Source organism: Mesorhizobium sp. AD1-1 (genome assembly GCF_020164655.1).
Classification (GTDB): domain Bacteria; phylum Pseudomonadota; class Alphaproteobacteria; order Rhizobiales; family Rhizobiaceae; genus Mesorhizobium; species Mesorhizobium ciceri.
This window is the reverse complement of record NZ_JAIUGP010000002.1, coordinates 448212-563554: the sequence shown is the minus strand read 5'-3', so window position 1 is coordinate 563554 and position 115343 is coordinate 448212. Positions and strand designations below refer to the sequence as shown.

At 63.7% G+C, this 115343-nt stretch carries 100 protein-coding genes and 1 tRNA gene (2 of these 101 cut by a window edge); 56 read left to right on the top strand and 45 right to left on the bottom strand.

What is annotated here, in order from left to right; all coding sequences use genetic code 11:
* Window positions 1-413, top strand: partial view of a cytochrome d ubiquinol oxidase subunit II gene (locus tag LB519_RS06200; RefSeq protein ID WP_013528683.1) — the final stretch only. It extends 592 nt beyond the left edge of the window; only the last 413 of its 1005 coding nucleotides appear in the window; its start codon lies beyond the left edge, outside the window; its stop codon occupies window positions 411-413.
* 55 nt (window positions 414-468) lie between these two features.
* Here LB519_RS06200 and LB519_RS06195 read toward each other — a convergent pair whose 3' ends face one another.
* A complete protein-coding gene (locus tag LB519_RS06195; protein WP_224619064.1) occupies window positions 469-3063 on the bottom strand; it encodes a helix-turn-helix transcriptional regulator in 2595 nt (864 codons plus the stop codon).
* Window positions 3064-3276: 213 nt separating this feature from the next.
* Between LB519_RS06195 and LB519_RS06190 the strand changes: the two genes are divergently transcribed.
* From LB519_RS06190 to LB519_RS06180, 3 genes are all read left to right on the top strand, one after another.
* Window positions 3277-3549: a DUF4242 domain-containing protein gene (locus LB519_RS06190; protein WP_013528685.1), complete on the top strand. Its 273-nt coding sequence runs from the start codon at window positions 3277-3279 to the stop codon at window positions 3547-3549.
* Complete coding sequence (locus LB519_RS06185) at window positions 3527-3814, top strand: hypothetical protein (protein ID WP_082827512.1); 288 nt, start codon at window positions 3527-3529, stop codon at window positions 3812-3814. Before LB519_RS06190 ends, LB519_RS06185 begins: the two co-directional genes overlap by 23 nt.
* 72 nt (window positions 3815-3886) lie before the next feature.
* A complete protein-coding gene (locus LB519_RS06180) occupies window positions 3887-4387 on the top strand; it encodes a hypothetical protein (RefSeq protein ID WP_063173443.1) in 501 nt (166 codons plus the stop codon).
* 61 nt (window positions 4388-4448) lie between these two features.
* Here LB519_RS06180 and msrA read toward each other — a convergent pair whose 3' ends face one another.
* From msrA to LB519_RS06155, 5 genes are all read right to left on the bottom strand, one after another.
* Window positions 4449-5186, bottom strand: coding sequence for a peptide-methionine (S)-S-oxide reductase MsrA (gene msrA, locus LB519_RS06175; RefSeq protein ID WP_013528688.1), 738 nt, complete (start codon window positions 5184-5186; stop codon window positions 4449-4451).
* 142 nt (window positions 5187-5328) lie between these two features.
* Window positions 5329-5607 carry a hypothetical protein gene (locus LB519_RS06170; RefSeq protein ID WP_224619062.1) on the bottom strand — a complete coding sequence of 93 codons (279 nt, stop codon included), beginning with the start codon at window positions 5605-5607 and terminating at the stop codon, window positions 5329-5331.
* Window positions 5608-5714: 107 nt separating this feature from the next.
* Complete coding sequence (locus tag LB519_RS06165) at window positions 5715-6413, bottom strand: DUF1223 domain-containing protein (RefSeq protein WP_224619061.1); 699 nt, start codon at window positions 6411-6413, stop codon at window positions 5715-5717.
* Between the two features lie 272 nt (window positions 6414-6685).
* Window positions 6686-7057, bottom strand: a complete 372-nt coding sequence (locus LB519_RS06160) for an endonuclease domain-containing protein (RefSeq protein ID WP_063173440.1) — start codon at window positions 7055-7057, stop codon at window positions 6686-6688.
* A gap of 108 nt (window positions 7058-7165) precedes the next feature.
* Complete coding sequence (locus tag LB519_RS06155) at window positions 7166-8245, bottom strand: TadE/TadG family type IV pilus assembly protein (RefSeq protein ID WP_224619059.1); 1080 nt, start codon at window positions 8243-8245, stop codon at window positions 7166-7168.
* Window positions 8246-8432: 187 nt separating this feature from the next.
* Between LB519_RS06155 and lepA the strand changes: the two genes are divergently transcribed.
* Window positions 8433-10238: a translation elongation factor 4 gene (lepA, locus tag LB519_RS06150; RefSeq protein ID WP_224619056.1), complete on the top strand. Its 1806-nt coding sequence runs from the start codon at window positions 8433-8435 to the stop codon at window positions 10236-10238.
* A 3-nt stretch (window positions 10239-10241) separates the two neighbouring features.
* Here lepA and LB519_RS06145 read toward each other — a convergent pair whose 3' ends face one another.
* Complete coding sequence (locus LB519_RS06145; RefSeq protein WP_224619047.1) at window positions 10242-13190, bottom strand: NACHT domain-containing protein; 2949 nt, start codon at window positions 13188-13190, stop codon at window positions 10242-10244.
* A 237-nt stretch (window positions 13191-13427) separates the two neighbouring features.
* On the opposite strand from LB519_RS06145, the gene LB519_RS06140 reads away from it, so the two are divergent.
* Entirely contained in the window at window positions 13428-13940 is a 513-nt protein-coding gene (locus LB519_RS06140) for a hypothetical protein (protein ID WP_224619046.1), read from the top strand.
* Window positions 13941-14455: 515 nt separating this feature from the next.
* Here the strand turns inward: LB519_RS06140 and LB519_RS06135 are convergent.
* The 9 genes from LB519_RS06135 to LB519_RS06095 all read right to left on the bottom strand — a co-directional run bounded on the left by LB519_RS06135 (window position 14456) and on the right by LB519_RS06095 (window position 25925).
* A complete protein-coding gene (locus LB519_RS06135) occupies window positions 14456-16096 on the bottom strand; it encodes an ABC transporter substrate-binding protein (RefSeq protein WP_224619045.1) in 1641 nt (546 codons plus the stop codon).
* A gap of 427 nt (window positions 16097-16523) precedes the next feature.
* Window positions 16524-17468 (bottom strand): alpha/beta hydrolase, encoded by a 945-nt coding sequence (locus LB519_RS06130; protein ID WP_224619034.1) that lies wholly within the window; start codon window positions 17466-17468, stop codon window positions 16524-16526.
* Entirely contained in the window at window positions 17465-18145 is a 681-nt protein-coding gene (locus tag LB519_RS06125; protein WP_224619032.1) for an isochorismatase family protein, read from the bottom strand. Before LB519_RS06125 ends, LB519_RS06130 begins: the two co-directional genes overlap by 4 nt.
* A gap of 103 nt (window positions 18146-18248) precedes the next feature.
* Window positions 18249-19553: a M24 family metallopeptidase gene (locus LB519_RS06120; protein WP_127385197.1), complete on the bottom strand. Its 1305-nt coding sequence runs from the start codon at window positions 19551-19553 to the stop codon at window positions 18249-18251.
* 321 nt (window positions 19554-19874) lie between these two features.
* The gene (locus LB519_RS06115; protein WP_224619030.1) at window positions 19875-20843 is read right to left on the bottom strand and encodes a GlxA family transcriptional regulator; all 969 of its coding nucleotides are present in this window, start codon (window positions 20841-20843) and stop codon (window positions 19875-19877) included.
* Window positions 20844-21179: 336 nt separating this feature from the next.
* Window positions 21180-22361 (bottom strand): trans-sulfuration enzyme family protein, encoded by a 1182-nt coding sequence (locus LB519_RS06110; protein ID WP_224619029.1) that lies wholly within the window; start codon window positions 22359-22361, stop codon window positions 21180-21182.
* On the bottom strand, window positions 22358-23797 hold the full coding sequence (locus LB519_RS06105; protein ID WP_063173432.1) for a pyridoxal-phosphate dependent enzyme: 1440 nt from the start codon (window positions 23795-23797) through the stop codon (window positions 22358-22360). The genes LB519_RS06110 and LB519_RS06105 overlap by 4 nt, the downstream gene beginning before the upstream one ends.
* A gap of 291 nt (window positions 23798-24088) precedes the next feature.
* On the bottom strand, window positions 24089-25423 hold the full coding sequence (locus LB519_RS06100) for an FAD/NAD(P)-binding protein (RefSeq protein ID WP_013528704.1): 1335 nt from the start codon (window positions 25421-25423) through the stop codon (window positions 24089-24091).
* A 31-nt stretch (window positions 25424-25454) separates the two neighbouring features.
* Window positions 25455-25925: an RrF2 family transcriptional regulator gene (locus tag LB519_RS06095; protein ID WP_013528705.1), complete on the bottom strand. Its 471-nt coding sequence runs from the start codon at window positions 25923-25925 to the stop codon at window positions 25455-25457.
* Between the two features lie 643 nt (window positions 25926-26568).
* Here LB519_RS06095 and tauA point away from each other — a divergent pair.
* From tauA to LB519_RS06055, 8 genes are all read left to right on the top strand, one after another.
* Window positions 26569-27582 (top strand): taurine ABC transporter substrate-binding protein, encoded by a 1014-nt coding sequence (tauA, locus tag LB519_RS06090; protein WP_024502228.1) that lies wholly within the window; start codon window positions 26569-26571, stop codon window positions 27580-27582.
* Between the two features lie 159 nt (window positions 27583-27741).
* Window positions 27742-28533: a taurine ABC transporter ATP-binding protein gene (locus LB519_RS06085; protein WP_224619026.1), complete on the top strand. Its 792-nt coding sequence runs from the start codon at window positions 27742-27744 to the stop codon at window positions 28531-28533.
* Window positions 28530-29390, top strand: coding sequence for an ABC transporter permease subunit (locus LB519_RS06080; protein WP_127366862.1), 861 nt, complete (start codon window positions 28530-28532; stop codon window positions 29388-29390). Before LB519_RS06085 ends, LB519_RS06080 begins: the two co-directional genes overlap by 4 nt.
* A 31-nt stretch (window positions 29391-29421) precedes the next feature.
* Window positions 29422-29607, top strand: coding sequence for a hypothetical protein (locus LB519_RS06075; protein WP_013528709.1), 186 nt, complete (start codon window positions 29422-29424; stop codon window positions 29605-29607).
* A gap of 242 nt (window positions 29608-29849) precedes the next feature.
* Window positions 29850-30803, top strand: coding sequence for a sulfonate ABC transporter substrate-binding protein (locus tag LB519_RS06070; protein ID WP_224619025.1), 954 nt, complete (start codon window positions 29850-29852; stop codon window positions 30801-30803).
* Between the two features lie 91 nt (window positions 30804-30894).
* Window positions 30895-32058, top strand: coding sequence for an FMNH2-dependent alkanesulfonate monooxygenase (ssuD, locus tag LB519_RS06065; protein WP_164767829.1), 1164 nt, complete (start codon window positions 30895-30897; stop codon window positions 32056-32058).
* Entirely contained in the window at window positions 32055-32831 is a 777-nt protein-coding gene (locus LB519_RS06060; protein WP_027161252.1) for an ABC transporter permease subunit, read from the top strand. Before ssuD ends, LB519_RS06060 begins: the two co-directional genes overlap by 4 nt.
* A 10-nt stretch (window positions 32832-32841) precedes the next feature.
* A complete protein-coding gene (locus LB519_RS06055; RefSeq protein WP_063173426.1) occupies window positions 32842-33633 on the top strand; it encodes an ATP-binding cassette domain-containing protein in 792 nt (263 codons plus the stop codon).
* A gap of 189 nt (window positions 33634-33822) precedes the next feature.
* Here the strand turns inward: LB519_RS06055 and LB519_RS06050 are convergent, their stop codons facing one another.
* On the bottom strand, window positions 33823-34008 hold the full coding sequence (locus LB519_RS06050) for a hypothetical protein (RefSeq protein WP_024502222.1): 186 nt from the start codon (window positions 34006-34008) through the stop codon (window positions 33823-33825).
* Window positions 34009-34317: 309 nt separating this feature from the next.
* Between LB519_RS06050 and LB519_RS06045 the strand changes: the two genes are divergently transcribed.
* The 4 genes from LB519_RS06045 to LB519_RS06030 all read left to right on the top strand — a co-directional run bounded on the left by LB519_RS06045 (window position 34318) and on the right by LB519_RS06030 (window position 37622).
* On the top strand, window positions 34318-34677 hold the full coding sequence (locus LB519_RS06045) for a septal ring lytic transglycosylase RlpA family protein (RefSeq protein ID WP_013528714.1): 360 nt from the start codon (window positions 34318-34320) through the stop codon (window positions 34675-34677).
* A gap of 231 nt (window positions 34678-34908) precedes the next feature.
* Window positions 34909-36186, top strand: coding sequence for a polyhydroxyalkanoate depolymerase (locus tag LB519_RS06040; protein WP_063169608.1), 1278 nt, complete (start codon window positions 34909-34911; stop codon window positions 36184-36186).
* A gap of 234 nt (window positions 36187-36420) precedes the next feature.
* Window positions 36421-37038, top strand: coding sequence for a transglutaminase-like cysteine peptidase (locus LB519_RS06035; protein WP_063173424.1), 618 nt, complete (start codon window positions 36421-36423; stop codon window positions 37036-37038).
* Between the two features lie 350 nt (window positions 37039-37388).
* On the top strand, window positions 37389-37622 hold the full coding sequence (locus tag LB519_RS06030) for a hypothetical protein (protein ID WP_013528718.1): 234 nt from the start codon (window positions 37389-37391) through the stop codon (window positions 37620-37622).
* Between the two features lie 84 nt (window positions 37623-37706).
* On the opposite strand, the gene LB519_RS06025 is transcribed toward LB519_RS06030, so the two are convergent.
* The 4 genes from LB519_RS06025 to LB519_RS06010 are packed head-to-tail and all read right to left on the bottom strand — an operon-like array spanning window position 37707 to window position 40457.
* Window positions 37707-38075: a helix-turn-helix domain-containing protein gene (locus LB519_RS06025; protein WP_013528719.1), complete on the bottom strand. Its 369-nt coding sequence runs from the start codon at window positions 38073-38075 to the stop codon at window positions 37707-37709.
* A 10-nt stretch (window positions 38076-38085) separates the two neighbouring features.
* A complete protein-coding gene (locus LB519_RS06020) occupies window positions 38086-38616 on the bottom strand; it encodes a Smr/MutS family protein (protein WP_024502221.1) in 531 nt (176 codons plus the stop codon).
* Window positions 38613-39728 (bottom strand): murein transglycosylase A, encoded by a 1116-nt coding sequence (locus LB519_RS06015; RefSeq protein WP_127366396.1) that lies wholly within the window; start codon window positions 39726-39728, stop codon window positions 38613-38615. Before LB519_RS06015 ends, LB519_RS06020 begins: the two co-directional genes overlap by 4 nt.
* Before the next feature lie 21 nt (window positions 39729-39749).
* Window positions 39750-40457, bottom strand: coding sequence for a Tim44/TimA family putative adaptor protein (locus tag LB519_RS06010; RefSeq protein WP_027161247.1), 708 nt, complete (start codon window positions 40455-40457; stop codon window positions 39750-39752).
* Between the two features lie 217 nt (window positions 40458-40674).
* On the opposite strand from LB519_RS06010, the gene LB519_RS06005 reads away from it, so the two are divergent.
* Both LB519_RS06005 and secB read left to right on the top strand, forming a co-directional pair.
* Window positions 40675-41175, top strand: a complete 501-nt coding sequence (locus LB519_RS06005) for an FxsA family protein (RefSeq protein WP_024502218.1) — start codon at window positions 40675-40677, stop codon at window positions 41173-41175.
* A 130-nt stretch (window positions 41176-41305) separates the two neighbouring features.
* Window positions 41306-41806: a protein-export chaperone SecB gene (gene secB, locus LB519_RS06000; protein WP_013528724.1), complete on the top strand. Its 501-nt coding sequence runs from the start codon at window positions 41306-41308 to the stop codon at window positions 41804-41806.
* Window positions 41807-41925: 119 nt separating this feature from the next.
* On the opposite strand, the gene dnaQ is transcribed toward secB, so the two are convergent.
* The 5 genes from dnaQ to LB519_RS05975 all read right to left on the bottom strand — a co-directional run bounded on the left by dnaQ (window position 41926) and on the right by LB519_RS05975 (window position 45928).
* Window positions 41926-42627 carry a DNA polymerase III subunit epsilon gene (dnaQ, locus tag LB519_RS05995; protein ID WP_063173422.1) on the bottom strand — a complete coding sequence of 234 codons (702 nt, stop codon included), beginning with the start codon at window positions 42625-42627 and terminating at the stop codon, window positions 41926-41928.
* A gap of 210 nt (window positions 42628-42837) precedes the next feature.
* Window positions 42838-43437: a dephospho-CoA kinase gene (coaE, locus tag LB519_RS05990; RefSeq protein ID WP_063169603.1), complete on the bottom strand. Its 600-nt coding sequence runs from the start codon at window positions 43435-43437 to the stop codon at window positions 42838-42840.
* The gene (locus LB519_RS05985) at window positions 43434-44276 is read right to left on the bottom strand and encodes a shikimate dehydrogenase (protein ID WP_063169602.1); all 843 of its coding nucleotides are present in this window, start codon (window positions 44274-44276) and stop codon (window positions 43434-43436) included. Before LB519_RS05985 ends, coaE begins: the two co-directional genes overlap by 4 nt.
* On the bottom strand, window positions 44269-44868 hold the full coding sequence (locus LB519_RS05980; protein ID WP_224619021.1) for a Maf-like protein: 600 nt from the start codon (window positions 44866-44868) through the stop codon (window positions 44269-44271). Before LB519_RS05980 ends, LB519_RS05985 begins: the two co-directional genes overlap by 8 nt.
* Before the next feature lie 238 nt (window positions 44869-45106).
* The gene (locus tag LB519_RS05975; RefSeq protein WP_013528729.1) at window positions 45107-45928 is read right to left on the bottom strand and encodes a pyruvate, water dikinase regulatory protein; all 822 of its coding nucleotides are present in this window, start codon (window positions 45926-45928) and stop codon (window positions 45107-45109) included.
* Between the two features lie 405 nt (window positions 45929-46333).
* Between LB519_RS05975 and hemE the strand changes: the two genes are divergently transcribed.
* From hemE to rho, 3 genes are all read left to right on the top strand, one after another.
* Window positions 46334-47365, top strand: coding sequence for a uroporphyrinogen decarboxylase (gene hemE, locus LB519_RS05970; protein ID WP_127370857.1), 1032 nt, complete (start codon window positions 46334-46336; stop codon window positions 47363-47365).
* Complete coding sequence (gene hemJ, locus LB519_RS05965) at window positions 47365-47901, top strand: protoporphyrinogen oxidase HemJ (RefSeq protein WP_224619019.1); 537 nt, start codon at window positions 47365-47367, stop codon at window positions 47899-47901. The genes hemE and hemJ overlap by 1 nt, the downstream gene beginning before the upstream one ends.
* Window positions 47902-48130: 229 nt before the next feature.
* Complete coding sequence (gene rho / locus LB519_RS05960) at window positions 48131-49396, top strand: transcription termination factor Rho (protein WP_013528732.1); 1266 nt, start codon at window positions 48131-48133, stop codon at window positions 49394-49396.
* Between the two features lie 201 nt (window positions 49397-49597).
* On the opposite strand, the gene LB519_RS05955 is transcribed toward rho, so the two are convergent.
* Window positions 49598-51616, bottom strand: a complete 2019-nt coding sequence (locus LB519_RS05955; RefSeq protein ID WP_127366661.1) for a thioredoxin domain-containing protein — start codon at window positions 51614-51616, stop codon at window positions 49598-49600.
* Window positions 51617-51680: 64 nt separating this feature from the next.
* Here LB519_RS05955 and mnmE point away from each other — a divergent pair, with 64 nt between their 5' ends.
* The 7 genes from mnmE to LB519_RS05920 all read left to right on the top strand — a co-directional run bounded on the left by mnmE (window position 51681) and on the right by LB519_RS05920 (window position 59541).
* The gene (gene mnmE / locus LB519_RS05950) at window positions 51681-53012 is read left to right on the top strand and encodes a tRNA uridine-5-carboxymethylaminomethyl(34) synthesis GTPase MnmE (RefSeq protein ID WP_127366662.1); all 1332 of its coding nucleotides are present in this window, start codon (window positions 51681-51683) and stop codon (window positions 53010-53012) included.
* Between the two features lie 250 nt (window positions 53013-53262).
* Window positions 53263-55143: a tRNA uridine-5-carboxymethylaminomethyl(34) synthesis enzyme MnmG gene (gene mnmG / locus LB519_RS05945; RefSeq protein ID WP_224619017.1), complete on the top strand. Its 1881-nt coding sequence runs from the start codon at window positions 53263-53265 to the stop codon at window positions 55141-55143.
* A complete protein-coding gene (rsmG, locus tag LB519_RS05940; RefSeq protein WP_063169597.1) occupies window positions 55140-55772 on the top strand; it encodes a 16S rRNA (guanine(527)-N(7))-methyltransferase RsmG in 633 nt (210 codons plus the stop codon). Before mnmG ends, rsmG begins: the two co-directional genes overlap by 4 nt.
* Window positions 55773-55824: 52 nt before the next feature.
* On the top strand, window positions 55825-56625 hold the full coding sequence (locus LB519_RS05935; protein ID WP_013528736.1) for a ParA family protein: 801 nt from the start codon (window positions 55825-55827) through the stop codon (window positions 56623-56625).
* A gap of 63 nt (window positions 56626-56688) precedes the next feature.
* On the top strand, window positions 56689-57579 hold the full coding sequence (locus tag LB519_RS05930; protein WP_013528737.1) for a ParB/RepB/Spo0J family partition protein: 891 nt from the start codon (window positions 56689-56691) through the stop codon (window positions 57577-57579).
* A gap of 513 nt (window positions 57580-58092) precedes the next feature.
* Complete coding sequence (locus LB519_RS05925) at window positions 58093-58719, top strand: DUF1326 domain-containing protein (protein ID WP_063169596.1); 627 nt, start codon at window positions 58093-58095, stop codon at window positions 58717-58719.
* A gap of 33 nt (window positions 58720-58752) precedes the next feature.
* Window positions 58753-59541, top strand: a complete 789-nt coding sequence (locus LB519_RS05920) for a DUF2182 domain-containing protein (RefSeq protein WP_013528739.1) — start codon at window positions 58753-58755, stop codon at window positions 59539-59541.
* A gap of 45 nt (window positions 59542-59586) precedes the next feature.
* On the opposite strand, the gene holA is transcribed toward LB519_RS05920, so the two are convergent.
* A complete protein-coding gene (gene holA, locus LB519_RS05915; RefSeq protein ID WP_013528740.1) occupies window positions 59587-60630 on the bottom strand; it encodes a DNA polymerase III subunit delta in 1044 nt (347 codons plus the stop codon).
* A gap of 351 nt (window positions 60631-60981) precedes the next feature.
* Between holA and LB519_RS05910 the strand changes: the two genes are divergently transcribed.
* The 5 genes from LB519_RS05910 (at window position 60982) to LB519_RS05890 (ending at window position 67177) form a co-directional block, all read left to right on the top strand.
* Window positions 60982-62214 carry a 3-methyl-2-oxobutanoate dehydrogenase (2-methylpropanoyl-transferring) subunit alpha gene (locus tag LB519_RS05910; RefSeq protein WP_013528741.1) on the top strand — a complete coding sequence of 411 codons (1233 nt, stop codon included), beginning with the start codon at window positions 60982-60984 and terminating at the stop codon, window positions 62212-62214.
* Between the two features lie 4 nt (window positions 62215-62218).
* Window positions 62219-63232, top strand: coding sequence for an alpha-ketoacid dehydrogenase subunit beta (locus tag LB519_RS05905; RefSeq protein ID WP_013528742.1), 1014 nt, complete (start codon window positions 62219-62221; stop codon window positions 63230-63232).
* Window position 63233: 1 nt separating this feature from the next.
* Entirely contained in the window at window positions 63234-64550 is a 1317-nt protein-coding gene (locus LB519_RS05900) for a dihydrolipoamide acetyltransferase family protein (RefSeq protein ID WP_224619016.1), read from the top strand.
* 201 nt (window positions 64551-64751) lie between these two features.
* Window positions 64752-66149, top strand: a complete 1398-nt coding sequence (gene lpdA, locus LB519_RS05895) for a dihydrolipoyl dehydrogenase (protein WP_224619014.1) — start codon at window positions 64752-64754, stop codon at window positions 66147-66149.
* A 152-nt stretch (window positions 66150-66301) separates the two neighbouring features.
* Window positions 66302-67177: a glycosyltransferase gene (locus LB519_RS05890; RefSeq protein WP_224619013.1), complete on the top strand. Its 876-nt coding sequence runs from the start codon at window positions 66302-66304 to the stop codon at window positions 67175-67177.
* A 40-nt stretch (window positions 67178-67217) separates the two neighbouring features.
* Here LB519_RS05890 and LB519_RS05885 read toward each other — a convergent pair whose 3' ends face one another.
* Complete coding sequence (locus LB519_RS05885; RefSeq protein WP_224619011.1) at window positions 67218-68321, bottom strand: saccharopine dehydrogenase family protein; 1104 nt, start codon at window positions 68319-68321, stop codon at window positions 67218-67220.
* 115 nt (window positions 68322-68436) lie between these two features.
* Between LB519_RS05885 and LB519_RS05880 the strand changes: the two genes are divergently transcribed.
* Complete coding sequence (locus LB519_RS05880) at window positions 68437-68865, top strand: Lrp/AsnC family transcriptional regulator (protein ID WP_013528746.1); 429 nt, start codon at window positions 68437-68439, stop codon at window positions 68863-68865.
* A gap of 51 nt (window positions 68866-68916) precedes the next feature.
* On the opposite strand, the gene LB519_RS05875 is transcribed toward LB519_RS05880, so the two are convergent.
* From LB519_RS05875 to LB519_RS05865, 3 genes are all read right to left on the bottom strand, one after another.
* The gene (locus LB519_RS05875; RefSeq protein ID WP_027162848.1) at window positions 68917-70287 is read right to left on the bottom strand and encodes a sensor histidine kinase; all 1371 of its coding nucleotides are present in this window, start codon (window positions 70285-70287) and stop codon (window positions 68917-68919) included.
* Window positions 70284-70958 (bottom strand): winged helix-turn-helix domain-containing protein, encoded by a 675-nt coding sequence (locus LB519_RS05870; protein WP_013528748.1) that lies wholly within the window; start codon window positions 70956-70958, stop codon window positions 70284-70286. The genes LB519_RS05875 and LB519_RS05870 overlap by 4 nt, the downstream gene beginning before the upstream one ends.
* Window positions 70959-71118: 160 nt before the next feature.
* On the bottom strand, window positions 71119-71916 hold the full coding sequence (locus tag LB519_RS05865) for a hypothetical protein (protein WP_224619150.1): 798 nt from the start codon (window positions 71914-71916) through the stop codon (window positions 71119-71121).
* A gap of 232 nt (window positions 71917-72148) precedes the next feature.
* On the opposite strand from LB519_RS05865, the gene LB519_RS05860 reads away from it, so the two are divergent.
* The gene (locus tag LB519_RS05860; protein WP_024504074.1) at window positions 72149-72784 is read left to right on the top strand and encodes a methyltransferase family protein; all 636 of its coding nucleotides are present in this window, start codon (window positions 72149-72151) and stop codon (window positions 72782-72784) included.
* 10 nt (window positions 72785-72794) lie between these two features.
* Here the strand turns inward: LB519_RS05860 and LB519_RS05855 are convergent, their stop codons facing one another.
* Complete coding sequence (locus tag LB519_RS05855) at window positions 72795-73280, bottom strand: hypothetical protein (protein ID WP_024504073.1); 486 nt, start codon at window positions 73278-73280, stop codon at window positions 72795-72797.
* Window positions 73281-73500: 220 nt separating this feature from the next.
* Here LB519_RS05855 and LB519_RS05850 point away from each other — a divergent pair, with 220 nt between their 5' ends.
* Entirely contained in the window at window positions 73501-73866 is a 366-nt protein-coding gene (locus LB519_RS05850) for a RidA family protein (RefSeq protein ID WP_013528752.1), read from the top strand.
* 25 nt (window positions 73867-73891) lie between these two features.
* Complete coding sequence (locus LB519_RS05845) at window positions 73892-75127, top strand: amidohydrolase/deacetylase family metallohydrolase (RefSeq protein WP_224619009.1); 1236 nt, start codon at window positions 73892-73894, stop codon at window positions 75125-75127.
* 59 nt (window positions 75128-75186) lie between these two features.
* On the opposite strand, the gene LB519_RS05840 is transcribed toward LB519_RS05845, so the two are convergent.
* Window positions 75187-76974: a flavin-containing monooxygenase gene (locus LB519_RS05840; protein ID WP_224619144.1), complete on the bottom strand. Its 1788-nt coding sequence runs from the start codon at window positions 76972-76974 to the stop codon at window positions 75187-75189.
* A gap of 190 nt (window positions 76975-77164) precedes the next feature.
* Window positions 77165-78109 (bottom strand): MurR/RpiR family transcriptional regulator, encoded by a 945-nt coding sequence (locus tag LB519_RS05835; RefSeq protein ID WP_024504069.1) that lies wholly within the window; start codon window positions 78107-78109, stop codon window positions 77165-77167.
* Between the two features lie 337 nt (window positions 78110-78446).
* Between LB519_RS05835 and LB519_RS05830 the strand changes: the two genes are divergently transcribed.
* From LB519_RS05830 to LB519_RS05810, 5 genes are all read left to right on the top strand, one after another.
* On the top strand, window positions 78447-79274 hold the full coding sequence (locus tag LB519_RS05830; RefSeq protein WP_024504068.1) for an ABC transporter ATP-binding protein: 828 nt from the start codon (window positions 78447-78449) through the stop codon (window positions 79272-79274).
* Window positions 79271-80131 carry an ABC transporter permease gene (locus LB519_RS05825; protein WP_224619008.1) on the top strand — a complete coding sequence of 287 codons (861 nt, stop codon included), beginning with the start codon at window positions 79271-79273 and terminating at the stop codon, window positions 80129-80131. Before LB519_RS05830 ends, LB519_RS05825 begins: the two co-directional genes overlap by 4 nt.
* 69 nt (window positions 80132-80200) lie before the next feature.
* Window positions 80201-81364 (top strand): ABC transporter substrate-binding protein, encoded by a 1164-nt coding sequence (locus LB519_RS05820; protein WP_224619006.1) that lies wholly within the window; start codon window positions 80201-80203, stop codon window positions 81362-81364.
* A 194-nt stretch (window positions 81365-81558) separates the two neighbouring features.
* Window positions 81559-82650 carry a Gfo/Idh/MocA family protein gene (locus LB519_RS05815; RefSeq protein WP_224618997.1) on the top strand — a complete coding sequence of 364 codons (1092 nt, stop codon included), beginning with the start codon at window positions 81559-81561 and terminating at the stop codon, window positions 82648-82650.
* 206 nt (window positions 82651-82856) lie between these two features.
* Window positions 82857-84299 (top strand): amidase, encoded by a 1443-nt coding sequence (locus LB519_RS05810; protein ID WP_224618995.1) that lies wholly within the window; start codon window positions 82857-82859, stop codon window positions 84297-84299.
* A 219-nt stretch (window positions 84300-84518) separates the two neighbouring features.
* Here the strand turns inward: LB519_RS05810 and LB519_RS05805 are convergent, their stop codons facing one another.
* Both LB519_RS05805 and LB519_RS05800 read right to left on the bottom strand, forming a co-directional pair.
* Window positions 84519-85757 (bottom strand): M24 family metallopeptidase, encoded by a 1239-nt coding sequence (locus tag LB519_RS05805; protein ID WP_224618993.1) that lies wholly within the window; start codon window positions 85755-85757, stop codon window positions 84519-84521.
* Window positions 85758-85825: 68 nt separating this feature from the next.
* Window positions 85826-86356: an invasion associated locus B family protein gene (locus LB519_RS05800; RefSeq protein ID WP_064992655.1), complete on the bottom strand. Its 531-nt coding sequence runs from the start codon at window positions 86354-86356 to the stop codon at window positions 85826-85828.
* Between the two features lie 5248 nt (window positions 86357-91604).
* Here LB519_RS05800 and LB519_RS05795 point away from each other — a divergent pair.
* From LB519_RS05795 to LB519_RS05770, 6 genes are all read left to right on the top strand, one after another.
* Entirely contained in the window at window positions 91605-98975 is a 7371-nt protein-coding gene (locus LB519_RS05795; protein WP_224618991.1) for a hypothetical protein, read from the top strand.
* Between the two features lie 257 nt (window positions 98976-99232).
* On the top strand, window positions 99233-99730 hold the full coding sequence (locus LB519_RS05790; RefSeq protein WP_064992654.1) for a phage tail protein: 498 nt from the start codon (window positions 99233-99235) through the stop codon (window positions 99728-99730).
* Window positions 99731-99742: 12 nt separating this feature from the next.
* Window positions 99743-100246, top strand: coding sequence for a phage tail protein (locus tag LB519_RS05785; RefSeq protein WP_224618988.1), 504 nt, complete (start codon window positions 99743-99745; stop codon window positions 100244-100246).
* Between the two features lie 9 nt (window positions 100247-100255).
* Complete coding sequence (locus LB519_RS05780) at window positions 100256-100777, top strand: phage tail protein (protein ID WP_064992652.1); 522 nt, start codon at window positions 100256-100258, stop codon at window positions 100775-100777.
* A 27-nt stretch (window positions 100778-100804) separates the two neighbouring features.
* Window positions 100805-102118 (top strand): hypothetical protein, encoded by a 1314-nt coding sequence (locus LB519_RS05775; RefSeq protein WP_063173399.1) that lies wholly within the window; start codon window positions 100805-100807, stop codon window positions 102116-102118.
* 3 nt (window positions 102119-102121) lie between these two features.
* Window positions 102122-102667, top strand: coding sequence for a GNAT family N-acetyltransferase (locus tag LB519_RS05770; protein ID WP_224618986.1), 546 nt, complete (start codon window positions 102122-102124; stop codon window positions 102665-102667).
* Window positions 102668-102739: 72 nt separating this feature from the next.
* Here LB519_RS05770 and LB519_RS05765 read toward each other — a convergent pair whose 3' ends face one another.
* Entirely contained in the window at window positions 102740-103135 is a 396-nt protein-coding gene (locus tag LB519_RS05765) for a DUF6916 family protein (protein ID WP_224618984.1), read from the bottom strand.
* Window positions 103136-103370: 235 nt separating this feature from the next.
* On the opposite strand from LB519_RS05765, the gene LB519_RS05760 reads away from it, so the two are divergent.
* On the top strand, window positions 103371-104162 hold the full coding sequence (locus tag LB519_RS05760; RefSeq protein ID WP_224618982.1) for a SapC family protein: 792 nt from the start codon (window positions 103371-103373) through the stop codon (window positions 104160-104162).
* 87 nt (window positions 104163-104249) lie between these two features.
* Here the strand turns inward: LB519_RS05760 and LB519_RS05755 are convergent, their stop codons facing one another.
* A complete protein-coding gene (locus LB519_RS05755) occupies window positions 104250-105056 on the bottom strand; it encodes an NYN domain-containing protein (RefSeq protein WP_224618981.1) in 807 nt (268 codons plus the stop codon).
* 210 nt (window positions 105057-105266) lie between these two features.
* A tRNA-Gly gene (locus tag LB519_RS05750) sits at window positions 105267-105341 on the bottom strand.
* 255 nt (window positions 105342-105596) lie between these two features.
* Here LB519_RS05750 and LB519_RS05745 point away from each other — a divergent pair.
* The 4 genes from LB519_RS05745 (at window position 105597) to LB519_RS05730 (ending at window position 108207) form a co-directional block, all read left to right on the top strand.
* Window positions 105597-106094 (top strand): prolyl-tRNA synthetase associated domain-containing protein, encoded by a 498-nt coding sequence (locus LB519_RS05745; RefSeq protein ID WP_224618978.1) that lies wholly within the window; start codon window positions 105597-105599, stop codon window positions 106092-106094.
* 84 nt (window positions 106095-106178) lie between these two features.
* The gene (gene trxA, locus LB519_RS05740; protein WP_063169575.1) at window positions 106179-107180 is read left to right on the top strand and encodes a thioredoxin; all 1002 of its coding nucleotides are present in this window, start codon (window positions 106179-106181) and stop codon (window positions 107178-107180) included.
* Window positions 107181-107286: 106 nt separating this feature from the next.
* Window positions 107287-107958 carry an LON peptidase substrate-binding domain-containing protein gene (locus LB519_RS05735; protein ID WP_013528774.1) on the top strand — a complete coding sequence of 224 codons (672 nt, stop codon included), beginning with the start codon at window positions 107287-107289 and terminating at the stop codon, window positions 107956-107958.
* A 9-nt stretch (window positions 107959-107967) separates the two neighbouring features.
* Window positions 107968-108207 carry a Trm112 family protein gene (locus LB519_RS05730; protein WP_013528775.1) on the top strand — a complete coding sequence of 80 codons (240 nt, stop codon included), beginning with the start codon at window positions 107968-107970 and terminating at the stop codon, window positions 108205-108207.
* A 95-nt stretch (window positions 108208-108302) separates the two neighbouring features.
* Here LB519_RS05730 and LB519_RS05725 read toward each other — a convergent pair whose 3' ends face one another.
* From LB519_RS05725 to LB519_RS05715, 3 genes are read right to left on the bottom strand one after another with little or no spacing between them, the layout of a single operon-like run.
* Complete coding sequence (locus LB519_RS05725) at window positions 108303-111650, bottom strand: error-prone DNA polymerase (protein ID WP_127370951.1); 3348 nt, start codon at window positions 111648-111650, stop codon at window positions 108303-108305.
* On the bottom strand, window positions 111647-113125 hold the full coding sequence (locus tag LB519_RS05720) for a DUF6504 family protein (protein ID WP_027162864.1): 1479 nt from the start codon (window positions 113123-113125) through the stop codon (window positions 111647-111649). The genes LB519_RS05725 and LB519_RS05720 overlap by 4 nt, the downstream gene beginning before the upstream one ends.
* Window positions 113067-114104, bottom strand: coding sequence for an ImuA family protein (locus tag LB519_RS05715; protein ID WP_027162865.1), 1038 nt, complete (start codon window positions 114102-114104; stop codon window positions 113067-113069). Before LB519_RS05715 ends, LB519_RS05720 begins: the two co-directional genes overlap by 59 nt.
* 182 nt (window positions 114105-114286) lie before the next feature.
* Between LB519_RS05715 and LB519_RS05710 the strand changes: the two genes are divergently transcribed.
* Window positions 114287-114709, top strand: coding sequence for a metallopeptidase family protein (locus LB519_RS05710; protein ID WP_023763026.1), 423 nt, complete (start codon window positions 114287-114289; stop codon window positions 114707-114709).
* Between the two features lie 187 nt (window positions 114710-114896).
* Here LB519_RS05710 and LB519_RS05705 read toward each other — a convergent pair whose 3' ends face one another.
* Both LB519_RS05705 and LB519_RS05700 read right to left on the bottom strand, forming a co-directional pair.
* Complete coding sequence (locus tag LB519_RS05705) at window positions 114897-115103, bottom strand: DUF1737 domain-containing protein (protein WP_013528780.1); 207 nt, start codon at window positions 115101-115103, stop codon at window positions 114897-114899.
* Between the two features lie 51 nt (window positions 115104-115154).
* Window positions 115155-115343, bottom strand: the 3' end of a protein-coding gene (locus tag LB519_RS05700; RefSeq protein ID WP_224618976.1) for an HpcH/HpaI aldolase/citrate lyase family protein. The gene runs 687 nt beyond the window's last position; the window shows 189 of its 876 coding nt (coding positions 688-876); the start codon falls outside the window, past its right edge; the stop codon is at window positions 115155-115157.

The following is a 115343-nucleotide window of genomic DNA, read 5'->3' as shown; positions in this document are numbered from 1 at the left end:
TCGGCATGGCGGCAGTGTCGCTGGCGACGCCCTTCGCCAGCCCGCGCATCTTCGACAAATGGTTCGTCTGGCCGGAGATGCTTTATCTGTCGCCGCTGCCGATCCTGTCGGCGCTGCTGTTTCTGTGGCTGTGGCGGCAGACCTTCCATCTGCCGAAGCCCGACGACCGCCATTCACTGACGCCGTTCCTGACGCTGGCGGCCATCTTCGCGCTTGGCTTTGCCGGCCTCGCCTGGTCGTTCTACCCGTTCGTGGTGCCGGATCGCCTGACCATCTGGCAGGCAGCCTCGGCACCGGAAAGCCTGGCCATCATCCTGGCCGGCACCGTGGTGGTGCTGCCGATCATCATCTTCTATTCCTTCTATGCCTACCGGGTGTTCGGCGGCAAGGCGACCGACCTGACCTACGATTGATCCGCTCCATCTCTTTGACGCAAAGCGCCATGGGCTTTCTCAGGAAGGGCTGCTTTCAGATCAGCCCGGAATCGCGCGCGGCAGCTGTGGCCTCGCCACGCGAGATGGCATCCAGCTTACCCAGAACCGCGGAGACATGGTGATCGACGGTTTTTGGTGAAATGGTCAGATGCTCTGCGATCCGCTTGTTGGAGAAGCCGCGCTCGATCAGTTGCAGCACTTCCATCTGGCGTTGGGTCAGGCCGGCGCTGTTGGCGCGCGTGGTCTGGCGCGGCCCCCGGGCGATGCGAATGACGCCGTTGCGCCGCATGATTTCGCGCACATGGCTCGCAACCGGCTTGGCTCCAAGGGTCTCGAATATCTCGAGTGCCGCACGCTGCGCCGGCTCATCGCCCTGGGCGAGCGCGAGCGCACGTTCATAAGGTGCGTTGAGATCCGCCCAGACCGCGGCCGCCCCTTGCCAGTCGCCAGCCAGGAGCATTCGGTACGGCGCGGCCATGCCGGCCGTATCCCCCGCGTCGCTACCGGCGGAGAGGATCTGGCGCCAGCTGGCCAGTTCGGCAAACATGGCCCGCGTCGGCGACAGGGTCTCGGCAAGGTCGATCAGCCGCAGCGCCTCGGCGATTTCCGCCTCGCCGAGCCATGCCTGCTCGGCGACGATGGCGGCGTACGGCAACAGCCGCTGCAATTCGGCTCCCCTTTCCAGGAACCGATTCATTTCCGCCAGCAGCGGCTCGGCCGAAGGATCTCCGCGCCGAAGACGCAGTTTCACCAGGGCCACCAAAGCGGGATAGCGGACCAGCGCCGTCGCCTGGTCATTGCTTATGACATCCAGAGCCTCGGCGGCAGCTTCGTTCCAGTATCCCTGACGCAACAACAACTGTGCCCGAACCCCACGCATATAGTCACGCCAAGTCGCCAGATCGTTCTCGACGCAATAGTCGATGCCGCGATCGAGGAAGGATTGAGCCTGGCTGTAGCCCAATTGGTTGATCTCGCCACAGGCGCAATTGGTGAAGGCACGCGCGGCGTGCTCCTGAAAATTCTGCTCCAGCGCGATTTCGAGGCTGCGGGCGAGATGCAGCCGGCTGCGGGCCAGATCCAGCCACTGCTCGGCGGCGCCGACATTGTTGAGCGCGTGACAAACGACATCCTGCCGGCCCAGCTGCTCGGCAAGCTCGATCGCCCTGCCGCCCAGCGACAGGGTCTCGTCGAGCCTTTCGGACAGCATCGCCAGCTGCGAAAGGTTCGAATAGGCCATCGCAAGTTCGGCACTGGCGGGAACTGCCTCCAGCAACGCGACCGCCTGGGCGCCGAACAGGTCGGCTGCCGGGCGGTCGCCCAACAGATAGGCGAAGCGCGATAGCCACCTGAGGCTGTCGCCTTCCTTCAGCGTGTTGCCAAGCGCCTTTTGCAACGCGCGGGCTTGTTCCTGCGCCTTGATGGCCTCGTCAATGCGGGCGATCAAGTGACACTCGAAGGCATACTGCTCGTAAAGTCCGGCGCGTTCTTCCACGGGCAAGGTGTCGGCCTGCCGCAAGGCGACCTCATAGTAGCCGGCGGCGTCGCGATGGGCGCCGACACGCGAAGCCTCGCGCGCGGCGATCGGCGCGAATTCGCGCACCGCCTCGAAATTGTGCGCTTCCACGGCGTGATGGACCAGGCGTGCGGTGGCGACGCCGCCGTTTTCAAGCAGCGCCGACAGCGCGCGCTGGTTGAACAGTCTCCTGTAACTTGTCGTCAGCATCATCTCGATGGCGCGGCGTGCGATTTCATGGCGGAAGGCATAGCCATCGCCCAGATCGTCGAGCAGCCCATTCGACACACATTCCGCCAGCTGTCCGGCGCTGGCGACGCCGCACAGGCCCTGCAGAGCCCAAGCATCGGCCCGCCTGGGAAACACCGACACCGCGTCGAGCATCGAGCGGGCACCGGCGGACAGCCGTTCGGCCCGCGCCACAACGGCGTCCCGCACGCTGGCCGGCGGCGTCATCTCATTGTCGGCGCACAGGAGCTCGGTGACGAAGAAGGCATTGCCGGCGGTGACCCGGTAGATGGCGTCGCCATCTCGGCCGGCAGCGCTGGCGAGCGACAGGACGGCCGCCTCGCTCAACAGCGGCACGTCGATACGGGCAACGTTGCCCGACGGAATTTCACCCAGCGCCCGGCGCACACGCGCCTGTCCTTCGCTGCGGTCGGTGCGCGCCGTCAACAGGACCAGGATGTGGGTGTTGGCGATGCGCCGGCCAAGAAAGCGGACGAAATCGAGCGTCGCGTCGTCCGCCCAATGCAGATCCTCGATTACCAGAAGCGTCGGCTGAGTCCTTGTCTCGAACACGTCGAGGGCACCGGAGAACAGTGGCAGCCGCTGACCCTGCCTGGCCTCGATCGCCTGCGGCATCGCCCATTGCGCCTCGCGGGCGAGGTCATAGAGCGGTCCGAGCGGATCGGGGATCGACAGGTCCTCGCAGGCGCTGCGCAAGATGCGCGTAGCCTTGGCCGCGCCGGCGACGAAGGCCTCGACCAGTGCGGTCTTGCCGGCGCCGGCCTCGCCCGACAACGCCACCACGCTGCCGCGACCACGCGCGGCTTCGGCGAGAAGTCCGTCCAGCTGCTCCAGCTGTGTCTGCCGTTCCAGAAGCATGATCATCCGCTTTTCGTGATCCGGGTCGCTGCCGCACCCCGCTTTCGTCAGGCAGGATAGCGCGGCCCGGTATCGGCTTTGTGGCTCCAGCAGTGAACGCCGTTAACATGGGGAATCGTCCCACGAAACATAGGGAAAGGTTCCGATGCGCGCCCCTGGCGAGCGTGATCAATGTCCTCCGCGCTCAAAACCGGGCGTGAAACAGCAAAGGAACCTGATATGCCTCGCTATGTGGTTGAACGTACATTTCCCAACGGCCTCAGCGTGCCGGTGAACGATGCCGGCGCCGATGCGCTGGGCGGCGTCATCATGCGCAACGCGGAGAAAGGCGTGACTTGGGTGCAGTCCTTCGTCTCGCCCGACAAGAAGCAGAGCTTCTGCATCTATGACGCGCCTTCGCCGGAAGCGATCCGCAGCACGGCCCAGAAAAACGCGCTGCCTGTCGACAAGATCACGGAGGTGCGGGTTCTTGACCCTTACTTTTACCGTTGACCCGATCGATGAGCATCAAACTGCCCTTCGCGGCGACGGCAGCGTGCCTGACGAATCGTTCAGCGGGCCGTCGGCGGCGTCGAGACCCGTCGGACGAGACCCGTTACCGGGCCGGGCTTTCTGGCGGCTGGCCTCGCTGCTGTTCGCGCCATTGCGCAAGAGTCGGCGTCGATTGCCTCCGCAGGACGATTATCTGAGACGCGACATCGGCCTGCCGGAGCTCGAGGGTCTGCCGCACTACTGGGACTTCACCCGGTACCAATGATGCGTGCAGCCGAGATCCGACGTCGCAGCGGGAGCGGCTGCTCCCGCGCGCCATCAACAAGGAGGAGAGAACATGAACATCCATCTGTGGACCAAACACCTCATCAACCTGTCGATCCTGTCGATCGCGGCCACGGCGGCCAATGCTCACAACGCTGGCGCGCTGGACGAGAAGGTGCGGGCAGCCAACAGCCGCTTCGAGAACGTGGCGATGGCGACGGCCGAGGGCTATGCGCCGATCCCTTGCGCCAGCGGCATCACCGGCGGCGCCATGGGCATCCACTATGTCAATGCCGGTTATCTGAAGGACGATGCGGTCGAACTCGCCAAGCCCGAGGCGGTGATGTACGAGCCGATGGCAAACGGCAAGCTGAGGCTGGTGGCCGTCGAGTACATCACCTCGAAAGGTCCGGCTTCGCTGGAAGGGCAGCTGTTCAATTTCGACAGCGCGCCCAACCGCTACGGTCTAGGCCCGTTCTATGAACTGCATGTCTGGGCCTGGAAGAAGAACCCGGCCGGCACCTTCGCCGACATGAACCCGACTGTGTCGTGTGACGCGATGAAGGCCATGTAGCCGGCAGAGGCGGGGCGGCTGAGTGCGCAAATCTCCCCCCGCGAGGGGAGATTGCGCGTTCTCAGTTGCTTGCCGCCAGCACCAGCACCGGTTTCTCGCTGTAGAGCGCCGGGAACAGCGCCTTCAGGTTCGCCACCTTGGGCAGGTCGTTGTAGACGATGTAGGGATAGGTCGGGTTCAGCGTCAGGAAATCCTGATGATAGTTCTCGGCCGGATAGAAGGTCTTGCCGGTTTCCAGCGTGGTGACGATCGGCTCCGGGAACACCTTGGCCTGGTCGAGCTGGGCGATGTAGCTTTGCGCGATCTTCTTTTGGGCATCGTTTTCGGCGAAGATCGTCGAGCGGTACTGCGTGCCGGAGTCCGGACCCTGGAAATTCAGCTGGGTCGGGTTGTGGGCGACCGAGAAATAGACCTGCAGCAGCTGGCCGTAGGTCACCTTCGACGGATCGTAGGTGATCTCGACGGATTCGGCATGCCCGGTACGGCCTGAGCCGACCGTCTCGTAGACGGCGGTGTCCTTGTCGCCGCCGGTGTAGCCGGAGACGGCCCTGGTCACGCCCTTGACGTGCTGGAACACGCCCTGCACGCCCCAGAAACAACCGCCGGCGAAGACTGCCTTTTCAGTGCCGGTGGCCGCCTTCTCGTCGAGTGCCGGCGGCGGGATCTTCACCGCGTCCTCGGCCGAAACCGCCGGCGTCAGCCAGAAGGCGGCGCCCGCGGCGGCCAGCGCAAGAGCGGCGAGCGCGCTGCGGAAGACGTTCGACGATTGTCTGATGACTGGTTTTTGAATGTCGGTCATGGCTTGAGCTCCTGTGACGTCCATCATGTGGAGTCTATTGGATAAGATACGATCATGCGACGGGCGAGTTGCGGCCGAAGCCTCACTTTCACGTGCATCCGGCTTCGGACCCGCGGGACCGAAGCCGGAAACAGCACCGCCTTTACTTGGCCGGAGCCATCGCATCCGTTGCCGGCTTCATGGCGTCAGCCGCCGGCTTCATGGAATTGGTGGCCATCGGGTCGGCAGGCTTCATCGCACCCGTTGCAGGTTTCATGGCGTCTGCGGCCGGCTTCATCGCATCCGCGGCCGGTTTCATGGCATTTGCAGCCGGCTTCATCGCATTGGTCGCGTCGTCGGCACGGGCGATGCCGCCGGCAAACAGCGCCGTCGAGCACAGAGCGAGAGCGAGCGCCGGCAGCGTCAGGCGGGAAGTGGTCATGATGGTCTCCTTGGGGTTGGTCGGTCGTTGAAGGCGCGTCCTCTTGACGGCCGTGCTATGCGGCGCCGCTCCATGCGGCGTTGCGCAATTTCTTGTCGAAGCGCGATCTAGTCGGTCGCAGCAGCCAGGATCGGTCCGCCACCGGGCGACTGCACGAGCACGACGGTGCTCAGGCCGCCGGATGCGGCGGGCAGCGGATACGTCGCGGCCGCGCCGGTCCAGCTGCCGAGTTTTTTCAGCGCATGCACGACATTGGCGTGCGGCAAGGTGCGGCCGGTGTTTTCGCCGCGCGCCACAGGCACCTCGACGACGCCCTTGGCATAGCGCACCAGCCAGACATCGGCGCGGCCGCCAGGTGCGGCGCCGGCGCCGATGCTGATCCTGCCGCCATCGAGCGACAATGCCGGGCCGCTTGCCCGGCCGCTCGCCGCAATCAGCTTTTCGATTTCGCCGGGTGCGGCACCGACGACATCGGCATGGCCGTTGACCACCACTTGCGGCGTGAACGGCCCGTCATGGCCGAGCGCCGGCTCGTAGCTGACCTGGCGCTGGGTGAATTCCTGTTTTCCGAAGATATCCTTCCAGCCGAGATAGTCCCAATAGGTGACGTTGAACGACAGCGCCAGTACGCCCGGCTGGTCCTTGACCTTGATCAGATTGGCGTTGGCCGGCGGGCAGGACGAGCAGCCCTGGCTGGTGAACAGCTCGACCACGCTGAGCGGCTGGGCGGCGGCCGCACCGAGCGACGCTGCCAGCGCAATCGCCGAGAGGCTGGACATTTTGATGAACGTGCTGGACCCTGACATCGGCTTGCTCCGTGGGCGGCGGCGCCTGGAAGCACCGCAGATATCCCCACTTCGCCGCTGTCGGCGCCTTCGTTACAGCGCTCACCGGTTTGTGATCGGGCCGCAGGCGTTCTTCCCTTCTCCCCCTGTGGGAGAAGGTGTCGCCGCAGGCGACGGATGAGGGGTGTTCCAGGGAAAGCCAACGTCTCACTCCGCTAGAACACCCCTCATCCGTCTCGGCGCTACGCGCCGATCCACCTTCTCCCACAGGGGGAGAAGGGAAGAACGCGCCCCTACCGCCAAGGCTGTAGGCTGGTATCCCGTACATAGGCGATGATGGTATCGCAAACGGCGTTCATGTCTTTCAGAACGTCATCGTTCCAAAAGCGCAGAATGCGAAAGCCTTTCTCTTCCAGGTGAGTTTTGCGGACGCTGTCAGACTCCAACTCCGCATGCTGGCTGCCATCGATCTCGACGACCAAGCGTGCTTCGAAGCAGACGAAATCAGCAATGTACTTTCCAATGGGAACCTGGCGCCGAAATTTTATCCGGTCGAGCCTGCGGTCGCGCAGTTCATGCCACAGCCGGTCTTCCGCTTCCGTCATTACACACCGGAGCGAACGGGCGAAGCTTCGTTTGGCTGGCGGGACAGGTTGATGCGGCATGGCTTAGATTAGCCGGCTATTGCGCTCCGTCCAGCACCCCTCATCCGTCTCGGCGCTACGCGCCGATCCACCTTCTCCCGCAAGGGGAGAAGGCAAGAGGAGCAGCATCTACTGCGTCAGCCGCGTGTTGTTGGGCCGCTTGTTGAAGTCGCATTTGCCGGTCACGTTGTAGAAGAAGTCGGCGTTGCTGACGGGCGCCGGGACCTTGTTGCCGCCGTCTTCCCAGGCCTGGTAGGCTGTCGCGCCGCAAGGCACGAGGCCGAAGATATCAACGATCTGGCCGGTCGCCATCTCGTTGTAGTCGATAGCGCCCGTCTGGTCCGATTTGAGGCCGCTGTAGAGCCTGTTGGACGTGGTCGGATCGTTCGACATGAGCTTGCTTGGGTTGCCCGATGGCACATCCATCTGCAGATAGAGGCCGGCCATCTGGCTGACATTGATCTGCGCGCCGGCGCCATCGGCGGGATACATCGTATCGACGCAGTAATATTTCGTCTGGAACCCGTCGGTCAGGATCACCGCGCCAGCGGGCGTGCTGGAATCGACGAGCTTGCAGACCTGCTTCTGGGCCACCGTGGTGACCGTCTTGCCGGCTGAATCGGTGGTGAGAACGCTGACGGTCGTGGTGCCGTAGCCTTTCGGATCGCCAGTCTTGCCATAGGCATAGTCGATCGTCATCAGCGGCTTGCCCGCTGCGGCGCCGAACATCGTGCCGTAGAGCGTCATTTTCTTGTTCCAGTAGCCCGACACGCCGGTGACCTTGAAGGTGGCCTCCACCAAAGCCGGCGCCTTGTTCACCGCCGACGTAACGCCGACTGCCACCGAAGGAATCCTGGCGATCTGCATGAACACGGTCGGCATGGCGAAACTTGCCGAGGCCTGCGCGGTGGCGGTGCCGTTGGCGCTGACGTCGAAGCTGTTCAGGGTCGCTGCGCCCCGTCCGCCGTTTTCTCTGTAGGTATCCTGGAGCACCACCTGGCGCTGCGGCTTCGTCGAGGCCGTATCCATCGTGGTGATCGACAGGATCGCGGCGTCGAGTGCCGCCTGCTCGGTCGACCTGGTCTGGACAGCGGAGGTGTAGTCGACGGAAAAGCCGATCGCGGTGATCAACGGTATCATGGCAAGAATGAGTATCGGTGCGAACGAGCCGCTCCGCGACTCGATAAAACTGCCTGCAAGCCCCCGCATGCCTTCGTCCTTACATCAGATATTTCCCTCCGCTAACATCCCGTTCGCAAATTATGCTCTAACGGGCTTGGTTAAAATTTATAGATTTTTCGCGAAAAGCGCGAAAAAAGCGACAGGTGCCCGTGCTGCCTGCTCCGGCAAAGGCGCACAGCTTGCTCGGGCAAGCCACCCCTGCTAAACGCGCGCCATGAGCACGCCCCTCGACCACATCCGCAATTTCTCCATCGTCGCCCATATCGACCATGGCAAATCCACGCTTGCCGACAGGCTGATCCAGCTGACCGGCGGGCTGGAGCTGCGCGACATGAAGGAGCAGGTGCTGGACTCGATGGACATCGAGCGCGAGCGCGGCATCACCATCAAGGCGCAGACGGTGCGGCTGAAATACCGCGCCAACAATGGCGAGGACTATATCCTCAATTTGATCGACACGCCCGGACATGTCGACTTCGCCTATGAAGTGTCACGGTCGCTGGCCGCCTGCGAGGGTTCGCTGCTGGTCGTCGACGCCTCCCAGGGCGTCGAGGCGCAGACGCTGGCCAATGTCTACCAGGCGATCGACAACAACCACGAGATCGTCGTGGTGCTGAACAAGGTCGACCTGCCGGCCGCCGAGCCCGAGCGCATCCGCGAGCAGGTCGAGGAGGTGATCGGCATCGACGCCTCCAACGCCGTGCTGATCTCGGCCAAGACCGGCCTTGGCATTCCGGACGTCCTGGAGGCCATCGTCCACCAATTGCCGCCGCCGCGCGAAGGCGACGCCACGGCGCCCCTGAAGGCGATGCTGGTCGACAGCTGGTACGACGCCTATCTCGGCGTCATCGTGCTGGTGCGCGTCATCGACGGCGTGCTGAAGAAGGGCCAGACCATCCGCATGATGGGCACCGGCGCCAAATATCTGGTCGAGCGCACCGGCGTGTTCACGCCGGCGCGCATCAATGTCGAGGAGCTCGGCCCCGGCGAGTTCGGCTTCTTCACCGGCTCGATCAAGGAAGTGGCCGACACCCGCGTCGGCGACACCATCACCGAGGACAAGCGCGCCACCGCCAAGGCGCTGCCCGGCTTCAAGCCGGCGCAGCCTGTGGTGTTCTGCGGCCTGTTCCCGGTCGACGCCGCCGATTTCGAGGATCTGCGCGCCGCAGTCGGCAAATTGCGCCTCAACGACGCCAGCTTCTCTTTTGAAATGGAAACCAGCGCGGCGCTCGGCTTCGGCTATCGCTGCGGCTTCCTTGGCCTCTTACATCTGGAAATCATCCAGGAGCGGCTGGAGCGCGAGTTCAACCTCGACCTGATCGCTACGGCGCCCAGCGTCGTCTACCGGCTGGCTCTGACCGACGGCTCGATGAAGGAACTGCACAACCCGGCCGACATGCCGGACGTGGTCAAGATCTCGGCGATCGAGGAGCCGTGGATCCGCGCCACCATATTGACCCCCGACGACTATCTCGGCGGCATATTGAAACTCTGCCAGGACCGGCGCGGCATCCAGGCCGACCTGTCCTATGTCGGCAAGCGCGCCATGCTGATCTACGATCTGCCGCTCAACGAGGTCGTCTTCGATTTCTACGACCGGCTGAAGTCGATCTCCAAGGGCTACGCCTCGTTCGACTATCACCTGACCGACTACCGGGAGGGCGACCTGGTGAAGATGTCGATCCTGGTCAATGAGGAGCCGGTCGACGCGCTCTCCATGCTGGTGCACCGCACGGCGGCGGAAAAGCGCGGAAGGCAGATGTGCGAGAAGCTGAAGGAGCTGATCCCGCACCACCTGTTCAAGATCCCGATCCAGGCCGCCATCGGCGGCAAGGTCATCGCCCGCGAAACCATCTCGGCGCTGCGCAAGGACGTCACCGCCAAATGCTACGGCGGCGACGTCTCGCGCAAACGCAAGCTGCTGGACAAGCAGAAAGAAGGCAAGAAGCGGATGCGGCAGTTCGGCAAGGTGGATATCCCGCAGGAGGCGTTTATCCAGGCGCTGAAGATGGGGGATTGATTACTATTGCAATTGAGCGACTACTCGATCTCTTACATCCTTTCCTCTGCCTCCCCCAAAGAGTGAAGCCTCTGAGTTGAGCCAAAGTCGCACGAATTGGCAAAATTTATAACCCTCCTTGCGCCCAACTAGACTAAAAAAACTCTCACTTTGTTTAACTTCCGACGTCTTGTCTACAAATCCGTATATTTCTCTCGTCTCAACAAGAAACATTGCTGCAAACAGAGCCGCACTTATAGCATCGTCATTCATTTCTTCTAGGCGAATGCCTTTTGTGTGGGTTTCCACCCCCAGCCCTCGAACATTGTTGTAATTTACTATTAGCTCGTACTTTCCTGCATTTGCAAACGAACTTTCTGCTACAGCATATGCTAACTTTGCGTACGGCAACGTTTCGAGTGGCCATCCATCAGCATGAGATGCGACCTCCGAAAGCATCCGAACACCGTCAAACAATGCTCCCTCGTTGCGGTTCTTTGTCCATTTACTCGTCCACAGGCGCAGATTGAATGATCGTGCGAGATCCCAGTCGGGATCGGCTGTGCAATCAAAGATCCATCGCAGAACGAACGGCGATCTTATCTGCCAAGAACGAAACGCATCGGAGATTTTCGCCATGGACGGCAAAAGCTCTTGGGGCAGCGCCTTGGTTGAGTAACCTGAAATACGAGCTAATCCATCAAGTACCGGCGAGAATCCGGCTAGCTGTTCCACATTTTTGGTTTTAATGAATTCATCGGCAAACGCGGAAAAAATAACATTCCTTAGAGGGTTTTCCGTACCAACGATGTGCAAGAGAGACATGTCGTCTCCCAACTTCATCGCGAGACTCGTCAGATGCCGCACATAATTTATGAGCGCTTCTCCATTTGGAGTTAGATATTCCAGAGTGTCAGAACAAAACCGCAATACATTCACATTCTTCTTGGCTTCTGTGAGATGCCGAGCGATGCGATCCGACACAGCACGTTTATCGCGCGCTCGCATCTGAAGGGATAGATGCGCAGGCAGCGTGCGTTGGCCCTCGCGGATATAAGGCAAAAGATCATCGAGCAGCGCTTCTGTTACCTCAAATCGCGCGTCCAACGATTGGGCATAGAAGAATTCCAAAAAAGTGCGGTGCGTAAATTCGAACACCTCATCCCCGACCTCATGAAGTATCCAAGCTCTACCTGTCAGGTGATCGACCAATTTAACAGCTGCTTCGGAGGCCTTTCCCTGGGCGTTGTCCGTGTAGTCACTCAAGAAGAACCTCTTGGAGACTTTCAGTAAATCCGACCTATTTATGTTTCCTCCATAAGCGGGGTCCTCGTACAACAATGCTGAGATGTGCATCAGCAAATCATAAAGCCTATAGCGCTCAGGCAAATCAGGATTAATGTCACGAAAGCTATCCCAGCGCTCAAACAACAGGTCAGCGCATGTTGCATATAGATCTGCGCGATTATCGGGAATTTCCTTTCGTCTTGCGTGTATTATTGTTATAAGTGTTAGCAATAGCGGATTTGAAATTAACTCGTCTGCCTTTTTCTTCGCATCTGACATGAAGGTCGCCCGTTCACGATCAACGCGTTCTTTTGCTTTTCCGAGAACAGAGATAGAAACTTTGGTAAAAATTTCACCTATCTGTTTGTCATCAAGTTTTCTAACAATAAAATGGTCAAATCCTTTCAAAGGGGCCGTCTCGTAGCCCACAATGCGTGAAGTGACCAAAAATGAAGAAAGTGGATATCGGTCACAAAACGCGTTCACCAGCTTTGCTATCTCGAGGCGACTTGACCCGCTCAACACTTCGTCAAGCCCGTCGAAGACCACGAAGCACCTTCCTACGGAGAGAAGGTAGTTGATTATCTTCAATAACTCGTCCTGCTCCACATCGGGCACATATTCGTGAGCTATTGTATAGATATATTCTATTATGCTAATACTAGATTGGCGGCTACGCGCTGCAGCATAAGATCTAAGCTGGAGAAAGAATGGTAGAACAATCCCACCTTTCTGTGCCGCTCGTGAAATTTCTAAGCACACCTTCTTAGAATGTGTACTCTTCCCTCCTCCTGGGTTTCCGAGGAGAACGCGTCGCTGCGCTACTTTCGTAAGGCCCGACCATCCGGAGATTTCGTCCGATGGTTCACTCCAGATCGCATGTCCAGCAAGATTCTCGAATCTAAAGCTGCCCTGGATGCGTTCGCGGCCTACCGCGTATCTTTGCAATGATAAGTCAACGAACACGTCGTCCAATGAGACTCTATGAATATCTCCAAATGCACCATGTACATCTATCTCGTCCACTAGACGCTCCACGTTGGATGCGATGGTGTGGAAGACATAGCTGTCGGTCTCGCTACAGGTAGCAATTCCGAGTAGGGAAACTGAAAAGTTCTCCGGGTGAGTTAAATCATTTCCGAAATTTAGATTCGTTAATGCCGACTCGGTTCGACGGAACCTGTCTTCTCGCCGCTTTTGCTGGACAGTGTTCTCTGAATCTAATATGACTTTCTTTTCGATGAGAGAAGCAACAACTGCCTCAAGAGCTGCTCCAAGGGCAGCGACAAAATCATCTGCGTCGTTCTGTTGACCTCCAGACGTAATATAGATGGTGCCAATAATGTCCCAGATCTTACCTCCCGCCTTCTGAAGACGGATACCATCGAGAGCGTGCGAGAGAATTACAGGTGAGGCAATAACAGTTTTGATGGCTGGCTCGGAGATACCGTTCAAAAGTCCTGACTGAGCAAAACCAACGTGAACGGCGTCACCAATGACGTCATTTAGAGATTTCTTTTCAAAGGATTTTCGCAATATGGCCGAGCGAATTTGGAAGTTCCGCGCGATATCGGCCGCCAAGTACGAGTAGATGCGCGCCGCCAGCGCTTTGGTCGTGTTTGCAACAACACCAACTGAATAGCTTCCAATATCCCGGTCATCGTCCCCCCAACCAAAAAACGACAATACATTTGTCGCCGCATAACACCTGTAGAATGGTCGATTCCAATCGTCAAATTTGACGTGGCGTTCTCCCTCGGAAGTACATCGCTTGACGTCGAAGCCAGATACGATCGTGATATTCAGCTTGGCAAAGTAATGCTTTCTTCCACATCAATCCGCCAGAAAATGGCACGCGGCGCGGGACCGCTCTTTGAATGCCCGGCACGGGAGCGTCTTTCTTGCAGCTTGGAGAGACACCACATGCGCACCACATCGGACACCGTCGCCGCGATCGCCCTCGCCATCGGCGGTGCCTTCGGCCTTGCCGGCACCTTCGTCGCCAGCGCGCCGCTGCGCGAAACACTCTGGACGATCGACGGCGCGGCACTGGTGTTCGCCACCGCGCTGCTGACCATGAAATACCAGCGGCTCGGCAATGACTGCGTAGCTGCCGGGTTCCTAACCTTCCTCGCCGGCGAGACCCTGCTGCTGGCCGGCAATGCGGCGGGGCTGGAGGCCAGCGTGCCCTCCTATGTCGGCGGCATCTCGCTGTGGGCGGCGGCACTGGTCATGGTCAGCGCGCCGAAGACTTTCGCCCTGTGGATGCGGCTCACCGCGCTCGTGGCCGCCGTGCTGTTTGTCGTCTCGGCTTGCATGATCCTCTGGGGCGCGCCCTTGCTGCCGACCTCGGCGCCGCTGCCCGCCGCCGGCTATCCGTTCCTGGTGCTGACCTTTGTTGGCTGGATCTGGGCGCTGCTGAGGGCGGAGCGGTGAGCTTTTGTCCGCTTCCGTACCAAACGTCCGGCCTGGTTGATCGGGCATCAGCGGGGCGGTAAAAACTCCGGGCGGCGGACCCTTATCAGGTCGCCAATGGCCGGCGCGGGCTCAGGCAACTGCCTCACCGGCATTCGCGCCGGCCATTTTCCACCCGCAGATGATCGCAGCGATCCACCGGCCAGCGCCGCACTTGAAGGGGCGCTGACGCTTCTGACCTTCTCCCCTTGTGGGAGAAGGTGGATCGGCGCGCAGCGCCGAGACGGATGAGGGGTGCGTGACGGAGTGAGGCGGTGAAGGTTCTGCTCTGGTTCAGGGCGTTTACTGTTGGCGTATCGCCAAGCTGGAACACCCCTCATCCGTCTTGCCGCTGCGCGGCAATCCACCTTCTCCCACAAGGGGAGAAGGTTAGAAATGCCGGCGCATCACCGTCGCCCGGCCCTTCGCAGGCTCAGAGCGTTCGAGGCTCGTAAAGCCAAGCAATTGGCTTTACGTCCGCTAGCGCGGACCGCCTCTCAACTCTCAATCCACACCTTCTCGAAATGCTGCTCCAGCGCCTGGTGCTGTTCGCAACCCTCCACGCCCTTGCGATAGGTCCGGTAGACCGAGCGCCAGTAGGGTTGGATGATGATGCCTGAATCGCGCAGATTCTGCTCGATCTTGCCCATGATCTCCTTGCGCGCCTTGGCGTCGGGTGTCGCCAGTGCCTTGTCGAGCAGCGTGTCGAACTCGGGATTGGCATAGGCGCTTTCGTTCCAGGCGGCGCCGGATTTATACGCCAGCGCCAGCACCTGGACGCCGAGCGGGCGGCCGAGCCATTCGGTGCAGGAGAAGGGGTATTTGCTCCAGTCGTTCCAGAAGGTGGCGGCCGGCAGCACGGTGCGCTTGATCTTCAGGCCGGCCTCGCGCATCTGCGCGCCGATGGCGTCGCCGGTGCTCTTTTGCCATTCGACATCGACGGAGATGAGCTCGAACTCGTGGTCTGATTTGCCGGCCTCGGCCAACAGCTTCTTCGACTGCTCGACGTCACGCTTCGCCGGGCCGATATCGGCATATTCGGGGTGCATGGGGCCGACATGATGGTTGTCGGCGGGCTTGCCGCGGCCGCCGAGGCCGAGCGCCAGCACGGCGGCATTGTCGACGGCGAGCTGGGCGGCGCGGCGCACCTTGACGTCGTCATAGGGAGCGTTGGCGACATTGAAGCGGGCGACGATGGTCGAACCGGTGGCGATCTCGGAATTCATCAGCCCCATCGTCTCGGTCTGCGAGACGGCATCGGAAGCGGTCTCGTGGTCGGTGTCGATCTCGCCGGATTCGAAGGCCGAGAGCATGGCGTTGGGGTCGGAGCCGTAGTCGACCCATTTGATGCCGTCGAGATGGAATTCGCCCTTCCACCAGGGCTTTTCCTTGCGCTTCACCTCCGCACCCGTCTCGGCATCCCAGCTGACCAGCTCGCAGGGGCCGGTGGTGATGGCAAGCGCCTTCAGGGGATCGCCGTCGCCCTCATAGGAGCGGTGCATGATCAGCGCCGGATAATCGGCCATGCCGGCGATCAGCGAGATGTCGGGCTTCGGCAGGTTCAGCTTGATGGTGAAGTCGTCGACCTTTTCGATGCCGCCATCGACGACCTTCTTGGTTTCGGCGTTGACCAGCGCGCCCATGCGCGCGGCGACCGAATTGCCGGGCACCGAGGCATCGCACCAGCGGGTGAGGTTGTGAATGACATCGTCGGCGTTGAAGGCATCGCCGTTCGACCAGGAAATGCCCTTGCGCACATGCAGGGTCAGCGTCCTGGCGTCGTCGCTCGCCTCCCAGCTTTCGAGCAGCCAGGGCTCGAAGGAGAAGTCGGTGTTCCAGCGCACCAGATATTCGTTGCAGTGGCGGGCGACATTCGACATCTCGACGCCGTCGAAGGTGCGCGGGTCCTTGAAACCCTTGACGTTCATGGCGACGCGCAGGACGCCGCCCTTCTTGGGTTCCGCCGCGCGAGCAGGGATGGCGCCAAGTCCGCCCAGCGCCAGCGCCCCGGCGGCGCTGACGCCGAGCCCGGCCATCAGCGCCAGATATTCGCGGCGGTTGATGCCGCCGGCCTTGAAATCGTCGGCCACGGGTTTGGCTTGCGGGTGGAGTTTGCGGTCGGTCAGCATGAATTTCATCGTCGTTCCCCTGTTGTTGATGCATGCCGCCCAAAAGTGCCCAGCGGTTTTGGGACAATGGCATGCACAGAAAAATCGCCCCGGCCGATCGACAGGCGCGGGGGCGGACGCGACCGCCGGGGCGCCGTTGCCTGAGGGGGAATGATAGAGCGGGGTGACGCCGCGGAGTGTTCGCTTTTCCGCAGTGATTGTGCGGGGTTCCGCGGGGTAGGCTTGGGTTCCTCGCCCCACGAAAGTGGGAGAGGTGGCTCGGCGAAGCCGAGACGGAGAGGGGACCGCTCTACGAAGCCCCCTCACCCAGCCTCCGCTTCGCTCGGCTGACCTCTCCCCGAGCGGAGAGGAGACTTGCAGCGCCGGCGCTTCCCTCTTCTCCCCAGCGGGGAGAAGGTGGCCGCGAAGCGGCCGGATGAGGGGGCCTTCGCCACGTTCAATACGGCCACTCGCCCCTGCCCAGCGCGCCAACCGCGCCGACAATCCGCGCAAACGCTTCCGCGGCTGCCGGCACCGTGGTGCGGGCACGCAGGAAGCTGTGCACCAGCCTCGGCTCTTCGTGCCACCACGCCTTGCCGCCGGCGGCCACAACGCGGTCGCGATAGGTCTCGCCATCCGACGACAGCGGGTCGCATTCGGCGGTGACGATCACCGTCGGCGGCAGGCCGGTGAAATCCTTGTCGCGCAGCGGCGCAAAAGTCGGATCGTCCAGCGATTGGCGCCTGGCCGAGCGGACGTCGCGGTAGAAGGCGACGTCGGCCACCGACAGCAGCGGCGCGTCGGCGTGTTCGATGTAGGAGCCGGCGCGCTCGTCGCCGCCGAGCTCGGGGTAGATCAGCACCTGGCCAATGGCAGCGCTGGCGTGCCGGCGCGTCGCCTGCGCCACCGCCGCGGCCAGATTGCCGCCGGCGCTTTCGCCGCACAGCACCAGCGGCAGGCCTGATCTCGCCGCTGCCCATTCGAAGGCGGCCACCGCATCGTCGAAGGCGGCGGGGTGCAGATGCTCCGGCGCCAGCCGGTAATCGACCGACAGCACGTCGAAACCTGTGCCTGCGCAGAGCTCGGCGCAGATGTCGTCATGGCTTTCGAGCCCGCCGAGGATGAAGCCGCCGCCGTGGTAGTAGATCACCATCGCCTGGGCGTTGCCCTCGAGCCGGTAGCGCCGGACCGGGATGTCGCGGCCGGCGGCGGCGATCAGCCCGTCGCTGGCTTTGACGCCAGCCGGGCGGCCCTGGTGGAAAGCCCGGCTCATCCTGTCGTAGACGGCGCGCTGCTTGTCGATCGGCAGGCCGATGATTTCGGGCGAATACCAGGCGTTGACGGCGTCGATATAGGCCCAAAGGGCCGGGTCGAGCCGTGTTTCGTAAGAGCCGCGCGTCATAGATCGGCGTAGAGCGCGGCCGCGTTGTCGAAGCTGAAACGCAGCGGCACCGAGCCCTCGACCTGCCAGACGGTGACGGTTTCGCCGGCCAGCAGCCGGCAGGCGCCGTCGGTGTCGGTGACGGCGCCGCCATAGAGCCGGTTGGCGAGGTTGAGGATACCGGTCTGGTGCATGGCCGCGCTGCCGCTGCCGCAGGCATCCTTGACCAGCAGCACGCGAAAGCCTTTTGCCACCGCATCCTTGACCGACGCGTCGATGCAGGCCTCGGTCCAGACGCCTGCGACAACCAGCCATTCGATGCCTGAAGACTTGATGTCGCGCGCCGCCGGCCCCGAACGGAAGGCACTGGCCTCGGCCTTGATCAGCAGCGCCTCGCCCTTGGCCGGCGCCACCTCACGGCAGATTTCGGTCAGCGGATCGCTCTTGTCGGAGAAGGCCGACTTGCCGTCCTCGCCGAGCGGATGAAACGGGCGGTCCTGGCTGTCGAGATCGACGATGTAGGCCCAGTGGTAGAGCGGCACATGGTTCTGCCGCGCCGCCGCCTGCAGGCGCTGGACGTTGGCGAGGATCGTGGGAAAGCCCTCGACGAGGTAGCGCGGGTCCTGCCGGTGCTCTTCCTGCAGGTCGATGAAGATCGCGGCCACCGTGCCGGGTTTGAGGGAGATGGGCGTTTTCATGCGGCGCCTGCGTGATGCATGGGCGAGGCAGTCAAAGACCCTTCCGTATGCCGGCGGGACAGAGGGGGGCGCCAGGCAACGAGGCGCTCATTGGTTGCCCGTATCAAACCTGCGTCTCCAGAAACTCGTCCTCATAAGGAAAGCGCGACAGCAACTCCGTGCCCGTCTCGGTGATCAGGATCTCGTCCTCCAGCTTGACGCCCTCGCGGCCGCCCTTTTCGCCGATATAGCTTTCGACGCTCACCACCATGCCTGGCACGATATGGCCGTCGCGGCCATAGGTCTCGTAATCCATGGCATGCGCGATGAACGGCGTTTCGCCATGCATGCCGACGCCGTGCATGACCGAGGTGTAGCGCTGGTCGACAAAACGGTCGGGGATCTTCCACGCCTGCTCGGCGATCTCGCGGAAGGCCATGCCGGGCTTGACGATCGAAATGTTGTGCTGAACCTGATCGTGCGCCATGCGGTAGAGCGACTTCTGGTAGGGCGTCGGCTTGCCTGGCCCGCAGCGGAAGGTGCGCGAGAAATCCGAATAATAGCCGTAGCAGCCGATGGTGTCGGTATCGAGCGCCAAGAGTTCGCCGGGGCGGATCTTGCGGCCGCTGGCCTCGTTGAACCAGGGGTTGGTGCGCTGGCCTGATGTCAGCAGCCGCGTCTCGATGAACTCGCCGCCCTGGCGGATGACCTCGCCATACATGATGGCGAACAGGTCGTTTTCGGAAACGCCGGGCTTGATCGCCTCGCGCACCGCATAGACGGCGGCCTCAGCGCCGGCCATCGACACCTGCAGGCATTTGACCTCTTCCGGCGTCTTCACCGCGCGCACCGCCAGGATTTCGCCCTGGCAATCCCTGACCTCACAGCCGCGCTTTTCCAGCGCCAGCGCCTGCAGATGGCTGCAGCGGTCGAGGCCGAGCTTCATCGAGCCGCCGCCATGCTTTTTCAAAAGCTCGGCGATCTCGTCGGCGAACGGACCTGCGGTCTCGTCGTCGCGGCCCGAGACCGACGACCAGACCAACTTGGAAGGCCGCGCCTCGTCGATCGTGTCGAGTACCATGGAGACATGATAGCTCTGCGGGTATTCGAACAGCACGATCGGCCCGTCGGTCGGGATAAAGAAATAGCGGGTCGAGTTGCGCAGGAAATAGCCGAACATGTTGCGCGAGCCGGTGGCGTAGCGCTGGTTGTACGGATCGAACAGCACCACGCCGCCATAGCCGGCCTCGCGCATCCAGCCGCGCAGCTTGGCCAGCCGGCCTTTGCGCAAGGCGTCGGCATCGATGAAGGACGGTTCGGTGTCCGACAGCCACATGCCGCCGGCCGGATCGGCCGCCGCGGGGTGGCGCATGCGGTCCTTGAAGTCCACGTCCTCGGTGCTGTCGGGGTCGAAAACGACGATGCTCATGGGCTCGGCCTTGGCTGGGTTGCGAGGTCGGAGCATGGCGCAAGAGGGGCGGGAGGATTGTGCGGAAAACCGCAGCTGTTGTGCGGGATGCCGCTGGCTAATCGGTTGCGTCGCGATCCTTCGCGCCCCCCTCTGCCCTGCCCGGCATCTCCCCCTCAAGGGGGAGATTGGCATTTTCGATGCCGCCGTTCTTTTCTTCAACATCTGAGATTGGCGAAAGCAGAGATGCAGTCCGATCTCCCCCCTTGAGGGGGAGATGTCCGGCAGGACAGAGGGGGGCGCTGTCCCGCCAACATCTCACCGCGTCAGCGAGCGCCAAGCCTAATGCCGTCGCGCCAGCTTCGGCGGATGGCCATGCTCCTCGCGAAACGCCCGGGCAAAACTCGACATCGAGGCAAACCCACACGCCAGCGCCACGTCGCGCACGGCGAGCGTCGAATGCGCCAAAAGATCGGCGGCGCGTTTGAGCCTCAGGCGCCGGTAATAGCCATTGGGCGAGATGGCGAGTTCGGAGCGGAAGGAGCGCTCGAGCTTGTCTGAGGACACGCCGAGCTTCGCGGTCAGCTCGGCCATGCCGAGCCGCTCCTCGACCGCGTCCTCCATGATGGCGATGGCCGACAGCACCAGCTCGTTCTGGACCCCGGTGCGCAGGCGCAGCGGCATCATCTTGCGGTCGATGCTGGAGCGCAGCTGGCTGTGCACGAACCATTCGGCGACGCCGGCGGCAAGCTCGGCGCCGTAGTCGCGGGTGATGATCTCCAGCATCATGTCGAGGCTGCCGACACCGCCGGCCGAGGTGAAGCGCTTGCGGTCGATAACATAGAGGTCGCGCCTGAGCTCGATGTTGGGGAAGGCTTCGGTGAAGGCGGCCTGGCTGGTCCAGTGCAAGGTGCAGGCATGGCCGTCGAGCAGGCCGGCGCGCGCCAGGAAGAACGCGGCATCCGCCACCGCACCGATATGGGCGCCATTGCGCAGGCTCTTGCGGATCCAGTGTGCAGCGTCCTCGGCGACGAGGTGATCGGCATCGCCGCCCGAGCAGACGACGATGCGGTCGACCTTCGGCGCATGCTCGGCGTAAAAGCCCGGCTGGATGACGACGCCGTTCGACGCCTCGACCGCACCTTTCGTGCCGCCGACGATGATCCAGCGATAGCATTGCCGTTTCGCCAGGACATTGGCGGCGCGCAGCGGCTCGATGACCGAGCTGAACGCCATCATCGGAAAACCTGGGAACACCAGCACGGCGAAAGTGAGGGGTTCAGTGGGCTTGGGTGGTTCGCGCGTGGCCATGGGGCGCTACATTTCGGGCAGATGGGGTTCGGGGTCAATTGGCCGGTCCATCATCATGAGACGTCCGCGCGCCGCCCCTTGCCCTTCCTCTCCCTCGTCGATCGGGGGAGAGGTGTCGAGCGAAGCTCGACGGAGTGGGGGTCGACCCTCGCCGCGCGCCCTGAGGTCTCTTGCTCGTCAGATTGTGCCTGTCTTGCGGCGACTGCGCGTCTGCGAACGCCTTCCCCCACTCCGTCTCGGCTTCGCCGAGCCACCTCTCTCCCCTCCGGAGGGAAAGGAAAGGAGCCAAGGCAGGGCGATGAGGGGCAACGCTGAAGTTGCAAGTTGATTAAGCTTCTAACCCGCCAGCGCCTGCTCCAGATCCGCAATCAGATCATCGCCATCCTCGATCCCCGCCGACAACCTTACCAGCGAATCCGATATGCCGATCTCGGCCCGTTTCTCCGCCGGTATGGAGCCATGCGTCATCAGCGCCGGGTGTTCGATCAGGCTCTCCACACCGCCGAGGCTTTCGGCGAGCGTGAACAATTGCGTGCGTTCGAGGAACTTTTTGGTGCCGGCTAGGTCGCGGTCGAGCACGGCTGTGATCATGCCGCCGAAGGCATGCATCTGCTGGACGGCGACGGCGTGCTGCGGGTGGCTGGCGAGGCCGGGATAGATGACGCGGCGGACGTCGCGGCGCGCTTCCAGCCATTGCGCGATCTTCAGCCCGTTGGCGGAATGGCGCTCCATCCTGAGCGCCAAGGTCTTGAGGCCGCGCAGCGCCAGAAAACTGTCGAACGGGCCCGAAATGGCGCCGATGGCGTTCTGCAGGAATTTCAGCTGGGCGGCCAGATCCTTGTTATCGCCGACCACGGCGACGCCGCCGACCATATCGGAATGGCCGTTGAGATATTTGGTCGTCGAATGCACGACGATATCGATGCCAAGCTCCAGCGGCCGCTGGATATAGGGGCTGCAGAAGGTGTTGTCGGCGACCGTGAGAATCCCCTTGCGCCTGGCAAGTGCGGCGACGCCTTCGAGGTCGACCATGCGCAGCAGCGGGTTGGTGGGGGTTTCGACCCACAGCATTTTCGTCTCGGGCCGGATCGCGGCCTCCACGGCGGCGAGGTCGGTGAAGTCGACGAACGAGACCCGCAGATCGGCCGAGCGCTTGCGCACCCGCTCCATCAGCCGGAAGGAACCGCCATAGATGTCGTCGGTGGCGACGATATGCGCACCGGAATCGAGCAGCTCCAGCACGGTGGCGATCGCCGCCAGCCCTGACGCGAAGGCGAACGCGGCCGAGCCGCTTTCGAGGTCGGCCACCGCGCGCTCGAAAGCAAAGCGCGTCGGGTTCTGGCTGCGGGCATATTCAAAGCCCTTGTGCACGCCGGGCGATTGCTGGCCATAGGTCGAGGTGGCGTAGATCGGCACCATCACCGCGCCGGTCAGCGGGTCGTGGCTCTGGCCGCCATGGATGGTGCGCGTCGAGAAAGCCAGACGGTTTTTCCCGGCTGGCGGAGTATTGCTGGTCATCGTGCGCGCCTCAGATGGTTGATCAGATCGATGCGGGTAATCAGGCCGACGAATTCGTCGCCGTCGAAGATGATGGCGACCTCGTTGCGGTCGAACACCGGCAGCAGCGCGTCCAGCGTCTGGCTGGCCTGCAGCGTGTGCAGGTTGGAGGTCATGGCCGTGCGCACCGGGCCGTTGAAGCGCTCCCAGCGGCCGTCATAAGGGCCGTCGACCTTGGCCAGGATGTCGCTTTCGTCAACGATGCCGACGAGCTTGCCATTGTCGAGCACCGGCAGCTGCGAGACATCGGAGCGGCGCATGCGGCCATAGGCATTGAGCAGGCTTTCGTCCGGGCCGACATAGACGGTGTCGCCGGTGCGGTGCGAGCGCATCACCAGGTCGCGCAGATCGCCATGCTGCTCGTGCTCGGCCAGCCCCTGCTCGGCCAGCCAGAAATCGTCGAACACTTTCGACAGGTACTTGTTGCCACTGTCGCAGACGAAGGTGACGACGCGTTTGGGCACCGTCTGCTCGCGGCAATAGCGCAGCGCCGCCGACAGCAGCGTGCCCGAGGATGAGCCGGCAAGGATACCTTCCTTGGACAAGAGGTCGCGCACCGCCAGCATGCTCTGCTTGTCGGGGATCGAATAGGCCTTCTTGACCAGCGACAGATCGGCATTGGGCGGCACGAAATCCTCGCCGATGCCTTCCACGGTCCAGCTGCCGGCCTCTTCCATCTTGCCAGTCTTGATCAGCGGCGCCAGCACCGAGCCGACCGGATCGGCCAGCACCATTTCGGTCTTCGGCGACACTTTTGCGAAGTAGCGGCCAAGCCCGGTCAGCGTGCCGCCCGAGCCGACGCCGACCACCACGGCATCCACGTTACCGTCGAGCTGCGAAAAGATCTCCGGGCCGGTGGTGGATTCATGCGCCAGCGGATTGGCCGGGTTGGCGAACTGGTTGGCATAGAAGGCGCCGGGCGTTTCCGCCGCGATCTTCTCGGCCATGTCCTGGTAATATTCGGCATGGCCCTTGCCGACATCGGAGCGCGTCATGCGCACTTCGGCGCCGAGCGCGCGCAGGTGCTGGATCTTTTCGCGCGACATCTTGTCGGGCACCACCAGCACGATGCGATAGCCCTTGGGGATGCCGACCTGGGCAAGGCCAAGCCCGGTGTTGCCGGCCGTCGCCTCGACGATGGTGCCGCCGCGCTTGAGCTTGCCCTGCTTTTCAGCCGCGGCGATCATCGACAGCGCGATGCGGTCCTTGATCGAGCCGCCGGGGTTCTGGCTTTCGAGCTTGATGAACAACCGGCATTTGCCGGTGTCGAATTTGGTCAGCTCGACCACCGGCGTCTGGCCGATCAGGTCGAGCACCGACTTGTAGGGCGGACGCAGGCGGGACAATTCGGCTTCCGAGGGGGCACTGTCCAGTGCGGCGATCTCATGCTCGCTCATATCGATGCTCCATGACCAAGCGACCGCCTCTGGGCAGGGCGGCAGCGTAGCCTCTTTTCCAGCCCTTTGCAGTCGGAAAGAAGATAGATCGTGCCAATCAACCGGCCAGATGCGGAATGAAATTCCGGTTTGTGCCTCAAGGGCTTGGAGGGTGTGTTGAGATTCAGGTCAGACCGAGCCGAAAATGGCAGATTCCGAGAACCGGAGCAGAGCGTACTTTTGGGTACGTGAGCACCGGAAGCCACAGGAAGCCGCATTTGCAGGCCGGCATCACCTGAATATCGACACAGCCTAGCCGAGCAGCTGCTTGCTCAGCCTTGCACACTGCACGCGGATATCGGGGATGGCGTCGATCTCGAAGAAGGTGCCGCGCGTCAGCGGGCCGACGGCGAGGATCTTGGCCGAAACGGTTCCGTCGCCGGCGATGATCTCGCATTTGGTCGATACGTCGAGGCCGATGCGCAGCGGATCCGGCCTTGCCAGGCCGCGGTCGACCAGCGAGCGCACGACGCTGTTCGACGACGTCGAGATGTCCCTCACGATGCCAGAGCAATCGTAGATGCGGGCGACCTCGAAGGTCTCGAGACGCTGCGTGTGACGCGACTGGACCTGGACGGTGAATTCGCCGTTGCGCGCAATGTCGACGACGCGGCCGGCGACCAGGCGGATGCGGCCGGATTGCACGGCCTCGGTGACACGGGCGTAGACCTCGGGCGCCATGCGATGGCGGTGGATGTCCCACCAGGCCTTGGTGTGCTCGACGAAGCGGCGTTTGGCGGAAGCCGGCCAGTTCTGCCAGATCTTCTGGTTGAACGGCCGCAGCCCGTCGACGACGTCACGCCAGTCGATGCCGGCCTTCTGGTTTTCCTTGATCAGGTCGCGGAACCAGCCGACGAAATAGGAGAGCTGCGTGCCGAGCGGAATGTCGGCGACGTCGAGCTTGATCGGATTGCCCTTGCGATGCGGCGAGGGCAGCAGGCCGCGCCTGGACACAGCTATGATGTCGCCGCGATGGCCGCGTTGCTCCAGCGCCAGGAAAGCATCGACCATGCTGAGGCCGGTGCCCAGCACCATGACGCCGGCGCCGGGCGGAAGTGCTGTGTCGGCTTCCGATCCCATCCTGATGGCATGGCCTTGCGCCGGCTCCTCGTCGTGGCCGGTGGCCAGCACGGCGAGATGCGCAACCACGCTGGTGCCGTTGGCCAGCGCCACTTCGACGCCGGAGGCGGTGGGCGTGATCGAGAGGCTTTCCTCGCGGATCAGCCGAAGCCGACCGCTCTGCTTTTCCCGCGCTTCCAGATCGACCAGCAACTCGCCGAGATAGCGGGCATAGATGCTGCGTGGCGCATAGAAGGGCGCCTCCTCAGCCGTTGCCAGGCCGCGTTCCTGAAGCCAGCGCCAGAAATTGCCGGGATCGTCGGCATAGGCGCTCATGCCGGCGGCGCTGACATTCAGTACATGCGCCGACAGCAGCGTCGAATAGGCGATGCCCTGGCCGAAATGCGGGCGCCTTTCGATCAGCGTGACGCGCAGGTCGGGATTGGGCGACTTCAGGAGATGCGCGGCCAGCACGACGCCGCTGGCGCCGCCACCGACAATGATGATGGAGTTGGCGCGCCCGGTCATAGGCATGCCTTCGCTCTGCGCAGCGCCAGTGTCAGGCCTGGACCTTCACCGCGACCGGCAGATCGCCGATGCCGACCGACAGGTCGTCGAGAGAGATATCGCGCATTTCGGCGAGGCTGCGCTGATCGAGCACCTCGGCGATCGCCTGCCGGACCTCGAGCATCAGATGTCGGACTTGGCATGTCGCCTCGTTGCAATCTTCACAGCGCTGGTACTGGGTGCGGCTGGCGCAAGGGATCGGCGCCAGCGGACCGTCGAGGACGCGCACGACATGGCCGACCTTGATCTCGTCGGCGGGGCGCGCCAGGCGATAGCCGCCATCCTTGCCCTTGCGGCTCTGGACGAAGCCGGCATTGCGCAACTCGCCCAGGATGGCGTCGAGAAATTTCTTCGGGATGTTGTTGCCGGTGGCGACGTCGTTGACGAAGGCGAGCTGCCCGGCCGGCAATCGCGCGAGGTGGACAAGCGCCTTGAGGCCGTACTTACCTTTTTTGGTGAGCATGAGATCAAATTTTCTCTGGCATGCGACGGCATGGAACCATCGGTTGCAAAACGCCTGGCGTGCGTTGCCGCCGCGTCCAAGCCCGCATGACACATAAATTCTAGTGACATGATGTACAAGCCGAGAACTGCTGATTTTGCTTCGTTTTCAAGCCGCGCGGGCCATTTTGACTAGCCTTTGTGCCCACAGGGACACAAAAGCGCACGAGTTTGGGGGCGCGATCATCGCGATATGGTGACTGCTCATCGTCGCCTCCAGTCTCAATGTCGATAAGATTACTATACTTACCCTCGAACACGCGGAATGGGTTGTCAAATCGGCGGTTGTTTGAGGCATGAATTTGCCTGGAAGAGGCCGGAAGCGGGAATTCTAGTTCGCGGTGGGCGTAGGCGGAGCCATCACCGCAGTTCAGGAGGTTAAAGGTCGGTGGGACAGAGGGGGGCGCTGGCCCGCCGGCGTCGAAAGGCCTGCCCTGTGGCGACACTCTGCCCCACCGCAACCACCCTATCCGCCTCACCACCTCACCATCGACAGCTTTTTTCTAACAAGCCCGCCTTGGTTGGAAGGATTTAACTCTACAAGAACCATAGAATTAGATGACTATTATGAAGCATTCCGGTTTTTCTCTTTTCAGGAGCCCTTCATGTCCACCATTTCGCGACGCATTCTTCTGCTCTCGTCGGCGGCACTTGCCGGTGCGGCCTTCCTCGGCCCAGCCCTGGCCAACGACCTCAAGATCACCATCGGCTACCAGACGGTGGTCGAACCCTCGAAAGTGCCGCAGGCCGACGGCGCCTATGAAAAGGCGACGAAGGCCACCATTGATTGGCGCAAATTCGATTCCGGCGCCGATGTCATCGCCGCGGTCGCTTCCGGTTCGGTCGATATCGGCTATGTCGGCTCGAGCCCGCTGGCGGCGGCGGCGAGCCGCGAGTTGCCGATCCAGACCATCTTCATCGTCGGCCTGATCGGCGAATCCGAGGCGCTGGTGGCACGCAACGGCGCCGGCATCGAGAAAATCGCCGATCTCGCCGGCAAGAAGGTCGCCGTGCCGTTCGTCTCGACGACGCATTACAGCCTGCTCGCAGCACTGAAGCATGAGGGCGTCGATCCGAAGTCGGTCGAGATCCTCAATCTCCGGCCTCCGGAAATCGCCGCCGCCTTCTCGCGCGGCGACATCGACGCCGCTTATGTCTGGGATCCGGCGCTCGGCCAGATCAAGACGACGGGCAAGGTGGTGGTGGATTCCTCGCAGGTCGCCGCCTGGGGCGCGCCGACCTTCGACGCCTGGATCGTGCGCACCGACTTCGCCGAAAAGAACCCGGAAGCGGTGCGCGACTTCGTCAAGGTGACGGGCGCGGCATATGCCGAGTTCCTCGCCAAGCCCGAAGCCTGGTCGGTATCGTCGCCGCAGGCGGCCGCGATCGCCAAACTCACCGGCGCCAAGCTGGAAGAAGTGCCGCAGCTGCTCAAGGGCTATGTCTTCCCGACGCTGGAAGAGCAGGCCTCCGACAAATTCCTCGGCGGCGGCACGGTCAAGGCGGTCGAAGCGACATCCACCTTCCTCAAGGAGCAAGGCAAGATCGACGCCGTGCTTCCCGACTATTCGAAATACGTATCGTCGAAATACGTCACCGAGGCGCTCGCCTCGAACTAGTACTCGCTTAACGCAATTCCGGACGGAAAACCGCTTCACGCTTTTCCTGGAATTGCTCTGAACGCGCGCGGATCTTTTTCCCTAACGCCGCGTGCTGACTGCCCCGGAACCGCTGACGAGGGCCGGGGCAGTCGGATTTCAACGAACCGCGAGGCATCCATGCCGCATCTCGTGCTCGACCCGCATCTCGTACTGGACAAGGTCTCGATCCACTATGACGGCCAGGCAGCGCCTGCCGTCGAGCGGGTGTCGATCGATGTCGCCAAGGGCGATTTCGTCGTGCTGGTGGGCCGTTCCGGCTGCGGCAAGACCTCGCTGCTCAACGTCGCCGCCAGCCTTGTCGCGCCGGCGCGCGGTACGGCTTCCATCAACGGCAAGCCGATCACAGCACCTGGCTCGGACCGGGCGGTGGTGTTCCAGAACGATGCTTTGTTCCCATGGCTGACGGCGCGCGAAAACGTTGCCTTCGCGCTCAGGCTGCGCGGTGTCGCTCCGGCCGAGCGGGCGCGGCGCGCCGATGAGCTGCTGGCGCTGGTGAAGCTCGCCGATGCCGGCGACAAGCGCATCTGGGAGCTTTCCGGCGGTATGCGCCAGCGTGTCGGCCTGGCCCGGGCGCTCGCCGCCGAACCCGAATTCCTGCTGCTCGACGAACCGCTCGGCGCGCTCGATGCGCTGACGCGCGAGCGCATGCAGACGACGCTGCTCGATCTGTGGACGGCAAGCGATGTCGGCGTGCTGATGGTGACGCATGGCATCGAGGAGGCGCTGGTGCTGGCCACCCGCATCGTCGTGCTGGCGCCTGGTCCGGGCCGCGTGGTGCAAACTTTCGAACCCGGTTTCTCCAGGCGCTACGCATCGGGCGAGGCCATCCGCACCATCAAGGCCGACCCGGCCTTCGCCGCGGCGCGCGGCGAACTAACCGACGCGATCTTCGAAGGAGAGGCGGCATGACCGTTACCTCCTACACCGAGCGGCCGGGACACAAGGTCGACGAGACCGACGGCCTGTCGGTGCCGTGGTCGCGGTCCAGCCCGAAACGCAAAGGCGTTTCCGCGCGCGCGGTCAGCGTGGTGACCATCCTGGTGGTGCTGGCGCTGTGGGCGCTGTCGGCCCGCCTGCAACTGGTGTCGCCAGTGTTCCTGCCCTCGCCGGTTGCGGTGTGGAACAAGTTCATCACCGTCGCCCGCGACGGCTTCGTCGATGCGACGCTGCTGCAGCATGCCGTCGCCAGCCTGGGCCGGGTTTTCGCCGCGCTGATCGCCGCCATCCTCGTCGGCGTGCCGGTTGGGCTCGCCATCGGCATCAGCACGATCGGGCGCGGCATCTTCGATCCGCTGCTTGAGTTCCTGCGGCCGATCCCGCCGCTCGCCTACCTGCCGCTGGTCGTCATCTGGTTCGGCATCGGCGAACCGTCGAAGATCCTGGTGATCACTATTTCCATGCTGGCGCCGGTGGCATTGTCGACCGCGTCCGGCGTTCGCGGCGTTTCGCAGGAACGCATCAATGCGGCGCGCTCACTGGGTGCTACTCAGCGCCAAGTGGTCCGCCATGTCATCCTGCCGAGCGCGCTGCCGGCGATCCTGACCGGCCTGCGCATCGCGCTCGGCGCCGGCTGGTCGACGCTGGTCGCCGCCGAACTGGTGGCGGCGACGCGCGGGCTTGGTTTCATGATCCAGTCGGCCGCCCAGTTCCTCGTCACCGACGTGGTGGTGATGGGCATATTGGTGATCGCGGCCATTGCCTTCGTGCTGGAATTCACCCTCCGCAGGATCGAGCGCGTGCTCGTCCCGTGGGCGGGACGCGAATGATTGGGAACCAGAAGAGCAGGAGAGAATGCCGATGACCCATTCCACCGCCGTGCTGTTCGCCCAGGCCGGCAATTGGCTTCTCGCCTGGACCAGGGAAAGCCAGCCGCTTGAACAGCAACCGAAATCGCCAACGCCGGTCCGCTGGGACGCCGAGCGCGACCGCCTGCCGCCACGCGACGAGAGTTTTTACTGGGCCTGGCAGTACTGGTCGCAGTGAGGGGATTGGCGATTGGCACTAGCCCCCGCGTCTTCGTCATCCTAGGGCGGAGCAAGGAGCGAAGCGACGCAGCGCAGACCCCAGGATGGCGAATTCCAGGTAGCCAAAGAAGATAATTCCCATTCTCCCCTCTAACTCGCAAAATCATTCCTCTACTAAATTTATAGAATTACCTAGCCTCATCCATCTTCCAACCGGCGAGGCCATTTCCGGCGCCGATCCGCAGCGAAGGAGAGGGATCAATGTTCAATCTAACGAGACGTGTTTTCGGCATCGGCCTGCTGGCGGCGACGGTTGCCGTGTCGTTCGGCGCCACGGCGCAGGAGCTGAAGCAGTTCAGCATCGGCTATCAGAAGACCGGCCTGCCGGTGATCGCCAGGCAGCAGCAGGTGATCGAGAAGGCACTTGAAGACAAGGGCGTGACGGTCAAGTGGGTCGAGTTCACCGCCGGTCCGCCGCTGGTCGAGGCGCTCAATGTCGGCGCCATCGATGTCGGCTGGACCGGCGACGCGCCGCCGATCTTCGGCCAGTCGGCCGGTGCCAACATCGCCTATGCCGCAGCGCTGCCGTCGAATGGCGAGGGCGAGGCGATCTTCGTCAAGCCGGCGTCGCCGATCCAGTCGGTCGCCGATCTCAAGGGCAAGCGCGTCGGTGTCGGCAAGGGCACCAGCGCGCACAATCTGCTCGTCGCCGCGCTGGAGAAGGCCGGCATCCCGTTCGACCAGATCACGCCGGTCTATCTCAGCCCGGCGGATGCGGCCGCAGCCTTTGCCAGCGACCAGATCGATGCCTGGACCGTCTGGGATCCGTTCTTCGCCATCGCCGAAACCCGCTACCAGCCGCGTGTGCTGGCCCGCTCCAGCGAGGTGCTGAAGGTCAACACCTATTTCCTCGCCAACAAGGACTTCGCCAAGGCGCATCCCGAAACCGTCACCACAACGATATCAGCCTTGGGCGAGGCGGCGAAATGGGCCGACCAGAACCGCGACAAGGTGGCCGCGGCGCTGCATGAGGTGACCGGCGTGCCGCTCGACGCGCAGATCATCGCCGCCAACCGCACCAAATTCGGCGTCTTCCCGATCACCGACGAGATCATCGCCGGCCAGCAGGCGACCGCAGACCGCTTCTTCAAGCTCGGGCTGATCCCGAACGCGGTCCGCATCTCCGACGCGGTGTGGACGGCACCCGGCAACTGACTTGTCCCCTGACGGCGCCGGATGAGAACGCCCGGCGCCATTTGCGTTCGCACCCATATCTCCAGGAGATCCGCCCGTGACTGTGCCAGACATGACCGCGCCTGCCAGCACCGCACCGCTCGATTTCTTCTGGTTCATCCCGACGCATGGCGACGGCTCCTATCTCGGTTCCGAGGAGCAGCAGCGGCCGCCCGAATTCGGCTACTTCAAGGAGATCGCGCAGGCGGTCGACCGGCTCGGCTTTCCCGGCGTGCTGTTGCCGACCGGCCAGAATTGCGAGGATTCCTGGATCACCGCGACGGGCCTCGCGACACTCACCGAAAAACTGAAGTTCCTGGTCGCGCTGCGGCCGGGCGTGACGCTGCCGACTTTCGCCGCACGCCAGACCGCCGCCCTCGATCGCTTGAGCAATGGCCGCCTGCTGCTCAATGTCGTGGTCGGCGGCAACCCGACCGAGCTCGCCGGCGACGGCGTCTTCCTGCCGCATGACGAGCGCTATGCCCAGGCGCATGAATTCCTGACCATCTGGCGCGGCCTGGTGTCCGGCGAGCGGGTCAATTTCAACGGCAAATATTACCGCGTCGAAAATGGCCGCCTCGACCTTCTGCCGCACCAGGAACGGCCGCCGCTCTATTTCGGCGGATCGTCGGATGCCGGCCAGGACCTCGCCGCGGACCTCGTCGACATGTATCTGACCTGGGGCGAACCGCCGGCGCAGGTCGCCGAGAAGCTGGCCGCGGCGCGCGCAAAGGCGGCGCGGCGCGGCAGAAAACTGCGCTTCGGCATCCGGCTGCATTTCATCGTGCGCGAGACCGAGGACGAAGCCTGGCGCGCCGCCGACCGGCTGATCAGCCATGTCACCGACGCCCAGATCGAAAACGCGCAGGCGCGCTTCCTCAACCAGATGGATTCGGTCGGCCAGCGCCGCATGTCGGAGCTGCATGGCGGCCGCCGTGACAGGCTGGTGGTGTCGCCCAATCTGTGGGCCGGCGTCGGGCTGGTGCGCGGCGGCGCCGGCACGGCGCTGGTCGGCACGCCGGAACAGATCGCCGGGCGCATCCGCGAATACCAGGCGATCGGCATCGATACCATCATCGGCTCGGGCTATCCGCATCTCGAGGAGGCCTACCGCGTCGCCGAGCTTCTGTTTCCGAAGCTCGGGCTCGGCACCAGGCGGCAGCGGGCGCATGAGAACATCGCCAACGAATTCTCGGTCGGCTTCCATGGCGCCAACCGCCTGCAGGCTTCGTCATGAGCTTTTCCACGCGCCTGCATAGCAACGCCATCGGCTGGCTGCTGCCGGCGCTGATCATTGCCGGCTGGGAGATTGCCAGCCGCGCCGGCGTCATGCCGGCCAACGTGCTGCCGGCGCCCAGCGCGGTCGCCGAGGCCTTCTGGCGGCTGACGCTGTCGGGCGAACTGATCCGCAACATCGGCGTCTCGACCGCGCGCGCCCTTGCCGGCTTTGCCGTCGGTGGCTCCATCGGTTTTGCGCTTGGCCTTGCCAACGGGCTGTCGACGCTCAGCCGCGGCCTGACCGACACGACGCTGCAGATGATCCGCAACATTCCGCATCTGGCGCTGATCCCGCTGGTCATCCTGTGGTTCGGCATCGACGAGGAAGCCAAGCTGTTCCTGGTGGCGCTCGGCGTGTTCTTTCCGATCTACGTCAACACGCTGCTCGGCATCCAGAGCGTCGACCCACAGCTGGTCGAGATGGGCCGCGTCTACGGCATGGACCGTCGCGCCCTGTTCTTCCGCGTCATCCTGCCCGGCGCGCTGCCGTCGATCTTCGTCGGCCTGCGCTATGCCCTGGGCATCATGTGGCTGACGCTGATCGTCGCCGAAACCATCTCGGCCAGTTCGGGCCTCGGCTACATGGCCATGCAGGCGCGCGAATTCCTGCTGATCGATGTCGTCGTGCTGTCGATCCTGATCTACGCGCTGCTCGGCAAGCTCGCCGACAGCCTCGCCCGCCTGCTTGAGCGGCTGTCGCTCGGCTGGCATCCGGCCTTCCAGAACGGATGAGAGATTGCCCATGACCGCCGCCAGCCTGACCGCAGCCCGTTCCTTCGTCGCCACGCCGGTGCGGCCGATCGGCTCCGTCGAAGGACAGCGGGCCTTTGCCTTCAGGCATGCCGGCAAGCGCTTCGGCGACAAGACCGTGCTCGACGGCATCGACCTGGACGTGCCGGCCGGGCAGTTCCTTGCCGTCATCGGCAAGAGCGGCTGCGGCAAGAGCACGCTGTTGCGGCTTCTGGCCGGGCTCGACCGGCCGACATCGGGATCGCTGTCCTTCGGCGTCGAAGAGGAAGGACACAGCCGCACGCGCTTCATGTTCCAGGAGCCGCGGCTCCTGCCCTGGGCCAGCGTGGTGGAAAACGTCGAGGTCGGGCTGACCGGCATCGCCACCGGTAGCGAAGCGAGGCACCGCGCGCTCGACATCCTCGGCGAGGTCGGGCTTGCCGACCGGGCTGACGAATGGCCTTCGGTGCTGTCCGGAGGTCAGAAGCAGCGCGTGGCGCTGGCCCGCGCGCTGGTCGGCCACCCGCAGATCCTGGCTCTCGACGAGCCGCTCGGCGCACTCGACGCCCTGACCCGCATCGAGATGCAGCAGCTTCTGGAACGCATCTGGATCGCGCAGAAGTTCACGGCCGTGCTGGTCACGCATGATGTCGCCGAAGCGGTCGCGCTCGCCGACCGGGTCGTGGTGATCAGCGAAGGCCGGGTCGCGCTCGATCTGGATGTGCCCGTGGAACGGCCGCGCCGTCGCGGTTCGGTGGAGTTGGCCCGGCTGGAGGGCAAGATTCTGGATCGGCTGTTCGGGTAGGGCTGTCGGGGGCAGGGCCCTCGAGGACCGCCTTCCCCCACTCCGTCGCTGCTTCGCAGCGCCACCTCTCCCCCCTCCGGAGGGAGAGGAAAGGAGCCAAGGTCGGCGAGCTCGCGCTTTTCCTCTCCCCCGTCGATCGGGGGAGAGGTGGCCCGAAGGGCCGGAGTGGGGGTCGACCTTTCATCAAGCTCACCCGCTTGACCGGTTCGCCCACACCAACCCGATCAGCCCGACCAGCATGGTGACGACGCCGATATAGAGCCATTGCGACTGGCCGGTCATGAAGCTGCCGCCGACAACGCCGATGCCTTGCAGCGACCACAGCGCGCCGACGGCAAGCACAATCAACGCCAGCAGATTTTTGGTCAGCCTCATTGCCGGATCTCCCTTTTGAAGTCGATTGGTTGCAGCATCGGGACCGCGATAAAAGAGCCAAAGGAAGTGGTCCGGTCGCGCCGAGCTCTACTTGGATATTAATGTTCGATCTTGTCAAACGGATGCCCGATAGCAACACAAAGATCATCGTTGATTGATCATCGCGTGCCGGAAAATCCCTGACAGACTGTTACCCAGCGACTCCAAACGTGTGCCATTGCCACGGAACCGCCAGATCACTGCCGCATTTCCCGCCTTATTTGGCACCTAACGGCTGGGGTCTGTCAAAAACGGAGCCATCCCTCAAATATGAAGAACCCAAAACAGACCGCGATTGTCGCGGTAACGATCGCTGCTGGCCTGATGGTCGGCGCTTCTTCGGCGACCGCCGCCGCCCAGTGCGGCCGCGCCTCGTGGTACGCCCTGCACTCCAGAACCGCCTCGGGCGAGCGCATGAACCCGTCGGCGATGACCGCCGCGCATCGCACCTTGCCTTTCGGCACCAAGCTCAGGGTTACCAACAAGAACAACGGCCGCAGCGTCGTCGTGCGCATCAACGATCGCGGTCCGTTCATCAAGGGACGCGTGCTCGACCTGTCGAAGGGCGCGGCCGGCCAGCTCGGCTTCATCGGCTCCGGCCACACTTCCGTGTGCATGGCGCGCGTCTAGAGCTTCCTGTGTCCGGCAAGGGCCGGACACACTACCTACACATTTCGCAGCCGCACACTGAGCCGGCTGGCGCCGTTCGGCCCCGATTTCCATGGCCTTGAACCAAAGAAGCATTGGTCACGCAGCGTGACGTATTGCATCGCAGCAATTAGTTGTTAACTTCCCCGCGAGACATTTAGGCTCGGCGCTGCTCGTCGTCCCTTCGGTCGCAGGCAGCAGCGGGGTTTCTCGATGTTCTACCAGCTCTATGAGATGAACCACGCCGCCCTGCAGCCGGCGCGCCTCTATGCCGACGCGGTGCGGATGTTCTACTCCAATCCGCTCAATCCGTTTTCCCACACGCAATGGGGCCGTTCGATCGCGGCGACGGCCGAACTGTTCGAGCGCACCACGCGCCGCTACGGCAAGCCGGCCTTCGGCCTGAGCAAGACCGTGGTCGACTGGAAGAGCGTCGAGGTCGCCGAGAAGACCGTCTGGTCGAAGCCGTTCTGCAATCTCGTGCGCTTCGAGCGCGCTGTCCCCGCCGGGCGCAAGCCCGATCCGAAGCTTCTGATCGTGGCGCCGATGTCGGGCCATTATGCGACGCTGCTGCGCGGCACGGTGGAAGCCATGCTGCCCTATGCCGACGTGCACATCACCGACTGGGTCGATGCCCGCATGGTGCCGCTTGCCGACGGCCAATTCGATCTCGACGACTACATCGACTATGTCATCGACATGCTGCACACGCTGGGGCCGGACACGCATGTGATGGCGGTGTGCCAGCCTTCCGTGCCGGTGCTGGCCGCCGTGGCGCTGATGGAATCCAAGGGCGACCCGTTCGTGCCCTCGACGATGACCTTGATGGGCGGGCCTATCGACACGCGCAGCAACCCGACCGCGGTCAATCTGCTGGCGCAGGAAAAAGGCATCGACTGGTTCCGCGACAATGTCGTGATGCATGCGCCGTGGCCGGTGCCAGGCTTCGGCCGCGAGGTCTATCCAGGCTTCCTGCAGCTGTCCGGCTTCATGAGCATGAATCTCGATCGCCACATCATCGCCCACAAGGACTTCTTCATGCATCTGGTGAAGCATGATGGCGACAATGCCGAGAAGCACCGCGATTTCTACGACGAGTATCTGGCGGTCATGGACCTGACGGCCGAATTCTACCTGCAGACCGTCGACACCGTCTTCGTGCGGCAGGCCTTGCCAAAGGGCGAGATGACGCATCGCGGCACCAGGATCGATCCGTCGGCGATCCGCAACGTCGCGCTGTTCACGGTCGAAGGCGAGAACGACGACATATCAGGCCTTGGCCAGACCAAGGCGGCGCATGATCTTTGCCCCAATATCCCGGCTGAGCGGCACGCCCACTACATGCAGCCGGCGGTCGGCCATTACGGCGTGTTCAACGGTTCTCGCTTCCGCTCCGAAATCGTGCCGCGCATCGTCGACTTTATCACCAGCTACGGCCGCCAGGAGCGTGTCGCGGCGAAGCCGAAGCTGGTCCGCGCCGCCAAGAGATAATGCACGTCGTCCAAAATTGCGGGTTTTGGGACGATGATTTGCATAAAACCAAGCTTAACGGCGACAAGCCATGCGATTGACCGGTAAAAGCCGGCTGGCTGGCTGATTCTGTTGCACAAGTGCCGCTGTCCAGCCCCTCGGGTAACCATGCCGACAATCCGACCGTCGTCGTAATTGACACGGACTGTAAATCCCCCTTAACCTTTCGTTAATAACAAAGGGTGAGCGGGGACAATGATTTCCTCATCGATGGCGCGACGGCTGCGCGTGTATGTGGCGGCCGGGCTGGCAATGACGGCGGGCTGGGTGGCACCGGCCTTGGCGGGTGGAGCGATGGCGACCGGGGGGCTCACCTCGCAGCCGATCGGCCACTATGATTTCTGCAAGCTGCATCCGGGCGAGTGCTCGATCCGCCCGGCCAATCTGGCGCCGGCTCCGATGACCGACGCGCTGATGCGCAAGCTTCTCAATGTCACCGCCAGGGTCAACGCCGCCGTCAAGCCGATGAGCGACATGGACATCTACGGCAAGGACGAGGTCTGGGCCTATCCCGACAAGGGCGTCGGCGATTGCGAGGACTATGTGCTGGAAAAGCGGCGCCAGCTTTCGCGCATGAGCATCTCGCTTGCCGATCTTCTGATCACTGTCGTGCGCAAGCCCGACGGCGAGGGCCACGCCGTGCTGACGGTGCGCACCGACGACGGCGACTATGTGCTCGACAATCTGACCGACAAGGTCAAGCCATGGGACGCGACCGGCTACCGCTTCCTCAAGCGGCAGGCGATCGACAACACCGGCCGCTGGGTCTCGATCCGCGGTGGCCAGCAAGTTCTGGTCGGCGCGGTTCAGTAGGCACCGGCAACGGCGGCTTCCCTAGGGGCGGCATCCAACGCTTCGTCATCACAGGGCTGAGCAGGAGCGAAGCTCCGTCGCGAAGACCCCGGGATCCATGCCGTGATGCCGATGAAGAACGCTGCGGCGCAGGAACAGGCGCCTGCAATCGTCATACCGTCATCACCAGATCTTTTGCCCCGTCGCGACGCTCGCAACTCGCGGCATGGATCCTCGGGTCTGCGCGTCCGCTCCGCCCGTGGATGACGAAATCGATGGGCCCTCCGCCAGAATTCGCATTTCTCCGTGAACCATTTCGCTCCGGCCAGCGACACACAGCCGTGAACCGAAACCAACCATGGAGACTTCAGATGACTGCTTTTCTGCGAAACACCCTTCTTGCCGCTATCGCGGTGTCGAGCATGGCCGGATCCGCCATGGCCGATCAGACCACCAGCTGTGCCAAAACCAACCTCAACGACCTCTGGGCCGGCCGCTGTTGCGGTGATGCCGGGGCGTCGGACTGCCTGGGCGGCGGAAACAATGGCCACGACCACGGCGATCATGGCCGGGGTGGAAATGGCGGCACCGCCGGCAAGAAATGATCTCACCACTTTGCCCGCCGGCGGGCCGCCGGCGGGCAGTGTCCTCGTGAGGCAGGCGAACTTGTACCGGCGCGGACCGTCAGGCTACGGCCGCTGGTTCAACGCCGCGCGGATCGATGCGGTGATGCGGCGAAGCTCGGTTTCGTCGAGTTTCTCGATGTTTTCCGCCAGCAGATTGGCGAGCTCGGTGGCGGCGGGGGAAAGACCCGACGTGTCGAGTTTTACACGCGGGTGCGAGGCCTCGGCCAGCCGCGCCAGTTCCTCGGCATCGTCCCAGATGATGTTGAAATAGCCGATGATCTTCTGGATCAGCGTCCAGGTCGGGGCGCCGCGCCTGCCATGTTCGAGCGCCGACAGATAGGCGGCGCTGACGCCGATCGCCGCCGCCATGTCCTTCTGGCGGACACCGCGTTCGCTTCTCAGCGTCCGCAGCTTCTCGCCGAACGGAGTCATGCCCCCGTCCTCATGAACGGACCCGCCGCAGGCGGATATAGAGCGCACCCGAACCGCCATGATTGCGGGCGGCATGGTCGTGGCTGGAGACGAGCGGCCGGAAGGCAGGCGTCGACAGCCAGGCCGGCACGGCGCGCCGCAACACGCCATCGCCGCCGGAGGACGAGCCCTTGCCGGTGATGACCAGGACATAGCGGACGCCGCCGGCATGCGCCCGGTGCAGGAACGAGAACAGCAGCGAGTAGGCCTCGTCCTGCGTCATGCCGTGCAGATCGACGCGGCCCTCGATCGGCAGCCGGCCCTTCGACAATTTGTCCAGCGTCGGTTCGTCGAGGCGGTGCGTGACATGCTGCGCCTTCGGCTTCGCGGTCCCTGCGACATTGGCGACGGGCTGGGCGGGCTGCGACTGGCTTGGCTTGGCCTCGGCAGGAATTTCGGGGATATCGACGGCAAATTTCCCCTTCAGCGGCTTGGCCGTGCGCGCCACCAGGTTCCACAGAACCCGGTCGTCCTCGCTGAGCTTGTCCGGGCGTCGGGTCATCGGACCGCACCCGCAATGAGCGCGCGCGGCACCAGTGCATAAAAATCCGCGGCATTGCGGACCACGCCGGCGATCTCGCCCGCGGCATCGCCCGAACCGGCGAACAGGTCGCCCCGCGCCGGCCCGGTGATGGCGGAGCCAGTGTCCTGCGCGATCATCAGGCGGCGGAATGGTTTTGCGTCGAAGGCGGCGAGCGTCGGCGCGTCGATGTAAAAGGGCGTGCCGAATGTGTGCAGCAGGCGGTCGACGGCGATCGAGCGGCCCGGCGTCAGCGGCACCTTGGCGGCGGCGATCGGACCAAGGGCAACGTCCTCGACATCGGCGTGGCGGAAGAAGATGTAGGAGCGGTTCTGCCACAGGATCTCGTCGACGCGGTCCGGATGCGCCTTGAACCAGGCGCGGATCGATTGCATCGTCACTTCCGCCAGCGGGATCTCGCCAATCTCGCTCAGGACCTTGCCTGGTCCGGTGAAGCGCTGGCCGGATTTGGCGGCATAGGTGACGCGGGCAAGCCGGCCGTCGGTCATGGCGAGGCGTGCGGCACCTTGCACGTGAATGAAGAAGGCATCGACCTTGTCGGCCAACCAGGCGATTTCCAGGCCCTTGCCATCAAGCGCGCCGCGCTCGATCTCGCCACGGTCATGATATTCGACCGGCCCGTTCGGCGTCTGGCGCGCGAAAGCGAGATAGGGGTCCAGGCCCGGCGGCCGGTTTGCGTCATCGATATCGACGAGATCGGCCGGGCGCGACAGCAGCGGCACCGAAAACCGGTCCGTGCGCACCGGTGACGCCTCGACTTGCGGTTCATAGAAACCGGTGACGAGCCCATTTTCGGCAGGGATAAGCGCCGGGACAAAATGGCGCTCGAAGAAGGCGCGGGCCTCCCCGCGGGTCAAAACCGGCGACCGAATCGCCGGCGAAACGGTCCGGGCCTCGGCGTAGGCATCCGCAAAGGCGTCGAAGTCGACGCCGAGCGCGCCGCTGCGATAGGGTTTGGTCAGGACATGGAAGGCGGAGCGGCGAAAGGCGGCGAAGGCCGCCGAATGGTCGTCATCGTTCCAGCCGGGCAGATCGCCGAAGGCTTTCTCGACAAAAAGAGGCGATAGCGACACCGGAGCCTCGCCGCGTATTCCCTAGTCTTCTTCCTCGGTGGCGACGAGCTTCCAGTTCGGATCGCGCGAGCGCGTGTCACGGGCGAAGGTCCAGACATCCTTGACCTCGGCGACGGTTTCCGGGTCGCCGTCGATGACGGCACCGGCCTTGTCGCGGGTCGCCGAAATCAGCTCGCTGATGATGCGCAGCGTGACATGCGCCTCGCCGCCCTTCATCTCGGCCGAGACGATATCGGCCTTGTCGATGCCGACGAAGGAGGACTGGATCTTTTCCGCCTTGGCCTCGCGCTCGCCGATAGCGGCGACAAAACCGTCATAGACCTCGCGCGACAACAGGTTCTTCAGCGTTTTGCGATCGCCGTCGGCATAGGCCATGACGATCATCTCGTAAGCCATCTTGGCGCCGTCGACGAAACCCTTCGGCTCGAAGGACGGATCATTGTCCTTGATCGTGCGCAGGCCCTTGTTGAGGTCGGTATCGGGCTTGGCGAAAGCGTCGATCGCGGCATAGGCGTCGGGAGCCGGCTCGCCTGGCGGACGCTTGCGCGGCAGCGAGACGACGTTTTCGGATTTCTGGGCGGCATCCTTGTCGCTGGTGCGAGCCGCCGAATAGGGATCGAAGGGCGGCCGTTCGCTGCCGGTGCGGCGGCCCAGCACATTGCGCAGCTGGAAAAAGATGACCACCGCCGCAATCAGGAAGAAAATCGTGCCGAAGTCGAAGAATCCCATATCTTCCGCCAATCAATCCCTGCCCTGTGGCCGGACCGTCAGGCCCAACGGCCGCGGTCGCATAGCGTTCAACATTCAAAGCATATAGAACGCAAGGCGCAATCATTCAAATCAAAGGCAGGCATACCTATCTAACAGCCTCAGTGCCAGCGGCGATTGCCAGCTGGCGGCCAAAACAATCAAAACGGTCATGACGATCGAAAAAGGTTGGCAAGACTTGCGCATTTCGCTGCTTCCCTTCTTTCTCCTTGCACTGCCGCTGCTGGAAATTGCCGGTTTCGTCATCGTCGGCCGCGAGGTCGGCGCGCTGGCGACGGTAGGCCTCGTGCTGGCCTCGAGCATCGCCGGCGTGCTTTTGCTCCGATACCAGGGTTTTGGTGTCATGGCCCGCATCCGCACCGAGATGGCCGCCGGCCAGAACCCCAGCCGCCACCTTGCGCACGGCGCCATGATCGTGGTTGCGGCGATCCTCCTGATCATCCCCGGCTTCATCACCGACATTATCGGCCTGCTGCTGTTTCTGCCGCCGTTGCGCGACTTTGCCTGGAGCCGGTTCAAGGGCCGCATTGTCGTCGCTACCGATTTCTCGACCGGCGGTTTTCGTGGCCGCCAGCGCGACAGGGTCATCGACCTCGAAGACGGCGACTATTCGCGCGAGGACGATCTGAAGCGCGGCCCGGATCACAACTCGCCGTGGCGTCGCCTGAAGGACGATTAGCGCGCCGTCCCATCTCCATGCCGCAGCCGGGAAGCAAGGCGGCAAACCTTGTCTTGTCATCCCCGCCATGGTAGCGAACGCCCGATTTCAATTCGGTCAGCGACGCTGCCCAGGCAAGAGGACAAGGCTTATGGCCAGCAAAGATGACGCGCCGGTCGGCGCAGCCAACGGAAACGGCAATGCGGCGCAGCCGTCGCTCAACGTTCTGGCGCAATATGTGAAGGATCTGTCCTTCGAAAGCCCCGGCGCGCCGAATTCGCTGCGCGGCCGCGACAAGGCGCCGGGCATCGCCATCAATGTCAACGTCAACGCCAACCCGCTCTCCGACAAGCAGTTCGACGTCAATCTGACGCTCAACGCCAAGGCGTCCTTCGACCAGGAAGTGCTGTTCAATGTCGAGCTGGTCTATGGCGGCGTGTTCGCCATCGCAGGCTTTCCGCAGGAACACATGCTGCCGATCCTGTTCATCGAATGCCCGCGTCTTTTGTTCCCGTTCGCCCGCCAGATCATCGCCGAGGCAACCCGCAATGGCGGCTTCCCGCCGCTGATGCTCGACCCGATCGACTTCGCGCAGATGTTCCAGCAGAAGCTGGCGGAGGACCAGGCGTCGTCGAAGGTCCAGGTGAGCTGAGGGCTGCCTGCCACGGATTGTGAAAAGCCCGGCCTTGCGCCGGGTTTTTTGTTTTGGGCGGGACGATTGAGGCGCCGGCAGGGCAGAGGGGGGCGCCAAGGATCGCCAACGGGACGATTTTAGTTCCCGAGAACCTTCAGCCACAGTGCCTTTTCACCCAATGTCCCGACCATGCCGGCGTGCGCGGCGCGTTCGGCTTCTGTCACGCGCGGCGGCAGTGGCGCCGGGCGCGGGGCGACGACGATTTCGATCTGGCGGACATTCTCGCCCTGGGCCGGCGCGGTGGCGCTGTCGAGGATGAGGGCCGCCTGCTTGCCGCCGATCAGCTCGATATAGACCTCGGCCAGCAATTCGGAATCGAGCAGGGCGCCGTGCTTGGTGCGCTTGGTGTTGTCGATGCCGTAGCGCCGGCAGAGCGCATCGAGCGAATTAGGACCCATCGGGTGCTTGCGGCGCGCCAGCGCCAGCGTGTCGACGACGACGCCGTTGTCGATGACAGGGTGACCCAGCCGGCCGAATTCGACGTTGAGGAAGCCGACATCGAAAGTGGCGTTGTGGGCGACCAGCTTGGCGCCGTCGGTAAAGTCCAGCCACTCCTGCACAATCTCGGCAAAGGTCGGCTTGCCCGCGAGGTCCGCCGCGCTGATGCCGTGCACCGCCTGTGCCTCGACATGGATCGCTCGGCCTTGCGGGTTGATGTAGTGGTGGAAGGTCCTGCCGGTCGGGAAACGGTTGACCAGTTCGACGCCGCCCAGCTCGATCACGCGGTCGTCGCGCGAATCGAGGCCGGTGGTTTCCGTGTCGAAGATGATCTCACGCATCGAATCAGTCGCTCCAAAGGAGCAGAATCGTGAGAGCGGAACAAAATGGCAATGAGAAACTATGATGGCCAGGGCAATCGCACAGGTTTGCGCCGCCCCTCATCGCCCTGCACCTTTCCTCTCCCCCGTCGATCGGGGGAGAGGTGTCGAGCGAAGCCGGCAGGCAGATAAGCGGCTCTCACATCGACAGCTGGCGGTCGAGCGGTGGGCTCAACCACCTGGCTTGCCAACCCCTATCAGCTGGCTGATGATTGCAGCGACCTCCGCCCGCGCGGCGTCCATCCCCTGGCCGGTGTCGACGATGAAATCGGCCTGACGGCGTTTTTCCGCGTCCGGCACCTGCTTGGCCAGGATCGACGCCAGCTTTTCCTCCGTCATGCCCGGCCGCGCCAGCACGCGTTCGCGCTGGGTCTCGGCCGGGGCGGTGACGACGACGACCTTGTCGACGCGGTTGCGGCCGCCGGTTTCGAAGAGCAGGGGGATGTCGAGGACGGCGATCGGCGCGCCTGATCCACGATGCCTGGCCAGAAAGGCATCGGCATCGGCGCGCACCAGCGGGTGGATGATGGTTTCCAGCCGCTTCAGCGCCGCGGCATCGCCGAGCACGCGCGCGCCAAGTTTGGCACGATCGACCATGCCGGCGGATGTGGTGCCGGGAAAGGCGGCCTCGACCAGGGGTGCTGCCTTGCCGGCATAGAGGCGATGCACCGTCTCGTCGGAATCGTGGACCGGCACGCCGGCGTCAGTGAACATCCTGGCTGTGGTCGACTTGCCCATGCCGATCGAGCCGGTGAGGCCGAGCACGATCATGGCTTCGGCACCAGATCGGCGACGATCAGGGCCCGAAGTTCGGCCGTCACCCGCGGCCTGATGCCGAACCAGCGCTCGAAGCCAGGCACGGCCTGATGCAGAAGCATGCCGAGACCGTCGACCGTCTTCAGATTTCGCGCTCGGGCGGCCGCAAGCAGCGGCGTCTCCAGTGGCACATAGACGATGTCGGTGACGATGGCATGGTCGGGCAGCCGGGCGGGATCCGCCGACAGGCCTTCATTGCCATGCATGCCGAGCGCGGTGGTGTTGACCAGCAGGCCGGCATCGCCGAGCAGTTCGTTGGTCGCCGCCATGCCATGCGCCGAGACACCGGTGCCGAAACGATCGCGCAATTCCTGCGCTCGGGCCAGAGTGCGGTTGACGATGCGAATGTCGGCAACGCTGCGCTCCTTCAGCGCATGGATGACGGCGCGCGACGCGCCGCCGGCGCCGAGCACCACCGCCGGACCCTTGCTTGCCCAGCCCGGTGCATGATCGTCGAGGTTGGCGGCAAAGCCGTGACCGTCAGTGTTGCCGCCCCACAGGATGCCGTCCTCGAACCACAGCGTGTTGACGGCGCCGATTTCTTGCGCCGCCTGGTCGCGGCGTTCGGCCAATGCGAAGGCCGCTTCCTTGTGCGGGATGGTGATGTTGCCACCGCGGTAATTGTTTGCCTGCAATGTTTCCACGAACACGGCAAAGTCTTGCGGCGCGACATCGATGGCCTGGTAGCTTCCGTCGATGCCATGTTTGGCCAGCCAGTGACCATGGATCTTCGGCGAGCGCGAATGCTTGACCGGATGGCCCGACACGAAGGCTTTTTTCGACGCCTCAGCCATCGATCGCCCCCAGGTCTCGCAGTTCGGCCAGCAGCGGCAACAGCGGCAGGCCGACAATGGTGAAATGATCGCCCTCGATTTTCTCGAACAATTGAATGCCTTCGCCTTCGATCTGATAGGCGCCGACGCTTCCCAGCGCCTTGGCGCCGACGCGGGCGAGATGGCGGCCGATAAAGGCGGGGTCGAGCTTGCGCATGGTCATCGAAGCGATGCCGACATGCCGCCACAAAACCTTGCCGTCGCGAACCAGCACGGCGGCGCTGTTCAACTGATGGGTCTTGCCCGACAGCGCCAGCAAATGACGGCGGGCACCCTCCATGTCAGCCGGCTTGTGGAACACCTCGTCGCCGAGCGACAGCGTCTGGTCGCAGCCCAGCACCAGGGCGCCCGGCCTGCGCTCGCTGACTTCGGTCGCCTTAGCCTCGGCCAGCACCAGGGCGACGTCCTCGGGCGAGACGCCGCTATCCTGCAAAGGCGACTCGAGCGCGCGCTCGTCGACATCGGCCGGCACCGCCTCGACATCGACGCCGGCATTGACCAGCATCGTCTTGCGGAACGGACTGCCGGAAGCAAGGATGAGTTTTTCGATCATGCTGATTCACCCATGTTGGCGCTCCGTCACGCACCCCTCATCCGACCGAGCTTCGCTCGGCCACCTTCTCCCACAAGGGGAGAAGGGAAGTCCCGCGCGTACGCCGCTGCAAATCGCCAACTGGCGGTATCTTGCGGAGACGACGGTGCCACGTTCTTCCTTCTCCCCTTGTGGGAGAAGGTGGCCTCGCGAAGCGAGGTCGGATGAGGGGTGCTGGTGCTCACTTATCTTACCTGCCCTATCTATTCTTCCCCCGCAGGGCAACGATGGCCGCCGCCGTTTCCTCGATCGAGCGACGGCTGACGTCGATCATCGGCCAGCCATGGCGCGTGCAGATCTTGCGGGCGTAGGCGAGTTCTTCGCTGATCGCCGCGCGATCGACATAGTCTGATGCCTCATACGAGCTGCTGTTGCCGAGGATGCGGTTTTGCCGGACGTGCGAGATGCGCTCGGCGGTGGCGATCAGCCCGACGATGAGCGGCTTGCTGGCGGCAACCAGGCTTTCCGGCACCGGCACGCCGAGCACGATCGGGATGTTGGCGGTCTTGATGCCGCGGTTGGCGAGATAAATGCTGGTCGGCGTCTTCGACGTGCGAGAAATGCCGATCAGCACGACATCGGCATCGTCCATGTTGAGCGGCAGCTGGCCGTCATCATGGTCCATGGTGAAATTGAGCGCATCGATGCGGCGGAAATATTCGGCGTCGAGAACATGCTGGGCGCCGACCCGGCGGCCGGCGGGGGTGCCGAGATAGGACTGGAACACGGTCAGCACCGGCTCCAGCACCGACACACAGGGCAGGCCCATGGCCGCGCAGCGCTCGTCGATGCCGCGCGCCAGCTTCTGGTCCACGACCGTATAGAGGATGATGCCCGGCTCTTCCTCTATGTCCTCGAACACCTTCGCCACCTGCTTTTCGGTGCGGATAAGCGGATAGATATGCTCGATGGCGCGCGCATCCTTGTACTGCGCCGAAGCCGCCCGGCCGGCGGCGAGCAGCGTTTCGCCGGTCGCGTCGGAAATCAGGTGCAGGTGGAAGAAGCTCTGGGGTTTGTTCACAGGGGGTCACCTGGGGCTGTGGGCTTCTGTGGATAAAGCGGGATGAAAAGAGGGGTCGGTCGGAGGCGACTGTATCAGATGGCAGTTTGTCCACAATTCGATGCGCTGTCAGCTTCGTCGGGCGACTGGGGACAAGTTTGGGGACGGCTTTTTTCGCCTACAGTCCGTCCACAGGACCTGCCTTTCACCGCTCTGCCTAACGCTTTGACTCGATTGATCGATTCCGACCTATCCCCAGAACCCTACATCTGGGAAAAAGAAGCACGCGACAATATGTTGGCTGGTGTTTTCCGGGGCAAAGCGGGACAGGTGGCAATCACCAGAACCAACAGACTCTTAGAATCAGAAGAATCTTAGATATAAGAATCTTTGATTATAGAAGAGGCCGGGAGAAGCGAGCGCTCGATGCCCCAGAACCGGATCATGCTGGATGTCCTGAAGGGCAAGGCTCATTTTCCGCCTCCGCTCTGGATGATGCGTCAGGCAGGGCGTTATCTGCCGGAGTATCGGGAGACACGCAGGCGAGCAGGCTCGTTCCTCGATCTCTGCTATGATCCAGACCTTGCCGTCGAAGTGACCTTGCAGCCGATCGAGCGCTTCGGCTTCGATGCTTCGATCCTGTTTTCCGATATCCTTGTCGTTCCGCATGCGCTTGGCCGTGACGTCCGTTTCGAAGAGGGCAGAGGGCCGCTGCTGACGCCGATCACCGCGCCGGAGATTCTGGCTCTGGAGGGCAAGGTGTTTCACGTGAATCTCGAACCGGTCTACGAGACGGTTCGCCGATTGCGGGCCAAATTGCCCGACGAGACAACCCTGATCGGCTTCTGCGGCGCGCCGTGGACGGTGGCGACCTACATGATTGCCGGCCATGGCACGCCCGACCAGGCGCCGGCGCGGCTCTTTGCCTATCGCGAGCCGGTGGCCTTTCAACGATTGCTGAAGGTGCTTGCCGAACATTCGGCCGCCTATCTCATCCGCCAGATCGAGGCGGGCGCGGATGTGGTGCAGATTTTCGATTCCTGGTCCGGCGTGCTGGACGATGAAACTTTCGATTTGTTCTGCGTTCAGCCGATGGCCGAGATCGTTGGCCGGGTGCGGGCGGTTTATCCCGATGTCCCGATCATCGGTTTTCCCAAAGGCGCCGGTGCGCGCTACCGGACCTATCGACAGAAGACCGGCGTGACGGCGCTGGGCATCGACTGGACGGTGCCCCTGATCGCGGCGAAGGAATTGCAGCGCTCGGGTGCGGTTCAGGGCAATCTCGATCCCTTGCGGCTCGTGGCTGGCGGCAAGGCGCTGTCGGATGGCATCGAGGCGATCCTGGGAGCGCTGGGAGACGGGCCGCTGATCTTCAACCTCGGTCACGGCATCACGCCGGAGACGCCGATCGCCCATGTCGAGGCGATGGTGAAACAGGTGCGGAGCGCGACACGCTGATGGCTCAGATGAACAACACGAACAGCGGCGGCCAGGCGATGATGCGCATGATATCAGGTATCGCCGTGCTGATCGTTTTCACCGCGCTTTTGTATTTCGCGGCACCCGACAGTTTCTACCCCTGGGCCAAGGCGACCCATATCCTCGCCGTCATCTCGTGGATGGCGGGCATGCTCTATCTGCCGCGGCTGCTGGTCTACCACGCCGATGCCGAGAAGGGTTCGGTGCAGTCGGAAACCTTCAAGGTGATGGAGCGGCGCCTGCTGCGCGGCATCATCAACCCGGCGATGATCGTCACCTGGGTGTTCGGCCTGTGGCTCGCCTGGAAGGGTTTCGGTTTCCAGGGCGGCTGGCTGCACGCCAAGATCGGAGCGGTGCTTTTGCTGTCCGCCGTTCATGGCTATCTGGCCGGCGCGGTGCGCAAATTCGCCGAGGACCGTAATGAAAAACCGGCCAGGCACTGGCGGATGGTCAACGAGATCCCCACATTGCTGATGATCGCAATCGTCATCCTGGTGGTCGTCAAGCCGTTCTGATGCATGTTGCTCAAAAACGGCCAGGAGACTGCGACAGGCATTGATGCGTTTAGGCCTTCATAGGCCATGCAAAACGCAGCTTGCTCTTTCACCCGACCGACGATAAAAGACGGGTCTTCCTTCCCGTCATGCGCCGCCCCTCGTTGTTTTCGGCCGCGCCCGGCATTTGTCGCATCCCGCCGATATTTTCCCAAAGCCTACCCAGACTCCATCTATTCAAGGTCCGTCTATGCAAGAAATGAAACTCGCCGAGTTCAAGAACAAGAAACCGCCAGAGCTGATCGCTTATGCCGAATCGCTCGAGGTCGAAAACGCCAGCGTCATGCGCAAGCAGGAGCTGATGTTTGCGATCCTGAAGAAGCTGGCCGCCCAGGAGATCGAGATCATCGGTGATGGCGTGGTCGAGGTGCTGCAGGACGGTTTCGGCTTCCTGCGCTCCGCCAACGCCAATTACCTGCCAGGTCCCGACGACATCTATATTTCACCGTCGCAGATCCGGCGCTTTTCGCTGAAGACCGGCGATACGGTCGAAGGGCCGATCCGCAGCCCGAAAGAGGGCGAGCGCTATTTCGCGCTGCTCAAGGTCAACACCATCAATTTCGACGATCCCGAGAAGATCCGTCACAAGATCCACTTCGACAATCTGACGCCGCTCTATCCGACCAAGCGGCTGAAGATGGAGATCGAGAATGTCACCACCAAGGACATATCGGCCCGTGTGATCGACTTGGTGGCGCCGATCGGCAAGGGACAGCGCGCCTTGATCAACGCGCAGCCGCGTACCGGCAAGACGGTTCTGATGCAGAACATCGCCCACTCGATCACCGCCAACCACCCGGAATGCTATCTGATCGTGCTGCTGATCGACGAGCGGCCGGAAGAAGTGACCGACATGCAGCGCTCGGTGAAGGGAGAGGTGATCTCCTCGACCTTCGACGAGCCGGCGGTGCGCCACGTGCAGGTCGCCGAAATGGTCATCGAGAAGGCCAAGCGCCTGGTCGAACATGGCCGCGACGTCGTCATCCTGCTCGATTCGATCACCCGTCTCGGCCGCGCCTACAACACCGTCGTGCCGTCATCCGGCAAGGTGCTGACCGGTGGCGTCGACGCCAACGCGCTGCAGCGGCCGAAGCGCTTCTTCGGCGCCGCCCGCAACATCGAGGAAGGCGGTTCGCTGACCATTATCGCCACCGCGCTGATCGATACCGGCAGCCGCATGGACGAAGTCATCTTCGAAGAGTTCAAGGGCACCGGCAACTGCGAAATCCAGCTCGACCGCAAGGTCGCCGACAAGCGCATCTATCCGGCCATGGACATCCTGAAGTCCGGCACCCGCAAGGAAGACCTGCTGGTTTCCAAGCAGGACCTGCAGAAGATCTTCGTGCTGCGCCGCATCCTGGCGCCGATGGGAACCACCGACGCGATCGAGTTCCTGATCGACAAGCTGAAGCAGACCAAGACCAATGCGGATTTCTTCGATTCGATGAACACGTAAGGGGATGGGGTAGCGATCCTTCGCGCCTCCCTCTGCCCTGCCGGGCATCTCCCCCTCTAGGGGGGAGATTACGCCCTTGGTCGCTTTCGGCAATTATCAACGCCGTAAGGTGAGCGGAACAGCGAAGCTGCCGATCTCCCCACTTGAGGGGGAGATGGCCGGTAGGCCAGAGGGGGCGTCTCTCGCCGGCGGTTAGCAAAACTATCGCCGTCGCAACAATCGCTCGAGCTCTTCAGCATCCGTCACCGCCGGCAAACAAACCTGCCCCGTGCACAACCATGCACCTGCCTTGTCGGTCGGCGGCAGGATTCCACCGGGCAGCAAGGGTCGATTCGCTGCCGTACCGATCGGCACGACGATGTCGATGCGGCGCGGGTCCGGGTTTCGATTCGCAACCGGAACGAGCTTTGGATCTGTGAACTCATCCACCAACACCAGCTTGAGCGGCTCGATCGCCAGCGCGCAGGCATTGACGATGCCGGCCTGGCCATAGGCCTGGTGCGCCGCGCGGCCGGCGGCATGCTCGGCGACGTGCCAGGCTCTTTCCTGCAGCTCGAGATCGCCGGTGACGGAGGCGAGCCTGACCAGCGCCTCGATGATCTGGCCGGTGGCGGAGGGAATAGCTTCGTCGACATCGCCGCGGATGCGGATCGGCACGTCGGTGCTGTCGGAAGCAGTCAGGTAGTAACCTGTCTTCTCGGCGTCGGCGTGCCAATGCTCGAGCTGCCCGACAAACTGGCCAGCCTGGTCGACATAGCTCCAATCCCCGGTGGCCTCGAACAGCGAGATCGCGGCGTTGGTCATGGCGGCATAGTCGCTGGACAAAGCCGGGAACAGTTTTCTGGCGCCGAGCATCGAATGCGGCAGACGGCCGTCGCGGCTGGCAGCGCTGATATTGGCAAAGGCCTTTGCCGCCGCATCGATCCAGTCAGGCCGCGCCAGCGCCCGGCCGGCCTCGGCAAGCGCTGCGATCATCTGGCCGTTCCAGTCGATGAGGGTCTTTGCGTCAAGGCCGGGCCTGACCCGTTCTTCCCGGACAGCAAGGAGTTTCGCCTTGAGCGCGCTGATCTCTTCGCGGTGGATCACATATTGCGATTGCTGAGACAGCGTTTGGTGGACGACCGGCTTGCCTTCCCAGCCATGCGGGCTGGAGAGCGTGAAGTGCTTGAAAAACAATGCGGAATCGTCGCCAAGGGCGGCTTCGATCTCGTCGCGGCTCCAGGTGTAGAACAGACCTTCCTCGCCGTCGCTGTCGGCATCGAGACTGGCGGCAAAAGCGCCGCCGTCGACGCGCATTTCGCGCAGCAGCCAGCCGATCGTCTCTTCGATTCGCACCCGGAACAATTCATTGCCGCTTGCGGCATAAGCCCAGTTGCAGAAGCGGAGGAGCTGGGCATTGTCGTAGAGCATCTTTTCGAAATGCGGCACCAGCCATTCGGCGTCGGTCGAGTAGCGGCTGAGCCCGCCGCCGATGTGGTCGTAGATGCCGCCGCTCAGCATCTGCTCGAGGCTGTTGAGGACGTCGTCGCGATGGGCGGCATTGCCGTCGCGAAGCCAGGACAGCCACAGCGTTTGCATGAACGGCGCGTTGGGAAATTTAGGCGCGCCGCGCAATCCGCCGAGATCACGGTCGATCATGCCGTCGATGCCCTTGGCCAATTCCGCCAGCGTGGCGCGGTCGAGCACGGTTCTGGCATGCGAACCGGCGAGCCTCGCCTCGACATGCGTTGTCAGGCCGTCGGCGCTCTGGTTCAGGCTCGCCCGCTTCTCCCGCCAGGCCTTGTCCACCGCCTCCATAACCTGGATGAAGCCGGGGCGGCCGTAGCGTGGCTCGCGCGGAAAATAGGTGCCGCCCCAGAACGGCTTGCCGTCCGGGGTCAGGAACATGGTCAGCGGCCAGCCGCCCTGCTCGCCCATCGAGGACAGCGCCGCCATATAGATCTGGTCGATGTCCGGGCGCTCCTCGCGGTCGACCTTGATATTGACGAACAGACGGTTCATGACGGCGGCGACGCCATCGTTTTCGAAGCTTTCATGCGCCATGACATGGCACCAATGGCAGGCGGCATAGCCGACCGAGAGCAGGATCGGCCTATCAAGCGCTTTCGCCTCTTCGAGCGAAGCCGGCGACCAGGCCCGCCAGTGGACGGGATTGCCGCTGTGCTGCTGCAGATAGGGGCTGGCTTCTTCGGCAAGCAGGTTTTGCGCGGGCAGCGTCACTGGGCAAACTCGGGTGCGATTGGCTGATAGGCGTGAAGCTAGGGCGGTTCGGTAGAGCGGGCAAATGATTTCAGGCGATTCCATCGTAGCGCTGTCGAGCGGCCGGCTGCCTGCCGGCGTCGCCGTCATCCGAATTTCCGGCCCGCAGACTCGATTCGTGGTCGAAACGATTGCTGGGACTATGGTTAAGGACCGCGCGGCGGCTCTGCGCCGATTCAGGGCGTCTGACGGGACATTGCTCGATACCGGCCTGGTTGTGTTCTTTCCCGGTCCGGCCAGTTTCACCGGCGAGGATGTCGCGGAATTCCACGTTCATGGCGGCCGTGCCGTTGTGGCAAAAATGCTGGAGACGATGACCGGTTTTGACGGCGTCAGGCACGCGGAACCGGGCGAATTCACGCGTCGCGCTTTTCTGAACGGCAAGGTAGACCTGGTCGAAACCGAGGCGCTGGCCGATCTCGTCAATGCCGAGACGGAGGCGCAGCGGCGCTTCGCGGTCCAAAATGCCGGAGGCGCCCAAAGCGAACTCTATCTCGGCTGGCGCCGCAGGCTGATCCATGCCCGCGCCATGATCGAGGCCGAGATCGATTTCGCCGACGAGGAAGACGTCTCTGGTTCCGTTTCGGATGCGGTCTGGTCTGATGTCAGAATGATGATCGACGAGATCGACCGGCACATCGCCGGATTTCGCGCCGCCGAGATCATTCGCGATGGATTCGAGGTCGTCATCCTCGGTGCGCCCAACGCCGGTAAGTCGAGTCTGTTCAACGCCCTGGCGCGGCGCGATGCCGCTATAGTAACGGATGAACCAGGCACGACCCGCGACCTGCTTGAAGTGACACTTGATCTTCAGGGGCTGCGTGTCCGGCTTACGGATACGGCCGGGTTGCGCGATGCGCCGGGGAAGGTCGAGGCGATCGGCATCAAGAAGGCGAGGGCCAAGGCGCATGGCGCCGATCTCTTGCTGTTGCTTCACGACATGGCGAAACCAAGGGATGTCGGCGAGCTGCCGACCGAAGCGCCGATCTTACGTGTCGGCACCAAGCTCGATCTGCTGGAAAGCCGCGCGGCGAGCGACGCGACGGAGGATTACGACCTTGTCATTTCAGTGAAGAACGGGACCGGCGTGGAGGAATTGCTGGCGGAGATTGGCCGGCGCGCGGCGGAGTCAGCCGGCAGCGTCGGCGATGTCCTGCCGTCGCGCCTTCGCCACGTCGAATTGCTTGGCGAGACCAACCGCCATCTGCATCGCGCCACTGACGGCCGGATGAACGAGCAGGAGTTGCGCGCCGAGGAGTTGCGGCTCGCCGCCGATCGCCTCGGCCGAATCGTCGGCGCCATCGACGTCGAGGACATGCTGGACGTGATCTTCTCGCAGTTCTGCATCGGGAAATGACTCACGTGAAACATTGGGTCGTTGCGGCGTGAGCTCCCTTTAGATCGTATGTTGCTTTGCCGCATGCCGCCGCGCTGCGCCGCCTGCATGACTCACGTGAAACGTGTCAGGCGGCTCGATGACTCACGTGAAACACTGGGCTGACTAGCGGCGCGGCTGTTTCACGTGAAACTTGTCGCGGAGTTTTCTTGACAGCGTCGCTCCGCAGGGACATGTGTCCCTCATTCTTCTGAGTCCAGGACGTTTGGAAATGACCAATCGTTATGATGTGGTTGTGGTGGGCGGCGGCCACGCCGGTTGCGAGGCGGCCAGCGCTGCCGCGCGCGCCGGTGCCAGGACCGCCTTGGTGACGCTGCGTTTCGACACGATCGGCGTGATGTCGTGCAACCCGGCGATCGGCGGGCTCGGCAAGGGCCATCTGGTGCGCGAGATCGATGCCATGGACGGCCTCATGGGCCGCGTGGCGGATGCGGCCGGCATACAGTTCCGCCTGCTCAACCGCCGCAAAGGCCCCGCGGTGCGCGGCCCGCGTACACAGGCCGACAGAAAGCTCTATCGCCTTGCCATGCAGGAAGCGATTCGGCAGCAGAACGATCTCGACGTGGTCGAAGGCGAGGTTCTGGACTTCGAAATCGCCGATGGGCAGATCAGGGCTGTTCTCCTGGCTGATGGGCGGCGCCTGGCCTGTGGCGCGGTCGTCCTGACGACCGGGACTTTTCTGCGCGGGCTTATCCATATCGGCGAGAAGAAGATCGTCGCCGGCCGCATGAACGAGCAGGCGAGCCTCGGCCTGTCGGCAACGATGGACCGCGCCGGCTTCAAGCTTGGACGGCTGAAGACCGGGACGCCGCCGCGGCTCGATGGCCGGACCATCGACTGGGCGTCGCTGGAAAGCCAGGCGGCGGATGCGGATCCGGTGCCGTTCTCGCTGATGACCGACCGTATCACCACGCCGCAGATCGATTGCGGCATTACGCGGACGACGACCGCGACGCATGAGTTGATACGCGCCAATCTCGGTCGCTCGGCCATGTATTCCGGATCGATCGAAGGCGTTGGGCCGCGCTATTGCCCGTCGATCGAGGACAAGATCGTCAAGTTCGGGGACAGGGACGGGCACCAGATTTTTCTGGAGCCGGAAGGCCTGGACGACGACACCGTCTATCCCAATGGCATTTCGACCTCGCTGCCCGAGGATGTGCAGCTCGACATCTTGAAAACCATTCCGGGGCTGGAGCGAGCCGTCATGCTGCAGCCCGGCTATGCCATCGAATATGATCATGTCGATCCGCGCGAGCTGCATCAGACGCTGGAGACGAAGCGCGTCAGTGGCCTGTTCCTCGCCGGGCAAATCAACGGCACGACCGGCTATGAAGAAGCGGCCGGGCAAGGCTTGCTTGCCGGCCTCAATGCGGCGCGGCGGGCGGCGGGCAGCGAGCAGATCGTGCTCAGCCGCACCGAGGCCTATATCGGCGTCATGGTCGATGATTTGACCAGCCGGGGCATTGCGGAGCCCTACCGGATGTTCACGTCGCGGGCCGAGTTCCGGCTGTCGCTACGCGCCGACAATGCCGATGAGCGGCTGACGCCCGTGGCTGCGAAGCTTGGCATCGCCTCGGCGCAGCGAATGCGACGCTACGGGGATGTCATGCAGAATCTTGATGAAGCGCGGGAGCTGGCGAAGTTGCTCACAATGACGCCCAACGAGGCGGCGCGTCATGGGCTGGAAATCAACCGGGACGGCGTGCGCCGGTCCGGTTATGAATTGCTGTCCTATCCCGACGTCGACGTGGCCTGGCTGGGTCGTATCGATTCGCGATTCGCGGCGATCGACGGCAAGACGGCGGAGCGCCTCGAAACAGAGGCGAAATATTCAGTCTATCTCGATCGCCAGAAGACGGATGTGGCGCAGATCCGGCATGAAGAGAGCCGGCTGATCCCCGAGACGGTCGATTTCGCCGGAGTGCCGGGTCTGTCGAACGAGTTGAAGCAGAAGATGCAGGCGCGGCGGCCGCGCTCCATCGCCGATGCCCAGCGCATGGAAGGCATGACGCCGGCGGCGCTGGCGATCATTGTCGCGCATGTCCGTCACGCGGAGAGCGCCCAGCGCCTGCAAAAGGATGTTGCGTGAGTTCTATGACCCTAGCGAGCCTGCAGGACACGGCAGGCCCGGTTTCACGTGAAACATTCGATCGGCTGGTGGCGTTCGAGCAGATGTTCCAGAAGTGGAATCGCAGCATCAATCTGGTGGCGCAATCGACCTCGGGCGACGTCTGGCAGCGTCATATATTGGACAGCGCGCAGCTCGCGCGCATAGAGCCCCAAGCCACACGCTGGGTGGATATCGGCTCAGGCGGCGGATTTCCGGGCCTTGTCATGGCTTTCCTGCTGGCCGAGCGCGACGGCGCCAGCATCGATCTGGTTGAAAGCAATCGCAAAAAAGCATCCTTCCTGCAGACCGTCATTGGGCAGTTCAGCCTGCCGGCGCGGGTGGTGGCGCGCCGCATCGACGACAGTCATGCGCTTGTTTCGACGCCGCAGATCGTCACGGCGCGGGCGCTGGCTCCGCTTTCGACGTTGCTGGACCTGTCGGCGCCCTGGCTGATTTCAGGCGCGCGCGGCCTGTTCCACAAAGGCCGGGATTACCGCACCGAAGTGCAAGAAAGCGTTCACCGATGGTCCTTCGATCTGGTAGAACATCCCAGTGTGACCGACGCTGGCGGCGTCATCCTGGAATTGTCCAACCTGCGACCTGTCTGATCCGTCACTGACAGGCGATTTGGCGCCCAAAATGAATTTCTGGCATAAACCCATGATGAAGAATGGCCCCCGAATCATCACCGTAGCCAACCAGAAAGGCGGCGTCGGCAAGACAACCACCGCCATCAATCTGGCGACCGCGCTGGCCGCGATCGGCGAAAAGGTGCTGATCGTCGATCTCGATCCGCAGGGAAATGCCAGCACCGGCCTCGGCATCGACCGCAAGGATCGGACGGTGTCCTCCTATGACGTGTTGACCGGCGAGTTGGAGCTGGAGGCCGCGGCCATCCCGACGGCGGTGCCCGGCCTGTCGATCGTGCCGTCGACGCTCGACCTGCTCGGCATTGAAATGGAGATCGCCTCCGCGCCCGACCGGGTGCTCAAGTTGCGTAATGCGCTGCGCGCCGCGACCGAGCGCGGCGCACCCTTTGGCTATGTGCTGATCGATTGCCCGCCATCGCTCAACCTTTTGACCTTGAATTCAATGGCTGCGGCCGATTCTGTTCTTGTGCCGCTGCAATGCGAGTTCTTCGCGCTCGAAGGTCTCAGCCAGTTGCTGGAGACGGTCGAGCAGGTGCGCCGCTCGATCAATCCGGATCTCACCATCCAGGGCATCGTGCTGACCATGTATGACGGCCGCAACAATCTCGCCAACCAGGTGGTGCAGGATGTGCGGGCGCATATGGGCGACAAGGTCTACGAGACCGTCATCCCGCGCAATGTGCGGGTGTCCGAGGCGCCGTCCTACGGCAAGCCGGCGATCCTTTACGATCTGAAATGCTCGGGCAGTCAGGCCTATCTGCAACTGGCGTCGGAAGTGATCCGCCGCGAGCGCAAGTTACGCGCCGCTTGATTAGACTCCCTGCAATTTAAAGAGCCGATTCGATACCGAAACGATCCGGAACCTGGAATAAAGATGAGCGAAGACCTTTCGAGAAAGAGACTGGGGCGTGGGCTGGCGGCGCTGATCGGCGAGATCGATCGCCCAGCTGCGCCTGAAAAACCAGGCATGAGCGCCGACGGCAAGGTGCCGATCGAGTTCCTGACCCCCAATCCGAAGAATCCGCGGCGGCATTTCGGCGACGCCGAGCTGACCGACCTTGCCCAGTCGATCCGCGAACACGGCGTCGTCCAGCCGGTGGTGGCGCGTCCTTCGCCGGCACAGGCCGGCCGTTACGAGATCATCGCCGGCGAGCGGCGCTGGCGCGCGGCGCAGCGCGCCGGGCTGTCCGAGATCCCGGTCATCATCCGCGAGGTCAACGACCGCACCGCGCTCGAGCTGGCGATCATCGAAAACGTCCAGCGCACCGACCTCAATGCGGTCGAGGAAGCGCTTGGCTATCAGCAGCTGATCGATGAGCACGGCTACACCCAGGCCGATCTCGGCCAGGTGATCGGCAAAAGCCGCAGCCATGTCGCCAACACGCTCAGGCTCCTGAAGCTGCCGGATGTGATCCGCGACATGCTGGTCGACGGCGCGCTGTCGGCGGGCCATGCCCGCACGCTGGTGACGGCGGAAGATCCGGCCGGCCTTGCCAAGCGTATCGTCGAAGAGGGCCTTTCGGTGCGCCAGGCCGAAGCGCTGGCCCAGATACCGGCCGGCACCAGCAGCACCAAGGAAGCCAAGCCGGCGCCAAGTCCGGAGCAAAAGGACGCCGATACGCTGGCGCTGGAAAAGCTGTTGACCGATACGATCGGCATGATTGTGTCAGTGGATCACAAGGGCAAGGGCGGCACTTTGCGGGTTTCATACCGGTCGCTGGAGCAGCTTGATGAGCTGTGCAGAAGGCTGAAGCAGGAGCGTTAGTTAGCCGGCGAAGTATATTGAGACCGGAGATTGCGCATGTGGAAAGGGGCTGGCCGTTTGGCCGGCCTTTTCCTTTTGGGGCGCTCGTGATTGGCGAAATCGGTGACGCCGCGAATCTCCCTCCTTGAGGGGGGATGGCCGGCAGGCCAGAGGGGGTCGCCCCACATCAAGCGCCGGGCCCCTGCGGGAACGAAGAAGAGGTCAGCGCCCCACGCGCGGCGGCCCCCTCTGTCGCCTTCGGCGACATCTCCCCCTCGAGGGGGAGATCAGGCTCGCTCCCCAGCCTCGCGCTCTCAACCGCGATCCCAAGCAGCGCCTGCCGCCAGCCCTGCCGCTCGCGGCTTGACAGTGCCAGGCAACGGCGTAACCTATATTAGATATGGCTTAAATTATGTGCCCTAGCGTGCCGGTCAGTCGAGGCGGGGGCTATTTGCCGTTCCTACAACAATCGTGAAATGGCACCGCCCCGCCAATGCGATATGCCGACGCGCCTGACGCAAGTGGGAGGTGCAAATGGCAGTCCGTTGGCAATTGTCCGGAAGTTACTTCGAAAATTGTAGCTGCGATGTCGTATGTCCTTGTCTGCTGTCCACCAACGCGCAGCTGACATCGAAGCCGACGAAAGGTGTTTGCGACGTCGGTTTGGTCTTTCATATCAACACGGGCAACTACGGCGACGTTCGATTGGATGGGCTCAGTGTCGCGATGGTCGCTCACACGCCGGGTCCTATGGCAAACGGCAATTGGACGGCCGCCGCCTATATCGACGAACGGGCCGATGACAGGCAAACAGAGGCGCTAGGTGCCATCTTCACCGGCGCTGCGGGCGGCCCTATGGCGGTGCTGGCACTCATGATTGGCACGAATCTTGGCGCCAAGAAGGTGCCGATAAGCTACCGGATAGACGGCAAGAAGCGGTCGGCGGAGATTGCGGGCGTCATGCAGATGGCGGTCGAGCCGCTGCCGACAATGCGCGAGGACGGGCAGATGTGGGCGGCCACAGGCCATCCTGTCAATCCCGATTGGCTCGCCCTGGCGATGGGGGCGGAAGGCAGTACATTCAGCGATCATGGCATGAGCTGGGACAATTCCCGCCGAAACGGACATTACGCCCCGATCAATTGGTCTGGGCAGCAGTAGCCGTAGGCAGCGTAGCACGGAACGACCTCGTCCATGGCCCCGACGTTGCAGCGATACATCATTCTCGCGCTGCTGATCGCTATCGCTGCGGCGGCGTGGACCCTGCTTGTCTGGCAGCAGATGGGCATGGACGCGGACATGCGCATGGAAATGTACGCACTCACCATGGGTATGAAGGCGCCGCTGTTTCTTGCCATCTGGATGATCATGATGATTGCCATGATGTTTCCGACGGCCGCGCCCATGATCCTGACGTTTCACCAGGTCCAGGCCGGCAAACAGAGCCGGGGCGAGACCTTTGTCTCGAGCTGGGTGTTCGTGGCCGGGTATATGCTGGTTTGGGGCGTGATGGGCGTTATCGCCTTTGCCGGTGCGGCGGGTGCGGAGATGCTTGCCGGGCATGTGGGTTTGTCCGCTGCGACGGCCGCGCGTATCGGCGGCGCGCTGCTGATGATTGGGGGCGCCTATCAACTCTCCCCACTGAAAGATCTGTGTCTGGCCAAATGCCGCACGCCGATTGGCTTCATCCTGACCTCATGGCGCGATGGTTATTGGGGTGCGGTTCGCATGGGCCTGGAGCATGGACTTTTTTGCCTGGGCTGCTGCTGGCTTTTGTTTCTCGCCCTCTTTCCTCTCGGGATCATGAACGTCGCCGCAATGGCCGTGGTCACCTTGCTGATCTTTGCGGAAAAGACCCTCCCGTCCGGAGGTGGGATCGCAAAGGTGTCGGGTATCGCTCTGCTTCTTTACGGCGCGGCGGTGCTGGTCTTTCCACAGGCGCTGCCAACCTTCCAGCAGGTGGGCGCCATGACAATGAATTGACCGATGGAGGCAGCGCTCGGCGCCGAGAAGAGGAGGATCGCTCTCCTACCGCTGCGCCAACCTGCTGCTCTCCACCGCAATGCCAAGCAGCGCCTGTCTTGCCAGCGCGACGGAAAGATCCGGCCGCCGCCTGGTCTGCAGCACCGCCGTCTGCAGCCGAGTCAACGCGCGGCCGAGCGCTTCGGTGCTCCAGCGTTCCAGCGCTTTCTCCACCAGCTTGCGCCTGGAGAAAAACACCGGCGGGCGGGCGGCGGCAACGACCGAGGCGGCGTTGCGGTTGCCGGACTCCATCTGGCCGCGCATGATCTGGATCTGCTGCAACTGCCGCATTGCCGAGGACAGCACCAGGAAGGGCTGGCCGCCGGACTGGCAATGGCGGGTGAAGGCGGTGTCGAAGTCGCCGATCTTGCCTTCGAGAAGCGCGTCGACCGCGTCGTCGAAAGACGCGCCGGAGACATCACCTGACATCGCTTTGACCTCCTCCAGGCCGATCTCGGTCTGGCCATGGGCGTAGAGCACAAGCTTCTCGATCTCACCGCGCGAGGCCAGCCGGTCGCCGCCGAGATTGCGGCGCAGCGCCTGTCTCGCTTCCATGGTCATCGACATGCCGGCCCTGCCCAGTTCGCCGTCGATGACGGTGTCGATGTCGCGGGCTTCATCGGCATAGCAAGGCAGGGCCATGGCGTTGTCGGCCGCCTCGACGATGGCGCGCAGGCCGACACCTTTCTTGAGGTCGCCGGCCTCGATGAGAATGATCGCATCGCGCGCGGGCTCGGCCGTCAGCGCCTTGACGTCGTCGGCCAATGCCTTCTGGCCGCTGGCATTGCGCACCCACAGCAGGCGCCGGTCGGAAAACATCGGCACGGTGCGGGCCTCGTCGAGCAGCCGGCCCTCGTCTCGGTCGACCTCCGACCCCTCCAGCCTGACCACCGAGAAGGGATCGTCGAGCGGCAGGCCGGTCTTGCCGGCAAAGGCCTTTGCTCGCTCGGAGACGAGGCCGCGATCGGGGCCGTAAAGCAGGACGATGGAGATCCGCTGGTCCGGCTTCGCGAGCCAGCCATCGACCTCATATGCTTTCTTCTGTGCCATGGCGGGTTGGTTAGCATGATGTGGGGGCGGCATCCAGCTTGGGCGAACGGTCGACCCCCACTCCGTCGAGCTTCGCTCGACACCTCTCCCCCGATCGACGGGGGAGAGGAAAGGCGCGAGTTCGTCGACCAATCACCTTATCTGCCGGCAAACCTCGCCCAACCTTCCCTCTAATTGCGCGCCACCGCCCAACATCGACAAGAAATTTCGCGGACATATCTTCATCTTGGGTGCGGGAGGCTGGATCGGCCGGCGTGGCCGGGACCGACGTCCGCAGGCTACCCGACGAATTCGCACTGGCGGCGCAGATATGCAAATATCTGTTCCGGGCAACATTGGAGGACAAAGGTCATGGCCGATGCTGGGATGTTGCGGTTTCATGTTCCGGAACCGGAAGTGCGGCCGGGCGGAACGCCTGACTTTTCCAATGTGCCGATCCCCAAGGCCGGCTCGGTGCCGCGCCCGGAGATCGATGTCGATCCGCGCACCATCCGCGATCATGCCTTCTCGATCATCCGCGTGCTGAACCGCACGGGCGAGGCCGTCGGCCCGTGGGCCGGCCTGCTGTCCAGCGACGAGCTTCTCACCGGCCTGCGCCACATGATGACGCTGCGGACCTTCGATGCGCGCATGCAGATGGCGCAGCGGCAGGGCAAGACCTCGTTCTACATGCAGCATCTGGGCGAAGAGGCTGTGGCTTGCGCCTTCCGCAAGGCACTGGCGCCGGGCGACATGAACTTTCCGACCTATCGCCAGGCAGGGCTGCTGATTGCCGATGGCTACCCGATGGTCACGATGATGAACCAGATCTATTCCAACGAAGCCGACCCGCTGAAGGGCCGGCAATTGCCGGTCATGTATTCGTCGAAGGAGCACGGCTTCTTCTCGATCTCCGGCAATCTGGCGACGCAGTACATCCAGGCGGTCGGCTGGGCGATGGCCTCGGCGATATCGAACGATTCGCGCATCGCAGCCGCGTGGATCGGCGACGGCTCGACGGCCGAGTCCGATTTCCATTCGGCGCTGGTGTTCGCCTCCACCTACAAGGCGCCGGTCGTGCTCAATGTCGTCAACAACCAGTGGGCGATCTCGACTTTTCAAGGCATCGCGCGCGGCGGTTCGGGCACGTTCGCGGCCAGGGGCCTCGGCTTCGGCATCCCGTCACTGCGCGTCGACGGCAACGACTACCTCGCCGTCCACGCCGTGGCCAAATGGGCGGCGGAGCGGGCGCGCAGCAATCTCGGGCCGACGCTGGTCGAATATGTCACCTACCGTGCCGGCGCACATTCGAGCTCGGACGACCCGTCCGCCTACCGGCCGAAGACCGAATCCGACGCCTGGCCGCTCGGCGACCCGATCGTGCGGCTGAAGAACCATCTCATCGCGCTCGGCGTCTGGTCGGACGAGCGGCACGCGCAGGCCGAGGCGGAAATCCTCGACACGGTTATCGCGGCGCAGAAGGAAGCCGAAGGCCACGGCACGCTGCATGCCGGCGGCAAGCCGTCGACGCGCGACATGTTCGAAGGGCTCTACGCCGAAATGCCGCCGCATCTCAGACGCCAGCGCCAACAGGCGGGAGTCTGAAGCCATGCCGAGACGGACCATGATCGAGGCCATTCGCGATGCCATGGATGTGTCGATGGGGCGCGACGAGAAAGTCGTCGTGTTCGGCGAGGATGTCGGCTTCTTCGGTGGCGTCTTCCGCTGCACGCAGGGCTTGCAGGCCAAATACGGCAAGAGCCGCTGCTTCGATGCGCCGATCAACGAATCCGGCATTGTCGGCTCGGCCATCGGCATGGCCGCCTATGGCTTGAAGCCGTGCGTGGAAATTCAGTTTGCCGACTACATGTACCCGGCCTACGACCAGCTGACCCAGGAAGCGGCACGGCTGCGCTACCGCTCCAACGGCGATTTCACCTGCCCGATCGTGGTGCGCATGCCGACCGGCGGCGGCATTTTTGGCGGCCAGACGCACAGCCAGAGCCCTGAGGCGCTGTTCACCCATGTGTCGGGGCTGAAGACGGTGGTGCCGTCCAACCCGCACGACGCCAAGGGGCTTTTGATCGCGGCGATCGAGGATCCGGATCCGGTGATTTTCCTCGAGCCGAAGCGGCTCTACAACGGTCCGTTCGATGGTCATCACGACCGGCCGGTGACGCCCTGGTCGAAGCATGAGCTGGGCGAGGTGGCCGACGGCCACTACACGGTGCCGCTCGGCAAGGCGGCGATCCGCAGGGCAGGCTCGGCCCTCACCGTGCTCGCCTACGGCACCATGGTCTATGTCGCGCAGGCGGCTGTCGAAGAAACCGGCATCGATGCCGAGATCATCGACCTCAGGACCCTGCTGCCGCTCGATCTCGATACGATCGTCGCCTCGGTGAAAAAGACCGGGCGCTGCGTCATCGTGCATGAGGCGACGCTGACCTCGGGCTTCGGCGCCGAGCTGTCGGCGCTGGTGCAGGAAAACTGTTTCTATCACCTCGAAGCGCCGGTTGCTCGCGTTGCCGGCTGGGACACGCCCTATCCGCATGCGCAGGAGTGGGATTATTTTCCCGGTCCCGCCCGCGTTGGCCGTGCCTTGCTTGAAACCATGGGAGCCTGAGATGGGCGAACACATCATCAAGCTACCCGATGTCGGCGAAGGCGTCGCCGAGGCCGAGCTGGTCGAATGGCACGTCAAGGTCGGCGATATCGTCCGCGAGGACACTGTGCTCGCCGCCGTCATGACCGACAAGGCGACGGTTGAAATCCCCTCGCCGGTTGATGGCGAGATCCTGTGGCTGGGCGCCGAGATCGGCGACACGGTGGCCATCGGTTCGCCCATCGTGCGGCTGAAGGTGGCGGGCGAGGGCAACGCCAAGCCGCAAGGCGCCGAAGTGGAAGCGGTGTCCGCTGAGCCTCCGGCAAAACTTCCGACGCCGAAGCCCGAGGCTGCTGCGCCGGTCGTGAAGACATCGCCAAAGAGCGACGAGCCCAAGGCGAAACCGGCAGCCTCACAGAAAAGCACGGCGCAGCCTTCCGTCTCCGGCGCGCCGCGGCTTCAAGGCGAAAGACCGCTGGCGTCGCCGGCCGTTCGTCTGCGGGCAAAAGAAGCCGGCATCGATCTCAGGCAGGTTGCCGGATCCGGTCCGGCCGGTCGCATCGGCCATGAGGACATCGAAGCGTTCCTGGCCCGCGGGCCGCAGGTCGCAAAGGCATCCGGCCTCGCCCGCAACGATGCTGTGCAGGATATCAAGGTGGTCGGCTTGCGGCGCAAGATCGCCGAGAAGATGTCGCTGTCCAAATCGCGCATTCCGCACATCACCTATGTCGAGGAGATCGACGTCACCGCACTGGAGGAATTGCGCGCGGCGCTCAACAAGGAGAAGCGTCCTGGCGTGGAGCGGCCGAAACTGACGCTGCTGCCGTTCCTGATGCGGGCGATGGTCAAGGCGATCGCGGACCAGCCCAATCTCAACTCCCTGTTCGACGACGAGGCCGGCATCGTCCATCAGCATGGCGGCATCCATATCGGCATCGCCGCACAGACGCCGTCGGGGCTGGTGGTTCCGGTGGTCAAGCACGCCGAGGCGCGCGACATCTGGGATTGCGGCGCCGAGGTCATCAGGCTGGCCGAGGCGGCCAAGTCCGGCACGGCAACACGCGACGAGCTGTCCGGCTCGACCATCACCATCACCTCGCTCGGCGCCATGGGCGGCGTGGCGACGACGCCGGTCATCAACCATCCGGAAGTGGCGATCGTCGGCGTCAACAAGATGATGGTGCGGCCGGTGTGGGACGGCACCCAGTTCATGCCGCGCAAGATGATGAACCTGTCGTCGAGCTTCGACCATCGGGTGATCGATGGGTGGGATGCAGCGGTGTTCATCCAGCGGATCAAGACGCTGCTGGAAACGCCGGCGCTGATTTTCGTGGATTGAGGGGATGAGAACGGTCGCAAGGGCCCCCTCACCCGGATTGCCAAAACCGAATTGCGAAGGGCAATTCGGGGCAATCCGACCTCTCCCCGAGGGGAGAGGAGGTCGCCGGCGTCTGTGCTCGCCTCTTCTCCCCACCGGGGAGAAGGTGGCCGCGAAGCGGCCGAATGAGGGGGCCTTCGCCACCAGAAAGAGCGTGCCATCATGAAAGAAATCTCCTGCAAGCTGCTCGTCATCGGCGCCGGGCCGGGCGGCTATGTCTGCGCTATTCGGGCCGGACAGCTCGGCGTCGATACGGTGATCGTCGAGGCCGGCAAGCCGGGCGGCACCTGCCTCAATGTCGGCTGCATCCCGTCCAAGGCGCTGATCCATGCGGCGGAGGAGTTCGAGAAGGTGTCGCACATGGCGGGCGGCAAGAGCCCGCTCGGCATTTCGGTCACCGCGCCGACGCTCGATCTTGCCCGGACCGTCGCTTGGAAGGATGGCATCGTCAGCCGGCTCAACAGTGGCGTCGCCGGCCTGCTCAAGAAGGCAGGCGTGAAAACCGTGCATGGCTGGGCGAGCTTTCGCGACGGCAAGACGGTCGCGGTCGAGACCGAGACGGGCGTGCAGGTGATCCGGGCCGAAACGATCGTCATCGCCTCCGGTTCGGCGCCGGTGGAGCTGCCGTTCCTGCCGTTTGGCGGTCGGGCGATTTCGTCCACCGAGGCGCTGGCGCTCAGCGACGTGCCGAAAAATCTCGCGGTCGTCGGTGGCGGCTATATTGGGCTGGAACTCGGCATGGCATTTGCCAAGATGGGCGCTGAGGTGACCGTGATCGAGGCCTTGCCGCGCGTGCTGGCGCAGTATGATGCGGAGCTGACCCGGCCGGTGGTCAAGCGGCTCACCGCGCTCGGCGTCGAGGTGATGCTGGGCGCCAAGGCCAAGGGGCTTTCAACCAAGGGTGACGCGTTGCTGGTCGAGACGGCGGACGGCAAGAGCGTCAAGGTCGCCGCCGAAAAAATCCTGGTCACGGTCGGGCGCAAGCCGGTGACCGAAGGCTGGGGGCTCGAGCAGATCGACCTCGACATGGCCGGCAAATTCATCCGCATCGACGACCAGTGCCGCACCTCGATGCGCGGCATCTTCGCCGTTGGCGACGTCACCGGCGAGCCGATGCTGGCGCACCGGGCGATGGCGCAGGGCGAGATGGTTGCCGAGATCGTTGCCGGCCACAAGCGCAGCTGGGACAAGCGTTCGATACCCGCCGTTTGCTTCACCGATCCCGAACTGGTGACCGCTGGTCTTTCGCCGGAAGAAGCCAAGGCGCTCGGCGGCGAGATCAAGATCGGCATGTTCCCGTTCGCGGCCAACGGCCGGGCGATGACGAAGCTGGGCGAGGACGGCTTTGTCCGCGTCTTGGCCCGCGCCGACAACCATCTGGTGCTCGGCATCCAGGCGGTCGGGCAGGGTGTGTCGGAACTGGCGGCGGCGTTCGGGCTGGCGCTGGAGATGGGCGCGCGGCTGGAGGACATCGCCGGCACCATCCATGCCCATCCGACGCAGGGCGAGGGATTCCAGGAAGCAGCGCTGAAGGCGCTGGGACACGCGCTGCATATTTGAGGAAAGGGGCGAACCTGTTCGAGCCAGCTCTCTTCCTTCCCTCGCCAGCCGCTCATCTAGGCGCGACCAAAGCGATTGGCGGGAAAGTGCCGCGTACCATGTTTTCCGAGAACCGGATTCCACCCTTCGGGATCATGCTCTAGTCTCCTCCCATGAGCACCGACCTGAAGAAATACGTGGCGATTCGCTACAACACCGCCACCGGCTTCATGCCGAGCCAATGGAATGGACACGGCAGAGCCAATCTCGACCCGGTGTGGCTGGTCGAGCGGCTGGCGCTGTTCGACACCTATTGCGCGCCGTCGCTCGAGGGCCAGTCGCAGAAGGACTTTACGGTCCTGATTGCGTTCGATTCCGAAACACATGAGAACTACATCCGGATCGTCTGCGGCTGCGCGGCCGGGATTGATGTCAGGCCGGTTCTCATCAAGGCCGGCGAGAACTACAGTGTCGCCTTCAATGCGTTTGTCCAAAGCGACACGGATGCCGAATTTGTTTCGCTGACTCGGCTCGACAGCGATGACGCGCTGGCGCCGACCTTCATGGAGCGTGTCGATTTCTACGCGCGCCGGGAAATCGCCAAAGGCGAGGTGAACCAGCAACCGCTATATATCGCCTTTCCGCACGGCCAGAATTTCGATGCGGCAACCAACCACTACACGCAGCACGAATATCCAACGTCGGCCTTCGGCACTCTGGTCGAGAAGCGATCACCGTCCATGAACGGGGTCTATTGCGACGAGCACACGAGGATGGCGATGCGTTTCAACACCGTCGGGGCGGCCTCGAAGGAGGCTCAATGGTGCATCGTCATTCATGACAACAATGCGGCCAATGTGTTGCGCGGCAAGCCGGTCGCCGAGCCGGCTTTCACCGTGGGCCGGCCCGGTGCCGAGACAAATGCGCGCGCGCCGGCTCGAAAAGAGACTACGCAAAAGCAGATGCCGCAGACTTCGGCCAAGGCCTCGCGCAACGCCGGCAATTTTGTCCGGTTTCTGCTTGGGCGGCCGATGGTCTTGCGGAAATAGCTCGATGCTAATCTCCCCCTCAAGCGGGAGATTATGCGCTTCACCCCGCCAGCCGACTCACCATTTCGTGCTGGGCATAGGCGCGGCCAAAACGGTTGGCTAGAAACGCGTCCAGCGCAATGTCTTCCTGCTTGATGAAGCCGGTCGCCGGCAGGCTGCCGTCGGCCAGCATGTCGAGCACGGCGCAGATGCCGGACGCCGTGGTGATCTGGATGGCGCTGCGCACCACCTGGCCGATACGCTGGGAATAGACCTTGTTGGCGTAGGTCTCCTGCAGCAGGCGGCCGTTCTTGCGGCCGGAGACGGTGACGAAGACGATGACGACGTCCTGCAATGTCGCCGGCAGGGCGCTTTCAAAAATGTCCTTCAGCACGTCGCGGCGATGGCGCAGGCCGAGGTCGTTGAGCAGCGCCTTCATGATCGCGGCGTGGCCGGGGTAGCGGATGGTGCGGTAGTTGAGCGTGCGCACCTTGCCCTTCAGCGTCTCGGCCAGCGTGCCGAGGCCGCCGGAGGTGTTGAATGCCTCGTAGGTGACGCCGTCGAGCGAGAACTCCTCGCGCTCTTCCAGCGGCGGCACCTCGACCAGCTCGCCCTCGACGATCGCCTCGCAGGGCTCGCAATATTCGTTGATGACGCCGTCGGTGCTCCAGGTGAGATTGTAGTTCAGCGCGTTGGACGGGTATTGCGGCAGGGCGCCGACGCGCATGCGCACGCTCTCCAGCGAATCGAACCGGCTGGCGAGATCGTTGGCGACGATCGAGATGAAGCCCGGCGCCAGGCCGCATTGCGGAATGAAGGCGCTTCTGCCCGAACGCGCCAGTTCCTTGACGCGGCGGGTCGAGACGACATCCTCGGTCAGGTCGAGATAGTGCACGCCGGCACTGGCGGCCGCCTCGGCGATGCGGGTGGTCAGATGGAAGGGAGCGGCGCTGAGCACCGCGAGTTTGCCGGCGAGTGCGGCTTCAAGCGTGCCGGACGCTTCGATGTCGAGCTCCAGCGTCGCAACCGTGGCCGGGACTTCGGCAGCAGTGAGCTGTGCTGCCGAGCGGTCGACGAGCGTGACCTGATAATCTCCCGTGGCGGCGAGCATCTCGGCAATGGTCGAGCCGATCTTGCCGGCGCCGACAACGACAATTTTCTTCATGACAAATCCATCACTGGTTGTGAGCACAGATTCGCAGCTTGCCCGTCGAAAGGAAGCGTGGTTCTGTACGAAACGAACCCATTGATTGGTCAGTCCGCCGAGAAGAATCGTCGAAATGCTCAGCGATGCCGAACAGACCCTGCTTTCGCTGCTGCGCGAGAATGCGCGCGCCTCGACCGCCGAGCTGGCGCGGCGGCTTGGCGTCTCGCGGACAACCGTGCAGAGCCGGATCGAACGGCTGGAGCAGCGCGGCATCATATCAGGCTACGGCGTGCGGCTGGCGCCGGATTATGAGCAGGGGTTGGTGCGGGCCCATGTGCTGCTCACCGTGACGCCCAAGCTTGCCGACAAGGTGGTGCGCGGCCTGCGCGGTTTGGCGACGGTCCGGACGCTGCATTCGGTCAGCGGCAATTTCGACATGATCGTCATCGTCGACGCCCCATCGATCCGCGACCTCGACATGCTGCTCGACCAGATCGGCGCCATGGATGGAGTCGAGCGGACGCTGTCGTCGATCATCCTGTCGACGCGGATAGATAGGTGAGGGGACCTCTCAACCCAAGCTGGGCTTGAACAGCACCAGCCGTTTCGCCGGCTAATCCGTAGCCAGCGGAAAACGCACCACCACCGCAAGTCCCGGTCGGCAATCCTCGAGCGTGATCGATGCGCCGTGCAGATCGGCGATGGCCCGGACAAGGCTGAGCCCGAGGCCGCTGCCTGATGTCGAGCGGCTGTGGTCCAGCCGGTAGAGCCGCTGGAACACTTTCTCGCGCTCTTCCGCCGGAATGCCGGGACCGTTGTCGGCGACGCCCGCAACGACGCGTTCGCCCTGGCGCGCCACCGACAGCTTTATCGTCGTGCCCGATGGACAATGGCGCAACGCGTTCTCGACCAGATTGGCGAACATCTGCGTCAGCAGCTCGCGATCGCCATGGATCCGGTCCGTCGTTTCCTGTGGTTGCGCCAACGACAGCGACTTTCCGTCGTCCTCGGCAACATCGGCATAGATCTCGGCGATGGTTTGCAGCACCTCGCCCAGATCGACATCGGTGAACCGCGCCCGGCGGGCGCCGGCCTCGATCTGCGCGATGCGCAGCAGGGCATCGAAGGTCTCGTTGATCTGCAGGCTCTCGGCATGCGCCTCCGCCAGTTCAGCGGCGATTTTCCGGCCCGACAGGTTCTTTTCCGACGCGGTGTCGAGGATCATCTGCAACCGGTTGAGCGGCGTCTTCAGATCGTGGGCGATGTTGGCGCTGACCTGTTTCATGCCTTCGACCAGCGCCGACAGGCGGTCGAGCGCGGCATTGACCTGGCTGGAGACGATGTCGATGTCGTCACCCTTGCCGGTCAGCGGAATGCGGGTGTCCAGCCGTCCATGCGAGACATCCACCATGGTGGCGGCGATGCCGTCGAGACGGCGCTGGACGCGCGAGGCGAGCAGGGCGCCGCCGGCGACCGCCAGCCCGGTGATGATCAGGGTTCCCCAGCCAAAGCTCATCAGCACGATCCTCTCCAGCTCCTCCGTCTCGGAAAGGCTGAAGGCGACGGTCAGCGTGTTGCCGCCGACCGGGCCGGAATAGGCGCGGTACTCGGCGCCGGGCGGCACGCCGGGCATTTCGGTGTCGAACATCGAGAAGCCGTCGGGAAGCCCCGCGGCGGTGAAGTTGCCGGCCAGGCGATTGCCCGTTGCGTCGGTCAGCGAAAACAGCTGCTCCTTCTTGAGGCTGCGCAGGGAGTGGCTGCCGACGGTCTCAACCAGCTCCTTGAGGTCGTTCTCGGCATAGGTCGCGGCGACGACCGCGTAGGTTTCCTTGATGGTGTCGTCGAGCCGCTCGGCAAGATCGGCGCTCATCATCTGGTAGACGATGGCGCCAGACAGGACGAAGGCCAGCACGAACAGGAAGGCGAAGGTCAGGGCAAGCCGGAATGGCGTGCTGCGCAGCAGGCGGGACCAGGTTCCGGTCATGGCGCGTGCAGGCTGTAGCCGGTGTTGCGGACGGTGTGGATGAGCTGGGTTTCGAAGGGCTTGTCGACCTTGGCCCGCAGCCGGCTGATATGGGTCTCGACGACGCTGGTCCTGGGATCGAAATGAAAATCCCAGACCCGCTCCAGAAGCATGGTGCGGGTGATGACGCGGCCTTCGCCGCGCATCAGCACTTCCAGCAAGCTGAACTCCCGCGGCTGCAGGTCGATCGGCTGGCCCCGCCTCGTGACGCGGCGCATGATCAGGTCCATTTCGAGGTCGGCGACCCGCAGGACGGTTTTCTGCTCCTGCGCCGCCGGCCGCCGGCCAAGCGCGTTGATGCGGGCGAGGAGTTCGGAAAAGGCGAAGGGCTTGACCAGATAGTCGTCGCCGCCTGCCTCGAGCCCCTCGACGCGGTCGTCGATGCCGCCGACGGAGGTGAGGAAGATCGCCGGCGTGCGCACGCCGGCGGCGCGCACCGCCTTGACCATCGACAGGCCGTCGAGACCGGGGATCATCCGATCGGCGACGATCACGTCGTATTTGCCCCGGGTCGCCGCGAACAGCCCGTCATGGCCGTTGCGCAGGAGATCGCAGACATGGCCGGCCTCGGTCAGTCCCCTGACGATATAGTCGGCCGTCCTGTGGTCGTCCTCGACGAGAAGCAGTCGCATGAAAGGTCCGGTCCGTTGCCGAGATGGAGAGGCTATCACCGGCACGGGCTTGTTCCTAGGATGTCACGAAGGCGCAGGCATGGTGGCGCTAGAACGTTCACGATTGGCCGAAGCGGTGGGGTTTTCGGCAATTGTCAATGCCAGCGCATCCGCCCTGCACCTAGTCCAGGTCCAGCAACAGTTCATCGGCTTCGTCGGTTGTCCCCTTCAGGGTCATGTGCAGGACGAGCGCAATGATACAGCCGAGGAAGAGCAGGCTGGTGAAGATGGTGCCGAAGCCCAGGCCGCCATGCCTGGCCGACCGCGACAGCAGGTCGCCGAAGGAGGCGCCGAGCGGCCGCGTCAGGATATAGGCGAGCCAGAAGGCCAGGATGCCGTCGAGATTGAGCAGCCAGTAGGCCAGCACGATGAGCGCGATGGCGCCGCCGAACAGCAGGCCTGTGGTGAGGTAGCCCATGTCGAAGCTTTCGGCGACGAGATCGCCGGCGGCGGTGCCGAGCGCGAAGGTCAAGAGGATCGCCAGCCAGTAGAAGATTTCGCGCCTGGTGGTGAAGATGGTGTGGATCGACAGCGTCCGTTCGCTGGCGTACCAGACCGCGAATGTCGCGGCGAGCGCAACCGAGAAGGCGATGGTCGTGGTCTGCAGGCGCACGCCGAAAGTGTCGACGAGATTGTCCGTCACCAGGGTGCCGACGATGCTGATCAGCACCACCGCCAGCCAGTAGGCCCACGGCACGTAACGCTTCTGCGCAAACTGCAGGACGAGGGCAGCGATCAGGATGCCGGTCATGATCAGCGAGGTGACGGTCAGCCCAAGTCCGATCGTGTCGGCAAGATAGTCCGCCGCGGTCTCGCCGGTGGTGACCGCCATCAACTTGATCACCCAGAAATCGAGAGTGACGTCGGGAACCCGGTTGTGGTTCGGTGGGGCGGGTTGTCGCCTGTTGGGCGCGAGCATGGCTGAAGTCCTGAGGTCGACGGTTGCGGCGGTGGCGATCCCCGCAGCGTAAGCAAACGAGTTCACGCCGGCCTGTCCGGCGGCATACAAATTCGTAAGAATGGGCGTGGGCCGCGCAAAGGTCCTTTACGAACGCCCGGCGCTGCGCCGATAGAGGGCGTGCGCCTTTCATCCGCCATCAATGTCATGCCCATTGCTCACGGGCACCCGTCAGTGCCCCAGGAAACACCAAATGACCTACGCTACCCTCAAGCCGGTTTCCCAGGCCTTCGACCAGCGCAAGCGCCTGATCTTCGTGCGGGTTGCGGCGGCGCTGGCGGTGTTGCTGCTGTTTCTCACCAAGCCGGGGCTGAGCGAGGGCTCCGACGGGCACGAAACGATCGAATTCTTCGGCTTTTGCCTGGTGCTCGTCTGTGTCGTCGGGCGGCTGTGGAGCATTCTCTATGTCGGCGGCAAGAAGAACGAGGAACTGGTCTCGACGGGACCGTTCTCGACCACGCAGAACCCGCTCTATTTCTTCTCGACGGTCGGTGCGGTCGGCATTGGATTGCTCTACGGCTCGCTGATGGCGGCCGTGGCGCTGGGCCTTGCCAGCTTTTTCATCTTTCGCGTCACGGCGCGCAAGGAAGCCGAATTTCTGCTCGGCAAGTTCGGCCCAGCCTATCTTGCCTACACCAAGAGCACGCCCCGGTTCTGGCCAAACCCGCTGCTCTACCGCGATGATGACGAACTGCAGTTCTCGACGCGGGCTTTGAAGCGCACGTTTTTCGACGGGCTCTATTTCCTCGCCATCTTCCCGGCCATCGAACTGGTCGAGCATTTCCGGGCGACCGGCATGCTGTTTCCGGCCTTCGTCACGCTCTACTGATCAGCTGGCTCTAGCTGCCGAGCGGATGCGGCATGTAGCCGACGAAGCCTGATATCTTCCAGCTTCCGCCGACCTTGCTGCAGAAATACAGCGTCTGCCATTTCAGCCGGTCGACGCTGCCGTCCGCCTTGGCGACCGAGCCGTCGAACTTCTTGTGCAGCACGGCGCGGTCGCCGTCGACGTCGATGTCTCGCATGTTGGTGACGCGAAACAGCGCCTCGCGCAGCGGCTCGGCGAATTTGGTCGCCGCCGTCTCTTTGGCCTGGCGCAGCCATTCGTCGCGATAGACGTCGAGCCTTGGAAACTGCAGCCGCCAGGCGTCGGCGTTGTGCAGGAAATGCGCATGCATGCCGAAGAAGCTCTCGGCAACGAAATCATCCTCGACCATGGCCCAGTCCTGGCCGATGAAGGCGTCGATGTCGCGCCGCACCAGCATTTCCCAGAGCGCGTGGCGATCGGCATCGCCTGATGGAAACGGGTTCTTGTCGTAGGTCATTGCTGGTATCTCCGCTCTGGCAAATGCGTCTGTGCGGTGCGGCTTCCAAGCCGCCCGTCAGCGCGTACGATGCAAGGGCTCTTGTAATAAAGCAACGCAGATTTCCAAGAATGTTGCTTTCCAACAAGGCCCCTATGAGGATCGGCCGGATCGGCGTAAATGTCGATCGAAGCGGGCGCTGCAATGGCACCCCGTCCTGTCATCAGAGGAGGCTTGTCCCTTGCCGAAACAGTGTTTTGGAACGTCGCATGTGCCGTTGTCGCCCGCCGTGCGGGCAGGCGATCTCGTCTATGTCTCGGGCCAGGTTCCCGTCGGCAGCGACGGCATCGTGGTCAAGGGCGGCATATCGGAACAGACCGAGCAGGTGCTCGCCAATATCAAGGCCGCGCTGGCGCTGGCCGGCTGCACCATGGACGATGTGGTGAAGACCACCGTATGGCTGGAAGACGCGCGCGATTTCGGCGCCTTCAACGCCGTCTATGCCAGGCACTTTCCGAAGAACCCGCCGGCCCGCACCACGGTCGAATCGCGGCTGATGATCGATATCAAGATCGAGGTCGAGGCGGTCGCCTATCGGCCTCTGTAAGCAAAGCAACGAGCGGAGGTTACCCATGCAATTCGACCTCCTGCTGAAGGGCGGACGGCTGATCGATCCGGCCGCTGGCCTCGACGCGCTGCGCGATGTCGCCATCGCCAATGGCCGCGTTGCCGCGGTCGACGCCGATATCCCGGCGGACAGCGCCGCGCAGATCGTCGATGCCGGCGGCTGCATCGTCACGCCGGGCCTGGTCGACCTGCACAGCCACGTCTATTGGGGCGGCACGTCGCTTGGCGTCGATGCCGACCGGCTGGCCGCCAAGAGCGGCACCACCACCTTCATCGATGCCGGCAGTGCGGGCGCCGGCAATTTCCTCGGCTTCCGCCGCCATGTCATGGAGCGCTCGAAGGTTCGCATCCTGGCCTATGTCAACATTTCCTTTGCCGGCATTTTCGGCTTCTCGCAGACGGTGTCGGTGGGCGAGTGCAGCGATCTCAGGCTCTGCGAACCGCGCGAGGTTGTGGCTGCGGTGCGCGAGCACCGCGATGTCGTGGTCGGCGTAAAGGTTCGCTCGGGCAAGCATGCCGGCGGCACCAGCGGCATCGCGCCGGTGGATCTGGCGCTGGAGGCCGCCGACCAGGCCGGCCTGCCGCTGATGGCGCATATCGACGAACCGCCGCCCGGCCGCTCGGAAGTGCTGCCGCGCCTGCGCAAGGGCGACATTCTCACCCATTGCTTCCGGCCTTTCCCGAATGCGCCGGTGTTCGCTTCCGGCGCGGTGCGGCCCGACATGCGGCTGGCGCGCGAGCGCGGCGTCATCTTCGACATCGGCCACGGCATGGGCTCGTTCGATTTCGCCGTCGCCCGCGCCATGCTCGAAGAAGGGCTGGCGCCCGACGTGATCTCGAGCGACGTGCATCTCTACTGCGTCGACGGTCCCGCCTTCGACATCCTCGTCTGCATGTCGAAGCTCCTGGCGCTCGGCATGCCGCTGGTCGAGGTCCTGCGCGCCGCCACGCAAGCGCCGGCGCAGGCGATCGCGCGGCCTGACCTGGGCACACTGGCCGTCGGCACGGTCGGCGACGTCGCCGTGCTCCGTCAGCGCCCGGGCCGCTTCACCTTCGTCGACGCGGTCGGCGCGTCATTGGTCGCCGATCAGAGACTGGTGTGCGAAGGCATCGTTATGGGCGGCACCTGGTGGCCGAACGATGCGGTCAACGATGTCAGCGAGACTGAGCGGTTTGTGGCGCATGCCGCGCATACCCATGTCGAGGTTGCGGCGAGGCACTTTGGGCATCGGCACGACTAGCTGATCTCGCCAGCTTGTGCCTGTCTTGGGACTGTGCGCTTGGCGAATGGGGGTCGACTTTACCCGGCGTTGCTCACCGCCCCGTAAACCGGCGTCTCAATGCCTTCCATCCGCGCCTTGATCTGCAGCGCCACATATTTCGAATAGAAGCGCGACAGCGCCAGATTGCCGCCGTGGAACCAGAGCGCTTCCTGGGCGGTCGGCTTCCACATGTTGCGCAGCTCGCCTTGCCAGGGGCCGGGGTCGCCCTTGACGCCGGAGCCAAGGCCCCAGCACGGGCCGACCTTGTCGGCGACTTCGCGCGAAACGATCGCGGCGACATTCTCGTTCATCGACTGATAGCCGGTGCAGGCGATGATGGCGTCGGCGGCGAGTTCACTGCCGTCCTCGAACAGGATGCCGCTCGGGGTCAGCGACTTGATGGCGACGCCGCTGCGGATGCCGATCTTGCCGTCGATGATCAGGTCGGAGGCGCCGACATCGATGTAGTAGCCGGAGCCGGTGCGGTAGGCCTTCATCAGAAGGCCGGTTTCGTCGTCGCCGAAATCGATGGCGAAGCCGGCGGCGCGCAAGCGGTCGTAGAAGGCCGCGTCGCGCGCCTTGATCACCTCGTAAAGCGCCTGCTGGCCCTTGGGCACCAGCGCGAACGGCGTCGAGGCGACGATCATGTCGGCCTTCTCGGTGGTGATGCCGCGCGCCAGTGCGTCTTCCGAGAAGATCTCGAAGCCGACTTCCATCAGCGTGTCCGACTTGACCACTGTCGTCGGCGAACGCTGGATCATGGTGACCTCGGCGCCGCTCTCCCAGAGGTCGACGCAGACATCGTGGCCGGAGCTTGCAGCGCCAATGACGGCGACTTTCCTGCCGCGGAATTTGTCGCCGCTGGCATACTGGCTGGAGTGCAGCAACTCGCCCTTGAACCGGCCGGCACCCGGCAGATCGATCCGCCGTGGCGGGCCGTAGGCGCCGGTGGCGAAGACGATGTGCTTGGGCTTCAGCGTGATCTGCCGGCCGACGCGGTCGACGACCACGGTCCAGACTTTTTCGGCCTCGTCATAGCTGGCGCTGAGGCATTTGGTGGCGACCCAGTAGTTGAGCTCCATGACGCGCGTATACATTTCCAGCCAGTCGCCCATCTTGTCCTTGGGCGTGAACACCGGCCAGTTTTCGGGGAAGGGAATGTAGGGCAGATGGTCGTACCAGACCGGATCGTGCAGCACGAGCGTGCGGTAGCGGTTGCGCCAGGAGTCACCCGGCCTGGCATTCTTCTCGATGACGATGGCCGGCACGCCGAGCTGGCGCAGTCGCGCCCCCAGCATGATGCCGCCCTGGCCGCCGCCGATGACCAGGCAATAGGGCTGTTCATCAGTGCCGAGTTCGCGCGTCTCGCGCGCCCGCGCCTCCGACCAGGTCTCGCGCTGGGGATCGGCCTTGTGGCGCACGCCGAGCGGCCGCGCCGCGCCCTTGCGCTCCTCGAAGCCCTTGAGGTCGGCCATCGCCGTGAACAATGTCCGGCAGCGGCCGTCGCGCAGCCGCATGATGCCCTCCCCCCTGGCCACCACGGTTTCGAAGCTGAACCAGGCCTCGATGGTGCCGTCGTCCGAGGTCGCCTCGCCGGTCAGCCGCCACGCGCTCGGCTTGGCCGTCGCCAGCGTCGTCGCCAGCATGTCGGCGATCGCCGCGCGGCCTTCCATGGTCGTGATGTTCCAGGTGAAGGTCAGGAGATCGCGCCAGTAGCAATCGTCGACGAAGAGGTTGCTCGCCGCCGCAGCGTCGCCGGCTGCGAGTGCCTGTGCCAGGGATTCGAGCCATGCGGCGGCCTGTTTCGTCGGTGCTATTTCGAGCATCTCTTCCCTCTTTCGTTTCATGTCCGGTCTTCCCTTCTCCCCCTGTGGGAGAAGGTGGCCTCACGAAGTGAGGTCGGATGAGGGGTGCTCCAGCTTGGCGCCGACGGCACTCCGTCACCCACCCCTCAACCGTCTCGGCGCTACGCGCCGATCCACCTTCTCCCACAAGGGGAGAAGGAAAAGCGCAGCCCTAGTCTCCGAGCGGCTCCATCTCCTTGCCGGTGCGGTGGATCTGGGCGTTGTATTTGATGCGGCGCACCGTCTCGCGGGCCGAGCCGTCGAGCTTGTAGGCGGAGGCCACCGCCAGCAGGTCGATCGCCGCCAGGAAGGCGAAGCGCGAGGCCGTCGGCTTCAGCGTGTCGGGATATTCCGGGACCGCCACCGTCAACCTGACGTCGCAGGTGCGGGCGAGCTCGGTGTCGGGCGCGGTCACGGCGATCGCATTGGCGCGGTAATGCTTGGCGAGCTCGACGGCCTCGATCACCTCGCGGGTGCGTCCCGTCGCCGAAATGGCGATCACCAGATCGCCGGGCTTGAGCGTCGAGGCGGTCATGCGCATCAGATAGGGATCGCACTGGGCGCTGACCGTGATGCCGTAGCGGAACAGCCGGTATTGGGTTTCCTGCGCCAGCGCCGAGGAGCTGCCGCCGAGGCCGAAGACCGTGACCTGGCGCGCCTTGGCGATCAGCTCGGCGGCTTTCTGCAGCTGCGCAGGGTCGAGCTGCCGCTCGGCCTCCTGCAGCGCCCGGCGCGCCTCGCCGAACACGGCATTCCAGAACGGCATGCCATTGTCATTGCTGACGGAAGGCGACTTGGCCAGGTAGAGCGCGCCGACGACGAGGCTCTGCGCCAGCTTCAGCTTGAAATCGCGCACGCCCTCGCAGCCGATGGCGCGGCAGAACCGGGTCACCGTCGGTTCGCTGACCCCGGCGCGCTGGGCAAGGGCGGCGTTGGAGGCGTCGACGGCATATTTGACGTCGTCGAGAACGACATCGGCGACACGCCGTTCGGCCGGGCGCAATTCGCTGTAGGAATCCTTGACCAGCGAGATGATGTCGGGGATGCGCCGGACAGGATCGCGCCCCTCGGTATCGGGGCCTGGAACAGGCTCGTCCTGGCTGCCAGCGTCGGTCATGGGGTCCTGGTCTTTCCCTGGGTTGCGAGGCTGTCGTCTTAGCATGTTTGCACGCCCTGGCTCCACGTGCCCGACCGGATCGCAACCGCAGCGTGTCGTTGGGGAAAGCTCACCTTCCTCCGTTCCTCTCCGGTCCGTGTCAGTTCCGAAGTATGTAGGAAAGCAACATGCATTTCAAGGCCGTAAAACCGACGGTAAAACAAGACGATAGGTATACTAATCGATTTTCGTGATACGGCCGCTATCGTCGGTGCTTGACAGGAAAGTAGGATAGTTACAGACTGATTTTCGCTGGGGATGAGCCAATGGATCATCGCGCAATCTTCCCGGGGGGCAGATGAACACGGGCGATGCAAAAAAGCCGAAGCTTGGCGTGCAGGCAGCCACCAAGATCTATCACACGGCCTCCGGCGACCTGCTGGCGCTGGACCGCTGCAGCCTCGATGTCAGCGTCAATGAAATCGTCTCGATCGTCGGCCCTTCCGGCTGCGGCAAGACTACGCTTTTGTGGTCGATGTCGGGCCTGCACAGCCTGACCAGCGGCGAGATCCGGCTCGACGGCAAGGCCATCACCGGTCCGCATCCCGATATCGGCATCGTCTTCCAGGAGGCGAACCTCCTGCCGTGGCGCAACCTCGACGCCAACATCCGCTTCCCCTTCGAGATCAAGGGCGAGAAGCCGGACCGGGCGTGGATCGCGCATCTGCTCAACCGGGTCGGGCTCGATGGCTTCGGCGGCAAGTTTCCGCGCGAGCTGTCGGGCGGCATGCAGCAGCGCGCGGCGATCGTGCGGGCGCTGGCGCTAAAGCCCTCGGTGCTTTTGATGGACGAGCCGTTCGGCGCGCTCGACAGTTTCACCCGCGAGGAGATGAACCGGCTGGTCGAGGAGATCTGGCTCGACACCAAGACAACCATCGTCTTCATCACCCACTCGATTGAGGAAGCGATTTTTCTCTCGGACCGGGTGGTGGTGCTGAGCGCCCGGCCTGGCCGCGTCGCCAAGGAATACCGCGTGCCGTTCCCACGGCCGCGTTCGCTGGAGATCATGGCGACGAAGGAGGTCTTCGACCTCACCAACCGGATCAAGATGGACATTGTCGGCGAACGCACGCGGCCAAAAGCGCCGGAGCGCCCGAGCGCCGAAATCGTGAGGATCAGGCCGTGAGCGGGGGCGACGCCATTCCGGAATTCTCGAAGTCCAAGTCGGGCGCCAAGGCGGGCGACGGCCATGAGGTCAGCCTGACCAACCTTTCCGCCTTCGCCAGCGGCCCCGGCATCAAGTCAGGCAAGGAGGTGGCGGCCATTCTTGCCGTGGCGGTGATCATCATCGGCGGCATCGAACTGGCGCTGCGGCTGTTCCACGTGCCGCTCTATATCATGCCGCCGCCGAGCTCGATCGCCTATGCGCTGGTCGACGAGTTTCCGCTGATCGCGCCGCATCTCGGCTACACGTTGGTCGAGCTGGTGTCCGGCTTCACCATCGGCGCCATCATCGGCCTGGTGCTGGCCGCCGTCATCACCCAATTCCCGTTCGCAGAGAAGATCGTCGCGCCTTACATCCTGCTTCTGGTCACCACGCCGATGCTGGCGCTGGTGCCGCTTCTGATCCTGCGCTTCGGCTTCGGCTACACGCCGCGCATCATCGCGGTGGCACTGGCCGCCGGGCCTATGGTGATGATCAATGCGGCGACAGGCTTTCGCCGCGTCGACAGTGCCAAGATCGCGCTGGCGCGTTCCTATGGCGCCAGCACCCTGCAGATCTTCTGGAAGATCCGCGCGCCGATGGCGCTGCCGATGATCCTGGTCGGGCTGATGATCGGCGCCATCTTCGGCCTGCTGACCGCGGTCGGCGCGGAAATGGTCGGCGGCGGTTTCGGCCTCGGCAACCGGCTGACCACCTATTCGTCGATGATCCAGATGCCGCAGTTCTTCGCGGTGGTGCTGATCCTGTCGACGCTCGGCATCCTGATCTACGTGCTGTTTTTCCTGATCGGCAAGAAATGGGCGAGCTGGGAGGCTTGAACACAGGGATATGACGGCGCCCGGGAGGCGGGCGGCAAGAGACTGACATCAACAAAAAAGGGGAATGCCATGACCAAAGAGAACTCGATCAACCCGGCGGGGATCAGCCGCCGCTACTTCCTGCAGGTCACCGGCGCCGGGCTGGTGACGGCGACGGCGCTTGGCGCCACCGGCCTGAAGGTCAGGGCCGAACCCTACGGAAAATTCACCTGGATCTCGCCGCGCGGCACGCTCGAAGTGCTCGACGACTATCCCTACTGGGCGGCCAAGAAGGCCGGCTATTTCGACGGGTTGGACACCGACATGCAGCCGGGACCATCGGACGGCACCGCGACGGTGAAGTTCGTCGATGTCGGCCAGGCCGATATGGGCTTCCCGTCGCCCGGCGTGTTCTCCTTCGCCATCCAGAACGGCATGAAGCTGAAGTCGGTGTTCCATATGGGCGCGCGCGACACGTTCAGCATCGCCTTCCGCAAGGGCGAGGGATCGAACGACCTGAAGAAGCTGGAAGGCAAGACCATCCTGCTCGGCTCCGCCGCCTGGCAGTCGATCACCGACCCGCTGCTGGCCGCGCAGGGCGTCGACATCAAGAAGGTGAAATATGTCGAGGCCGGCTGGCCGACCTGGGGAACGGCGCTGGCCGGCGGCCAGGGCGACGCCGCCCTGTCGTGGGAAGGGCTGCGCGCCGAATGGATCGCCAAGGGGCTCGACTTCGAATACTGGCTCGGCGTGCAGAATTCGAAGCTGCCGGCCAACACCTTCGTCGTGCGTGCCGCCGATCTTGAGGATCCCGACCGCAAGGCGTTTTTGGAAAAGTACCTGCGCGGCTGGGCGATGGGCCTCGAATTCGGCTACCAGAATCCACGCGCGGCGGTCGAAGCGGTGTTCGAGCAGTTCCCGACGCTGGCCAAGAATCTCGGGCCGGAGCTCGGCACCACCTCGATCCTGCAGCAGATCAACGTTTTCCGCGGCGACATGGACAAGCGCGGCGGCTGGGGCTCGCACGACATGGCGAGCTGGCAGGGCTTCTTCGACGAAATCCACAAGATCGGCCAGATCACCGCCCCGGTGAAGGCCGAGGATGTCTGCACCAACGATCTGATCGGCCCGGCCAATGATTTCGACAAGGCCAAGGTCAAGGCCGATGCCGACGGCGTCAAGCTGTCGGAAGGTTTTGCCGCGCTCGATGTCGAGAAGATCAAGGCGCATCTGTTCGATTCGGCGGTGAAATAGGGCTGCGCAACGGGTCATGTCGGCGCCGCCCTCCATTACCCTGCCTTGGCTCCTTTCCTCTCCCCCGATCGACGGGGGAGAGGAAAGGGCCGGGCAATGAGCGGCGGCGCTGACCCGAGGTGGTTGTCCCGGATAGACATGCGAGCGGCAACCGATCGCCGCATATTATTCAATCAAGAATTTGGGAGGTAGCGGTGTCCGACAAGGTGAAAGTGCTGGTGGTGGGTCTCGGCAATATGGGTGCGTCGCATGCCAGCGCCTATCACCGGCTCGACGGTTTCGAGATCGTCGGCATCATGAGCCGGTCGATCAGGAGCAACACGAAAATTCCGGAAGAGTTAGCCGGCTACCCACTCTACGAGGATTTCGACCAGGCGCTGAAGGAAACAACACCGGACGCCGTCTCAATCAACAGCTGGCCGAACACCCACGCCGAATACGCGCTGAAGGCAATCGCCGCCAACTGCCATGTGTTCATGGAAAAGCCGCTCGCCACCAACAACGAGGATGCCGAGAAGGTGGTCGCGGCGGCGCGGGCCAAGAACCGCAAGCTGGTGCTCGGCTATATTCTGCGCGTGCATCCGTCGTGGATCAAGTTCATCGAGGTCGGCAAGACGCTCGGCAAGCCGCTGGTGATGCGGCTCAACCTCAACCAGCAGAGCAGCGGCAGCGCCTGGCACTGGCACAAGAACCTGATCGATTCGCTGATCCCGATCGTCGATTGCGGCGTCCACTATGTCGACGTCATGTGCCAGCTGACTGGCGCCAAGCCGGTGCGCGTGCACGGCATCGGCGCCAAGCTCTGGGCGGAAGCCGACAAGCAGAATTACGGCCATCTGCACGTCACCTTCGATGACGGTTCGGTCGGCTGGTACGAGGCGGGCTGGGGCCCGATGATGAGCGAGACGGCCTATTTCGTGAAGGACGTCGTCGGCCCCAAGGGCGCGGTGTCGATCGTCGCCGGCCAGCAGGCAAGCAGTGTTGCCGAGCTGGCAGAGGTTTCGAATTCCGCCGACATCGACCGCCACACCAAGACCGATGCGCTGAAGATCCACTATGCCGCTGTCGACGGCGACAAGAATTTCTCCAAACCCGACGAGATCGTCAGCATGGAGGACGAACCCGGCCACCAGGAACTGTGCGATCGCGAGCAGGCCTTCTTCCTGCGCGCCATCCGCGAGGATCTCGACCTCACCGAGCAGATGGATGCGGCGGTCAACAGCCTGCGCATCGTGCTGGCCGCCGAGCAGAGCATCGCACTGGGACGGACCATCGACCTGGCCTGAAGTCGCGCCAGCCCCCCTCATCCGGCCGCTTCGCGGCCACCTTCTCCCCGTTGGGGAGAAGAGGGTGGCGCTGGCGCTGCAAGTCTCCTCTCCCCTCGGGGAGAGGTCAGCCGAGCGAAGCGGAGGCTGGGTGAGGGGGCCGATGCCCCAATACAGTTCTCCGCAGGAGCAGCATCAACACAAGCTATCCGCCGAAGGAGAGAGATATGGCCGCCGTCACCGACAGTCTGCTGAAAACCTATGCCGAGTCCGACGCGCTGGACCTTGCGGCGCTGGTGAAGCGCGGCGACGTTACCCCGGCGGAGCTGGTGGAAGCGGCGATCACGCTGGTCGATCGGCTCAACCCGACGCTCAATGCGGTCATCCATCGCCTCTACGACATGGCGCGCGGCCAGGCGCAGACGGTCGACACATCAGCGCCCTTCGCCGGCGTGCCATTCCTGCTCAAGGAGCTGGCCTCGTCCTGGACCGGGGCGCCGAACACCAACTCCTCATTCTACCTGAAAGATGTCGTCGCCGATTTCGACACCGAAGTCGTTCGCCGCATGAAGGCGGCCGGGCTGGTGCTGGTCGGCAAGTCGAACGCCCCAGAAAATGGCTGGTCGATCACCACCGAGCCAAAGCTCTACGGCGCGACGAAGAACCCGTGGAAGGAAGGCATCACGCCCGGCGGCTCCAGCGGCGGAGCGGCCGCGGCGATTGCTTCGCGCATGGTGCCGATCGCCGAAGCCAGCGATGGCGCCGGCTCGATCCGCATCCCGGCCTCCTGCTGCGGCATCGTCGGCCTGAAGCCGTCGCGCGGCCGCGTCAGCCTCGCGCCGTTCGGCGACTATTGGTATGGCGGCGCCTATTTCCTCTGCTGCTCGCGCACGGTGCGTGACACGGCGGCCTATCTCGACGCGGTCGCCGGCGCGCTGCCGGGCGACCCCTACACGCCGCCGGTTCCTGATGGCAGCTGGCTCAGCCTGTCGGCGCGGGCGCCAACGAAGCTGCGCATCGGCTTTTCCGTCACGCCGCCCAACGGCACCGCGATCGATCCGGAGGTGAAGGCGGCGGTGCTGGAGACCGTGGGGACGCTCGAGCGGCTCGGCCACCATGTCGAGGAGCATGACATGCCGCTCGACGCCGATGCTGTGTGGAAGACCTACACCAACATGACCTGCGTGCAGACGGCGGCGACCTTCGACTACCTTGAAACGGTGATGGGGCGGCCGGTGACATCGGGCGATGTCGAGGCGGTGACCTTTGCGATCATCGAGCGTGGCCGTGCGACCAGCGGCACCAGGCACATCTCCGACGTCGAGCAGCTCAGGCAGGTCGGCCGCGACATCGTCGGCGACCTTGGCGCCTACGATCTCTTCATCACCCCGACGCTGACGCAGCTGCCGCGCCCGCTCGGCTATTACGACATGTCGGAAACCGATATCGACCGCTACAACGCCAAATGGGCGGACTCGGTGTTTGCCTTCCCCTTCAACATCTCAGGCCAGCCGGCGATCTCGCTGCCGCTCGGCTGGTCGAAAGACGGCGTCCCGATCGGCGTGCAGCTGGTCGGCCGCTACGGCGACGAGGCAACGGTGCTGGCCGCGTCGGCGCAGCTGGAGCAAGAGATGCCGTGGAGGGGGAGAAGGCCGGCGGTGAGTGGTTAGGTGCTTGGCAGCCCACCGCCGAGTTCCGTGGCGCCCCCCTCTGTCCTGCCGGACATCTCCCCCTCAAGGGGGGAGATTACGCGCTCAACAGCCTTCGCCAAATCATCTACACGGTAAGGTGGGCGAGACGGCGAAGCTGCCAATCTCCCCCCCTTGAGGGGGAGATGCCCGGTAGGGCAAGGGGGGCGTAGAGCGCTGTCCCTGCAGTGACCCGCCTCGCTATCCAATCCTCTCCAGCCGTCGCGGCAGCCTGTTCATCGGCTTGGGCCCGTCCGGCGTGATCAGGAACTGGTCCTCGAGATTGAAGCTGGCGAGGCCGTCTATGTAGAGCGGGATCTCGAAGGCCAGCACCATGCCGGCTTCGATCACGACATCGCTGTCGGCGGCGATGAACGGCCATTGTTCGGAAAACACCGACTGGCCGACGCCATGGCCGAAATGGCCGCGGCGGTAGGTGCGCAGCCCTTGCCGCGCCAGGCTGTCGGTGGCGACGCGATGCACGTGGGCGAGCGTGGTTCCCGCAACAAGGGACGCCAGCCCGTCGTCAAAGGCCCGCTCGGCAATGGCGTGCAGTTCGGCCTGCTCGGCGGATGGCGGCCCGAAGGTGAAGTTGCGCGACATGTCGGAGGCGTAGCCGCCGACCGTGCAGACCATGTCGCACTTCAGCGGATCGCCAGGCATCGCTTTCGCATCGGCATCTTTGGCCCGAGCGCCCAGCGTCACATATTCGGCAGTTTGGACCGGATGGGACAGTCCGGCCGCGGCCGTGGCGACACCTTGCCGGTAGAGGGCAATGAGATCGGCCTGGCGCATGCCGGCCATCGCATCGACCTGCAGCCGCTCCAGCCCCGCTTCCGACAGGATGATGCCTTGCTGCAGCAGGTCGATCTCGCGCGGCGACTTGATGGCCCGCAACCTGTCGAGCACGGCCGAGCCGTCGACCATCGTGCAGGCCGGCAGCAGCGCCTGCATGACCGAGAAATCGGCGGCGGGAACAAAATCGAGGTCGACGCCGACTCTTGCGCGCCCGAGCCCAAACCCGGTCAGGATCTGCTTCAGCTCGTCGACGGCACGAGCGAGTTCGAATGTCGCGGGCCGAGAAAAACCAGGCGCCCGGCCGGCAAGGCCGGCCTCGATGCGTTGCGGCAACCCTTGCCCTGACGTCGAGGCGTCCAGCGTGGCGGCTTCGATCCAGATCGGGTGGCTGCGGATAACAGCGTCCGGCAGAACCCGCTGCAGTTGTCCCGCATTGAAGTCCGCCACCACGACGCCGATCGGCAGGTCTCGGCCAGCCGGGATGACGACAAAGCCGGCGCCGGCGCGCCGGAACAGTCCCGCCGGGCCGATCGAGGCTCCGGTCGCATAGTGGAAGGCCTCGGGCGCGCACAGCACCAGCGCCTCGATGCCGGCGCGGTCCATCAGTTGCGCCGCGCGCTGGCGGTCGACAAAGCCTGTCATGGGTTTCTCCACTGTCCGAAGCGGCAACGGAGCATTCCGGGTGCGTACAATCAAGCCGCTGACAACAGCTACTTGATCGATTCCAGCTTGGCGACGGCGGCGGTGAAGCCAGCCAGCGACACCGGGATGGTGACCGGCTTGCGGGTGACCGATTCCATGCCGATGTTCAGATTGGTCCCCGACTTCATGGCCTTGATGAGATCCGCCGACAGCGGCGTGGCGGCATAGGCGCCGTTCTGGTCGCTGGTCTGGATGGCAATCGTCGTCTTCTGGCCCTGATCGATCTGGAAGGAGGCGCCGGACGGCAGGAACAGGCCGTGCGGCAGGGCAAGCAGCATGGCGAGGCTGCCATTGCCGTTGTCGCGGCGCACGGTCACGGTCAGCACGCGCTGCCCGGTCTTGGCCTCGGTCAGGTTCTGCGAAAGCTGGCACTGAAGCTCGGTGGTCGCCGAACCGCTGGAGCAGTTCACCGCCCACGGATTGGCATCGGCCGGTTTTGCATTGCTTTCAGCCGGCTTTGGCTGGGCCGGCTTGGCATCTTCGGCGAGGGCTGGGCCGGTGGCCAGAGCAAGCCACAGGGCGGCCAGTCCCGCGGCCATGCCGAGTAAATTAGATCTAGCTAAAGTAAATGTCATGTTGTTTTGCCGGATGCCTTGCATGTTTCCTCGCCGCGCCCGGTATTCTCCCGAGCATGGCTTGATACAACACCCGCGACTGTTCCGAAAGCCGAGCAGGAGGCAAGCAAGCCGGCGAAATTACTGTGGCTTTTCGGATACAACGAACAATATTGCAGGAGGCCCTCAGAAATCGAAGCGCCGGAGACTCGCTATACAATAGAATTCGAGTAAGATTTTACACGGGGTGCGTGCAGTCCCCGAAGGACTCGCCAGGGATGGGAACTACCGAGACGCCTCGGCAAGTTGGTGAGATGGCGGCGCGTGGGGAGGATTTCCGCGTGCACGCCGGCTATCGCCGTTCGCGAATCGCCAGGCATCTCTGGAAGACGACGGCACTGACGACGCTGGCGCTCGGCCTTTCAGGCATGGCCGCCTATGGCGATCCCAACGGGCTATGGCAGCCGCAGATCCGCGCCATCATCGGCGCCGACAACAATGGCGGCAACGGCGCGCTCGAAGGTTTCATCCCGCTCAAGCAGACGGCCGAATCCGTGCTGTTCCTGGATGTCCGGGCCAAGCACGATTTCAAGGATGGTTCCGGCCAGGATGTCGGCCTCGGCATTCGCCGCATCGTCAACCCGGACCTGATGATCGGCGGCTACGCCTATCTCAATCTCGAGAACTACAACTCCACCCAGTTCACCGCGGCCACGCTGGGCGCCGAGGCGATCACGCCTCATTTCGATGCGCATGTGAACGTCTATCTGCCGATCAAGGGTGATTCGACGGATCACTCGACCAGTTCGACCCTGTCGATGGTCAGCAACCAGCTGATCGAGCAGATCTCGGTCCTCGACCACCGCGATTACGCGGCATGGGGCATCGAGGCCGAGATCGGCGCGCAGGTGCCGGTCAACCTGCCCGACAAGCATTCGCTGCGGCTCGACATTGGCGGCTATCATTTCGAGGATCCGCATGGCGACGACGGCAGCGTCACCGGCGCCAAGGCCGGCTTCGAGTATACGATCGGCGATGTCTTCGGCAGCAACACGGAACTGGTCTTCGCCGGCGAGGTCCGCAACGACAATCGCGACGACACCCAGTTCGCCGGCAGTGTGCGGCTGAACATCCCGTTCAATCCCGGCAGCGGCTCGGACAATGGGGCCGACAGCGGGCCGGAGCCGGTCTATCCGGTCAGCGAAGGCCTGCGCAAGCGCGTCAACGAGCGCGTGCGTGGCGATATCGGCGTCCGCGTCCAGTCGCAGACGCTGACCGGCGGCTCGACGACGCGTGTCGCCATCAATGCCGCCACCAATGCCGCCTTCGGCAAGTTCTACTACGCCGATGGCGGCCTCGCCGGCGCCGGCACGCTGGCCGACCCGACGACGCTGGACGACGCCGTGACCAAGTCGGGTGCGAACGGTTTTGTCGTGGCACTCGGCGGCAACGGCAATCTGACGACTGGCGGGGTGACGCTTGCCAATGGACAGACCGTCATCGGCGGCGGCGAAAGCGTCACCGCAAGGCTTTTCGGCGGCGGCACCAGCACCTTCAACCTGGGCGGCAGCGACGGCACGATCCAGGGCACCAACGTCGCCAACCCCGTCTTTACGCTCGGCAACGGCAACACGCTCAACGGCATCACCATCACCGGCGGCGGCGACGGCATCTTCGGCAACAACATCACCGGCGCGACGCTGACCAATGTGACGGTCACCGGTGCGGGCGGCAACGGCGCCGACTTCACGGGCAGTTCGACCGGCATCACCGGCTCCAACTTCACCGCCACCGGCAACGGCCTCGACGGCCTGCACATCGACGGCGACGGCACCTACAATTTCACCGGCACGACGCTGCTGAAGGGCAATCTCGACGACGGTCTCGATATCACCGGCAAGGGCACCTACACCTTCGCCACCGTCAATGCGCAGGACAATACCGACCGCGGCATCACCGTGCAGGGCACGTCGACCGGAGGCACGTTCACCACCACCGGCGGCACCGTGTCAGGCAATGGCGGCACCGCCGTCTTCATCGATCCGATCACCGCCCATGTGGTGCTGGACTCGATCAGCCAGAGCGGCGGCACGTCGGGTGTCGTGCTGGAGAATGTCGCGGGCAGCTTCACCGTCAACGGTGCGACGACGATCTCCAACACGACCGGACCGGCGATCGCCATTTCGGATTCGCCGGCGACGATCCGCTTCGGCGACATCAGCATCACCAACCCCGGCGCCGACGGCATCTCGTTTGCCGGCGTCAATGCGGCGGTGGTCGCCGGCAACATCGTCATCTCCGGACTGGGTGTCGGCACCGGCCTCGACTTCTCCGGATCCAAGACCAATTTCACCGCGCAGTCGCTCAGCATCACCGGCACCGGTGCTGCCGGCTCGATCGGCATCGATCTGACGTCGCCGAGCGTTGGCGGCGCGGTGATCATCATCACCGATGGCGGCGTCATCACCAATGTCGATACCGGCGTGCGGCTGGGCATTGCCGGCACGCCGGGCGCCACGGCCAACGCCGAATTTACCTTCGGCGGCAATTCCAGCTCCATCTCCGGCATCACCGCCTCGCTCGATGCGCGCGGGCTCAATGAGGGCAGCGGCCACTACGCTTTCGGCACGACCGCGTTTACCGGCCCGCAACTTTACGATCTGCGCAATTACATCTTCGTTGCGGCCGGGGCTTCGGGCGGCGGTACGTCGATCACCGACCTCGCCTCGATCGAATATGCCGACAGCATTACCGCCAGCGACGCCATCATTGTCCTGGTCAACCGCGGGACAATCGACGACGCCACCGGCTTCTCGCTGAGCGACGGACAGGAACTGGCCTCGTTCGGCAACGACCGCGCGTTCTCGCTCGGCGGGGTGCCGTTGAATGTCACCGGCACCAACATCCATCATGACGAATCCATATCGGATTCAGCGGGTGCGGCGACGCTGACCAGTTCCGGCGGCGGTAATGTCGTGACGCTGGGCAACGGCAACACGCTGCTCGATTTCAACATTTCCGGGGGTTCCGGCTCGGCGATCTACGGCCTGGGCATCAACGGCCTGACCGTCCAGGGCGTGACGGCCAGCAATGTCGGGTCCGGCCTCTACCTCAATGGTGTGACCGGCACGGTCTCGGTCGACGACCTGACCGTCCAGACCGCATCTCAAACCGGCATCGTGCTTGTCGATTCGAGCGCGACCGTCGATTTCACCGGCAACACCAAGATTACCAGTGCCGCCAACGTCGGGCTGTTCGCCAACAATTTCGACGGCATCGCCACCTTCGACGATCTCGACATCAGTGGCGGCGGCAGGGGCGTGGCCATCTGGAGCGGCTCGAGCGGCACGCTGACTTTCGCGGCCGCGAGTTCCATCACCAACACGGGCGATGTAGCCTTCAACATCAACGGTGCGGTGCCCAACGTCACCTACAACGGCACGATCGACCAGGCCAATGCGGCCAACGCGGTCAGGATCATCGGCCAGACCGGCGGCACCGCCACCTTCGGCGGCAAGATCACCGCCAGCACGGGCTCGGCCAACGCGATCGACCTGTCCGCCAACACCGGCGGCACGGTGAAATTCACCGGCGGGCTGGACCTGACCACGACGACCGGTACCGGCTTCGATGCCACCGGGGGCGGCACGATCACAGTCGCGGCCGCGGGCACGGAGCAGATCACCACCGGCACCGGCCGGGCGATCAATCTCGACGGCATCACCATCGGCACCGGCGGCATGGCGTTCGACAGCATCACGACAGGCGTTGCGACGGCCACGGCGCTCAACTTCAATGCCGTCTCGGGCGGCCAGTTCCTGGGTGGCAATGTCACTGTCGGCGGCACCGCTGCCGGCATCAACGGCCTTGCAATCAACGCTTCGTTATCGACCTTCACCATCACCAATCTGGTGACGACCAATGTCGCGGGCACCGATGTCAGCCTGACCAACAATACGGGCTCGATCACGATCCTCGGCGGCACCATCACCAATTCGGGCACCGGCGATGGCGTCGTCGTCTCCGGCGGCAGCGCGACGATCGGTGTGGCGGCCACCATTTCCAGCTCGGCAACGCAGCCAGGCACGGCGGTCAAAGTCGACGGCACCACCGGCGGCTCGGTGACCTTCAGCGGCACCATCACCTCCACCGGCACCGGCAATCTTTTCGCGATCGGCTCGACGCTGCCCCCGGTCGGCGGCGCGATCAGCTTCATCGGCTCGACACTGTCTGCGACGGGTGGCGGCGGGGCGCTTGTCAGCAGCCTCGGCGGCACCGCGACGTTGAACGTGACCGCGCCGCTGTCGATCACCAATGCCACGGGCACCGGCCTGTCCGTCACCAATGTCGCCAGCACGGCATCGGCGAGCTTTGGCGAGGTCACCGTGACGACGCCTGGCGGCACCGGCATCTTCATTGCCGACAATGCCGGCGCCGTCACCTTCGGCACCACCAGCGTGACGATGGGTTCGACCGTCGGTCCGGCCGGCATCAACTTCGCCCTCACCAATGCCCATGTCACATTTGGAACAACCAATGTGACGATGGGCTCCGGCGCCAACCAGACCGGCATCGATTTCAGCGGTTCATCGACCACGGCCGATTTCGGCGTGACAACCATCACCGGCAACGGCGACCTCACCTCGCGCGGCATCGACCTGTCGTCGACGACGGGCAACAGGACCATCACCTTCCTGCAGGGCTCCAAGATCGACAATGCCGGCGTCGGCGTCGAGCTGGCATCCGACGGCACCACGGCGACTTCGGCCAACGCCAATTTCACCTTCGGCGACGGCAATGCCGCCGACGGGCTGGAGTCGACTATCATCGCGGCCAGTGGCGGCTACACGGTCAACACGATCGGCCTCAATGCGACGCTCGGCAATTACGATTTCGACGATGTCGCCTTCACCGGCCCCGCCCATCTGGCCAGTGCGGTCGGCGGGATCGTCATGATTTCCCAGGACGGTGGCGTGGTCGCCGCCGGCACCAACGGGCTCAGCGCCGCGGTGACCACGGTCACGGCCGCCCAGGCCGATGCCATGACCGGCACGCTGACCTTCGCCTTTGTCGGCACGGTCGATCTGAGCGGCACGCCGTTCACGCTCGATTCGGGCCAGTCGATCGCCGGCTTCGGCAACGGCAGCTCGATTCTCACCTCCGGCACCATCCAGCCGATCAATGTCCAGGCAATCTCGGCGCCACCGGCGGCAACGTCACGGGCAATGAGGGCATGGTCAAGAGCACGGGCAGCGATACCTTGCAGCTGCTCGGCAGCAACCAGGTGCGCGACACCGCGTTCGACTTCACCGGCGGCAGCGGTTCGGTCTTCACCATCGACCAGAATGCTGCCGGCTTCAGCAATGTCGGCGGCATCGTCGTCCAGGGCGTCACCGTCACCAATGTCGCCGCCGGCCAGACGGCGTTCAAGGTCGCCGGCCTCGACACCAATTTGTCGATCGCAGACAACAACGTCAACGTTGCCGGCACGCTGCTCGACGTCGATGGCGGCGCCGGCAACATCACGGTCACGCGCGGCATCTTGCCCAACAGCGGACCGGCCGGCACGCTGACCGGCGGCGGCATCTCGATCGCCAACCGCACCGGCGGCCTGGTCAACTTCACCGACAAGGTGACGGTCAACGGCAACGGCGTCTCGCTGACCAACAATACGGGCGCCACGATCACCTTCGCCGATTTGGACATCACCACATCGGGCGCGACGGCGTTCAGCGCCAGCGGCGGCGGCGCGGTCAATGTCACGACCGGCACGATCAATGCTACCAACGCGCAAGCGGTTGATCTCGACGCCATCGCCGCCGACATCAACTTCACCTCGACCAGTGCGACTTTCAGTTCCGGCAGCGGCATCGACCTGCAGAACCTGGTCGGCACGGCAAGCTTCGGCGCCGGCACGCTGACCAACACCGGTCCGGGCACCTCGTTCAATGTCGGCTCGGCGACATCAGCCAGCGGCGGCACTGCTGATATCTCCTATGGCGGCACGCTCGCCAGCAACGGCTCGGGCGCCGCGGTGTCGATCCAGAGCATGACCGGCGGCTCGGTGACGCTCTCGGGCAATCTCACAGACGGCAACGATCTGGCCGGCGGCAACATCGTCGTTGCCGGAAACGACGCGGCCGCGATCACCTTCTCGGGCACCAGCAAGGTGATCAGCTCGGGCGCGACGGATGGCGTGAGCTTGGGCATCATTGGCAATTACGGCTCAGGCGCCCCGGCACTCAATACAAACAGCACGATCGATTTCACTAATGGCGGCCTTGCTATAACGACAATGACCGGGGCGGGCTTCGTCGCAATTGGCGATTTAGGCCCGGCTGGCGCAACCTCCACCATCATTACCGTCACCGGCGCCGGCAACAAGATCAATGCCGGCAGCGACGGGCTTGTGGTGTATGGTGCCAATGTCGGCAGCGACGGCATTACCTTCGACAGCATCACGGCGGACTCCACGATCCCTGCCCTTCCCGGCGACCCCGGCGGTGCCGGCGTGACGCTGTTGGGCGCCAATCTCGTCGGCGATGTCAATATCGGCGGCCTGAGGGACACTGGATATACCGGCGCCTGGCTGTACGCCCTGAGCAGCACCGGCGGCGAGGTCAACTTCACCGGCACGATCGATCTCGACGTCCAATATGCCGGGTTCGACATCGGCGGCCCCGAGATCGGCACCGTCAACATCGCCAATGTCGCCGGATCCACCCTGACCATCGATGGCGGCCAGTTCGGCATCATACAGAGCTCGCAGGGCGGGACCATCAACGTCGGCGTCAACGGCAGCGCCAGCATCACGAACACCACCCTCTCGGCCATCAGCCTCGGCGGCGGCAATGACCTGGCCTTCACCACGCTGACCTACAAAGGTTCGGTCACGGTCGGTGCGGGATCGGTGATAAGCGCCGCCGGCGACGCGACCCGCCTGAACATGAGCGGTTCCGTCGTTTCGACCACGTCGTCGACGGCCTTCAACTTCTTTGGCCATGCCGAGGGCATATACGATATTTCGAGCACCATCGATCACAGCGGTGGCAAGGGTGTCGCCATCGGCGGCTCGGCCAACGGCACGGTCACCTTCTCCGGTACGTCGAAGATATTCGACACCGGCGCCAACGATGCCATCTCCAAGGCACCGTCATACGTGATGGACCCGCAGACCAAGGGCACGCTCAACTTCACCAATGGCGGCCTCGTCATCACCACCACCAGCGGTGCCGGCTTCACCGCCAGCACCTTCGGTTCGGGAACGGTCAGCGTCACCGGCGACGGCAACACCATCACCACCACGAACGGCGGCACGGCGCTGAAGCTTGGCGACGCGACGGCGGTCGTGGCCGGGGCGACAGGCGCGACGGTTGGCGCCGGTGGTATCAACTTCGATACGATTTCGGTCAATGGCGCCGCGACCGGCATATCGCTCAACAATGTCAGCGGCGGCACGCTCAATCTCGGCACGGTCAACCTGCAAGGTATCACCGGTACTGGCGTCCAGGTTTCCGGCACACTCGGCTCGACGGTGAATTCCGCCGGCCTGACCATCGGGCTTGGCGCGGCGAACACGATCGGCCTCGACCTCAACGGTGCGTCGCTCGGCGCGAGCAACATCACCGCTGGCGATTTGGACGTCGACGGCGGCGGTTTTGCCGGCACGATCGGCATCGACATGGCCGACACGACCGGCACCGGCACGATCCAGCTCGGCGACACGGTCAACAACAATCCGGCGGGACAGACCTCCAAGATCGAAAATGTCGGCTATGGCGTCCAGTTCTCGAGCGCCACCAACGCCAAGCTGGTGTTCGGCGACGGCGCCGGCCCGGCCGAATCTTCGATCGAGACCACAGGCGGCCAGGTCATCCACGCCACCGACACGCTGCCGACATCGGGCGACTACAATTTCAACGACGTCAACTTCAGCGGCGACACGTCGAACCTGTCTTCGTACAAGGTCTACTATGTCACCGCCGATGCCACCGCCCTTGGCGACGGCAGCCTGCTCAATCCGGGCACCTATACCAACGCCCAGGCATCTACCGCCAATGTCATTGTGCTCATCGACAAGAACGTCGACGGCGGCCAGGCGACGATTGACCTCGGCGGTACGTCGTTCCAGCTCGATGACGGGCAGGTACTGCTCGCCTTCAAGAGCGACGACGCGGCCGTCGATGTCTCGCAGCTCGGCGTCGATACCAGCGCCGGCGCTTCGGCTGCGTTCCATTTCACCACCGTGCAAAACTCGCCGATCATCGCGGCACCGGCGGGCATCGACACGCTACGGCCGATCCTGCAGAGCAACACCGCCGGCTCGGTGGTCGATCTGGCGACATCAGGCTCGGGCGTCGTCACCGGCGGCCTCCAGAACCTCATCATCCGCAACACAGGCACCGGCACTGGTGTCGCCGTCAACGCGACGTCCGCCTCCAGTTTCTTCCTCCGCAACAACGACATCGCGGCCGGCGGCAGGGCGCTCGATTTCTCCACATCAGCTGCGCCGGCCAACACGCTTCTGCTTTCGATCGACGGCAATACGCTGAAATCGACGGGATCGGCGCTGGCCGCGTCCTTTGCCGGCCAGAACATCAGCGCGACGGACAACTCGGTCGAGATCCAGTCCTTTGCCGACAACACTGTGCTCGGCGGCACTGGCGGCGGCATCGCCTTCAACAATGTCCGCTTCGACTCCAACGGCGCCGGCGGCACTGTCAGCGCCGGAACGATCGGTGTTGGCTCACCAGGCCCAGGGCGCGTCCAGGGCGACGGCCTCAGCTTCACCAACACCAGCGGCACCCTCGATCTCGGCGCGTTCAGCGTCTTCAACAATGGCGGCACCGGCGTCCTCGCCAACACCAAGACCACCAATTTCACGCTGAACAGCAGCAGCGGCGGCGTCTTCACGGGGAATGGCGCGGCGTTCGATCTCGATCCGCTGACCGTCAATATGGTGGTGACCAGCATCAGTTCAGGCGGCAGCAGCGGCGGCATCATTTTCGACGGCGTCGCCGGTACCTTCACCGTCACCGGCAACACGAGCGTTGCCGCGGCGACGACTGCCGGCATTATGACGATCAACGCCGGTAACACCGGCGTCTTCACCTTCAACACGGTGACCCTGAACAGCACCGTCACGGTGGGCGGCGGCATTCAGGTGGCGAGCGGTACGCTCAACATCACCGGCCTCGCCAACATTGACACGACCACCGGCGTCGGCGTCTCGCAAACCGGCGGCACGGTCAGTTTCACCGGCGGCGTGACCATCGACACCGCCAGCGGCACCGGCATTGTTGGAACCGGCGGCACGATGGGCATCACAGCTACCGCTGCCGCAGAAACGGTGAGGGCGACCACCGGCCAGGCGATCAATCTCTCTGGCGTCGCCGCCAGCATCGCGCTCGATTCGACCAATTCGGTCGGCGGCGCCAACAATGTCAGGCTGACCAACGTCAGCGGCATCGTCGGACTTGGAACTGGTTCGCTGACCGGCGCAACGGGCGCGTCGTTCAATGTCGTCGGCGGCACGGCGGCCGTCAGCTATTCGGGCACTGTCAGCAATTCGGGCGCATTCAGTCCGGCGCTGAATGTCCAGAGCCGGCTTGCCGGCGCCGGCCTCGTCGCCCTGAGTGGCAATCTGACGGCCAGCGGGCTGGGCATATCGCTGAACAACAATGCAGGCGGCACGGTGACGGTGTCCGGCGCCTCGAACAGCTTTACCGGCGGGGGCACCGGCATATCGATCACCGCCAACACCGGCGGCACCTACAACATCAGCGGCGCCAGCTACGCCATCGGCATGAGCGGCGGCGGGCTTGGCGTCGACATTGCCGGCAACAGCGCCCCGGTCACGGTCAATTTCAACGGCGGCGGTCTGACGATCGTGACCTCGGCAGGCGCCGGCTTCAATGCCACGGGCTTCGGCACGGTCAGCGTCACCGGCGTGGGCAACTCCATCGCCACGGGCACCGGTGTGGCGATGAACCTGAGCGGCGTCACCGTCGCGGCCACCGGCATGAATTTTTCCTCGACCAGCAACGGCGCCGGCGGCAACAGCGCCGTCGTCCTCACCAACGTCATCGGGTCGGGGACGATCAATCTCGGCGCCGGCACGCTGGTCGGCGGCAGCGCGGCAACCATCGCTGTCAGCGGCGGCACCGCCAACCTCAACTATACCGGCAATGTCAGCCAGTCGAACAATGCGACCCTGGTCAGCGTCGCGGGCGGGCACAGCGGCACGCTCAACTTCGCCACCGGCGCGCTGTCGGCAACGAACGGTACCGGCCTGCAGTTCGACAATGCGGACGGCATCTACAGTTTCGTCGGCACGACGACGCTGAATGGCGGCAATGCCAGCGTCGACATCCTCAACGGCTCTGGCGGCACGTTCAATTTCGGTACCGGTACCTCCATCGTCAGCCCCAGCGGCACGGCGTTCAACGTCAATGGCGGCACCGCCACCGTCACCTATGCCGGCACGATCACGCAAGCCACCGCCGGCCAGCGCATGATCGTCGTCGCCGACACCGCCGGCGGTTCGGTGAATTTCACCACCGCCGTGGCGAACGGGCTCAACGACACCGGCGGCACCGGCATTGTGATCGACGGCGCGGCGGGCAGCGTCACCGTCAACAATGCCAGCCTGACGGGCACGGCCGGCATCGTCATTCTCGGCGATTCGACCAACAATGCGACCGGCACCTACACCTTCAACAATGTCGCCATCCAGACCGACGCAGGGGCTGCGAACAATGCCTTCGTCGTCGATGGCGACCAGGGCACGCCGGGCAATGACGACGTCAGCGCGGTCGTCAACCTGAACAATGTCGACATCACCAATCCTGGCGGCAATGTCGCCAACATCCGCGGCATGGCCGGCGGCTCGGTTAATTTCGACAGCGCCAGCTCGATCACCCGCAACGATGGCGGGCTGGGCATTGCCGTGCTCAGCAACGCTGGCGGCACGATCAACTTCGGCGGCGGAGTCAAGACGCTCTCGACCGGCGTCAACGCCGCCGTCATCCTGACCAGCAATCCCGGCGCAACCATCAATTTCACCAATGGCGGGCTGGCGATCAACACAACGAGCGGCGACGGCTTCAGCGCCACGGGCGGAGGGACGGTGACGGTGCAGGGCGCCGGCAACACGATCGCGTCCGGCACAGGCACGGCGCTCAATGTCGTCAACACGACGATCGGCGCCAGCGGGCTGAATTTCCAGAGTATCTCGTCCACAGGATTGAGCGGCAACGCAGGCATAGTCCTCGACAACACCGGCTCAGGCGGCGGACTGACCGTGACGGGTACGGGTAGTGCAGGTTCCGGCGGCACGATCTCAAATAAGACCGGCGGCGATATCCTCAACGGCAGCACCGCAGCCGGCAACACCACGTCCGGCACAGGCGGCACCGGTATCTTCCTGCGCAGCACGGCGAACGTGTCGCTGGCCAACATGCAGCTCAACGACTTCTCCAACTTCGCTATCTACGGCAAGACGGTTACCGGCTTCACGATGACCGGCATGACCATCAGCGGCGTCAACGGCTCCAACAATGCCGGCGATATTGAAGAAAGCGCTGTCCGCTTTGACAATCTGCTCGGCAGCGCCTCGATAACTGGTTCCAACATCAGCGGCGGCGCGTACGGAAATCTCGCCGTCTGGAACACCAGCGGCACGCTGAACCGGCTGACCATGAGCGGCAACACGTTCGGCCTGATCAGTTCAACCCTCGGCAACGATAATGTCGGCTTCACCGTCTACAACAACGCAACCGCGAATGTGACGCTCGACAACAACACGTTCTCTGGCACGCGCTCCGACTTCTTCGAGGCGGTCGCCAACAACAATACGACCATGGATGTGGTCGCCACCAACAATATTTTCCACAATGGCCAGACGATCATACCGGGCGGCGGCACGGCAATTTCGGTGCGCAGCGGCTCTGCCGGCAACACGTCCGCCGCGACGACGACCTTCAACATCTCGAACAACGTCAACAGCGATGGCGGCGCCAATGCCTTCGACACGGTCGGCATCTTCGTCGCCAAGGGGCAGGACCTCGGCACTATGACCGGCAGAATCGTCGGCAACACGCTGGTTGCCAAAACGGGCTCGAATTCCGATGGCATCTTCGTCCGCTCCGCAGGCGCCAGCGGCTCGTTGACCACGCTTATCCAGAACAACACCATCGCCGGCTGGGGCAATACAGGTATCCACCTGCAGAACAACGATGGTGGCGCGACAATGAATGCTTCAGTGTTCGGCAACAGTGTGACTGCGCCAGGTAGCGCATTCCCGTTCTCCGCATTCTTTGCCGATAATGGCGGCACGGCCGGGGATACAAGCACGATGAACCTCGTGCTCGGCGGTGCGGGTGTGCAGCAAAACACCTTCGCCGGCGGGCCAAATGCAATTGTGGACGTCAGCTTAAGCAACTTCAACGCCAGTACACACTTCAATCTGTCTCGCAACGGCTCGGTGGCGGGCACCGCCGGAGGCGTCGTACAGGACGACAATGTGGGCGCACCTACCTACGATGACACGGGTGGAGTGGGTACAATCGTGCTGGTGAATACTCTGCCGGTAACGCCGCCCTGATCAACCAAATCATTTATTCGGCAAGCAACACTAAGGTTCTCAACCTTTGATCGGGCTCTATGCGGCAGTTCAGTTTGATCAGGTTGGTATTCACTCGGGGAACGTTCGAGCGATGGCGATTTCTACCCAGTTGCTAAATGGATTTCTGCCGAATTTTAATAAAAGCGCATTCAAGATATTTCTCTATTTGCGATTCTCCTGTCGTTGCGTAATGTCACTGTGGTGCGTTAGTATGCGGAAACAACGAGGAGGTGGCGATGTCGGAACCATTTATTTCCGAAATCAGAATCATGTCTTTCATATTCGCGCCAAAGGGCTGGGCGCTCTGCAATGGACAGTTGCTGCCCATCAATCAGAACCAAGCGCTGTTTTCGCTGCTAGGCACCACCTTCGGCGGCGACGGCCGGGTGAATTTCGCGCTGCCCGACTATCGCGGGCGCGTGCCGATTCATGTCGGCGGCGGGCACACGCTGGGCGAGCGCGGCGGCGAACAGGTGCACACGCTTTCGATCGCGGAATTGCCGTTTCATAGTCATGTCGAGCAGGCCACCACCGCCAGTGCCGATGTGCCGGTGCCCACGGGCAATCTGCTGGCAACCGTCGCCAACACCTATACGCCGCCCGGGAACGTCACGGCGATGGATCCCGGTACGCTGGCCTCCGTCGGCAACAACCAGGCGCATTTGAACATGCAGCCATTTCTGACCCTGAGCTTCTGCATCGCTTTGCAGGGCATCTTCCCGTCGCCGAATTGAGGGAGCGCAGCCATGGGACAACCCTTCGTTGGCGAAATTCGCATGTTTGCCGGCAATTTTGCGATAGCCGGCTGGATGTTCTGCGAAGGGCAGCTGCTGCCCATCTCGGAGAACGAGACGCTTTTCCAACTGATCGGTACCACCTATGGCGGCGATGGCCAGAGCACATTCGCGCTGCCCGACCTGCGCGGCCGCCTTCCGATCCATCAAAGCGCCGATTTCATTCTTTCCCAAACTGGTGGCGCGGAAGAAGTCACGCTTACGCCCCAGCAGATGCCATCGCACACGCATCCGTTCCTTGCTTCGCTAAACAATGCCGGGGCAAGCACCCCGGCCGGCAACATGACCGGGCAGGTCGGCGCGTCACAAATCTATCGTGAGGCACCGGCGGCTGCGGCGATGTCCCCGCAGACGGCCGGGCAGACCGGCGGTAGCCAGCCGCATACGAACTTCCAGCCGTATCTCTGCGTCAATTTTATCATTTCGCTTTTCGGCATTTTTCCGTCGCCGACCTGAGAGGACATCATGGCTGACCCATTCGTCGCCGAAATCCGAATCTTTCCCTTCAATTTCGCGCCCAGCGGCTGGGCTTGGTGCGATGGCCAGCTCCTACCGCTGTCGCAGAACACCGCGCTGTTCTCGTTGCTCGGCACCACTTATGGCGGCGACGGCAAGTCCAACTTTGCCTTGCCCGATCTGCAAGGCCGCGCGCCGATGCACCCAGGGCAAGGACCTGGGCTTTCGCTGCACGATCTCGGCGAGACGGGCGGTTCGCAGACAGTGTCGCTGCTGATATCGGAGATGCCGCAGCACGGGCACAATTTGATGGCCAACGTCAATCCCGCCAATCTGGCGGCGCCAAGTCCCGCACGATCTTTCGCGCGGACGGCTCCCGGGCAGTCCTACTCGGCGACGGCCACTTTGACGCCGCTCAGCGATCAGGCGGTGCGGCCGATCGGCGGCGACCAGCCGCACAACAATATGCAGCCCTATCTCACCTGCTATTTCTGCATCGCGCTGCAAGGCATTTTCCCACCAAGAGGCTGACCGAGCCAACAGGGCAGGACCGATATCATGGCCAAGAACGCAGAACCGAAGTCGAAGGCCCCCGCGGCGAAGACGCCGGCGCGGAAAGCGCCCTCCAGGGCCAGGGCCCGCCCGGCGCCGTCCAGCCCCCCACCCATTTACCAGCACAAGCCGGCCGGCGCTTCGTTCTTCGAACTGTCTCGGCTGATGGTGGTGGGTATCGATTCCGCCAAGGGGCAGTTGATCCAGAAGGCGCAGCTTTCGCCGAACGGGCCATGGCCTTCGGCCTGGTCGTTCATCGCGCCCGGCGCCTGGGTGATCATGACGGCGGGGCTGACCAGGGACGGCCGCGTCGCGGTGGTCGCGCAGCCATCGGGAACCACCAACCTGTCCTTCATCACCGAGGACGCCAACCAGATCGGCCCGGTCGAGAAATGGACCGCGCCGATGAGCATCGGCACGCCGCCCGGCGCGACCAGCTACCAGAAGCTTTCGATGGCGCGCGATGCCGATGGCCGCATCGAAGTCTTCGTCACCGACAATCAGGGCCGCATCTGGTGGATCTACCAGAATCCGGACCAGATCGTGCAGGTGCAGAAAACCATCACGCCACCGGGCACGACGACGCCGATCGTCGTCACCGTCGACGTGCCGGCGCCGCCGGCCAAACCGTGGAGCGACTGGATCCAGATCCCCGGCGGGCTTGTGACGGTTTCGGCGATACGCCAGGGTGACGGCCGCATCGCGCTGTTCGGCATCAATTCGAACCTGCATCTCTATCGCTGCCAGCAGGCGAAGGCGCGGGCCTTGAGGGCCGCCGACTGGACGGGTTGGGTGCAGATCGACACGACCCAGACAGGTGGCTTCATCGAGATGGCGCCGGTGATCGGCCCGCTCGGCGCCACCAATCTGTTCGCCCTGACCCAGAGCGGCCAGGTGCTGCATACGCGCCAGATGCCCGCCGGATCGGATACGTGGACGCAGTGGGCGACACCTGGCTACTCCAGGGCGTCCAACCTGGCGCTTGCCGCCGGCATCCAGGGCGACGGCGATATCGTGCTGGTCGCCGCCGACCAGCACTTCCTCCAATTCAACGCGCAATGGGATGCCTACACCCAGAACTGGTCGGGATGGCGCGATTTCGGCGCATCCCTTCGCTCGACGCGCCTGACGCTCAACTACAATGCCGATGGCCGGCTTGCTCTGTTCAGCCTGGCGCGCATGCCGGACGGCACCAACGGCCTGTGGACGATCAACCAGATGGGCATCGACAGTTCCGAATGGGAGTACAACTGGACGTCGCTGACCGACAACAATCTCAAGCAGATCGTCGTCGTGCGCGACCTGACGCCGCCGGTCTGACGGTTGATTTCCGGTCGCGTGGCGGAAGGCAAGCAGGCCCGTCCGGTCTGGTCGCGCTCCGACAAGGCCGGGCTCCGCTTTCGTGCGGCAGTGGACGCGGACATGCCGTTCCTGTCGCGGCTCTACGCCTCGACGCGCATGGATGAACTCGCCGTGACGGCGTGGAGCGACGCGCAGAAGGCTGGCTTCCTCGGCATGCAGTTCCAGGCGCAGCACGCGCATTACCAAAAACACTATCCCGAGGCCGACTGGCTGGTGGTGGAACGAGCGGGCAAAGACATCGGCCGGCTCTACATCGAGCGCTGGCCAGGCCAGCACCGCATCATCGACATTGCCTTCCTGCCGGAGCATCGCCGCAAGGGCTACGGCACCGCACTGCTGCGCGACCTTATCGACGAGGCATGGTTAGCCGGCAAATCAGCCTCGATCCACGTCGAGAAGCACAATCCGGCCAGGTGGCTCTATGTCAGGCTCGGTTTTGCGGTGGTCGAGGACAAGGGTGTATACGATTTGATGGAATTTGCGGCGCCGAGCGGCGGGGCGGGGTGAGACGATGGCTGTCCCGCTGGCGTCAAGGTTTCGCGCCGCAGCGCAAGCGTCGCCTCAAAAAGCAAACGTCGCCTAGTTGAACACCGCTTCGTACAGCCGCCCGGCCGCATCGGCGGCGACCGGCACGATGAAGATCTCGTGGCTGCCGCTTTCCCCGGTGAAAAGGTAGGTCGCCTGCGGCAGCGCGATGTCGCGCGGGCCTCTAAACAGCAGCGAGAAACCGCCGCCTGGGCGCGGGCTGGCGGCGATGGGTTTGACCGCGCTCAGTTCGAGCGGGATCTGCTTGCCCCCGGCTTCGATGGTGAAGGTTTGTCCCTGCTCGAAATCCGACACCGACGCCATCCCGTTTGCCTCAATCTGTGCGCTGGAGCGGTTCAGCGTTCGGATCCGATCCAGCTCTTTGTTTCTCCGCAATTGCCAGGGGAAAACCGCTGCACACTTTTCCCGGAATTGCTCCAGCGGCGGCACTGTCGCCGCTTCGCCGCAAGCTGTCCAGAGGCGGGCAGGCCGCGGTCGTGTTCCCCAAGACAATCGATCGCCGCAAATCCCAAAGATACAGCACCGCCTGTCCTTTTATGCGCGCAAGAGACGCTGTAGTACTTTGTCCTGCGCGGGATTCCTTTCGATCCAAGATCAGCGCAAACAAGCATAGATCCCGGCTTCGGGACCATTGGCAGCCTGACGGGCGTGCGGGAGACGGATGATGGCGGATGCAAAGACGGACGTGACGGGCGATGCGCTGCCGCTGTTCTATTCGAGGCCCGAGGCGCTCAATCCGGCGCGGCACGGCTCGCTTGGCCTGACCGCGCGCAGTGACTTCGGCTTCGCCCGCTCGGCGCACGCCATTCCGGTGGTCGCGTCGGAAATGCCGGCGGCGATGCGCTCCTACCCGATCGTCTTCATCGGCCCGGCCAAGTCGCCGGTGATCATCACCGGCGTGCGCCAGAACGAGAATTTGTTCGTCGATGCCGACGGCAAATGGACCGGGCCGCACTACATCCCCGCCTATGTCCGCCGCTATCCCTTCATCCTGGCCGAAGACCCGACATCGGCCGGCCGGCTGACGCTGTGCATCGAACGGGCCAGCAATCGCATCGTCGACCAGCTGCTGGCGCCGTTGCGCGACGACAAGATCCTGCCGTTCTTCGCCGGCAACGAGCCGACCGAAGCGACCAGACAGGCGCTTGCCTTCTGCAACCAGTTCCAGATCGACTTCCGAGCTACCCGCGAGATGGTCGAAAAGATCGATGCGCACGGCCTGTTTTCGCCGCGCCAGAGCAAGGTGACGCTGGAGGGTGGCGAGGTGCTCAACCTCACCGACTTCCAGGTGATCGACGAGCCGGCCTTCAACAAATTGAGCGACGAGGCGTTTCTCGACCTGCGCAAATCAGGCGCGCTCGGCCTGCTCTATTGCCACCTCGCCTCGACCAACAGCTGGACCTCGCTGGTGCATCAGGCATCGCTGCGGAAGGCGGATGGGGCGAAGGTTGGCTGAGGCAGCCTTTCCCCTTGGCCGTATCCAACTCCGGAAAACAGCGTACGAGCAATCAGGAAAGAAACTTCCGATCTATGTCCCTGCCGGTCAGCTCATCCTCAGGCGAACCAAGACAACCTTCGGCTGGTCGCCCGCGCGCTCCACATCTAGTATACCGGAAGCTTCAGCTAGATCACTCAATCGCGCATAGCCGTAGTTTCTAGCGTCGAAGTCTGGAGATTGCTTTGCCAGATGGGCGCCCACGCGTGCGAGATTCGCGCGACCGTCTTCGTCTGCCGATGCTTCCACCGCCTTTCGGAGCATGCTCAGCGCGGCCTTGTCCAGTCTGCCACCCGCCGCTCCGCCCTGCGCTGGACGGGCTTTTTCCGGTTCGGTTTTGACGGGTACGGCGGCAGCGGCGGCGGGCTTTCCAACGAGCTTCTCTTTTGTAATCGGGGCAGTCAGCGGCGGCTCGGCTGCCGCGCCATCGAGCACATCGGCATATATGAACTTGTCGCAGGCCGTTATGAACGGTCGAGGCGTCTTGCGTTCACCGAACCCGTAAACGGTTATGCCCTGTTCGCGGATTCGTGACGCGAGCCTTGCGAAATCGCTGTCGCTCGAAACGATACAGAAGCCGGAAAAGCGCCCCGTGTAGAGCAGGTCCATCGCGTCAATGATCATCGCGCCGTCGGTCGCGTTCTTACCTGTCGTGTAGGCGAACTGCTGCATCGGTTGAATCGAATGCTCAAGCAGGCATTCCTTCCAGCCACCGAGGTTTGGCTTCGTCCAGTCACCGTAGATTCGCCTGACGCTCGCGGTGCCGTAATTGGCGATCTCCGCAAGAAGCCCCGAGATGATCTTCGGTGAAGCGTTGTCGCCGTCAATCAAAAGCGCCAGTGTATCGCCCGTCATTTTGCAAACCCTCTGCCTGTCCCATACGATAACCCAGATTTTAGGTTCAGGCATCTTGCATGGATACGTCTCGAAACTCGCTCGTGCGAGGGATTTGGAGGCGTTTTTTTGAGCCGGGGATGCGTAAACTTGGGAGGCGATTGCCGGGCCAAAAACGAAAAAGCCGCGGGCGACCGCGGCTTTTCGATGCTTGATTTCCTTAGAGGAAACTGGAGCGGGTGAAGCGATTCGAACGCTCGACCCCAACCTTGGCAAGGTTGTGCTCTACCCCTGAGCTACACCCGCTCGCACGGCGTCTTGGCCGCAAGCCGGGCCTATATGGCTGAAGAGCGCGGCGATTGCAACAGGGAAATCGCAGGCTTTTTTACGACCCGGCAAGCGAGGCCGGCAAGCCGCCGGCGGGCGCGCGAGTGGCACGCGGCGGGGGCGCCACCGCAAAGGGCGGGTGCCGCTCACCGTGATGTCGCATGACGGTCTTGTGTCGGCCGCCCCATTGGCCGTAAACGGCATGGGCTCACAAACGGGACGAAGACGAAACCGATGCCGAAGACCGAAGCCGAACTTTTTGCCTTTCTTGCCGAGCTGGGCATTGCTGCCTCGACCAGGCGCCATCCACCGCTCTATACCGTCGCCGATTCGCAGGCGCTGCGCGGCGAGATCGCCGGCGGGCACACGAAAAACCTGTTCCTGAAGGACAAGAAGGACAATTTCTTTCTGGTCACCGTCGGCGAGGACGCGGTCGTCGACCTGAAGCAGATCCACCAGGTGATCGGCGCCGCCAGCCGGGTTTCTTTCGGCAAACCGGAGATGCTGATGGAGCTGCTCGGCGTCACGCCGGGCGCCGTCACGGTCTTTGGCATCATCAACGACACGGCAAACAGGGTCAAGCTCGTGCTCGACAAGGATTTGATGGAGCATGCGGTGATCAATGGGCATCCGCTGACCAATGAGGCGACGACATCGATCGCAGCGGGCGACCTGATCAGATTCGTCGAGGCAACCGGGCACGATGCTGCTATCTTGAAAGTCTCCGCGTGATCGCCACATGGATGGCTTAAAACCGATGGTCTGAAGCATAGGGCGCCTGGCTGCCGGCCGGCGGCGCCACGGAAGGGTAAAGAGATGAGCGACAACAATCCGTTCGGCGGCCCCTTTGGCGGCAATGGCGGCCAGTACACCACCTCGGTGCAGTATGGTGGAACCGCGCCGGCGCCGGCGAAAGTCGCGCTTGGCGATACGCCCGCCGCTCCCGCCGATGTGATCAAGGACACGACGACGGCTGCCTTTGCCGCCGATGTCATCCAGGAATCGCGCCGCCAGCCGGTGCTGGTCGATTTTTGGGCGCCCTGGTGCGGACCTTGCAAGCAACTGACGCCGCAGTTGGAGAAGGCGGTCAAGGCCGCCGGCGGCAGGGTCAAGCTGGTCAAGATGAACATCGACGACCATCCGTCGATCGCCGGCCAGCTCGGCATCCAGTCGATCCCGGCGGTCATCGCCTTCAAGGACGGCCAGCCGGTCGATGGCTTCATGGGCGCCATCCCGGAGAGCCAGATCAACGAATTCATCACCAAGGTCGGCGGCAAGGGCAATGGCGCGCCGCCGGTGGCCGAAGCTCTGGCTGCGGCGACCGAGGCGCGCGACGCCGGCGACATGCAGACCGCGGCCGACATTTATGACGCCATCCTGGCGCAGGCGCCGGAGACGATCGAGGCGATCGCCGGACTGGGAGAGCTGCTGTTCGAGGCCGGCGACACGGAAGGCGCCGAGGCGCTTTTGGCAACAGCCCCGGAGGCCAAGAAGGATGCGCCGCCGGTGGCAGCCCTGCGCGCCAGGATGGCGGTTGCGGCGCAGGCGGCGGCTCTCGGCAATCCAGCCGAATTCGAGCGGCGCCTTGCGGAAAATCCCGGAGATCACCAGGCGCGTTTCGATCTGGCCATGATCCAGAACGCCAACGGCGACCGTACGGCCGCAGCCGACAATCTGCTGGCCATCATCAAGGCCGACCGGGCCTGGAACGAGGATGGCGCGAGGACGCAATTGCTGCAGCTGTTCGAGGCCTGGGGCATGACCGACGAGGCGACGCTGGCAGCGCGCCGCAAATTGTCGGCGCTGCTGTTTTCCTGAGCCGGCTGCCGGTTGTTTTGCCGCACGGGCTTGGCGTCGGCGATGATTGCGCCAGATTAGGGCCAAGAACTCACGCGCTTCTTGATGGCGCGATCGGAGGAATGAGGTGCAAGCGGGAAACGCGCATTACCGGCTCGCCAAGGATTTGCCGTCGACGATCCCTATCTTTCCGCTCGAGGGGGCGCTTTTGCTGCCGGGAGGCCGCATGCCGCTCAACATCTTCGAGCCGCGCTATCTGCAGATGGTGGACGAGGCGATCGCCGGCTCGCGGCTCATCGGCGTCATCCAGCCCAGTCTCGACGGGGCCTTGCGCGACGACGGCGAGCCGGAACTCTGCAATGTCGGTTGCGCCGGGCGCATCATCGCCTTTTCCGAGAGCGGCGACGGCCGTTACCTGATTTCGCTGCAGGGCGTGTGCCGGTTCCGCATCGCCCACGAATTGACGGTCAAGACGCCGTTTCGCCAGTGCAAGCCCTCGCCTTTCCTTGCCGATCTCGATGAGGACCAGGCGGGCAACGAGATCGACCGGCCATCGCTGCTCAAGGCATTTCGCGCCTATCTGCAGGCCAACGACCTCGAGGCCGACTGGGAAAGCGTCAGCCGGGCCGAAAATGCCATGCTGGTCAATGCGTTGTCGATGATGGCGCCCTATGGGCCAGCCGAGAAACAGGCGCTGCTCGAAGCGGCGGATTTGAAGACCCGGGCCGAGACGCTGATCGCCATCACCGAAATGGCGCTGGCGCGCGAGAATGAGGATTTTGGGTCGAGTTTGCAGTAAGAGGGCGCGATGGCGGACGGACGTGACGGGAAGAAGGTCGACCCCAAGCTGCTGGAGTTGCTGGCCTGCCCACTGACCAAGGGGCCGCTGGCCTGGGATCCGGAGCGCGGCGAACTGATTTCCAGGGTCGCCAAGATTGCCTATCCGGTGCGTGACGGCATCCCGATCATGCTGCCTTCCGAGGCGCGGACGCTTTCGGTGGAGGATGTGCTGGCCCCGCCGCCGCCGCGTCTGGGTGGGCCGGGCTGAGGGGCACGTTTCTTGTACCCAATAGGCCGGCAGGACAGAGGGGGCGCGAAGGATCGCCGACGTCCGCTTTCGTTCCGCTCTTGGCATGGCCTTGCCTACTGAAAATTCCGCCCCTTGGGCATGACCTGTTCCGCTTCTTCCGACAGCGTTGCGAGATCCTGCCGGATCGGCGCGCTTTGTTTGGCGGGGCTGGAGCGATCCGAACCGTCCTTGGCGAGGTCTCTCGGAGGAACCACTGGTGCAGTCTCGCTGACCTTCTCCAGAAGCACGGTCAGCCAGGGCGTCAGATCCTCGATCTTCTCGGCAACGATGTGGACCACACCCGATTCCGACTGCAATTTCCCGGTGACCTTGACGAACCGGGCCCCCATGACGATAGGCCGATAGCGGTCGAAGGTTCTTTGCCAGAAGATGATGTTGGCCACCGCCTTGTCGTCCTCCAGCGTCAGGAAGATCGCATTGCCCTTGCCGGGGCGCTGCCGCACCAGCACGAGGCCGGCGACCGAGACGCGCCTGCCGTCGCGCACGGAAGGAAGATTCGCATTCGGGATGACGCCGGCGCGGTCGAGCCGCTCGCGCAGGAAGGCGACCGGATGCGCCTTCAGCGACAGGCCGAGCGCGCGGTAATCGTGGATGACATGCTCGCCGAGCGGCATTTTCGGCAGCCTCGTCTCCGGTTCCAGCTCGCGCAGGCGAAGCGCCGGCTGGTCGAACAGCGGCAGTCTTTCGGCGGCGCTCTTGCCATCGAGCGCGCGCACCGCCCACAGGGCTTCGCGACGGTCAAGACCGAGCGAGCGAAAGGCATCGGCCTGCGCCAGTTTTTCGATCTCGCCGACATCGAGGCCGGAGCGCAGCCAGACATCCCTGACGGATACATAGCCTGAGCCGCGCCGCTCGACGAAAGCCTCCATGCGCTCCTTCGACAGGCCCTTGATCTGCCTGAAGCCGAGCCGCAGCGCATGATTTGTCTCGATGACGCCGCGCATTTCGGCATGGCGTGGCAGGATGCGGGCCGGATCGAATGGCGCCTTTTCCAACGTACAATCCCACACCGAAAAATTGACGTCGACGTCGCGGATGTCGACGCCATGGTCGCTTGCGTCGCGCACGAGTTGGGCCGGCTGGTAAAACCCCATCGGCTGCGAATTCAGGATCGCGGCGCAGAACACGTCGGGATAGAAGGTCTTGAACCAGCAGGAGGCATAGACGAGCAGGGCGAAGGAAGCAGCATGGCTTTCAGGAAAGCCGTATTCGCCAAAGCCCTCGATCTGCTTGAAGCAGCGCTCGGCGAAGTCCTTCGTGTAGCCCTTGCCGACCATGCCATTGATCATACGGTCGCGGTAATTGCCGATGGTGCCGGTGCGCTTGAAGGTGGCCATGGCGCGGCGCAGTTCATCGGCTTCGCCCGGTTTGAAACCGCCGGCGACGATGGCGATATTCATCGCCTGTTCCTGGAACAGCGGTACGCCAAGCGTTTTCTTGAGGATCGCTTCCAGCTCCGGCTTTTGATACTCGGCCTGTTCCTTGCCTTGCCGGCGGCGCAGATAGGGATGGACCATGTCGCCCTGGATCGGGCCCGGCCGAACGATCGCCACCTCGATGACGAGATCATAAAAGGTTTTCGGCTGGAGGCGCGGCAGCATCGACATCTGGGCCCGCGATTCGATCTGGAAGACGCCGAGCGTGTCGGCGCGACAGATCATCTTGTAGACCTGCCTGTCCTCCGGCGGCAGGGTGGCCAACACATAGGGCTGCCCATAATCATCCCGCGCATTAGGATAGTGATCCGTGAGCAAGGTGAAGGCGCGTTGCAGGCAGGTCAGCATGCCGAGCGCCAGCACGTCGACTTTCAAGATCTTCACCGCGTCGAGATCGTCCTTGTCCCATTCGACCATCTTGCGCTCGTCCATCGCCGTCTTGACGATAGGCACAATCTCGTCGAGCCGGTCCCTGGTGATGACGAAGCCGCCGACATGCTGGGAGAGATGGCGGGGGAAGCCCATGATCTCATTGGCACGCTCCATCACGTGCCCCGACACCGGGTCGGTGCGGTCGAGGCCGCCGGCGCGGGCTTCCTTCTCGCCAAGCTCCGATGTCGACCAACCCCAGATCGAGCCGGAAAGCGATGCCCTGACATCCTCGGACAGGCCCATCGCCTTCGACACTTCGCGCAGCGCCGAACGGCCGCGATAGCTGATGACGGCGGCGGCAAGTGCCGTGCGCTTGCCGCTGTATTTCTCGTAGATGTACTGGATTACAGTTTCGCGCTTTTCGTGCTCGAAATCGACGTCGATATCCGGCGGCTCGTTTCTCTCCTCGGAAATGAAGCGCTCGAAGAGCGAATCGATTTTTTCCGGCCCCACTTCGGTGATGCCGATGCAGAAGCAGACGACCGAATTGGCGGCTGATCCACGTCCCTGGCAGAGAATATCCTTGCTGCGCGCGAACTTGACGATGTCGTAGACAGTCAGGAAATAGCGGGCATAGTTGAGGCGTTCGATCAAAGCGAGCTCTTCCTCGATGCGCTTGGTCACGGAATCCGGCACACCAGCCGGATAGCGGTTCGCCGCTCCCTCCCGCGCCAGTCGCGCCAGCTCAGCCTGTGGACCAAGACCCGATTCCGTCGGCTCGTCGGGGTAGTTGTACTGGAGGTCGCCGAGCGAAAAAGTCAGCTCTTGCGCAAATCGCAGCGTCTCGGCCAGCGCCTGCGGGTGCCGGCGGAACAGGCGGCCCATCTCCATCGGCGGCTTCAGATGGCGCTCGGCATTGGCGGCCAGTTGTAGCCCGACCTCGGCAACGGGCGTGTTGAGGCGGATCGCGGTCAGCACGTCCTGCAACGGGCGCCGTTCGGCGGTGTGATAAAGAACGTCGTTGGTCGCCATCAGCGGAATGCCGGCGCTCTCGGCAAGTGCTGCCGCCTGCTCGATGCGGAAACGGTCATTGCCGGCGTAGTCGGGCGAAACGCCAAGCCGCAGGTTCCTGCCGAAACGGCCCTTGAGCTCACCAAGCAAGGCAAGACTGTCTTGCGCCCCCGTCGACAGACCGGGCAGGACCGCCAGCGACATCAGGTCACCCCATTCGAGCAGGTCGCCGCGCTGGAGAAGGGTGGCGCCTTTTTCGTTCTCGTCGCGCAGATTGGCTTGCGTCAGCATGCGGCAGAGGTGCCCCCAGCCCTTGCGGTCCTGGGGATAGGCGAGGATGTCCGGCGTGCCGTCGTCAAAAACCAGCCGGCAGCCGGGGTGATAGGAGAGTTTTTCGACCTTGGCCTGCTGCCAGGCGCGCACCACGCCGGCCACCGTGTTGCGATCGGCAAGTCCGATCGCCGAGAAGCCCAGGAGCTTGGCCGCGACCATCAGCTCCTCCGGCTTGGAGGCGCCGCGCAGGAAGGAGAAATTCGACTGGATGCCGAACTCGGCATAGGGAATGACGGTCAGCGCGTTCATGCGAAGACTCCATGCAGGAACCAGCGCGGCGGGACTTGCGAGGCGCCGCCGTAGAGGCCTTGCCGGTAGAGCCAGTAGCGGCGGCCGTCGGCATCCTCGATGCGGAAATAGTCGCGCGTCGATGCCGCCTCGTCGCTTGGCGCTTCCCGCCACCATTCGGCGGCGATGCGTTCCGGCCCTTCGGCGCGCTTGACCCGGTAGAGCGCGCGCCGCCAGCGGAAGTTCAGCGGCGGTCCTTCCGGCATTTCGGTGGCCGGCACATCGATGGGTTCGGGCGAGCGAAACAGCCGGATCGGTCGTTCCGGCGGAAATATGGTTTTTGGTGCCTGCAGCCTGTCCGGCTTCTTCGGCGGCGTGGTCCGGCACGGCGCGTCGGTGAAGGGGATGGTGGCGACGGCACGCTCCGGCAGATGGCTTTCGACCGCGACCGGCCGGAGAACCGCGCCATCGCCGAGCCGGGCGCGGATGCGGTCGGCGAACAGCGCGATATCGGCGCCGTCGTCGGTCACCTCGCCGGCAAGATCGGCCTGCTGCATGTCGAAGGTGGCTGATGCCAACACCGAGAGCCGCACCAGATCGAAACCATAGCCGGCATCGATATCCTGTTCGAGCGCGGCCAGCCTTTCATGGAACAGTTTCTGGATCAGCATGGGTTCGCGCATCGGCCGCGAGGTACCGAGCGCGATGCGGCTGACGGCGCCGTCGACGCGAAAGAGCAGCAGCGCCAGCGTCCGGGCGCCCTCGCCGCGGCGCTCGAGGTCGGTCTTCAAGGTCGCCGCCAGCATGCCCACCAGCCGTTCGATGTCCTCGGTCAGGGTGACGGGTTCGGCGAGGTGGCGTTCGACCGAAAGCGGCGCGACGGGCAGGCGCGGCGACACCGCCTCGTCGAGCCGGCCAAGCGCCTGGTCGAGGCGCAGGAGCAGCAGGGCGCCGAAGCGGCGGGCGAGCGGCGCGCGCGGTGCCGCCATGACGGCGCCCGCCGTGCGCAGGCCCACACTTTCCAGGCTGGTGCGGGTCGAAGGTTCTATGCGCAGCGCGGCCAGCGGCAGGGGCGCCAGCAGCGCCTCCTCCTCGCCTGACACAACGATGCGGTCGCCGCAAAAGCGTGCCGCCGCCCAGGCAGCGCCCGGCGTCGCGGCAAGCCCGGCGCGGACATCGAAACCCTGATGGAAGAAGCGCGACAGGATGTCGTCCAGCATGGCGCGCTCGCCGCCGAACAGATGGGTGCAGCCGGTGACGTCGAGAAACAGGCCGTCTGCCCCGTCCAGCGCCACCAGCGGGGTGTAGCGGTCGCACCAGTCGGCGAGGCCTTCGAGCAGGCGGCGATCGGCTTCCGGATCGGCCTCGACGACGTCGATCGACGGATGCATGGCGCGCGCATCGGCGATGCCCATGTCGCGCTTCAGGTGCAGCGCCTCAGCCCGCTCGTCGAGGGCCGAGATGCGCTGTGCGTTGCGGTCGCGATGGCTGATCACGAGCGGCGGGTGAGAGGGGTGATCCGACGGCCGGGAACGCCAGGACCGCCCCAGACGCTGGCGCAGGATCCTTTCCGCCGCCAGATAGGGAAACCATAGGGACAGGATTCTTTGGCCGGTTTCTTTCCCCACCTGCTCCTTCGTCGCCCGCTCTTTCGTCGAATGCGCGTTCATCGGGGTTCCACTCCAGTGTGAATTGTCCAGGCAGGGCCGTGCGGCTCTTGCCGATGGTGAGGGTGAAGGCCGGGCGGCCGATCGAGCCGGCCAGCGGCCCGGCGATGGTGTCGCGCGGCACCGCCGGCGCCGAGGCGACGATGAGGCGGACGGGTGCCGCCGTCGGTTCGGGCCCAGCCGCCTGCCGCAGCAGGAACACCGGCCGGCCGGCCGCTTGCGCCCTTGCATGCAGCCGGCGTGTCGCGGTCAGGTCAAGCCGCTGCGGATTGCCGCGGATTTCCAGGATGACGGCGGCGAGCGCCGTCATCCGGGCCGCCTCCTCGGCGACCCACAGCGCATCGACGAGCCTTGGCGCCTCGGAAAACAGCAATTGCTCCGGCTCGATGCCGAACGAGGCGTGAAGCCCCCTGGCATAGGGAAAGCCGGCCTCGCGAAAAATCTCCGATGTGCCGATCCACAGCACCGGCAGCCCTGGCGTTTGCTTGAGGATCAGGCTGGTGAGCGACAAAGCGAAGCCGGCGACGGCCCCGGCATCGCGGGTTTCAAGCCCATGGATTTCGCTCAGGGCGGCCTTCGGCAGCCCGCCGCTCAGGGCGGCATCGAGGCGCCCGACGCCGATAGGCAGGAACGCATCCGGCAACGCCGCGGCAATGCCACGCCGGACGATTGTGAGATCAGTGTTGACGTCAGCATCAAAGGGTGCGGCTGCCGGCGCAGCCAAGCGCTCGGGCAGCGTTCCCTCGATTTTCGCGATCTGGCGGCGCAGGGCAAAAACAGTCTCCCGCGCCACGGCGGTCATCGCCATGACGGTCAGCTTCCACTCACAATTGTTCCTGTTATGTTCCTATAGATTCCAGAGCGCATCCCAAGAGTCAAGCAGAGTCATGGGGAATTTATTCCTCTCTGCAGGGATGGCGCAGGCGCATCGGCCCGTTCATTTGCCGATTCCGGTGCGAAAGCCTATATGCCGGGATCAAAGGACAAAGCATGGCCCGCATCTACAAGACCCGCACCTGGCACGACGAACTCTCGCCCTCGATGGACGAAATGGAGTTCCTGGCGCTGGAGGCGTACGCCCATCTGCCGGAGGATTTTCGCAAGCTGACCGGCGAGATCGTCATCCAGATCGCCGAATTCCCAACCGACGAAATCATGGACGATCTGTCGCTGGAAACGCCATTCGACCTGCTCGGCCTGTTCGAGGGACGCGGCATCGCCGAGCGCTGGAACCCGCAGACCGGCGAAGGCCCGAACCGCATCACGCTCTACCGCCGCGCCATCCTCGATTACTGGTCCGAGAACGAAGAGACGCTGGGCGACATCGTCACCCACGTGCTGATCCACGAGATCGGCCACCATTTCGGCCTGTCGGACGATGATATGGAGAAGATCGAAGAGGCGGCGGAGTAGAGTGCGCTGATATTCAGGTGATGCCGGCCTGCAAATGATGGCTTCCTGCGCTTCCCCGCTCTACCGCGTCGCGGTAGAACGGTGCTCACGTACCCAAAAGTACGCTCCGCTCCGGTTCTCGGAAACCACCATTTTTGACTCGGCCTGACCTGAATCTCAACACACGCTGCGTCGGAGCTTTTCAAATCTACCAGTCACTCAGCTTGGTATCGGGCCCGTATTCCTGACCGTCGATATCCTTGACCACGGCCTGGCCGCAACGCATCGCTTTGGCCTTCTTGTCGTAGGCATAGGTCGGCGAGCCGAACAGATGCCAGCCCTTGTTCAGCGCCGCTGTCACCTTGTGGCAGAAGCTGGCATCGTCCGGAGCGGACAGAAAGCGGTAGAGTTTCATTGTTCAATTCCTGTCGTGAGTAGCTGTAGCCCGCTCGCATCCATCGAGCATTTATGACCCGATGGCGGCTGCCTTCGCCAGCAGTTTTTCGGCCTGCGCCAGGTGCAGCCGTTCGACCATCCTGCCGTTCAGCGCGATCACACCCTTGCCGGCATTCTCGGCGAGCGCGAAGGCTTCCCTCACCGAGCGTGCCTCGGCCACCGCTTCCGTGGACGGCACGAAGGCGCGGTTCGCGGCTTC

Coding starts and splice junctions, on each gene's coding strand:
- LB519_RS06195 (WP_224619064.1), bottom strand. CDS start 3,063: ATGATCATGCTTCTGGAACGGCAGACACAGCTGGAGCAGCTGGACGGA.
- LB519_RS06190 (WP_013528685.1), top strand. CDS start 3,277: ATGCCTCGCTATGTGGTTGAACGTACATTTCCCAACGGCCTCAGCGTG.
- LB519_RS06180 (WP_063173443.1), top strand. CDS start 3,887: ATGAACATCCATCTGTGGACCAAACACCTCATCAACCTGTCGATCCTG.
- msrA (WP_013528688.1), bottom strand. CDS start 5,186: ATGACCGACATTCAAAAACCAGTCATCAGACAATCGTCGAACGTCTTC.
- LB519_RS06170 (WP_224619062.1), bottom strand. CDS start 5,607: ATGACCACTTCCCGCCTGACGCTGCCGGCGCTCGCTCTCGCTCTGTGC.
- LB519_RS06165 (WP_224619061.1), bottom strand. CDS start 6,413: ATGTCAGGGTCCAGCACGTTCATCAAAATGTCCAGCCTCTCGGCGATT.
- LB519_RS06160 (WP_063173440.1), bottom strand. CDS start 7,057: ATGCCGCATCAACCTGTCCCGCCAGCCAAACGAAGCTTCGCCCGTTCG.
- LB519_RS06155 (WP_224619059.1), bottom strand. CDS start 8,245: ATGCGGGGGCTTGCAGGCAGTTTTATCGAGTCGCGGAGCGGCTCGTTC.
- lepA (WP_224619056.1), top strand. CDS start 8,433: ATGAGCACGCCCCTCGACCACATCCGCAATTTCTCCATCGTCGCCCAT.
- LB519_RS06140 (WP_224619046.1), top strand. CDS start 13,428: ATGCGCACCACATCGGACACCGTCGCCGCGATCGCCCTCGCCATCGGC.
- LB519_RS06135 (WP_224619045.1), bottom strand. CDS start 16,096: ATGAAATTCATGCTGACCGACCGCAAACTCCACCCGCAAGCCAAACCC.
- LB519_RS06130 (WP_224619034.1), bottom strand. CDS start 17,468: ATGACGCGCGGCTCTTACGAAACACGGCTCGACCCGGCCCTTTGGGCC.
- LB519_RS06125 (WP_224619032.1), bottom strand. CDS start 18,145: ATGAAAACGCCCATCTCCCTCAAACCCGGCACGGTGGCCGCGATCTTC.
- LB519_RS06120 (WP_127385197.1), bottom strand. CDS start 19,553: ATGAGCATCGTCGTTTTCGACCCCGACAGCACCGAGGACGTGGACTTC.
- LB519_RS06115 (WP_224619030.1), bottom strand. CDS start 20,843: ATGGCCACGCGCGAACCACCCAAGCCCACTGAACCCCTCACTTTCGCC.
- LB519_RS06110 (WP_224619029.1), bottom strand. CDS start 22,361: ATGACCAGCAATACTCCGCCAGCCGGGAAAAACCGTCTGGCTTTCTCG.
- LB519_RS06105 (WP_063173432.1), bottom strand. CDS start 23,797: ATGAGCGAGCATGAGATCGCCGCACTGGACAGTGCCCCCTCGGAAGCC.
- LB519_RS06100 (WP_013528704.1), bottom strand. CDS start 25,423: ATGACCGGGCGCGCCAACTCCATCATCATTGTCGGTGGCGGCGCCAGC.
- LB519_RS06095 (WP_013528705.1), bottom strand. CDS start 25,925: ATGCTCACCAAAAAAGGTAAGTACGGCCTCAAGGCGCTTGTCCACCTC.
- tauA (WP_024502228.1), top strand. CDS start 26,569: ATGTCCACCATTTCGCGACGCATTCTTCTGCTCTCGTCGGCGGCACTT.
- LB519_RS06085 (WP_224619026.1), top strand. CDS start 27,742: ATGCCGCATCTCGTGCTCGACCCGCATCTCGTACTGGACAAGGTCTCG.
- LB519_RS06080 (WP_127366862.1), top strand. CDS start 28,530: ATGACCGTTACCTCCTACACCGAGCGGCCGGGACACAAGGTCGACGAG.
- LB519_RS06075 (WP_013528709.1), top strand. CDS start 29,422: ATGACCCATTCCACCGCCGTGCTGTTCGCCCAGGCCGGCAATTGGCTT.
- LB519_RS06070 (WP_224619025.1), top strand. CDS start 29,850: ATGTTCAATCTAACGAGACGTGTTTTCGGCATCGGCCTGCTGGCGGCG.
- ssuD (WP_164767829.1), top strand. CDS start 30,895: ATGACCGCGCCTGCCAGCACCGCACCGCTCGATTTCTTCTGGTTCATC.
- LB519_RS06060 (WP_027161252.1), top strand. CDS start 32,055: ATGAGCTTTTCCACGCGCCTGCATAGCAACGCCATCGGCTGGCTGCTG.
- LB519_RS06055 (WP_063173426.1), top strand. CDS start 32,842: ATGACCGCCGCCAGCCTGACCGCAGCCCGTTCCTTCGTCGCCACGCCG.
- LB519_RS06050 (WP_024502222.1), bottom strand. CDS start 34,008: ATGAGGCTGACCAAAAATCTGCTGGCGTTGATTGTGCTTGCCGTCGGC.
- LB519_RS06045 (WP_013528714.1), top strand. CDS start 34,318: ATGAAGAACCCAAAACAGACCGCGATTGTCGCGGTAACGATCGCTGCT.
- LB519_RS06040 (WP_063169608.1), top strand. CDS start 34,909: ATGTTCTACCAGCTCTATGAGATGAACCACGCCGCCCTGCAGCCGGCG.
- LB519_RS06035 (WP_063173424.1), top strand. CDS start 36,421: ATGATTTCCTCATCGATGGCGCGACGGCTGCGCGTGTATGTGGCGGCC.
- LB519_RS06030 (WP_013528718.1), top strand. CDS start 37,389: ATGACTGCTTTTCTGCGAAACACCCTTCTTGCCGCTATCGCGGTGTCG.
- LB519_RS06025 (WP_013528719.1), bottom strand. CDS start 38,075: ATGACTCCGTTCGGCGAGAAGCTGCGGACGCTGAGAAGCGAACGCGGT.
- LB519_RS06020 (WP_024502221.1), bottom strand. CDS start 38,616: ATGACCCGACGCCCGGACAAGCTCAGCGAGGACGACCGGGTTCTGTGG.
- LB519_RS06010 (WP_027161247.1), bottom strand. CDS start 40,457: ATGGGATTCTTCGACTTCGGCACGATTTTCTTCCTGATTGCGGCGGTG.
- secB (WP_013528724.1), top strand. CDS start 41,306: ATGGCCAGCAAAGATGACGCGCCGGTCGGCGCAGCCAACGGAAACGGC.
- dnaQ (WP_063173422.1), bottom strand. CDS start 42,627: ATGCGTGAGATCATCTTCGACACGGAAACCACCGGCCTCGATTCGCGC.
- coaE (WP_063169603.1), bottom strand. CDS start 43,437: ATGATCGTGCTCGGCCTCACCGGCTCGATCGGCATGGGCAAGTCGACC.
- LB519_RS05985 (WP_063169602.1), bottom strand. CDS start 44,276: ATGGCTGAGGCGTCGAAAAAAGCCTTCGTGTCGGGCCATCCGGTCAAG.
- LB519_RS05980 (WP_224619021.1), bottom strand. CDS start 44,868: ATGATCGAAAAACTCATCCTTGCTTCCGGCAGTCCGTTCCGCAAGACG.
- hemE (WP_127370857.1), top strand. CDS start 46,334: ATGCCCCAGAACCGGATCATGCTGGATGTCCTGAAGGGCAAGGCTCAT.
- hemJ (WP_224619019.1), top strand. CDS start 47,365: ATGGCTCAGATGAACAACACGAACAGCGGCGGCCAGGCGATGATGCGC.
- rho (WP_013528732.1), top strand. CDS start 48,131: ATGCAAGAAATGAAACTCGCCGAGTTCAAGAACAAGAAACCGCCAGAG.
- mnmE (WP_127366662.1), top strand. CDS start 51,681: ATGATTTCAGGCGATTCCATCGTAGCGCTGTCGAGCGGCCGGCTGCCT.
- mnmG (WP_224619017.1), top strand. CDS start 53,263: ATGACCAATCGTTATGATGTGGTTGTGGTGGGCGGCGGCCACGCCGGT.
- LB519_RS05935 (WP_013528736.1), top strand. CDS start 55,825: ATGATGAAGAATGGCCCCCGAATCATCACCGTAGCCAACCAGAAAGGC.
- LB519_RS05930 (WP_013528737.1), top strand. CDS start 56,689: ATGAGCGAAGACCTTTCGAGAAAGAGACTGGGGCGTGGGCTGGCGGCG.
- LB519_RS05925 (WP_063169596.1), top strand. CDS start 58,093: ATGGCAGTCCGTTGGCAATTGTCCGGAAGTTACTTCGAAAATTGTAGC.
- LB519_RS05920 (WP_013528739.1), top strand. CDS start 58,753: ATGGCCCCGACGTTGCAGCGATACATCATTCTCGCGCTGCTGATCGCT.
- holA (WP_013528740.1), bottom strand. CDS start 60,630: ATGGCACAGAAGAAAGCATATGAGGTCGATGGCTGGCTCGCGAAGCCG.
- LB519_RS05910 (WP_013528741.1), top strand. CDS start 60,982: ATGGCCGATGCTGGGATGTTGCGGTTTCATGTTCCGGAACCGGAAGTG.
- LB519_RS05905 (WP_013528742.1), top strand. CDS start 62,219: ATGCCGAGACGGACCATGATCGAGGCCATTCGCGATGCCATGGATGTG.
- LB519_RS05900 (WP_224619016.1), top strand. CDS start 63,234: ATGGGCGAACACATCATCAAGCTACCCGATGTCGGCGAAGGCGTCGCC.
- lpdA (WP_224619014.1), top strand. CDS start 64,752: ATGAAAGAAATCTCCTGCAAGCTGCTCGTCATCGGCGCCGGGCCGGGC.
- LB519_RS05890 (WP_224619013.1), top strand. CDS start 66,302: ATGAGCACCGACCTGAAGAAATACGTGGCGATTCGCTACAACACCGCC.
- LB519_RS05885 (WP_224619011.1), bottom strand. CDS start 68,321: ATGAAGAAAATTGTCGTTGTCGGCGCCGGCAAGATCGGCTCGACCATT.
- LB519_RS05880 (WP_013528746.1), top strand. CDS start 68,437: ATGCTCAGCGATGCCGAACAGACCCTGCTTTCGCTGCTGCGCGAGAAT.
- LB519_RS05875 (WP_027162848.1), bottom strand. CDS start 70,287: ATGACCGGAACCTGGTCCCGCCTGCTGCGCAGCACGCCATTCCGGCTT.
- LB519_RS05870 (WP_013528748.1), bottom strand. CDS start 70,958: ATGCGACTGCTTCTCGTCGAGGACGACCACAGGACGGCCGACTATATC.
- LB519_RS05865 (WP_224619150.1), bottom strand. CDS start 71,916: ATGCTCGCGCCCAACAGGCGACAACCCGCCCCACCGAACCACAACCGG.
- LB519_RS05860 (WP_024504074.1), top strand. CDS start 72,149: ATGACCTACGCTACCCTCAAGCCGGTTTCCCAGGCCTTCGACCAGCGC.
- LB519_RS05855 (WP_024504073.1), bottom strand. CDS start 73,280: ATGACCTACGACAAGAACCCGTTTCCATCAGGCGATGCCGATCGCCAC.
- LB519_RS05845 (WP_224619009.1), top strand. CDS start 73,892: ATGCAATTCGACCTCCTGCTGAAGGGCGGACGGCTGATCGATCCGGCC.
- LB519_RS05840 (WP_224619144.1), bottom strand. CDS start 76,974: ATGCTCGAAATAGCACCGACGAAACAGGCCGCCGCATGGCTCGAATCC.
- LB519_RS05835 (WP_024504069.1), bottom strand. CDS start 78,109: ATGACCGACGCTGGCAGCCAGGACGAGCCTGTTCCAGGCCCCGATACC.
- LB519_RS05830 (WP_024504068.1), top strand. CDS start 78,447: ATGAACACGGGCGATGCAAAAAAGCCGAAGCTTGGCGTGCAGGCAGCC.
- LB519_RS05820 (WP_224619006.1), top strand. CDS start 80,201: ATGACCAAAGAGAACTCGATCAACCCGGCGGGGATCAGCCGCCGCTAC.
- LB519_RS05810 (WP_224618995.1), top strand. CDS start 82,857: ATGGCCGCCGTCACCGACAGTCTGCTGAAAACCTATGCCGAGTCCGAC.
- LB519_RS05805 (WP_224618993.1), bottom strand. CDS start 85,757: ATGACAGGCTTTGTCGACCGCCAGCGCGCGGCGCAACTGATGGACCGC.
- LB519_RS05800 (WP_064992655.1), bottom strand. CDS start 86,356: ATGGCCGCGGGACTGGCCGCCCTGTGGCTTGCTCTGGCCACCGGCCCA.
- LB519_RS05795 (WP_224618991.1), top strand. CDS start 91,605: ATGGTCAAGAGCACGGGCAGCGATACCTTGCAGCTGCTCGGCAGCAAC.
- LB519_RS05790 (WP_064992654.1), top strand. CDS start 99,233: ATGTCGGAACCATTTATTTCCGAAATCAGAATCATGTCTTTCATATTC.
- LB519_RS05785 (WP_224618988.1), top strand. CDS start 99,743: ATGGGACAACCCTTCGTTGGCGAAATTCGCATGTTTGCCGGCAATTTT.
- LB519_RS05780 (WP_064992652.1), top strand. CDS start 100,256: ATGGCTGACCCATTCGTCGCCGAAATCCGAATCTTTCCCTTCAATTTC.
- LB519_RS05775 (WP_063173399.1), top strand. CDS start 100,805: ATGGCCAAGAACGCAGAACCGAAGTCGAAGGCCCCCGCGGCGAAGACG.
- LB519_RS05760 (WP_224618982.1), top strand. CDS start 103,371: ATGGCGGATGCAAAGACGGACGTGACGGGCGATGCGCTGCCGCTGTTC.
- LB519_RS05755 (WP_224618981.1), bottom strand. CDS start 105,056: ATGACGGGCGATACACTGGCGCTTTTGATTGACGGCGACAACGCTTCA.
- LB519_RS05745 (WP_224618978.1), top strand. CDS start 105,597: ATGCCGAAGACCGAAGCCGAACTTTTTGCCTTTCTTGCCGAGCTGGGC.
- trxA (WP_063169575.1), top strand. CDS start 106,179: ATGAGCGACAACAATCCGTTCGGCGGCCCCTTTGGCGGCAATGGCGGC.
- LB519_RS05730 (WP_013528775.1), top strand. CDS start 107,968: ATGGCGGACGGACGTGACGGGAAGAAGGTCGACCCCAAGCTGCTGGAG.
- LB519_RS05725 (WP_127370951.1), bottom strand. CDS start 111,650: ATGAACGCGCTGACCGTCATTCCCTATGCCGAGTTCGGCATCCAGTCG.
- LB519_RS05715 (WP_027162865.1), bottom strand. CDS start 114,104: ATGGCGATGACCGCCGTGGCGCGGGAGACTGTTTTTGCCCTGCGCCGC.
- LB519_RS05710 (WP_023763026.1), top strand. CDS start 114,287: ATGGCCCGCATCTACAAGACCCGCACCTGGCACGACGAACTCTCGCCC.
- LB519_RS05705 (WP_013528780.1), bottom strand. CDS start 115,103: ATGAAACTCTACCGCTTTCTGTCCGCTCCGGACGATGCCAGCTTCTGC.